Annotated in this window: 84 protein-coding genes, 2 tRNA genes and 1 riboswitch (1 of these 87 running past the window's edge); of the genes, 40 read left to right on the forward strand and 46 right to left on the reverse strand. The window is 72.6% G+C overall.

Going from position 1 to position 115343, the window contains the following annotated elements; all coding sequences use genetic code 11:
- The first annotated feature begins 17 nt into the window (after positions 1–17).
- The 3 genes from queF (at position 18) to K7C98_RS13835 (ending at position 2578) form a co-directional block, all read left to right on the forward strand.
- The gene (gene queF / locus K7C98_RS13825; protein WP_224192107.1) at positions 18–386 is read left to right on the forward strand and encodes a preQ(1) synthase; all 369 of its coding nucleotides are present in this window, start codon (positions 18–20) and stop codon (positions 384–386) included.
- Positions 387–429: 43 nt separating this feature from the next.
- Positions 430–1863: an OmpA family protein gene (locus K7C98_RS13830; RefSeq protein ID WP_224192108.1), complete on the forward strand. Its 1434-nt coding sequence runs from the start codon at positions 430–432 to the stop codon at positions 1861–1863.
- A 388-nt stretch (positions 1864–2251) separates the two neighbouring features.
- The gene (locus K7C98_RS13835; protein WP_224192109.1) at positions 2252–2578 is read left to right on the forward strand and encodes a hypothetical protein; all 327 of its coding nucleotides are present in this window, start codon (positions 2252–2254) and stop codon (positions 2576–2578) included.
- A gap of 463 nt (positions 2579–3041) precedes the next feature.
- On the opposite strand, the gene K7C98_RS13840 is transcribed toward K7C98_RS13835, so the two are convergent.
- The 5 genes from K7C98_RS13840 to K7C98_RS13860 form a co-directional block, all read right to left on the reverse strand.
- Entirely contained in the window at positions 3042–4118 is a 1077-nt protein-coding gene (locus tag K7C98_RS13840; RefSeq protein WP_224192110.1) for a GAF domain-containing protein, read from the reverse strand.
- Between the two features lie 122 nt (positions 4119–4240).
- Entirely contained in the window at positions 4241–5011 is a 771-nt protein-coding gene (locus K7C98_RS13845; RefSeq protein WP_224192111.1) for a class I SAM-dependent methyltransferase, read from the reverse strand.
- 137 nt (positions 5012–5148) lie between these two features.
- A complete protein-coding gene (locus K7C98_RS13850; protein WP_224192112.1) occupies positions 5149–6189 on the reverse strand; it encodes a zinc-binding dehydrogenase in 1041 nt (346 codons plus the stop codon).
- Between the two features lie 54 nt (positions 6190–6243).
- Positions 6244–7236 carry a DUF3829 domain-containing protein gene (locus K7C98_RS13855; protein WP_224192113.1) on the reverse strand — a complete coding sequence of 331 codons (993 nt, stop codon included), beginning with the start codon at positions 7234–7236 and terminating at the stop codon, positions 6244–6246.
- A 185-nt stretch (positions 7237–7421) separates the two neighbouring features.
- On the reverse strand, positions 7422–8477 hold the full coding sequence (locus tag K7C98_RS13860) for a diacylglycerol/lipid kinase family protein (protein WP_224192114.1): 1056 nt from the start codon (positions 8475–8477) through the stop codon (positions 7422–7424).
- A 190-nt stretch (positions 8478–8667) separates the two neighbouring features.
- Here K7C98_RS13860 and K7C98_RS13865 point away from each other — a divergent pair, with 190 nt between their 5' ends.
- A complete protein-coding gene (locus K7C98_RS13865) occupies positions 8668–10938 on the forward strand; it encodes a S46 family peptidase (RefSeq protein ID WP_224192115.1) in 2271 nt (756 codons plus the stop codon).
- On the opposite strand, the gene K7C98_RS13870 is transcribed toward K7C98_RS13865, so the two are convergent.
- Positions 10907–11428 (reverse strand): hypothetical protein, encoded by a 522-nt coding sequence (locus tag K7C98_RS13870; RefSeq protein WP_224192116.1) that lies wholly within the window; start codon positions 11426–11428, stop codon positions 10907–10909. The two genes, K7C98_RS13865 and K7C98_RS13870, sit on opposite strands and share 32 nt — an antisense overlap.
- Positions 11429–11493: 65 nt before the next feature.
- Between K7C98_RS13870 and aac(3) the strand changes: the two genes are divergently transcribed.
- On the forward strand, positions 11494–12333 hold the full coding sequence (gene aac(3) / locus K7C98_RS13875; protein ID WP_224192117.1) for an aminoglycoside 3-N-acetyltransferase: 840 nt from the start codon (positions 11494–11496) through the stop codon (positions 12331–12333).
- A gap of 64 nt (positions 12334–12397) precedes the next feature.
- Here the strand turns inward: aac(3) and ggt are convergent, their stop codons facing one another.
- From ggt to K7C98_RS13905, 6 genes are all read right to left on the reverse strand, one after another.
- Positions 12398–14245: a gamma-glutamyltransferase gene (gene ggt, locus K7C98_RS13880; protein WP_224192118.1), complete on the reverse strand. Its 1848-nt coding sequence runs from the start codon at positions 14243–14245 to the stop codon at positions 12398–12400.
- A gap of 213 nt (positions 14246–14458) precedes the next feature.
- Positions 14459–15928, reverse strand: a complete 1470-nt coding sequence (locus K7C98_RS13885; protein ID WP_224192119.1) for a DUF1254 domain-containing protein — start codon at positions 15926–15928, stop codon at positions 14459–14461.
- Between the two features lie 265 nt (positions 15929–16193).
- Positions 16194–18926 (reverse strand): DUF4388 domain-containing protein, encoded by a 2733-nt coding sequence (locus K7C98_RS13890; protein ID WP_224192120.1) that lies wholly within the window; start codon positions 18924–18926, stop codon positions 16194–16196.
- 211 nt (positions 18927–19137) lie between these two features.
- Positions 19138–21015, reverse strand: coding sequence for a sensor histidine kinase (locus K7C98_RS13895; protein WP_224192121.1), 1878 nt, complete (start codon positions 21013–21015; stop codon positions 19138–19140).
- Complete coding sequence (locus tag K7C98_RS13900) at positions 21012–21656, reverse strand: DUF4390 domain-containing protein (protein WP_224192122.1); 645 nt, start codon at positions 21654–21656, stop codon at positions 21012–21014. The genes K7C98_RS13895 and K7C98_RS13900 overlap by 4 nt, the downstream gene beginning before the upstream one ends.
- The gene (locus K7C98_RS13905) at positions 21653–23230 is read right to left on the reverse strand and encodes a BamA/TamA family outer membrane protein (protein WP_224192123.1); all 1578 of its coding nucleotides are present in this window, start codon (positions 23228–23230) and stop codon (positions 21653–21655) included. Before K7C98_RS13905 ends, K7C98_RS13900 begins: the two co-directional genes overlap by 4 nt.
- A 61-nt stretch (positions 23231–23291) precedes the next feature.
- Here K7C98_RS13905 and K7C98_RS13910 point away from each other — a divergent pair, with 61 nt between their 5' ends.
- Positions 23292–23675, forward strand: coding sequence for a response regulator (locus K7C98_RS13910; RefSeq protein ID WP_224192124.1), 384 nt, complete (start codon positions 23292–23294; stop codon positions 23673–23675).
- An 84-nt stretch (positions 23676–23759) separates the two neighbouring features.
- Here the strand turns inward: K7C98_RS13910 and K7C98_RS13915 are convergent, their stop codons facing one another.
- The gene (locus K7C98_RS13915) at positions 23760–24521 is read right to left on the reverse strand and encodes an NTP transferase domain-containing protein (protein WP_224192125.1); all 762 of its coding nucleotides are present in this window, start codon (positions 24519–24521) and stop codon (positions 23760–23762) included.
- A 245-nt stretch (positions 24522–24766) separates the two neighbouring features.
- Here K7C98_RS13915 and K7C98_RS13920 point away from each other — a divergent pair, with 245 nt between their 5' ends.
- The 5 genes from K7C98_RS13920 (at position 24767) to K7C98_RS13940 (ending at position 35046) form a co-directional block, all read left to right on the forward strand.
- Positions 24767–27871, forward strand: coding sequence for a VIT domain-containing protein (locus K7C98_RS13920; protein ID WP_224192126.1), 3105 nt, complete (start codon positions 24767–24769; stop codon positions 27869–27871).
- 15 nt (positions 27872–27886) lie between these two features.
- Positions 27887–28783 (forward strand): KPN_02809 family neutral zinc metallopeptidase, encoded by an 897-nt coding sequence (gene ypfJ, locus K7C98_RS13925; protein WP_224192127.1) that lies wholly within the window; start codon positions 27887–27889, stop codon positions 28781–28783.
- A gap of 244 nt (positions 28784–29027) precedes the next feature.
- Entirely contained in the window at positions 29028–32189 is a 3162-nt protein-coding gene (locus tag K7C98_RS13930) for a DUF2309 domain-containing protein (RefSeq protein WP_224192128.1), read from the forward strand.
- A 38-nt stretch (positions 32190–32227) separates the two neighbouring features.
- Positions 32228–33550, forward strand: coding sequence for a proton-conducting transporter membrane subunit (locus K7C98_RS13935; protein WP_224192129.1), 1323 nt, complete (start codon positions 32228–32230; stop codon positions 33548–33550).
- Positions 33547–35046 (forward strand): proton-conducting transporter membrane subunit, encoded by a 1500-nt coding sequence (locus tag K7C98_RS13940; protein ID WP_224192130.1) that lies wholly within the window; start codon positions 33547–33549, stop codon positions 35044–35046. The genes K7C98_RS13935 and K7C98_RS13940 overlap by 4 nt, the downstream gene beginning before the upstream one ends.
- Before the next feature lie 458 nt (positions 35047–35504).
- Here the strand turns inward: K7C98_RS13940 and K7C98_RS44770 are convergent, their stop codons facing one another.
- Both K7C98_RS44770 and thiC read right to left on the reverse strand, forming a co-directional pair.
- Positions 35505–37937 carry a sulfatase-like hydrolase/transferase gene (locus K7C98_RS44770; RefSeq protein ID WP_224192131.1) on the reverse strand — a complete coding sequence of 811 codons (2433 nt, stop codon included), beginning with the start codon at positions 37935–37937 and terminating at the stop codon, positions 35505–35507.
- Positions 37934–39679 (reverse strand): phosphomethylpyrimidine synthase ThiC, encoded by a 1746-nt coding sequence (gene thiC / locus K7C98_RS13950; RefSeq protein WP_224192132.1) that lies wholly within the window; start codon positions 39677–39679, stop codon positions 37934–37936. Before thiC ends, K7C98_RS44770 begins: the two co-directional genes overlap by 4 nt.
- Positions 39669–39762: riboswitch (TPP riboswitch) on the reverse strand. Its footprint overlaps the gene before it by 11 nt.
- Positions 39763–40123: 361 nt before the next feature.
- Between thiC and K7C98_RS13955 the strand changes: the two genes are divergently transcribed.
- Entirely contained in the window at positions 40124–41671 is a 1548-nt protein-coding gene (locus K7C98_RS13955) for a DUF4215 domain-containing protein (RefSeq protein ID WP_224192133.1), read from the forward strand.
- Positions 41672–41762: 91 nt separating this feature from the next.
- Here the strand turns inward: K7C98_RS13955 and K7C98_RS13960 are convergent, their stop codons facing one another.
- Positions 41763–43574, reverse strand: a complete 1812-nt coding sequence (locus tag K7C98_RS13960; RefSeq protein WP_224192134.1) for an STAS domain-containing protein — start codon at positions 43572–43574, stop codon at positions 41763–41765.
- A gap of 88 nt (positions 43575–43662) precedes the next feature.
- Between K7C98_RS13960 and K7C98_RS13965 the strand changes: the two genes are divergently transcribed.
- The gene (locus K7C98_RS13965; RefSeq protein ID WP_224192135.1) at positions 43663–44727 is read left to right on the forward strand and encodes a saccharopine dehydrogenase family protein; all 1065 of its coding nucleotides are present in this window, start codon (positions 43663–43665) and stop codon (positions 44725–44727) included.
- 461 nt (positions 44728–45188) lie between these two features.
- Here K7C98_RS13965 and K7C98_RS13970 read toward each other — a convergent pair whose 3' ends face one another.
- The 4 genes from K7C98_RS13970 to K7C98_RS13985 form a co-directional block, all read right to left on the reverse strand.
- The gene (locus K7C98_RS13970) at positions 45189–45959 is read right to left on the reverse strand and encodes a hypothetical protein (RefSeq protein WP_224192136.1); all 771 of its coding nucleotides are present in this window, start codon (positions 45957–45959) and stop codon (positions 45189–45191) included.
- Between the two features lie 13 nt (positions 45960–45972).
- Positions 45973–46749 carry a hypothetical protein gene (locus tag K7C98_RS13975; protein ID WP_224192137.1) on the reverse strand — a complete coding sequence of 259 codons (777 nt, stop codon included), beginning with the start codon at positions 46747–46749 and terminating at the stop codon, positions 45973–45975.
- Entirely contained in the window at positions 46740–48794 is a 2055-nt protein-coding gene (locus tag K7C98_RS13980) for a TonB-dependent receptor (RefSeq protein ID WP_224192138.1), read from the reverse strand. The genes K7C98_RS13975 and K7C98_RS13980 overlap by 10 nt, the downstream gene beginning before the upstream one ends.
- A 393-nt stretch (positions 48795–49187) precedes the next feature.
- Complete coding sequence (locus tag K7C98_RS13985) at positions 49188–51266, reverse strand: enoyl-CoA hydratase-related protein (RefSeq protein ID WP_224192139.1); 2079 nt, start codon at positions 51264–51266, stop codon at positions 49188–49190.
- Positions 51267–51548: 282 nt separating this feature from the next.
- Here K7C98_RS13985 and K7C98_RS13990 point away from each other — a divergent pair, with 282 nt between their 5' ends.
- The 5 genes from K7C98_RS13990 to K7C98_RS14010 all read left to right on the forward strand — a co-directional run bounded on the left by K7C98_RS13990 (position 51549) and on the right by K7C98_RS14010 (position 53868).
- The gene (locus tag K7C98_RS13990; protein WP_224192140.1) at positions 51549–51806 is read left to right on the forward strand and encodes a hypothetical protein; all 258 of its coding nucleotides are present in this window, start codon (positions 51549–51551) and stop codon (positions 51804–51806) included.
- A 154-nt stretch (positions 51807–51960) separates the two neighbouring features.
- Positions 51961–52707 (forward strand): ribonuclease PH, encoded by a 747-nt coding sequence (gene rph, locus K7C98_RS13995; protein ID WP_224192141.1) that lies wholly within the window; start codon positions 51961–51963, stop codon positions 52705–52707.
- Positions 52708–52739: 32 nt separating this feature from the next.
- Positions 52740–53417, forward strand: a complete 678-nt coding sequence (locus K7C98_RS14000) for a non-canonical purine NTP pyrophosphatase (RefSeq protein ID WP_263429477.1) — start codon at positions 52740–52742, stop codon at positions 53415–53417.
- 250 nt (positions 53418–53667) lie between these two features.
- Positions 53668–53744, forward strand: a tRNA-Pro gene (locus tag K7C98_RS14005).
- 50 nt (positions 53745–53794) lie between these two features.
- A tRNA-Arg gene (locus tag K7C98_RS14010) sits at positions 53795–53868 on the forward strand.
- A gap of 22 nt (positions 53869–53890) precedes the next feature.
- On the opposite strand, the gene K7C98_RS14015 is transcribed toward K7C98_RS14010, so the two are convergent.
- Both K7C98_RS14015 and K7C98_RS14020 read right to left on the reverse strand, forming a co-directional pair.
- Entirely contained in the window at positions 53891–54673 is a 783-nt protein-coding gene (locus K7C98_RS14015) for a BtpA/SgcQ family protein (protein WP_224192142.1), read from the reverse strand.
- Between the two features lie 187 nt (positions 54674–54860).
- Positions 54861–55376 carry a GNAT family N-acetyltransferase gene (locus tag K7C98_RS14020; RefSeq protein WP_224192143.1) on the reverse strand — a complete coding sequence of 172 codons (516 nt, stop codon included), beginning with the start codon at positions 55374–55376 and terminating at the stop codon, positions 54861–54863.
- 790 nt (positions 55377–56166) lie between these two features.
- On the opposite strand from K7C98_RS14020, the gene K7C98_RS14025 reads away from it, so the two are divergent.
- Positions 56167–57276, forward strand: a complete 1110-nt coding sequence (locus K7C98_RS14025; RefSeq protein ID WP_224192144.1) for a hypothetical protein — start codon at positions 56167–56169, stop codon at positions 57274–57276.
- A 434-nt stretch (positions 57277–57710) separates the two neighbouring features.
- Here K7C98_RS14025 and K7C98_RS14030 read toward each other — a convergent pair whose 3' ends face one another.
- The 9 genes from K7C98_RS14030 to K7C98_RS14070 all read right to left on the reverse strand — a co-directional run bounded on the left by K7C98_RS14030 (position 57711) and on the right by K7C98_RS14070 (position 67890).
- Positions 57711–58334, reverse strand: a complete 624-nt coding sequence (locus K7C98_RS14030; RefSeq protein ID WP_224192145.1) for a histidine phosphatase family protein — start codon at positions 58332–58334, stop codon at positions 57711–57713.
- A 37-nt stretch (positions 58335–58371) separates the two neighbouring features.
- Positions 58372–58671 (reverse strand): GIY-YIG nuclease family protein, encoded by a 300-nt coding sequence (locus K7C98_RS14035; protein WP_224192146.1) that lies wholly within the window; start codon positions 58669–58671, stop codon positions 58372–58374.
- Between the two features lie 282 nt (positions 58672–58953).
- Complete coding sequence (locus tag K7C98_RS14040) at positions 58954–60978, reverse strand: RecQ family ATP-dependent DNA helicase (protein ID WP_224192147.1); 2025 nt, start codon at positions 60976–60978, stop codon at positions 58954–58956.
- 63 nt (positions 60979–61041) lie between these two features.
- A complete protein-coding gene (locus K7C98_RS14045) occupies positions 61042–61929 on the reverse strand; it encodes a hypothetical protein (RefSeq protein ID WP_224192148.1) in 888 nt (295 codons plus the stop codon).
- Between the two features lie 470 nt (positions 61930–62399).
- Positions 62400–63860, reverse strand: a complete 1461-nt coding sequence (locus K7C98_RS14050; RefSeq protein ID WP_224192149.1) for an MXAN_6640 family putative metalloprotease — start codon at positions 63858–63860, stop codon at positions 62400–62402.
- Positions 63857–64693, reverse strand: coding sequence for an HmuY family protein (locus K7C98_RS14055; protein WP_224192150.1), 837 nt, complete (start codon positions 64691–64693; stop codon positions 63857–63859). The genes K7C98_RS14050 and K7C98_RS14055 overlap by 4 nt, the downstream gene beginning before the upstream one ends.
- Before the next feature lie 18 nt (positions 64694–64711).
- On the reverse strand, positions 64712–65521 hold the full coding sequence (locus K7C98_RS14060; protein ID WP_224192151.1) for a heme ABC transporter ATP-binding protein: 810 nt from the start codon (positions 65519–65521) through the stop codon (positions 64712–64714).
- Positions 65522–65657: 136 nt separating this feature from the next.
- Positions 65658–66689: a FecCD family ABC transporter permease gene (locus tag K7C98_RS14065; RefSeq protein ID WP_224192152.1), complete on the reverse strand. Its 1032-nt coding sequence runs from the start codon at positions 66687–66689 to the stop codon at positions 65658–65660.
- 298 nt (positions 66690–66987) lie between these two features.
- Positions 66988–67890, reverse strand: coding sequence for a heme/hemin ABC transporter substrate-binding protein (locus K7C98_RS14070; RefSeq protein ID WP_224192153.1), 903 nt, complete (start codon positions 67888–67890; stop codon positions 66988–66990).
- A gap of 186 nt (positions 67891–68076) precedes the next feature.
- On the opposite strand from K7C98_RS14070, the gene rpsD reads away from it, so the two are divergent.
- Positions 68077–68694 carry a 30S ribosomal protein S4 gene (rpsD, locus tag K7C98_RS14075; protein WP_224192154.1) on the forward strand — a complete coding sequence of 206 codons (618 nt, stop codon included), beginning with the start codon at positions 68077–68079 and terminating at the stop codon, positions 68692–68694.
- A 7-nt stretch (positions 68695–68701) separates the two neighbouring features.
- The gene (locus K7C98_RS14080) at positions 68702–69103 is read left to right on the forward strand and encodes a hypothetical protein (protein ID WP_224192155.1); all 402 of its coding nucleotides are present in this window, start codon (positions 68702–68704) and stop codon (positions 69101–69103) included.
- Between the two features lie 89 nt (positions 69104–69192).
- Here K7C98_RS14080 and K7C98_RS14085 read toward each other — a convergent pair whose 3' ends face one another.
- Positions 69193–70806: a hypothetical protein gene (locus tag K7C98_RS14085; RefSeq protein WP_224192156.1), complete on the reverse strand. Its 1614-nt coding sequence runs from the start codon at positions 70804–70806 to the stop codon at positions 69193–69195.
- Between the two features lie 57 nt (positions 70807–70863).
- Here K7C98_RS14085 and K7C98_RS14090 point away from each other — a divergent pair, with 57 nt between their 5' ends.
- Complete coding sequence (locus K7C98_RS14090) at positions 70864–72882, forward strand: tetratricopeptide repeat protein (RefSeq protein WP_224192157.1); 2019 nt, start codon at positions 70864–70866, stop codon at positions 72880–72882.
- Positions 72883–73168: 286 nt separating this feature from the next.
- Positions 73169–74980, forward strand: coding sequence for a DUF2330 domain-containing protein (locus tag K7C98_RS14095; RefSeq protein WP_224192158.1), 1812 nt, complete (start codon positions 73169–73171; stop codon positions 74978–74980).
- Between the two features lie 83 nt (positions 74981–75063).
- On the opposite strand, the gene K7C98_RS14100 is transcribed toward K7C98_RS14095, so the two are convergent.
- Genes K7C98_RS14100 through K7C98_RS14110 form a run of 3 tightly spaced genes read right to left on the reverse strand, consistent with a single transcriptional unit; the run spans position 75064 to position 77948 of the window.
- On the reverse strand, positions 75064–75483 hold the full coding sequence (locus K7C98_RS14100) for a VOC family protein (RefSeq protein ID WP_224192159.1): 420 nt from the start codon (positions 75481–75483) through the stop codon (positions 75064–75066).
- A gap of 45 nt (positions 75484–75528) precedes the next feature.
- Entirely contained in the window at positions 75529–77004 is a 1476-nt protein-coding gene (locus K7C98_RS14105) for a flavin-containing monooxygenase (RefSeq protein ID WP_224192160.1), read from the reverse strand.
- A gap of 47 nt (positions 77005–77051) precedes the next feature.
- On the reverse strand, positions 77052–77948 hold the full coding sequence (locus K7C98_RS14110; protein WP_224192161.1) for a LysR family transcriptional regulator: 897 nt from the start codon (positions 77946–77948) through the stop codon (positions 77052–77054).
- Between the two features lie 50 nt (positions 77949–77998).
- Here K7C98_RS14110 and K7C98_RS14115 point away from each other — a divergent pair, with 50 nt between their 5' ends.
- The 4 genes from K7C98_RS14115 to K7C98_RS14130 all read left to right on the forward strand — a co-directional run bounded on the left by K7C98_RS14115 (position 77999) and on the right by K7C98_RS14130 (position 81511).
- The gene (locus K7C98_RS14115; protein WP_224192162.1) at positions 77999–78547 is read left to right on the forward strand and encodes a hypothetical protein; all 549 of its coding nucleotides are present in this window, start codon (positions 77999–78001) and stop codon (positions 78545–78547) included.
- A 163-nt stretch (positions 78548–78710) separates the two neighbouring features.
- Complete coding sequence (locus tag K7C98_RS14120) at positions 78711–80333, forward strand: DUF4215 domain-containing protein (RefSeq protein ID WP_224192163.1); 1623 nt, start codon at positions 78711–78713, stop codon at positions 80331–80333.
- 138 nt (positions 80334–80471) lie between these two features.
- Entirely contained in the window at positions 80472–80711 is a 240-nt protein-coding gene (locus K7C98_RS14125; RefSeq protein ID WP_224192164.1) for a hypothetical protein, read from the forward strand.
- Between the two features lie 23 nt (positions 80712–80734).
- Complete coding sequence (locus K7C98_RS14130) at positions 80735–81511, forward strand: hypothetical protein (protein ID WP_224192165.1); 777 nt, start codon at positions 80735–80737, stop codon at positions 81509–81511.
- Between the two features lie 111 nt (positions 81512–81622).
- Here K7C98_RS14130 and K7C98_RS14135 read toward each other — a convergent pair whose 3' ends face one another.
- Genes K7C98_RS14135 through K7C98_RS14145 form a run of 3 tightly spaced genes read right to left on the reverse strand, consistent with a single transcriptional unit; the run spans position 81623 to position 85643 of the window.
- The gene (locus tag K7C98_RS14135; RefSeq protein WP_224192166.1) at positions 81623–83482 is read right to left on the reverse strand and encodes a DUF3604 domain-containing protein; all 1860 of its coding nucleotides are present in this window, start codon (positions 83480–83482) and stop codon (positions 81623–81625) included.
- A 47-nt stretch (positions 83483–83529) separates the two neighbouring features.
- The gene (locus K7C98_RS44775; RefSeq protein WP_224192167.1) at positions 83530–84792 is read right to left on the reverse strand and encodes a HupE/UreJ family protein; all 1263 of its coding nucleotides are present in this window, start codon (positions 84790–84792) and stop codon (positions 83530–83532) included.
- On the reverse strand, positions 84789–85643 hold the full coding sequence (locus tag K7C98_RS14145) for a peptidyl-prolyl cis-trans isomerase (protein WP_224192168.1): 855 nt from the start codon (positions 85641–85643) through the stop codon (positions 84789–84791). The genes K7C98_RS44775 and K7C98_RS14145 overlap by 4 nt, the downstream gene beginning before the upstream one ends.
- 148 nt (positions 85644–85791) lie before the next feature.
- Between K7C98_RS14145 and K7C98_RS14150 the strand changes: the two genes are divergently transcribed.
- Together K7C98_RS14150 and K7C98_RS14155 are read left to right on the forward strand one after the other, a co-directional pair.
- The gene (locus tag K7C98_RS14150; RefSeq protein ID WP_224192169.1) at positions 85792–86607 is read left to right on the forward strand and encodes a TIGR02452 family protein; all 816 of its coding nucleotides are present in this window, start codon (positions 85792–85794) and stop codon (positions 86605–86607) included.
- A 90-nt stretch (positions 86608–86697) separates the two neighbouring features.
- The gene (locus tag K7C98_RS14155) at positions 86698–89292 is read left to right on the forward strand and encodes a hypothetical protein (protein ID WP_224192170.1); all 2595 of its coding nucleotides are present in this window, start codon (positions 86698–86700) and stop codon (positions 89290–89292) included.
- Positions 89293–89387: 95 nt separating this feature from the next.
- Here the strand turns inward: K7C98_RS14155 and K7C98_RS14160 are convergent, their stop codons facing one another.
- The 4 genes from K7C98_RS14160 to K7C98_RS14175 form a co-directional block, all read right to left on the reverse strand.
- Positions 89388–90749 (reverse strand): hypothetical protein, encoded by a 1362-nt coding sequence (locus tag K7C98_RS14160; protein WP_224192171.1) that lies wholly within the window; start codon positions 90747–90749, stop codon positions 89388–89390.
- A gap of 157 nt (positions 90750–90906) precedes the next feature.
- A complete protein-coding gene (locus K7C98_RS14165) occupies positions 90907–92394 on the reverse strand; it encodes a lyase (RefSeq protein ID WP_224192172.1) in 1488 nt (495 codons plus the stop codon).
- Positions 92395–92626: 232 nt separating this feature from the next.
- Positions 92627–93463: an SCE4755 family polysaccharide monooxygenase-like protein gene (locus K7C98_RS14170; protein WP_224192173.1), complete on the reverse strand. Its 837-nt coding sequence runs from the start codon at positions 93461–93463 to the stop codon at positions 92627–92629.
- A 311-nt stretch (positions 93464–93774) separates the two neighbouring features.
- Positions 93775–95214, reverse strand: a complete 1440-nt coding sequence (locus K7C98_RS14175; protein ID WP_224192174.1) for a hypothetical protein — start codon at positions 95212–95214, stop codon at positions 93775–93777.
- 326 nt (positions 95215–95540) lie between these two features.
- On the opposite strand from K7C98_RS14175, the gene K7C98_RS14180 reads away from it, so the two are divergent.
- Both K7C98_RS14180 and K7C98_RS14185 read left to right on the forward strand, forming a co-directional pair.
- Positions 95541–96677 carry a hypothetical protein gene (locus tag K7C98_RS14180; protein ID WP_224192175.1) on the forward strand — a complete coding sequence of 379 codons (1137 nt, stop codon included), beginning with the start codon at positions 95541–95543 and terminating at the stop codon, positions 96675–96677.
- Positions 96678–97163: 486 nt separating this feature from the next.
- On the forward strand, positions 97164–98954 hold the full coding sequence (locus tag K7C98_RS14185; RefSeq protein WP_224192176.1) for a phosphoenolpyruvate carboxykinase (GTP): 1791 nt from the start codon (positions 97164–97166) through the stop codon (positions 98952–98954).
- A gap of 93 nt (positions 98955–99047) precedes the next feature.
- On the opposite strand, the gene K7C98_RS14190 is transcribed toward K7C98_RS14185, so the two are convergent.
- The gene (locus tag K7C98_RS14190; protein WP_224192177.1) at positions 99048–100868 is read right to left on the reverse strand and encodes a S10 family peptidase; all 1821 of its coding nucleotides are present in this window, start codon (positions 100866–100868) and stop codon (positions 99048–99050) included.
- Positions 100869–101230: 362 nt separating this feature from the next.
- Here K7C98_RS14190 and K7C98_RS14195 point away from each other — a divergent pair, with 362 nt between their 5' ends.
- Positions 101231–102169 (forward strand): bile acid:sodium symporter family protein, encoded by a 939-nt coding sequence (locus K7C98_RS14195; protein ID WP_224192178.1) that lies wholly within the window; start codon positions 101231–101233, stop codon positions 102167–102169.
- Here K7C98_RS14195 and K7C98_RS14200 read toward each other — a convergent pair.
- The 3 genes from K7C98_RS14200 to K7C98_RS14210 form a co-directional block, all read right to left on the reverse strand.
- A complete protein-coding gene (locus K7C98_RS14200; protein WP_224192179.1) occupies positions 102145–103188 on the reverse strand; it encodes a TauD/TfdA family dioxygenase in 1044 nt (347 codons plus the stop codon). The genes K7C98_RS14195 and K7C98_RS14200 overlap by 25 nt on opposite strands.
- 144 nt (positions 103189–103332) lie before the next feature.
- Positions 103333–104226 (reverse strand): hypothetical protein, encoded by an 894-nt coding sequence (locus tag K7C98_RS14205; RefSeq protein ID WP_224192180.1) that lies wholly within the window; start codon positions 104224–104226, stop codon positions 103333–103335.
- 143 nt (positions 104227–104369) lie between these two features.
- Positions 104370–105695 (reverse strand): MlaD family protein, encoded by a 1326-nt coding sequence (locus tag K7C98_RS14210; RefSeq protein WP_224192181.1) that lies wholly within the window; start codon positions 105693–105695, stop codon positions 104370–104372.
- 589 nt (positions 105696–106284) lie between these two features.
- Here K7C98_RS14210 and K7C98_RS14215 point away from each other — a divergent pair.
- From K7C98_RS14215 to K7C98_RS14250, 8 genes are all read left to right on the forward strand, one after another.
- Entirely contained in the window at positions 106285–107517 is a 1233-nt protein-coding gene (locus K7C98_RS14215) for an aspartate aminotransferase family protein (protein WP_224192182.1), read from the forward strand.
- 239 nt (positions 107518–107756) lie between these two features.
- Positions 107757–109187 carry a LuxR C-terminal-related transcriptional regulator gene (locus K7C98_RS14220; RefSeq protein WP_224192183.1) on the forward strand — a complete coding sequence of 477 codons (1431 nt, stop codon included), beginning with the start codon at positions 107757–107759 and terminating at the stop codon, positions 109185–109187.
- A gap of 110 nt (positions 109188–109297) precedes the next feature.
- Positions 109298–110368 carry an NAD-dependent epimerase/dehydratase family protein gene (locus tag K7C98_RS14225; RefSeq protein WP_224192184.1) on the forward strand — a complete coding sequence of 357 codons (1071 nt, stop codon included), beginning with the start codon at positions 109298–109300 and terminating at the stop codon, positions 110366–110368.
- Positions 110365–111441: a 3-oxoacyl-ACP synthase III family protein gene (locus K7C98_RS14230; protein ID WP_224192185.1), complete on the forward strand. Its 1077-nt coding sequence runs from the start codon at positions 110365–110367 to the stop codon at positions 111439–111441. Before K7C98_RS14225 ends, K7C98_RS14230 begins: the two co-directional genes overlap by 4 nt.
- Before the next feature lie 12 nt (positions 111442–111453).
- Positions 111454–112605, forward strand: a complete 1152-nt coding sequence (locus tag K7C98_RS14235) for an acyl-CoA dehydrogenase family protein (protein ID WP_224192186.1) — start codon at positions 111454–111456, stop codon at positions 112603–112605.
- 45 nt (positions 112606–112650) lie between these two features.
- A complete protein-coding gene (locus K7C98_RS14240; protein ID WP_224192187.1) occupies positions 112651–113844 on the forward strand; it encodes an acyl-CoA dehydrogenase family protein in 1194 nt (397 codons plus the stop codon).
- 637 nt (positions 113845–114481) lie between these two features.
- Positions 114482–115267 (forward strand): DUF5131 family protein, encoded by a 786-nt coding sequence (locus K7C98_RS14245; RefSeq protein ID WP_224192188.1) that lies wholly within the window; start codon positions 114482–114484, stop codon positions 115265–115267.
- 26 nt (positions 115268–115293) lie between these two features.
- On the forward strand, positions 115294–115343 hold the beginning of the coding sequence (locus tag K7C98_RS14250; protein WP_224192189.1) for a three-Cys-motif partner protein TcmP. 1066 nt of this gene lie beyond the right edge of the window; only the first 50 of its 1116 coding nucleotides appear in the window; it begins with the start codon at positions 115294–115296; its stop codon lies beyond the right edge, outside the window.

The following is a 115343-nucleotide window of genomic DNA, read 5'->3' on the forward strand; positions in this document are numbered from 1 at the left end:
CATGGCAGCTTGCGCGCGTGTCCACGGTGCCCTCCCGAGAGCTCGCCACGTTTGCCAATCCCCGTCCGGGGCGCGACTACGAGATTCGCTTCGATTGCCCCGAATTCACGTGCCTGTGCCCGATGACGGGCCAGCCGGACTTCGCCACGATCCGGATCCGCTACCGCCCGCGGGCGCGCTGCGTCGAGCTCAAGAGCCTCAAGCTGTACCTGTGGTCGTTCCGGGACACCGGGGCGTTCCACGAGGCGGTGTCCAACCAGATCCTCGACGACCTGGTCTCGGTCCTGGACCCCGAATGGCTCGAGGTCGAGGGCGACTTCCTGGTCCGCGGCGGGATCCACACGGTCGTGCGAGCCCGCCACGTCGGGGGCCCGCAACCGGGCTGAAAGCGGCGCCCGGGCGTGATAACGTCCGCCCGGACTCGCTGCCATGCCCACGCTCTCGACCCTCGCCGGCGCCCTGATCGCTCTCCTCCTCGACGGTCCCTTCAACTACGAGTTCTCGCGCGTCACCGACGAGAAGGGCCAGGCCCACGTCATCCTGCGGGCCAACGAGGACCTGCAGGCGATGGAGGTGACGATCAGCGGCGACCGCCAGACGATCCGCAAGAAGATCCCGGGGCTCAAGGCCGGCAAGGAGCACAAGATCGTCTGGACGCAGAACGGCGACAACGCGGCCTACGAGATGGCGATCGTGTCGTCGGCGGGCGAGGCCAACGCCAACTTCGAGGTCGCGCGCGGGGCCGGCAAGCCCGGCGGGGGCGGCGGCGGGGGCGGCAGCGCGGCCGGCAAGGTCACGGCGATGGCCAGCGCGGCCGACATCCTCTACGACCACAAGGTCGCGTACACGACCAGCTTCGAGGTCAGCGGCTACGAGTTCAAGGTCTACAACACCGACGGCGACGTGATCCACAACGACGCCGGCACCGGCGGGTGGAAGGCGAACGAGCGCATCGAGCTCAAGTGGGACACGACCGACGACGTGTTCCTGGTCAAGGTCCGCTTCGACGGCGCGCAGGGCCAGTACGGCGAGCACATCCTGGCGCCGATGGCGATCGAGATCCCGCACACCGAGGTCGTGTTCGACAGCGGCAAGGCCGTGATCAAGGGCGAGCAGGCGGGGAAGATCGACGAGGCGGCGGCGGTGGCGATGCACAAGCTGGCGTCGGTCGAGAACGCCAAGAAGGCCGTCGGCAACGCGCTCGAGGGCGCAGGCTACGTGCCCAAGCTGTTCATCGCCGGCTACACCGACACCGTCGGCAAGCCGGGCGACAACCAGAAGCTGTCGGAGGGCCGCGCGCGCGCGATCGCGGAGCGCTTCCACGAGAAGGGCGTGTGGTCCGAGATCTACTACACGGGCATGGGCGAGAAGGGCCTCAAGGTCCAGACGCCCGACTCCTTCGACGAGGAGAAGAACCGCCGGGCGGTCTATGTCATCAGCTTCCAGCCGCCGACGGGGCCGTGGTTCCCGTCGCCCGGCGCGTGGAAGAAGGTCGCCAACGCGCGCCCGCGCCCGGCCGAGCTGCCGCCGTACCCCGAGAAGTGGAAAGAGTACGAGGACAACAAGCGCCACGGGAAGCCCACCGGCGGCGGCTCGTCGTCCAGCGAGGGCGGCAGCGGCGGGGGCAGCAGCAGCAGCGGCGGCGACACGTCGTCGGGCGGCGACGACTACTCGGGCACGTCGAGCGGCGGCGGCTCGAGCGGCGAGCCGTACCTCGGCTCCGCCGAGGGCCCGCCGGAGGTCGGTGGTGAGCCCGGCGCGAGCAAGAAGGGCTGCAATGTGGTGGCAGAGCCGACTCCGGGCGCGACGATCCTGCTGCTCGCAGGCCTGCTGACGCTCCGTCGCCGTCGCAGCCGCGGCTGACCTCGCAGGTCGTCCTCGCAGGCATCACGGCCGCGAGGCGACCGTCGACGCTTCATCCGCGGCCGTCGCTCCGCGTCCATGCCGACGACAGCCGTGGCTGAATCGCGCGCGGTCGTCCTGGATCGCCGGCGGGCGACAGGCCGGGTCCGGCGCATCTCGACCGACTCGTCTCGTCGTCACCGGCGACGACGTGGTGATGCAGGGCTCGATCGGCGTCGCCGTCGATGCGGCGAAACGCGACGCAGCGTGCCCGCGACGGCCTGAATTCACGACGGTGGCCGAGGTGGCCTTTGGGACCTGCGCCACGCGGCAGGTGCCGCGGCGATCGACGAGGTGGTTGCAGGCTGACGATCGTGTTCCAGACTTGCGCCGCAGAAGGAGTGAGAGCATGGCCCGTAGTGAGCGGACGAAGCAGAGTGCCCCGGCACGGACCGGCGCGAAAGTACGCAAGGCGGCTCCGGCCAAGGCGAAGACGAAGACGAAGGCGCGGACGAACAGCGCCGCGGCGAAGAGCAAGCCCGCGGTCAAACGGGCGGCGAGCAAGTCGACCGCGCGCGCCGGCAAGCCGGCCGCGGCGCCGACCTCGAAGTCCCGCAGCGAGGCGGCCAAGAAGGGCTGGGAGACCCGCCGCCGCCGCGCCGCGACGACCTCGCCGAAGGCCGCCCGCAAGGGCAACGCCGGCCCGACCAAGGCCAAGAAGACCAGGTCGCGCTAGCGCGACTGTCCTTCGGGACAGCCGCGTTCGACCTCACGAGGTGCGGCGGGATGTCCCGAAGCGGCTCGTCCTCGGCATGGTGAGCGCACGAGACCGCGTGCGCCGGATGTTCGCGGCGAGGAGGCGAGCGCACGAAGACCGCGTGCATGCGCCGTTCGACATGAAAGAGGTCGCGCACGAGACCGCGTGCGCGACGGCCCAGATCGGTGAGACGGGCGCACGAGACCGCGTGCGCCCGTCGCTCGAAGTGAAGCGAGAGGCGCACGCGACCAGGTGCGCCGGCTGTCCGACCGAGACGAGCGCGCGACCGCGTGCGCTCGTGAAGCGACGGCGCACGCGACCAGGTGCGCCGGCCGTCCGAGCGAGTGGGGCGAGCGCACGCGACCGCGTGCGCTCGCCTTTGTCCTGGCCGCGCAGCGGAGCTTGCCTGCTTCGAGATGTCTCTCGGGACAGAACGCCGGCGTCAGGCGAGCTGGCCTTCGGGACAGGAGCGCTGCAGGCAGTGCTGCAGGCCGCACTTGAGGCTGGAGGTGGCGGGCAAGCGGCCCAGCTCCGGGCTGAGGGCGACCAACTGGGTGACGACGTCGGGGGTGACGCCCGAGAGCACGCAGCCGGCCCCGAGGCGGCGGACGGCGTGGGCGATCTGGGCGACCGACTCGGCGTTGGTGGCGTCGAGGGACTCGAGCGCTTGCAGATCGAGGATCACCCACGCGGCTTGCTGGCGCGAGATGGCCTCGGCGAGGCCGCCGATGGTCGCAGCCTGGCGGTCGGCGTCGAGCTGGCCGATGAGGGGGACGGCGAGGACATTGTCCCAGACCTCGAGCACGGGGGAGGTGAGGCGCGCGATCTCTTGCCGCTGGGCGTGGATCACCGACATCTTGTGCAGCAGGTCGCGCTCGGCGGTGCGGCGCCGGTCGGTCTCGAGCGCGAGCGTGACGGCGTCGGCCAGCGAGGCGACGAACGCCATCTCGTCGTCGGTCCACGCCCGCGGGTCGCCCATGTACTCGCAACACAGGACGCCGGAGAGGCCGCCGCGCGAGCGGATCGGGGCGTCGAGGGTGGCGGCGACGCCGTGGCGGCGGAAGTAGATCTCGGCGAACTCGCGGGTCCGCGGGTCGTTGCGCGCGTCCCCGGCGTCGAGCACGCGGGTGGTCGCGAGGGTCGCAAAATAGATCGGAAAGTCGCAGCGGTAGAGCACGCCACCGGACGAGTGCGCAGATGTCGCCACGTCGTAAAGGTCGGCGCACTCCAGGGCCGAGGCGTCGGGGGCGAAGAACCACACTCCAGCGCGATGGATCTTCAAGATGTCGACGGCGGTCTCGGTGATCCGGCCCAGCGCGGTGGCGAGGTCGACGTCGGGTCGCTCGCGATCCCGCGACAGCTCGAGCAGGGCGCGGAGCTGGCGGGCGAGGTTGGTGCTGTCGCTCGTCTCGTCGCCGCCGCACATGAGCTCGGCAAGCACGCGCGCCCGGGCCCGATCGGGGTCTTCGGCGATGCGTGCTGCCGCAGCGATCCGCGCGGCTCGATCGAGCAGGTTCATGCTGGCCTCCATCGCGAAGTATGACCGGCAACACTGCGCGCGCGAGCGGCGAGGGCGCCGGATCGCTGTCACATGTTTCAAGGGACAGATCGCCGGCGGCCCGGGCGCTGCAGCGTAAACGGTTATTGCGGCGATCCGGGCTCGACGGCTCGATCCTCGAAGCTGACGACGAAGACCTCCTGTTCGCTGTCGGTGGCGGCGGCGCCGGTGGTGGCGCTGTCGTCTCCGCGGCGTGCGCGACGGATCTCCACCTCGCTGCGGTAGCCGAGCGCCTCGAGGGCGTTGACGGTCGCCTGGAACAGCGGGCGGCCCGGGTCGGCGAGCAAGATCCGGCCGCCCGGGCGGCACAGGCGAGCCAGCGCCGGCGCGATCCGGGCGGCCAGGCCTGCCTCGTAGGCCACGTCGCTGGCGAGCACGAGGTCGGCGGTGCCGAGCGCGGCGACGAGGGCGTCGGGGTCGGCGACGTCGCCGGGGTGGTAGGCGATGACGACGTCGTTGAGGGCGGCGTTGCGGCGCAGCAGGGCGAGGACGTCGGGGTGGGCGTCGCAAGCGAGGACGTGGGCGCCCAGCCGCGCGGCGACCAGGGCGGGCAGGCCGAGGCCGCAGCCGACCTCGATCACCCGCCGGCCCCGGACCAGCGCCGGCCGCTCGCCGACGTGGGCCGCGAGCGCGCGGCCGGCCGGCCATAGCGTGCCGAAGTAGGGCACGAGGCGCAGCGCCTCGGCGTCGTCGATGCTGCGCCCGACCTCGTCGCAGAGGGCGTCGATGGCGGCGTCGAGGCTGGCGACCACGTCGAGCTCGACGACGACGCCGCCGCACAGCTCACGGACGCGGCGCAAGGGGTAGGCGAATCGGCTGCCCGTAAGGACAGGTGAGGACGGGCGTTGGTTCATCGGTCGAGCCGGGTGGCGCTGCGGGTGGGGGGTGCTGTCTGCGAGGACAGGTGAGGCGCGGCGGCGGGGGCGCCGGTGCAGGGCTGTCCGCGAGGACAGGTCCATGGGCTGTCCGAGAGGACAGGTTGTGGCGCCGGTCAGCGGTCGAAGGTGAGGACGACCTTGCCGAACTGTTCGCGGCGGTCGAGGTAGCGGTGGGCGGCCTCGGCCTCGGCGAGGGGGAAGGTGCGGTCGAGGATCGGCACGAGCTCGCCGCGGCCCATGTGGGCGAGGATCGGGAACAGCAGCGACTTGCTGCCCATGGTGCTGCCGAGGATCTGCAGCTGGCGGAAGAACACCTGCCGCAGGTCGGTGTTGGCGGCGTAGCCGGAGGTGGCGCCGCAGGTGACGACGACGCCGCCGCGCTTGCACAGGCGCAGGCTGGCCTCCCAGGTGGCGGCGCCGGTGTGCTCGAACACGACGTCGACGCCGCGCTTTTGCACCCACGGCACCGCGCGGACGCGCCGCTCCCAGTCGGAGTCGTCGCTGCGGAAGGTGAGCTCGGCCCCGAGCTCGCGCGCGCGGGCCAGCTTGGCGTCGCTGCTGGCGAGGGCGATGACGCGGGCGCCGAACAGGCGGGCGATCTGCAGGCCGGCGACGCCGACGCCGCTGCCGACGGCGTGGATCAGGACGGTCTGGCCCGGCTTGAGCTGGGCGCGCACGACCAGCATCTGCCAGGCGGTGAGGAAGGTCAGCGGGACCGCGGCGGCGTGCACGAAGTCGAGGTTGTCGGGCTTGGGCAGCAGGTTCTGCGCCGGCACGGCGATCTGCTCGCAGTAGCCGCCCGGCAGCTGCTCGCCGAGGATGCCGTACTTGGGGCACAGGTTGTCCCAGCCCGACAGGCAGCTCTCGCACTGGCCGCACGAGACGCCGGGGCTGACGACGACCTCGGCGCCGACCTTGGCCGGGTCGACGCCGGGGCCGACGGCCGTGACGACGCCGGCGATGTCGCAGCCGAGCACGTGCGGCAGCGGCAGCTTGAGGCCGGGCAGGCCGCCGCGGACCCAGATGTCGAGGCGGTTGAGGGCGCAGGCGCGGACCTCGACCAGCGCCTGGCCGGGGCCGGGCGCGGGGTCGGGCAGGTCGGTGAGCTCGAGGACGCTGGGGTCGCCGTGGCGGCGAATGACGACGGCTCTCATGGCGGGTCGATCCGGGTGTGCGAGGGGACAGGGCGCGAAGGACAGGTGGAAAGTTCAGCGCAGGCGGGCGAAGTTGACCGTCTCGCCGTCGTGGGCGGCGTCGCCGTACTCCTGCACGACCGCGCTGATCTCGCCGGAGCGGGCCTTGCCGTCGCGGATCGCCTGCGTCAGGCGGTCGGCGGCGGCGGCGTACTCGGCCAGGCTGTCGGCCAGCTGCGGCAGCCAGAACACGGCGGCGGCGGCCTGCGGGTCGGACTCGTAGGCGGCGCGGAACTCGGCGTAGGCGGCGGAGAAGGCGGTGTGGAACGCCTCGCACACGCCGGCGGTGAACTCGTCGTGGTCGCCGATGCAGCGCACGTAGGGCTTGGCCTGGATGATGACGTTGCGCGTGTGCCACTCGAGGCCGGCGCCGGCCCGCGCCTCGATCTCGGCCAGCACCGCCGCGTCGAGCCGGCCCTGGCGGACGGCGATCTGACCCTCGAGCGCGCGGCGGGCCTCGTCCCAGCCGCGGTAGGCGTCGCTGAAGTTGTTGTAGATCGGCGAGGCCTCGCCGTCCTCCTCGATGGAGGATGCCTTGTGGGACATGTCCTCGCGGACAGCATCGATGGTGGCCGCGAACAGCCGCGAGTTGTCGCTGTAGGCCGCGGCCGCCTGCTCGAGCGCCGGCAGCGGCGGCTTGAGCAGCGGGCCCTCGCGCTCGGCCTTGCCGCACTGGTCGAGCGCCTCGGGCGGGATCTCGGCCGGGGGCGTGCGCGTGCGCCCGGCGAACGCGGCCGCGCCGTCGCGGTAGGCGTCGTACAGCGGGACGCGGGTGGCGCCGACGCAGTCGACGTAGAGCCGCAGCTTGTTGAGGACGAGCTCGGGCGGCAGTCGGTCGGGCTCCTCGGGCCGCTTCTTGTCGGACGAGGTCAGGCCCTGCTGCAGGCGCTCGCTGATCTGCCGCTGCAGGCCCTCGACGCCGCCGTTGCAGGCGAGGAGGACGCAGAGCGGAGCGGCGAGCCCGCGCCCGGTGGGCCGTGGGATCCGCGTGGCCGGGCCCGGTGACATGCGAGGCGGCGTGGCAGCGTGCCACGGGCCGGGCGCGCGCCGCAAGCGTCCAGGCGACCGGCGAGCCGCGCGGGCACGACCGCTCGCGTGAGCCGGCGAGCCTGCTGCGGCCTCGGAGCGCGGTCGCGGAGATGCGAGGGGCGGGCGCTCGCGCGACGGCCTGCCGGCCCTGCGACGCGTCGGGCTCAGACCCAGTGCGGGTCTTCGGGGACGATGATCCGCAGGTAGTGGAAGAGGTTGCGGATCCGGTAGTGGTCGGTCGAGACGTACTCCTCGCCGTCGATCTGCGAGGGCACCGGGCCCATGCCGGCGGGGCGGAAGATCTTGACCTCGATCTGCGAGCCGCGCGGGATCTGCTTGGGCGCGAGGCCGAGGACCGCGAGGTCGTCGTTGGTGACGGGGTTGCGCTTGTGGGCGCGGATCGCCGCGGCGCCCCAGTCGGCGGGGTTGTCGACGATGATGACCTCGAACTTGCCGTCGTCGGGCTTGGAGGTCGGGTCGAAGATCCAGTCGCCGCCGTAGAGGAGGGTGCCCTTGATGACGATGTCGTTGATCCCGCCGAGCTCGCGGGTCTCGCCGTCGATGGTGATGAGGGCGGCGAAGCGGGCGCGGCCGACGAGCGACTTGAGGGCGTTCTTGGCGAGGCTCGACAGGCCGGCGCGCAGGTAGACCAGCTTGTCGCGGTAGAGCTGGCGCAGCACCGGGATCTTGGCGACGATCTTGCGGTCGCGGTTGCGCTTGGCCAGGATCTGCGCCGACAGGCCGAGGCCCCAGCTGTCGAACCAGAGGTCGTGATCGACGAGCTCGCCGGCGGCGTCGAGGGCCTCGACCTGACCCACGTCGAGCCACTGCTCGACGCCGGCGGCGATGATGGCGATGTTGTCGGGCAGGGCCTTGAGGCCGGAGCGGACGCCGAAGCTGCGGCCCTGATCGTTGGCGGTGCCCATCGGCAACATGCCCATCGGCGTGTCGACGCCGCAGCGCTCGCGGGCGAGGATGATGCCCTTGGCGGTCTCGGCGAAGGTGCCGTCGCCGCCGAGGTAGATCACCCGCGCCACGTCGCCGCGCTCGAGCCGGTCGGCGAGCGCCGCGACCGTGGCCCCCTGCGGCAAGGTCGAGAAGAACTCGGGCTCGAGCCGGGCCTTGCCGAGGCCGTCCATCGCCGCGGCGATCGCCGCCTCGGCCTTGCCGCTGCGAGCCGTGGGGTTGCCGACGAGCAGCGAGACGCGAGGGCGAGGCACGCGCGCGGAAGGCTAAACCCCGCGGCCCAGGCCGGGCAAGTCCGCGCGCGGGGGCGCCCGGGGGCAGCCGAGGAGTCGCGCGGGCCGCCGGTCACGCCTGCACGCCCGCGTGTGTTTCACCGCCCGAGACCCGGGGAGGTCACGCGAGCGCGACGCGCAGCCGCCGCGCGGATCTGATACCCATCCGGTCATGCTCCGCACCCGCCCCACAGCGCTGCCCTCCAGCCTCACCCTCGTGCTCCTGCTCGCCGGTTGCGCCGGCAAGGGCGCCGACTCGGCGACTCCGAGCGGCGGCGAGAATGTGGCCCAAGAGACAGCTCCGCAGAAGCCCGCGATCAATTTCGAGAACCCCGGCGGGATGTGGATGCCCGGGCAGATGACCGCCCACGCCGAGACGCTGAAGAGCCTCGGGCTCGCGTACGACCCGGCCGCGCTGACCGACCCGACGGCGTTCCCGCTCGGCGCGATCGTCAGCCTCGGCGGCTGCTCGGCCTCGTTCGTGTCGCCCGAGGGCCTGATCGTCACCAACCACCACTGTGTGACGCGCTACCTGCAGGCCAACTCGACGCCGGAGAACAACCTGCTCGACAACGGCTTCCTGGCCAAGACCCGCGCCGACGAGAAGTCGGGCGGACCGGCGGCGCGGGTGTTCGTGACGACGGCGTTCACCGACGTCAGCGACAAGGTGCTCGGCGGGCTCGAGGGCCTGGCGGACGACAAGCGGGCCGGGCAGATCGAGGATCGCCGCAAGCAGCTGGTCGGGGCCTGCGAGGGCGGCCGCACCGGCGTGCGCTGCACGGTGGCGAGCTTCTACGAGGGGGCGCAGTTCTTCCAGATCGAGCAGACCGAGCTCCGCGACGTGCGCCTGGTGTACGCGCCGCACGAGGGCATCGGCGTGTTCGGCGGCGACATCGACAACTGGCGCTGGCCGCGGCACACCGGCGACTTCTCGTTCCTGCGCGCGTACGTCGGCAAGGACGGCGCGCCGGCCGACTTCTCGCCGGAGAACGTGCCGTACAAGCCGAAGCACTTCCTGAAGGTTGCGACCGACAAGGCGACCGAGGGCAGCCTGGTGATGGTGGCCGGCTACCCGGGCCGCACGCAGCGGCTCAAGACGGCGGCCGAGGCGCAGCAGGCGGCCGACTGGTACTACAGCCGCCAGATCCAGCTGTACGAGGAGCTGATCGCGGTGATGGAGGGCGTGGGCAAGCAGGACCCCAAGGCGGTGATCGCCGGGGCGTCGCGCCTGCGCGGGCTCAACAACTACCTGCTCAACTTCCGCGGCATGCGCGACGGCCTGGTCAAGGGCGGGGTCGCGGCCGACAAGGCCCGCATCGAGGGCGAGCTGCAGAAGTGGATCGAGGGCGACGAGGCGCGCAAGGCCAAGTACGGCGACGTGCTGGCGCAGATGGCGGCGCTGACCGGCGAGAAGGCGAAGACGCGCGAGCGCGACGCGGCCCACGACGAGCTGGTGCGCGGCTCGCTGCTGCTGTCGGCGGCCGACACGATCGTGCGCCTGGCCGACGAGCGGGCCAAGCCCGACGAGCAGCGCAGGCTGGGGATGCAGTCGCGCGACGAGCGTGACCTCGAGCAGTCGATGCAGGCGCTGCAGGCCAACTACCACCCGGACCTCGACCGCGCGGTGTTCCGCCTGTACCTGCAGCGCGCGGCCAAGCTGCCCGAGGCCGACCGCCCCGAGGTGCTGACGACGATCGTCGGCAAGAAGGGCACGATCACCGACAACGACATCGACCGGGCGCTCGACAAGCTCTACAAGGGCACCAAGCTCGGCGACGCGGTGGTCCGCCTCGAGGCGCTGCGGGCGTCGAGCGCGAAGACGGTGAAGGCCAGCACCGACCCGTTCATCAAGTTGGCGGCCAAGCTCAAGCCGATCGTCGACGAGCACAAGAAACAGGGCGAGGCCGCGACCGGGGCGATGGTCGCGCTGCGCCCGCGCTACATCGAGGCGCTGCGCGCCTACCACAACGGCTCGCTGGCGCCCGACGCCAACTCGACGCTGCGCGTGACGTTCGGGACGATCCGCGGCTACTCGCCGAGCGCCGGGGCGGCGGTCTACAAGCCGTTCACGAGCGTGTCGGAGATGGTCAAGAAGAACACCGGCGAGGAGCCGTTCGCGGCCCCGAAGGCGGCCCTCGACGCGATCGCGGCGCGCAAGTTCGGGCCCTACACGGCCCCGGAGGTCGGCGAGGTGCCGGTCAACTTCCTCGCCGACCTCGACATCACCGGCGGCAACTCGGGCTCGGCGACGCTCAACGCCAAGGGCGAGCTCACCGGCCTGGTGTTCGACGGCAACATCGAGGCGATGGCCAGCGACTGGGTGTTCATGCCGCCGATCACCCGCTCGATCCACGTCGACATCCGCTACGTGCTGTGGGTGATGGACGCGGTCGACGGCGCCGACCACCTGCTCACCGAGCTCGGCGTGACGCCGTCGATCTGAGCGGCGCCTGAGCGCGACACGGCGACCCCGGGGGCGCGGCTCCCGGGGTCGTTCGTCTTTGCTCGCCTCGCTCGAGGGCGGTCAGGACGGCCTCGGGGGCGGGTTGGCCGGGCTGGCCGTCGGCGCCGAAGTAGGCGACGCCGCCCTCGCCGAGCGCGAGGTAGCCGAGGAAGCGGCCGCGCGGGCAGGCGAGCGCGGGCACGGGCAGGCGCTCGCCGTCGAAGCCGCGGCCGCAGGCGTGGAGCAGGTCGGGCAGGACGACGACGGCGACGAACAACGGCAAGATGTCCGCAGGGACAGATCGGGCGGCGGCGGCGAGCGCGTCCTGGATCGCGGCGAAGTAGTCGTCGGCGGCGAGAGCGGGCTCGAAGGTGACGAGGCGCGCGCCGGCCCGGGCGAGCGCAGCGGTGACCTGCGGGTGGACGTCGAGGTACCGGCGCACCAGCGAGGGCCCGACGTGGGTGCCCAGATCGAGGACGAGCGGGTCCATACCTGCTTGTAACAGACGGGGACGGCTTGTCGACCGGCGCGCGAGCGGCCTATCGTCGTGCTGCCATGGACCTCCGCCTCGTCTGCCCCCGAGTCACCCAGGAGACGCTGGCGCGCGAGTGCGCGGAGCTCGGGGGGGCGCGCGGCGATACGCTGATGGTGCACGCGTCGCTGCGCGCGGTCGGCGAGGTGCTCGGCGGCCCGGACGCGCTGATCGAAGCGATCCTCGCGGCGGTCGGGCCGGACGGGACGATGATGATGTACGTCGGCTCGCCGTCGCCGCTCGACGACACCGGCCGCGGGATCTACTCGGCCGCCGACGAGGCGTTCATCGCCGAGCACTGCCCGCCGTTCGACCCGTACCGCACGCGGGCGAACCGCGAGTTCGGGGCGCTGGCCGAGTTCTTCCGCGGTCACCCGCGCGCCCGCTGCAGCGCGAACGCGGGCATGCGCATGGCGGCGGTGGGGGCCCGCGCCGACCTGCTGACCCGCGAGCACGCGGCGAACTACGGGATGGGCGCGGGCTCGCCGCTCGAGCGCCTGTGCCAGGCGGGCGGCAAGCTGCTGCTGCTCGGGTCCGACCCCGACAACACGACGCTGCTGCACTACGCCGAGGCGGTGGCGCCGATCGAGGGCAAGCGCGTGGCCCGGGTGCGGGTGCCCGTGCTCGCCGACGGGGCCCGCGTGTGGCTCGACGTCGAGGAGTTCGACAGCGCGAACGGGATCAAGGACTGGCCGGAGCGGTTCTTCGCCGACATCGTCGAGCGCTTCGTCGCCGCCGGCCACGCGCGCAGCGGGCCGATCGGGGCGGCGCACAGCCACCTGATCCCGGCGCAGGCGCTGGTCGACTACGCGGTGCCGATCATGGTGGCGACGGCGGCACATGAACCCACGGGCATGTCGTGAAGGACATTCCCATGGGGACATGATATGAAGGGCATGTCGTGGAAGACATGCCCTTTTGGACAAGTCAATCGCGCGGGCCGGAGACGCCGCCGGCGCGCCGGGGGTCGGCGACGCCGTAGCTCTCGCCGGTCTCGGGGAACAGGACGGCGATCTGGGCGGCGCCGAGCTTGAACACGAGGTCGAACGAGTAGCCGAGCCTGCGCAGCGGCTCGAGGGTGTCGAGCATGAGGCCCGGCTCGATGCCGGTGACGGCGGTGGCGCTGCCGCTCTGGAGGGTGAGGCGCGGGGCGGTGACGGCCTCGTCGAGGGTCATGCCGTGATCGACGAGGTCGAGGGTGAGCGACAGCATGGTGCTGATGATCGTCGCCCCGCCGGCGGCGCCGTAGGCGGCGATCGGCTCGCCGTCGGCGAACAGCAGGGTCGGCGCCATGCTGCTGATCGGGCGCTTGTTCGGGCCGGGGTCGTTGGCGCCGGGGTCGAGCGCGGCGGGGTCGTCGCTGACGGTCGGGCGGTGGTTGAAGTTGCCGAGCGAGTCGTTGAGCATGAAGCCGTAGCCGGGGACCATCAGGCCGGAGCCCCAGGCCGACGAGATCGTGCTGGTCCAGCTGACCATGTTGCCCTTGCCGTCGATGACGTTGAAGTGCGTGGTGTGGCCGGTGCCGCGCCCCTCGCCGGTGACCGGGGCGACCATGCCTGTGGGCCTGAAGGTCGGATCGAAGGGGCGCGGATCGCCGGCGACGACCTGGGGCATCCGCCTGCCGAGCTGGATCGTCTCGGAGCGCAGCTGCAGGTACGCGTCCGACAGCAGGCCGGCGAGCGGGATCCGGGCGACGTCCGGATCGCCGAGCCACAGCCCGCGATCGGCGTAGGCCTGCCGCATGGCCTCCTGCATGAGGTTCAAGGTCTGGCTGCTCATGGGCCCGAGCTCCTCGCCGCCGATCGAGAAGCGCTCGAGGACGCCGAGCATCTGCAGCAGGGCGACCCCGCCGGACGAGGGCGGCGGCGCGGTGACGACGGTGTAGTCGCGGTAGGTGCGGACCAGCGGGTCGCGGATCACGACGTCGTAGTTCTTGAGGTCCTCGCAGGTCATGCGGCCGACGCCGTCGGGGTTGACCTCGCGCGTGGCCATCTGCGCCTCGACGATCGCGTTGGCGATCCCGGCGCTGTCGGAGCAGTCGTAGAAGACCGAGGGGCCGCGCTCGCCGATGAGCCGCAGGGTGCGGGCGAGGTCGGGCTGGACCAACTCGCCGCCGTCGACCAGCGGGGTGTCGTCGGGGCGGAAGACGTTGCGCGCCTCGTCGTAGGCGGCGGCGCCGATCTCGTGATCGAGCCGGCCGCCGCGGATGTCCTCGGCGAGCATGGGGTGCACGGGGACGCCGTGCTCGGCGGCCGCGAGCGCGGGCGCGAGGGCCTCCTCGACGCTGATCGTGCCCCACTTGTGCAGGGCGGCGGCGATGCCCTTGAGGGTGCCGGGGACGCCGACGATGTAGCCCGACGAGCCGCGCACCTCGGGGTCGGGCTGGCTGACGAACATGTCGGGAGCGGCGGCCGCGGGGGCTTTCTCGGAGGCGTCGATGACGTAGGTCCGATCGTCGTCGGCGATGTAGATCATGATGAAGCCGCCGCCGCCGAGGCCGGAGGCCTGTGCCTCGACGACGTTGAGCATGAACTGGACGGCGGCCGCCGCGTCGACGGCGTTGCCGCCGGTCGCGAGGACGCGGCTGCCGGCGTCGGCGGCGGCCTGCGAGCTGGCCGTGACGACGCCGTTGGTGAAGCCGCCGGGGGGGCTGCCCTCGTCGTCGTCGGGGCCGGCGGGCAGGCGGGCGTCGCCGACGGGGACGCGCTCGCGCTCGGGCTTGCAGCCGCCGGTGACCGCGAGGGCGATGGCGAAGATCGCAACGTGCTGGTTCATGATCGTCACGCTCCCGGCCGAGCTCGTGCTCGACCTCATCGTGCAGTGCACTTCGGACATGCACGCGAGGCGAGAGCGCGACAACGTCGGTGCGCGTGCGGCCGCGATCGCGCGGGCGCACGGGCCCACGGCGGCGCTCCGGAGACACGGCGGCGCGGCAGCCGACGCGAGCGCGACGAGGTCGGGCTCGCAGCAGCGATCGAGCGCGCGACGTCAGGGCATGCGGGTCACCGGCGGCGGGACCCAGTCGCCCCTCAGGACAGGTTCTTTGGGCCAGTAGAGGCGCATGATGAGGTTGAAGCCGCCGGCCGGGGCGGGCAGCCAGTTGGCCTCCTTGGCCTTGCCCGGCGATCCCTGCTGGATGTAGATGTCGAGCGAGCCGTCCTTGTTGCGCTTCATCTTGCTGCGGTCGCCGAGGGCGTAGCGATCGAGCGGGTTGTCGACGAAGAACTGCTGCTGGTCGTACATGGTGACCGACCAGAAGCCTTCGACGGGCGGGGTCTCTCCCTTGTCGAAGTGCAGCACGTAGCGGTTGGCGCCGTGCAGCGGCTCGCCGTCGCCGTCGACGTGGGTGGCGGGATAGAGGGCGTCCTGCGGCAGGTTGGCCCCGAGCCCGATCTCGGCGACGAGGGCCCGCAGGTCGTAGTCGGTGCCGTACTGGCCGAGGTCGCCGACGAGCCGCCAGCCGTTGACCTTCTCGCCGGGCAGGTCCCTGGCGGCGGCCACGAGCTTGGCTCGCGCGTTGTCGACGCCCTCGCGCAGCGCGAGCGTCTCCGCCGGGCCGAGCGCGGCGGGGGTCCACAGCGAGCCGGGGAGGATCTTGAGCTCGCGCATCTTCTCGACCATCGCTGCGTCGGCGGCGCTGGGCGGGTTCTCGGGCAGGAGCTCGGCGAGCCGGGCGAAGAACTGCTCGGGCGGCATGCTCGCGACCTGCACCACCGGCGGGGTGGCGATGTCGACGCCGGTGGTCAGGGGCGGCGGCTCGGGGACGGCCGCCATCGGACCCCACGCGCTCAGCGGGACGAGCTTGAACTGATCCTGCAGCTTGTGGACGGCGAGGGTGTCGAGCTTGCTGGTGACCTCGGTGCGCCCGATGAGCCACACCATGTCGGTCGGCGCGCGCAATTCGACGAGGCCCTCGGGCAGCTGGCCCTGCCAGCCCGGTCCGACGATGGCGTAGCGCTGGGCCCTGTTGCCGGTGGTGCGCGTGCCCGGCGAGGCGAACACGTTGGTCCACCCGTCGAGCAGCGGCATGAGCCAGTAGCGCTTGCCCATGTCGGGCAGGCTCAACACGAGCGGCTCCTTGGCGAGGTCGAGCCAGGCCGAGGAATAGAGGGTGTCGGCGTTGGGGCTGACGACGTCGCGGAACGACGCGTCCGGGAAGGCGCGCATGTGCTGGAAGGTGTTGACCGGGGTCTGCGCGGTCATGACCTGGCGCGTGAGGTCCATGATCACGAGCGGGTAGGCGAAGGTGTAGACCTGCTCGACGACCCGCCGCAGCTGCGGATCGGCGACGGGCTCGGGCTCGGGCTCAGGCGGCGGGGGCTCGGGGATCCGCTCGACCGGGGCGCGGACCTCCTGCGCCGGAGCGACGGCGACGCGCTCTCCGCGTTGACAGGCGAGCGAGAGCACGGCGAGGGAGAGGACGCGGACGGGCGAGCGGCGACGGGCGAGCGTGGGCATCGGCCGGCAAGCTGAGCGAGGCTGGTCGCGGCGCAAGCGGGCTCGACGCGGCGCTGTGACCCGGCGCGCGGGCGTCGTGGCGCGGATGTCCCATGGGACACTTGACGGCGACGGCGGGTTCGCGCGAGAGGGAAGATGTCTCGAGAGACGTGTCGGTCAGCGCGCCGGCCTGGGCGTGGTGAGGCGAGGGGCTCGGAGGACATGTTCGAATGGACATGTCCTCTGTGCCATGGCTCGCGGCGGCCGGGCAGGCCCCGGCGCCGCGTCACTCGACTTCGCGGTACGCGAGCGCGAGCTCGCAGAACGGGTCGAGGTAGAGCGCGCGGTCGAAGCACTCGCGGGCGTTGTCGGCGGCGCCCATGCCGGTCAAGATGGCGCCGCGGTAGGCGTGCAGGATCGCCAGGCCGGGGTTGATGCTCTCGGCGTAGTCGAGCAGCTCGAGCGAGTTCTGGCCGATCTCGGGGTCGCCGCCGCTGGCGCGATAGCGGGCGAAGGCCAGGTGGGCGTGCAGGTCGGCGGTGTCGAAGCCGGTGTTGTACGCGTCCTCGAACAGGGCGACGGCCGTGTCGTAGTCGCCCTCGCGCATGGCGATCTCGGCCTCGGCGTAGCGCTGGACGGCGTAGCTGGCCGCGCCGCCGTCGCCGCCGGAGCCGTCGTCGTTGGGGCCGACGAAGGTGTTCTCGCCGCTGCCGAGCATCGGCTCGTCGGCGTAGCCGGCGTCGTCGCCGAGCTCGCCGAGGTCGTCGAGCGGCTCGAGCTCCTCGGCCTCGCCGTCGTCGACGTCGGCGAGGTCGCCGATCGCCGCCGCGAGGTCGCCGGAGACGTTGGGATCGCCGAGGTCGTCGAGGTCGACGGCCACGGAGAGGTCGCGGGGGAGGTCGACGTCGTCCGCCAGGGCGGCGCCGCCGAGGTCGTCGCCGAGGTCGTCGCCGAGACCCTCGGCGAGGTCGGCGAGGTCGTCGCCGAGGTCGAGGCCGTCGAGGTCGTCGAGGTCGGGCAGGGGCTCGTCGCCGTCGCCGAGCAGGAGGTCGTCGTCGACGCCGGCGAGCAGGTCGTCGGCGTCGGGCGCGACGGCGGCGGCGAGATCCGCGAGCGAGCCGAGGCCGCTGTCGCCGGGGAGCGAGGCGAGGCCGCTGTCGCCGGTGAGCTCGCCGAGGTCGCCGAGAACACCTGGCTCTTCGGGCAGGTCGGAGACGGCCTCGGGGGCGAGGCTGATCGGCGCCAGCGAGGGCGGCGGCTCGGCGTCGAGGTCGCCGCCGGCGAGGTCGGCGAGGCCGTCGTCGGGGTCGGCCGCGAAGACGGCGGGGACGTCGGCGGCGAGCGCGGGCGCCTCGTCGGCCGGGGCGTCCTCGTCCGCGTCCTCGTCCTCGTCCTCGATCATCTCGTCGTCGAGCTCCTCGATGTCCTCGAGCGGCTCGTCGGCGTCGCCGAGGGGGTCGTCGCCGAGCGGTGCGTCGCCGAGGGGGTCGTCGCCGAGCGGTGCGCCGAGGGGGTCGGCGCCGAGAGGGTCGGCGCCGAGAGGGTCGGCGCCGAGGGGGTCGTCGCCGAGAGGGTCGTCGCCGAGAGGGTCGTCGCCGAGCGGTGCGTCGCCGAGGGGGTCGGCGCCGAGGGGATCGTCGCCGAGCAGGTCGTCGGGATCGGGGAGGTCGTCGGGCAGCTCGGGGTCGTCGAGCAGGGCGATCGCGGCGGAGGTGTGCGAGACGGCGGCCGACTCGATCGGCGGCTCGACGACGGGCTTGTCCTTGCGCAGCAGCGAGGCGAGGCCGGGCGCCGGCCCGAGCTTGTGCTTGCCGCTGTCCGCCCGCGGGGCCTCGACGACCGGCGCGAGCGGCTCGGGCCCGGGCGGCTCGGCGGCGGGCTCGGAGGGGGCGTGCAGATCGCTGAAGTCGGTCTCGTCGTCGAAGGACTCCGGCGGCTCCGGGAGCGGGGCCGGGGCCGCCGCAGGCGCGGGCGCGGGTCGGGCGAGGTCGCGGGCCGGGACGCCCTGGAGCTTGGCTCGCAGGTTGCGCGGGTCGGTGACGATGCTCTCGTCGACGTTGAGGCCGCGGAACATCTCCTCGTCCTCGGTCGGGAGGATCGGGATCCGCGGGTTCTTGCTCGAGGAGGCGCCGAGGTCGATCGGGAGGCGGCTCGGCAGCGGGGTGTCCTCGTACTCGCCGATGGTCGACAGGACCTCGAAGTTGGGCGCTAGCTGGTCTTCGGGCAATGTCGGCGGGGACAGGTTGGGGCGCAGGGGGGGCAGCCGGCGCGTCGACTTGGTGTCGAGCGGCTCGACGACGCCGGCGCTGATGAGGCCGAGCAGCAGGGTCGAGAGCTGCGGGACCTCGAGATCTGGCCTTCGGGACAGCAGCTCGTCGGTCGTGCGGCTGCCGTCGATGCAGCGCAGGAAGTACAGCTCCTCGGGCAAGAGCTCGAGGCCGGCGGCGTCGCCGTTCCACTTCGGGCTCTGGGTCGGGTACTTGTCGGCCCACGGGCGCAGGGCCTCGCGCGCGCGCTCGTCGGTGAAGCGCTCCTGGATCGCGGCGAGGATCAGCGCCTCGGTGGTGCCGGCCGGCGGGTTGCCGGTGATGCCCGGCTCGGCCCCGGGCTTGAACTGGAACCGGCCCTCGTCCCAGGCGAAGATCTCGAACAGCTTGCGCCGCAGCTGCTCCTCGAGGCCGTAGCGCAGGTTCAGCTCCGAGAGGATGCCCATCTCGACCAGCAGCTCGCCCTGCTTCTTGCCGGTGCGCCGGATCGCCTCGAGCGTGTTGTCGCACTGCTCCTGGGTGATGAGGCCGTGATCGGTGAGGATCTGGCCGAGGAACTCGGTGGCGAGGTTGCTGCGTACGACGGTCGGCCGGCCGTCGACGAAGAACACGACCTTCTTCGTGTCCCCGCTCATCAGGTACAGGCTGCCGGTGATGCCGGCGCCGGCGATGTCGCGCAGCAGGCTGGAGAACGGCACGCGCTTGAGCGAGCCCTTGGTCGGGAACCCGAGATCGGTGTCAGCGGAGGTCATGCGCGAGAGCCCTGGAGCCGAGCGGGCCAACGATACCCCGGCAGCCACAAGCCGGGCAGCCCGGTCCGCGAGGGGTCTGCGCCTGAATCGGGCGCCGGACGAGGCGCCCACGGCTGCGTGGAGGCACTGTCACGTTCTGCGCTGTTTGCGCGGGGTGGCGGCGCAATGCGCTGCGCAGATCTGCCCGGGCGCGGGGTCGGCGGCGGGGCGGTCAGGCGCCGGCGTCGTGGAGCGGCAGGCGGATCACGACGGCGGCGCCGCCGAGCTCGCTGTCCTCGACCCGGACCTCGCCGTTGTGGTCGAGCACGACCTTCTTGACGATCGCCAGGCCGAGGCCGGTGCCCTCCTTGCGTGTCGACTCGTAGGGCTCGAACACCCGCTCGCGCCGCTCGGGCTCGATGCCCGGGCCGTTGTCGTCGACCCGCAGCTCGACGAACCCGGGCTCGCCCGCGGCCGGGCGCGCGGCCACGCGGACGTGGACCGGGCCGCGCTGCCGCTGCGAGAGCACGGCGTTCTCGACCAGGTTGACCAGGCACTGCTTGAGCAGCTGGCGGTCGCCGAGGATGACGAGCGCCGGCGCGGCCGGGATGACCTCGAGGACATCCGACTCGCGCTCGGTGAGGTGGCCGTAGGCGCGCTCGAACTCGGCGAGGATCCGCGCGACCACGGTCGGCTCGAGCTGGGCCTCGGGGACGCGGGCGAAGCGCGAGAAGCTGGTGACCATGCGCCGCAGCGACTCGATCTCGTCCTCGACGATCTCGACGGAGGAGCGGAGCAGGCGCGAGAAGTTCTCGTCGGTGCCGGGGTCCTTCTCGCGCAGCTGCTGGGCGGCCAGCTGGATCGGGGTCAGCGGGTTCTTGATCTCGTGGGCGATCCGCCGCGCCATCTCCTGCCAGGCGCCGACCCGCTGCAGGTACGACAGCTTGCGCTGGGCCGAGGCGAGCTCGTCGAGCATGCCGTTGAAGGCGGCGCCGAGCTGGCCGAGCTCGTCGTTGCCGAGGTCGGGCACGCGCGCGAGCAGGTCGCCGGCGGCGACCTGCAGCATGGCGTCGCTGAGCATGCTCAGCTTGCGCGTGGTGGCCCGCGCGAGCAGGAAGCCGGCGATGAAGGCGACCATCAGCACGAGCGCGCTGGCGGCCCCGATCGCGCGGTAGACGGCCCGCTCGAGCTCGCCGCGATCGACGACGTTGCCGTCGACGGTGACGTAGTCGAGGCCGCGCTTGATCGCGCCGAGCGACTGGTAGTCGCGGTCGAGCGCGGGGTCGAGGGCGAAGATGGCCTCGAGGCCGCCCTGTTCGATGGGACCTGTCGGAGAGGACATGTTCAATGGGACGGCGCGGATCGGGACCCAGATCCGCGCGCCCTCGTCCTCGGGCAGGAGGGCGTGGCGCTCGGCGAGGGCGCTGTGCGGGCCCGAGGCCTTGAGCTCGACGAGGTCGGGCTCGCGGCGCAGCAGCTCGTGCAGCAGCTGGCGCAGGGCGGCCGGGTCGTCGGAGTCGAGCTCGCCGCGGGCGGCGGCCAGCTCGAGCTCGCGGGCCATGGCGTCGAGGCGGGCGCGGTAGGTCTCCTTGCGCGCCTTGACGTAGCCGTCGTAGAAGGGCAGCGCGAGGGCGACGGCGTCGTCGCTCTTCTGCGTGGCCGAGCCGACGATGCCCTCGAAGTACTGGACGGTGAGGGCGACGAGGTAGGCGGAGGCGCCGACGCAGAGGATCCCGAGGCAGACGAGCGCCGTGATCACGCGCGACTCGAGGCGACCCCACCACGGCACGCGCGGAGCGGCGACGATCCGCTGGCCGATCCGGGTCATGCGGATCCGCGAGAGGTCGCTCGGCCGCGAGTCGGGGACGGAGGTGCGGGCGAGCGAGCCGAACGGGCGCAGCGGGGCGTCGGCGGTCGACCGGTGGGCGGCCGAGGGCGGGCGGGCGACGTCGTGGGCGGTCGAGCGCGGGCGCGGCTCGGCGAGGGGCCGGCGGACGGGGGCGTCGTGCGGGGCGGACCTCGGCTCGGCCGACGCCGGCGGGCGCGGGCCGCCGGGCGGGGCCTCCGCCGGCCGCGGGGCGTCGTCGTCGCTCTTGCCGCGCTGACTCATGACGACACCAGATAGAAGCCCGGGACGGTTTTTATTGCGAAGGTCTGCTCGGCGCTCTGGGTGGCGCGGACGAAGATGCCGACCCACCGCGAGAACACCGAGAGGTCGCGGCCCTGGCCGCGATCCCACTCGTCGCCCGACTGCGGGGCGAGCAGGTCGCGGTCGATCGGGTTGCGCTGGCCGACGACGGTGGCGAAGTAGGTGTTGTCGGCGCCGCGCTGGAGGCCGCTGACGCGGGCGACGCGGACGCGGTCGAGGGTGGTGGCGCGGGCGATGGCCTCGTCGCGCCCGGTGTAGTAACGGACCTGCGCGGCCCGGCCCGGATCGCTCGTGGTGACCACGTAGCGCTCTTTCCACGGGTTGTACTGGATCTTGACGACGCGCGAGCGCTGGTCGACCGGGGCGCTGTGGCCGGCGCGGTAGACGACGATCTCGAACACGAGGGTGGTGGCGAACGCCGACTCGAGCGAGGCCATGGCGTCGTCGTCGCGCGTGGGCAGCAGCTCGGGCATGGCGACGGTCATGAGCACGCCGTCGCCGACCTCCTCGAACTTGGCCCGGCGGTTGCGCAGCAGCTCGAGGCCGCTGGCGCCGAGCAGCGGCAGCGAGAGGCCGGCGAGGAGGAGGGCGCGCCGTCTCACAGCGGGGTCCTCCGCAGGACGTTGCCGACGGTGAACTCGAGCGCGCCGACGACGGTCTCGAGGCGCAGGCCGAAGTTGGCGTTGAAGCCGAGCGGGGCGGCCCACTCGCCGGCGGCGCGCCAGCGGGCCCGCTCGGCCGGGTCGCCGGCGAAGGTGAAGATGCCGGTCGACCACATGAGGTAGCCGGCCTTGATCCCGCGCACGCGGTTGCGCTGGAACAGCGGCCACACGTACTCGAGGTCGAAGCGGGCGAACAACGACCCGAGGACGCGCCGGTCCATGCCGGTATTGAAGACGTCGACCGGACTGCGGGTGGTGTAGATGAGACCCAGCTCGCGTCCGGGGGTCCAGTCGCTGAGATCACCGGCGAAGAAGCGCTCGAACCGCGGGGCCCTGCCGGCGATCTGGCCGGCGACGACGCTCGGGGTGATCCAGTGGCCCCAGGGCAGGCGGAAGCTGTAGGCGGCGCCGGCGACCAGCTTGATGTACTCGTACTGGCTGCCGACCAGGGGCGAGCTGAGCTGGAGGTCGAGGGCGACGCGCGCGCCCTTGCCGAGCCGCGCGGCCTCGTCGCGGCCGTCGTAATTGAGGCCGAAGTTGAACGAGGTCAGGCGGTGGACGCCGGGCAGGAGCTCGAGGTCGATCGCGGTGGTCTCGCCGATCGGCGAGGTGTAGGTCGGGCCCGCGGGGAGCTGGGCGCCGACGCGCTCGAAGCGGTAGTCGAGGCCGAACACCAGGCGGTTGCCGGCGTTGAAGGTGGTCCCGAGGATGCCGCCGATCCGGCCGTAGTCGACGGTGCGGAACAGGGCCGGGTCGGGGTCCTCGAGGCGCCCGGCGATCCGATACGGCTCGCTGGCGGAGGTGACGTAGACGGTGCCGGCGAGGCCGAACCGCGAGCCGCGCAGGCGCGGGGCGGCGAGGTGGAGGCGGAACGCCTGCTGCCGCCGGCTGCGCGGGACCTGCCGCGGCAGGCTGCCCCACACGAAGCCGCCGCCGAGGTGCAGGCCGCGGCCGAGGAAGTTGCGCTCGAGCGCCTGTACGCCGCCGCGGAAGGGGGTGAAGCGAGATGTCCCGAGGTACAGGTCGGTGACCTCGAGCGAGCTGCGCTCCTCGACCTCGACGGTGAGGGTGACGCTGCCCGGATCGCCGGCGAGCGGCCGCAGACGCAGGGTGACGCGCTCGAAGGCGTCGGTCTGCAGCAGGCGCACGCGGGCCCGCTGGACCCGCGCGTCCTCGGGCCACAGCAGCGCGGTGCCCTGGCGCAGGCCCTCGCCGGCGAGGATCTCGACGACCCGCGCGCTCGGGGTCTGTTCGGTGCCGCGGACCTCGAGCGCGGCGATCGTGACGCTGCGCCGCTCCTGCGCGGCCGCGGTGGGTGTCGAGCTCGCGGGTGCCGCGGCGGTCCGGGCGCTTGCGCCGGAATTTGTCGCCGCTGCAGGGGTCGCAGGCGGGCTCGCCGCTGCGGTCCGCGGCAGAACCCCTGCCGCGACGAGCCCCCACGCGAGGCCGTGTGACCACCGACACGGAAACGACCGCCGGGAGCGGCGGCCTTCGCGAGCGTCGGGGGCCTGCATGGGCCGCGAGTGTAACGCAACGCCCGCCCGCGCCGCGCCGTTGTCCGCTAGACTGAGGGCCGTGGAGGGCCGCAAGCTCGTCGTCTACATCGAGGACAACCCGAGCAACTTCGCTCTGGCGCGCAAGATCCTCGAGCTGTCGGGCGTGTACGAGGTCATCGGCGCCAAGGACGGGGTGTCCGGCCTGGCCCTGGTGCGCGACCGGCGACCCGACGTGGTCCTCCTCGACCTCGACCTCCCGGGGATCAGCGGGATCGAGGTGGTCCAGCGGATCCGCGCGACGCCCGACATCGCCGGCACGCCGGTCCTGGCCGTCACCGCCAGCGTGATGAAGCGGGAGCGCCGGCAGGCGATGGACGCCGGCTGCGACCGCTTCATCGAGAAGCCGTTCGACATCCACGAGCTGCGCAGCCAGGTCGACGAGGTCGCGGCGATCCAGCGCTGAGGCTGTCCGAACGGGCAGGTCCGTCGGGGCAGGTCCGGGAGGACATGGGCGGGCGGGCATGTCCCCGCGGACATGCCCGAAGGGTCAGCGCGAGCGGGCGGCCAGCAGCTCGCCGAGGGCCGCCAGCTGCTCGGGGGTGTTGACGCCGGCGACCTCGTCGGCGGGGACGCGCAGGGTGTGCACGCCGCGTCCGGCCGCGCGGGCCACCAGGTCGGTCAGGTAGATCTCGCCCTGGGCGTTGGCCCGCCCGAGACCCGGCAGCTCGTGGCGCAGCAGGTCGGCGCTGGCACAGTAGACGCCGGCGTTGCACTCCCGCACGGCCCGCGTGGCCGCGTCGGCGTCGCGCTCCTCGACGATCGCCCGGATCCGCCCGTGGTCGTCGCGGACGATCCGGCCGTAGCCGTGCGGGTCCGCCGGCTCGAAGGTGGCGAGCGCCAGGCCGGCGCCGCTGGTTGCGCAGGCGTCGACGAGGGTGGCGAGGGTGGCAGGACGCAGCAGCGGGACGTCACCGCTGAGGATCAGGACGGGGCCGTCGTGGTCGCCGATCGCGGGCAGTGCGCACTGGACCGCGTGGCCCGTGCCGAGCTGCTGCGGCTGGAGGACGAAGCGGAGGCCGGTGAACACGGGCCCGAGGGCCGCCTCGACCTGCTCGGCCCCGTGACCGACGACGACGACGATGCCGGCGACGCCGGCCGCCCGCGCGCTGCGGACGACGTGAGCCGCCAGCGGCTCGCCGGCCAGCAGGTGCAGGACCTTGGGCAGGTCGCTGCGCATCCGGGTGCCCTTGCCGGCGGCGAGGATGACGGCGAGCGGGCGAGGGGTGGCGGTGACGGGGTCCGATGGCACGCGCGGCGGACGTTAGCAAAATCGCCGCCGACCTGGCGTTCGGGTCAGCTCGTGGCCGGGGATCCCCGGGGCCGTGGGCTGCGCAGGGGCGAGGCCGCGCGCGTGGGACAAGGTGGGAGCTCTCCGGCGGCCGAGGGCCACCCGCGAAAGGTCGGGCTCCTGGCCGCCAGGTTGCGCCGCAAGGTCCCCTGTGCGACCGTTGGTGTCGGTCCGCGCGCACTGGGATGGCACCCCGTAGGCACAGGTTGGCTCGTTTCGGCTCGACGTCGATCGCCGTCGCGGCGCTGGCGCTCGCGTGCGGCGGGCCGAGCGCCAGCTCGCAGACCGGACCAGACCTTGCGAACCTGGCCGCAAAGACAGGCGTCGACGAGCCGATCCGCCGCGAGCCGCCGATCTCGCTGACCGCGGCCGACGGCGCCGAGCTGCCGCTGCGGGTGCTGCGGGTGCGGGCGGTGCTCGATCAGCCGCTGGCGTTCACCGAGCTCGAGCTGGCATTCGACAACCCCGAGGGCCGCACGCTGGCCGGTCGCCTGGCGCTGGCGATCCCGCCGGGGGCGCGCGTGACCCGGTTCGCGGCGTACCGCGACGGGGCGTGGCGAGAGGCGGAGGTGGTGCCGCGGCGCACGGCGATCCAGCAGCTGGCGCTGGCCGACGCGCCGCAGGAGCCGCAGCTGGTCGGCGCGCCGGAGGGCGAGCGGTTCGTCGCCCGCGTCGAGCCGATCGCGGCGCGCGAACCGACGCGGCTCGTCGTCGCCTACACGCAGGAGATGCGCGGGCGCAACGAGCCGTACCGCGTGGCGCTGGCCGGGCTGGCGCCGCTGCGCGAGCTGGCGGTGGCGATGCGCTCGCGGGCGCCGCTGGTGATGGGCGGCGACCCGCTGTTCGCCGGCGTGCGCGGCGACGGCGAGTACTACCGCTTCGCCGACGTGCGACCGACCGGCGACATCCTCGTGCAGCCGCACGGGCCGCGCGAGCTCGGGCTGCGCCACGACAACATGGTGGTGGCCCGGATCTCGCCGATCCCCCACGACCACCCCGATCCGATCGAGAGCCTGGCGATCCTGTTCGACACCAGCGCGTCGCAGTCGCTCGGCTGGGACACCCACGTCGACCGCCTCGGCCAGCTGATCCAGGAGATCGGGGCGCGTGTCCTCGAGGACATCCCGCTGCGCGTCGTCGCGTTCGACCAGGGCGTGGAGCTGGCCTACGAGGGGCCGATCCGCAGCTTCGGCGCCGAGGAGCTGGCGGCGATCCGCGCCCGCCGGCCGCTCGGCGCGTCGAACCTGCTGGGGGCGCTGCGCTTCGCGGCCCGCGTCGGCGAGCGGCCGGCGCGACGTCTGGTGGTGATGACCGACGGGCTCATCACCGCCGGCGCGCACTCCGAGGCGGCGCTGGTGGCCGAGGCCGAACGCCTGCGCGCGCTCGGGGTGGCGCGGCTCGACGTGATCGTCGAGGGCGGGGCGGCCGACCCGGCGCTGCTGCGCGGGCTGACGGCGCTGACGCAGCTCGGCGCGCGCCCCGAGACGGTGAAGGCGATGGGCCACGAGCTGGCGCCGGCGCGGCCGGGCCTGGTGCTGCGCAGCGGGGTGACGCCGCGGATCGCGGCCCACCGGCTGACGCGCACGGTGGTCCGCGACGTCGAGGTGCGGGTGCCCGGCAGCGGCTGGGTCTACCCGCAGAAGCTCGACAGCGTGCAGGCCGGCGACGACGTGCTGGTCTACGCCGAGTACGCCGAGGACGAGCTCGAGGTCGAGCTGGTCGGCCACGAGGTCGCGGCTCGCCACGGCGTGACGCTGACGCGCACGCCGTCGCCGCTGCTGCAGGACGCGTGGGCGGGGGCCCGCGCCAGCTGGCTGATCGACCAGGCCCGCTCGTGCGCCCGCGGCCCCGACGACACCTGCGACAAGTTCCGCGCGCGCGCGGTCGAGTTCTCGCTGTCGAACCGGATCGTCAACGACGCCACGGCGATGGTGGTGATCGGCTCGGCCCACGACTACGCCCGCTTCGGCCTCGACGGCACCTCGCTGCGCGACGTGCTGGCGGTCGGCAAGTTCGGCGCCGAGTGGCGCGAGGCGGCCCCGGCGCCGCTGCCCGACGAGCGCGCGGCGCCGCCGGCCCACGCGCTGCTGGCCGAGCTGCGCATGAGCAGCTTCGACGCCGAGCCGGCGCCGGCCAGCGCCGCGGCGCCGCCGGTGCCCCGGCCGCCTCAGCTGTCGTCTGTCCGTACGCGCAGGTCCAATCGGCCAGGTCCGAAGGGACCTGTCCGGGAGAACAGCCGGACCGAGGCCGCGGACGAGCTGGCGCGGGAGGACGCGCGCGACCGCCTGCGCGACAAGGACGCGGGCCTGCGCTTCGGGCCGCAGCGCACCCCGGCCGACGCCTACGAGGGCAACTTCCTGGCGGTGATGAACCTGCTCGGCGCGTGGGACGACAAGCGCAACGCGCTCGGGGTGGCCGAGCGGTGGCAGCGGAACAGCCCGGCCGACGTGACGGCGCTGGTGGCCCTCGGCGAGGCGCTCGAGGCCAACGGCCGCGACGACCTGGCCGCGCGCGCGTACGGCTCGCTGATCGACCTCTACCCCGGCCGCCCCGATGTGCGCCGCATGGCGGCCTCGCGGCTCGAGCGGACCGGCGAGGCGGCGGGCTGGCTGGTGCTCGACGCCTACAGCCGCGCGGTCGAGCAGCGCTACGACGACCCTGCCGGCTACCGCCTGTACGCCTACGCGCTGCTGCGGGCCGGCTACTTCGGCGAGGCGTGGGCGGCCCTGCTCGACGGCATGGCGTGGGCCCGCGTCGAGCCCAAGACCCGCGGTCTCGAGCGGGTGTTCAAGGACGACCTCGGCCTGGTCGCGGCGGCGTGGATCCGCCGCTGGCCCGACCAGCGCGAGTACGTGCTCGAGTCGCTGCGCGTGCAGGAGGCCGAGCTGGCCGACAAGCCGTCGCTGCGGTTCGTGCTCAGCTGGGACAGCGAGCAGGGCGACGTCGACCTGCACGTGCGCGACGGCCACGGCTGGCACGCGTTCTACCGCCAGAAGTCGCTCGAGTCGGGCGGCCGCCTGCTCGACGACATGGACGCGGGCTACGGCCTCGAGGCGTTCGTCATCGACGGCGCGGCGCAGGCGTACCCGTACCGCCTCGAGGTCGGCTACTACGGCCGCAACGCCGACTACGGGGCGGGCAAGGTGCAGATCGTCGAGCACGACGGCGATGGCCAGCTGTACTTCGACGAGCGGCCGTTCCTGGTCCTCAAGCAGCGCGGCTACGTCGACCTCGGGGCGCTGACGGGCTCGCTCGCGCCGGCGCAGGCGCGCACGGGCGCGGTCGCCTCGCTGGCGTCGCCCGGCAAATGAGGTCACGCTCGAGGCATGCGCTTCGAGAAGGGCTACCGCAGCGACGACGTCATCGACCGCCGGGGCCAGCGCAGCTTCGGTAGAGGCGGAGGCGGAGGCGGCGGGCCGCTGCTGGGCCTGATCGGCGTGCTGCTGCGCTCGCGCTTCGGCTGGATCGGCGTGATCCTCACCCTCGCCCTCTACGTGATGGTGGGCCGGTGCGAGCAGCAGGGCGCATACATGGCCGAACAGCGCGACGCCCCGGTCGCGCCCGAGAAGGCCGACGACCTGTCGAGCTTCGTCGCCTACGCGCTCGACGACGTGCAGAGCTCGTGGCAGGCGCGCTCGCCGATCGCACTGTCGGGCATGGGCCCGGCGGACTATCGGCGGGCCAAGCTGGTGCTGTTCACCGACGCGACGCCGACCGCCTGCGGCCACGGCGACGCGGCCTCGGGCCCGTTCTACTGCCCGCGAGACGAGCGCGTGTACATCGACCTCGGCTTCTACCGCGAGCTCCGCGACCGCCTCGGCGCGCCCGGCGACTTCGCCCAGGCCTACGTGATCGCCCACGAGGTCGGGCACCACGTGCAGAACCTGCTCGGACTGTCCGACAGGGTCCACGCCGCCTCGCCGCGCCAGCTGCAGGGCCCCGGCGGGCTGTCGGTGCGGCTCGAGCTGCAGGCCGACTGCCTCGCCGGCGTGTGGGCGCGCGACGCCGAGCTGCGCGGCAAGCTCGACCCGGGCGACATCGAGGAGGCGATGAACGCCGCGGCGGCGATCGGCGACGACCGCCTGCAGAAGATGGCGCGCGGCACGGTCCAGCCGGAGTCGTTCAGCCACGGCAGCTCGGCCCAGCGCGTGAAGTGGTTCCGCCGCGGCCACGACACCCACGACCCCGCGAGCTGCGACACCTTCGACGCGACCTCGCTGTGAGGACCCAGCAGCATGGCCGGGGGGACATGTCGGTGCGAGCATGTCCTTCATGCCAGATCATCACGAAGTTTTTGCGCGGCGCGCGTCGCGCGTCGCTGACACACGCGACGTTCCGAGATGCATCATCCTCGCAGACGCGGCGGAGCGCGGCTTTATGAATGCGGCTTAACCGTCGATTCACCGCGAGGCCTGCTTACAGCGTTCATGCTGGCCGGGCCGCGACGGTGATGCTCGCGGATCCCCGATGTCGACCGCAACGGCCCACACGCTCTTCCCTGGCCCGCAGCCCGAGCTCGCTCCGGAGCGCGACGTGCACGAGCGCGTGCGGGAGGCCCTCGAGCACGCCTCGCACTACCTGCCGGCCCAGGCGCCGCTCGAGGTGTTCGTCCACCACAACACGCTGCACGCGTTCCAGCACCTGCACTTCCACGCGGCCATCCGCGAGGCCCAGGCCAAGCTGAAGGTGCGCGGCTACCTGACCAAAGAGACATATCGCGACCTGCTGGCGCGCGGACGGATCCGCGAGGACGACCTCGAGGCGGTGCTGGCCGACGAGCGCTTCCCGCACGAGCCGATCGCGCCCGGGTTCCCGAGCCGGGACGTCGCCGCCGGCCTGGTGATCCGCCACGGCGTCGGCGCCGAGACGATCGCCCACCTGCGCTGGAACCTGGTCGAGAAGGACGCCGCCAACCGCTTCGACGGCGACATCCGCGAGGGGCCGCGCGAGGCGATCGTCCGCAGCACGCGGGCCTGGCTCGAGCACGAGATCGCGGCCGCGGGCGGCCCCGCCGGCGCGCGCGAGGTCGCGGCCAAGGTCGTGAGCCCGGCGCCCGGCGAGCGCTCGCTCGACCCGCTGCTGAAGCTCGCCGCGCTGCTGGGGCGCCGCGTCGACCCGCGCGACCTGATGGCGGCGTTCGCCTGCAACCCCGAGCTGTTCTCGGTGCGCGCGCTGTGGACCGCGTGCGTGCGGGCGTGCGAGCACCTCGAGGGCCAGCCGTGCCCGATGGACTCGCCGGCGGTGTTCCACCGCGACCTGCTGCTGCGCACCAGCGGCGAGGATCCCAACGACCTCGTGCACGCGCACCTGATCCCGCTGTGCGCGGCGTTCCTCGACCGCGGTCAGTCGTACTGGACGATGCCCGACCGCGAGCGCGGGTTCTTCCGCGCGTGGTCGAAGGTGCTGTCGTCGGGGCTCGGGGTGCGGCCGGCGTGGCTGCGCGGTCTCGGCGATCGCCTGCGCGACTGGGACGCGCGCAAGCTCGGCGCCGAGGACGTCGTGATCGAGCTGCTCGCGGAGCTCGGGATCGCGGACGACGAGATCGAGGCGTTCGTCGAGCACACGCTGCTGCAGCTGCCCGGGTGGGCCGGGATGTTCCACCGCCTCGAGAGCGCGCCGGGGCCGATCGGCCGCACGCGCGCGTCGATCCACCTGATCGACTACCTCGCGGTGCGGCTGGCGCTCGACCTGTTCGCGTACTGTGACATCGGCGCGCGGCTCGGCGTCCGCGGGCAGGCGCGGGCGATCCGGGCGGCCTGCGCCGAGCTGCCGATGATCTCGGGGCCGAAGCGGCGCGGCCGCCACGACACCGCGTGGCCGCTGTTCCGCCTGTGCCAGCTGGCGGGCGTGTCGGCGGCGACGGTCTACTCGGCCAGCCGCGCCGACGTCGCCGCGGTGCTCGGCTTCCTCGACGAGCTCGACGAGGCGACCCGCCTGCGCGTGCTCCACGAGGCCTACGAGCGCCGCTACCGCGTCGAGCTGCTCGACGGGCTGGCCGCCAACCTGGCCGCGCCGGCGCCGGTGACCGCGGCGCCGCGGTATCAGGTGGTGTTCTGCATCGACGATCGCTTCGAGTCGTCGCGGCGTCACCTCGAGGAGATCGCGCCCGAGTGCGAGACCCTGGCCGCGGCCGGCTTCTTCGGCCTGGCGATCGCGTACCAGGGGATCGACGATCCGAGCACGTTTCCGCTGTGCCCGGTGGTGGTCGAGCCGCAGCACCGGATCGAGGAGCAGGCGCTGACGCAGCAGTTCAGCGTCGCCGAGCTGCGGGCCCGGCGGCGCCACCAGCTCGGCTCGATCGAGACGGCGTGGGGCCGGATGTCGCGCTCGCTGCTGCTCGGCTCGATCGTCACCGCGATCGCCGGCTTCTTCGCCGCGATCCCGCTGCTGGCCAGCGTGTTCACGCCGCGCGCGGCGGGGCGGGTGCGCAGGGCGGTCGCCAGGTGGTGGTTGCCCGAGCCGATGACGCGCCTGACCGAGCTGCGCGCCGGCTCCGACGACACCCGCACGGCGCAGGTGATGGCCGGCTTCACCCTCGACGAGATGGCCACCCGCGTGGCGGCGCTGCTCGAGAACATGGGCATCGTCCGCCGCTTCGGCCGGCTGGTGGTGGTGCTCGGCCACGACTCGTCGAGCGTCAACAACCCGTACTTCCCGGCCTACTCGTGCGGCGCCTGCGGCGGCCGCTCGGGCGGGCCCAACGCGCGGCTGTTCGCGCGCATGGCCAACCTGCCGGGCGTGCGCGAGCGCCTGGCCGCGCGCGGGATCGTGGTGCCGGAGGACACGATGTTCGTCGGCGGGCTGTACGACACCGCCAACGACATGATCCGCCTGTACGACGTCGAGGATCTGCCGCCCGCGGCGCTGGCGGAGCTGCGCACGCTGTCGGCCCAGCTCGAGGAGATGTGCCGCCGCAACGCGCACGAGCGCTGCCGTCGGTTCGCCTCGGCGCCGCGGCGGCTGTCGCCCGAGCGGGCCCAGCGGCACGTCGAGGCCCGCGCGTTCGACGTGGCGCAGACGCGTCCGGAGCTCGGCCACGCGACCAACGCGGCCTGCTTCGTCGGCCGGCGCGAGATCACCGCCGGCCTGTTCCTCGACCGGCGGGCGTTCCTCGTCTCCTATGATCCGATGGAAGATCCGAAGGGCGCGATCCTCGAGCGGATCTTGCTCGCCGCCGGCCCGGTCGGCGCGGGCATCAACCTCGAGTACTTCTTCTCGAGCGTCGACATGGAGCGCCTCGGCGCCGGGACCAAGCTGCCGCACAACGTCACCGGTCTGTTCGGGGTGATGAACGGGGCCAGCAGCGACCTGCGCACCGGGCTGCCCAAGCAGATGACGGAGATCCACGAGCCGGTGCGGATGCACCTGGTGGTCGAGGCGACGCCGGCGATGCTGCTGGCGATCGCGGGGCGGCAGCCGGCGGTGGCCGAGCTGGTGACGAACGAGTGGTTGCGCCTGTGCGCGGTCGATCCGGTCACGCGCGAGATCCAGGTGTTCGACGCCCGCCACGGCTTCCGCCCGCACACGCCGACCAACGCCGGGCTGCCGCGGGTGGCTCGCTCGGCCGACTGGTACACGGGTCGCGACAACTTCTTGCCGCCGGCGCTGATCCGGCCGCAGAACACCTGACCTTTCGCACCTGACCTTTGGCACATGGTCTTTTCGACATGTTCGACTTCTTCTCCCTCGCGCACATGATCGCCCTGGCCCCGGCCGCGCCGGCGCTCGGCGGCCTGGTGATCACGCTGCTGCTGGCGCCGCGCCTCGGCAGCGAGCGCCTGGTGGCCAGGGTGGCCCAGACGGCGCTCTGGCTCGGCTTCGTCGGGCTGCTCGTCGGCCTGGTCGGCTGGGCGCTCGGGCCCGCCGGGCCGCTGCAGCTCGGCTTCGGCTCGTGGTACTCGGGCGCGGGCTACGACTTCCGCATCGACCTGGTGGTCGACGGCCGCTCGGCGGCGGTGTCGGCCCTGGTGTCGCTGCTGCTGCTGGCGACCAGCCAGTTCTCGATCGGCTACCTGCACCGCGAGCCGGGCTTCAACCGCTTCTTCCTGCTGATGCTGCTGTTCGGCGCGGGCATGCAGACGCTGGTGCTGGCCGGCAACCTCGAGCTGCTGTTCGTCGGCTGGGAGATCGTCGGGATGACGTCGGTGCTGCTGGTCGGCTTCTTCCACGAGCGCCAGGGCCCGGTGAAGGCGGCGACGCGCGTGCTGGTGACCTACCGCCTGTGCGACATCGGCTTGCTCACCGCGGGCGTGTCGCTGCACCGCTGGCTGCACACCAGCGACTGGCTGGCGGCGGCGCAGGCGGCCGAGAGCATGACGTGGCCGGCGACGTTCGTCGGCCTGTCGCTGGTGTTCGCGGCGATGGGGAAGTCGGCCCAGTTCCCGCTCGGCGGCTGGTTGCCGCGGGCGATGGAGGGCCCGACGGCCTCGAGCGCGGTGTTCTACGGCAGCCTGTCGGTGCACGCGGGGGTGTACCTGCTGCTCCGCGCGGCGCTGCTGCTCGAGCACTCGCTGGCGGCGCAGATCATGATGATCGTGGTCGGCGCGATCACGGCGGTGATCTCGGCGATGAGCAGCCAGGCCAGCCCGGACGCCAAGTCGGCGCTGTCCTACGCGACCGCGAGCCAGGTCGGGCTGATGTTCGTCGAGATCGGGTTCGGGCTGTACACGATCGCCACGATCCACCTCGTGGCCCACGCGATGCTGCGCTACTACCAATTCCTGCGCACGCCTTCGGCGCTGCAGGACGCGCTGGCCCGCCGCGCGGCGCTCGGCCGCACCGAGGCCGACGAGGGCGCGGTCCGCTGGGAGGCGCTGGGGCTGCGCACGCGCCGGTACGTGTACCGCATGGCGATCGAGCGCTTCGACGTCGAGATCGCGCTCGATCGCTACGTGGTCCGCCCGGTGATGGCGCTGTCGCGCCGGCTCGACCGACTCGAGTCGCGGCTGCTGGCGCTTCACGGGGAGTCGGAGCGAGGAGGCCGGCGATGAGCGCGTGGGTCCAGTACTCGTTGATCTTCCTGTGGCTGGCGCCGCTCCTCGCGGCGGCGGCGCTGCGCTGGGGCGTGCGCGGGGCGAACAAGCAGCGCGCGCTGGCGCTGAGCTTCGCGGTCCCGATCTTCGTGATCGCCTGCGCGCTGTTCGTGCACGAGGGCACCGGCCGCGAGTACGCGGTCGATCACCTCGTGCAGGGATCGGGGTGGCTGCACAGTCACTTCGCGGTCGACGGCCTCAACGCGGTGCTGCTGCCGCTGACGGCGGCGCTGACGCTGGTCGTGCTGCTGATGACGCCGCGCGCCGAGATGCGCGCCGGGCTGGGGGCCAAGATCATGGTGGTCGAGGGGGCGCTGATGGGCTGCTTCCTCGCGCTCGACGCCGGGCTGCTGGCGATCTTCGTCGTGCTGTCGCTGCTGCCGCTGTGGTTCGACGCCAAGAGCCGCGGGTCGCGGCCGCTGCAGGTGATCATGAAGTCGCTGGTGGTGGCGACGACGCTGGCGCTGGCGGTGGCGGTGATCGGGCTGGCGTTCGAGGCGTCGGCGGCCGGGCTGGCAGACCCGCTCGACCTGGTGGCGCTGACGAACAGCTCGTACACGCCGTCGCCGTGGATCGGGGCGCTGGTGCTGGGCGTGGCGCTGCTGCGCATGGGCATCGTGCCGCTGCACCTGTGGATCCCGGCGGCGGCGCAGCACAGCACGGCGCACCTGGCCCTCTTGACGTGTCTGACGCCGGTCGGGTCGTTCATGCTGGTCCGCCTGGCGCTGGCGATCTTCCCGCGCGTGCTCGGGTCGGCGGCGCCGCTGCTGATGGTCGTCGGCACGCTCACGGCGCTCTACGGGGCGTTCCTGGCGCTCGGCCAGTTCGACCTGCGGCGGATCGTGGCGTGGTTCTGGGTCAGCCAGTCAGGCCTGGTGCTGGCCGGGTTCGCCGGGCTCGACGACGCCAGCGTGTCGGGCGCGCTGCTGCAGGCGATGTCGACGGTGGTCGAGTGCGGCGGCCTGATGCTGCTGACGCTGGCCGTCGAGGTCCGCGCCAACACCACCGACCTGCGCAAGCTCGGCGGGCTGGCCCACAACGCGCCGCGCATGGCGACGGCGTACCTGATCCTGGCGGCGGCGGCGGTCGGCTTCCCCGGCACGATCTCGTTCGTCGCCGAGGACCTGGTCGGGCAGGGGCTCCTGCGCGACCACCCGTTCGTGGTCGGGATCCTGTTCATCGTCACCGCCGTCAACGGGATCACGCTGTGGCGCGCGTTCAAGCGCACGTTCCTCGGGCCGCCGTCGCCCCACGCGGACGACCTGCGCGGGTTCGAGGACCTGCGCCGCTGGGAGGCGTACGCGATCGCGGGGATGATCGGGACGCTGCTGCTCGGCGGGTTCCTGCCCGAGCCGCTGCTGGCGGTCCGCCGCGGAGTGGTCGATGCGATCCAGCGCGTCGAGGCGCCGGCGCTGGTCGACTCGCACGGGGACGAGCACGACGACGACCACTGAGCCGTGGGGCGCGGCCCGCCTGGGCTCGCGGCGCGATGGGGCGGGCGCTTCGCGTATTGCCGGATGCGCCTCGCATGGGGTCCGGGGATGACTCGGCCGCGAGTTCAGCGTGCCGATGACCCCGACTTCGTCGTGGTCATCTCGCCCTCGTATTCGCGGCCGAGCCATCCCCGGACCCCGAGCACGGCTCACCCGTGAGAAGCCGACCCTCCGTCGCGGGCTTCGATGTGGGCTGTTGCTCGAGACATGTCCCTTGCTGCCTGTTCGACGGCCGTTCGGCCGCCGAACAGACAGCCGTCTGGCGTCCTTTCGGAGGGTCATTCACCGCGGCGAGGCGCTCGCGCGGCGGCGCTGGCGACCTCCCGGCCTGAGCCCGAGCTCATGCTGGCGATCGGGGCATGTCGAGAGGGGCATGCTCGAAGGGGCATGCGCGAAGGGGCATGCTCCTTCGGACATGTTCACTGCTCGCCGGGCGCGGCGGCGTTGCGCTCGCGCAGGCGGCGGCCGCGGCTGGTGCGGTCGAGGTCGACGTGCGGGGCGGCGTGGTAATACTGCATCAGCTCGCCGACGCGGCGGGGGGCCGACTCGGCGAGGTTGTTGCGCTCGCCGAAGTCGCCGCTGAGGTCGTAGAGCTCGGTGAGGTTCTCGCCCGGGCGCACGAGCAGCTTGTAGGGCCAGGCGATGACGCCGTACTGGTCGCTCTCGTTGAGGATCAGGGGGCGGGCGCGCGGGCGCAGGTCGTCGGGGGCGCCGGCGACGAGGTGGGGCAGGAGGCTGCGACCGTCGAGGGCGGGGATCGGCTCGGCGTCGAGGACGTCGACGACGGTGGGGGTGATGTCGAGGACGGTGACGGGGTCGGTGACGACGCGCCCGGGCTGGCCGGGGATCCGGATCGCCAGCGGGACGTGGATCAGCGGGTTGTAGAGGACGCGGCCGTGGTTGTCGGGCAGGCGCGGGTCCTCGCCGAGGCCCTCGCCGTGATCGCTGACGAGCACGACGACGGTCCTGTCCCACAGCTGGCGCGCGACCAGCTGATCGACGAGCGCGCCGATCTGCTCGTCGACGAGGCGGAGCATGGCGCGGTACTTCTCGCGCCGGCCGAGCCTGGGGTTCGGATCGGCGAGGACGCGCCGCAGGCTGCGGTCGCCGCCGTCGACCTCGTCGTGCTCGTGGACGTCGAAGTAGTGCAGCCACAGGAAGAACGGCGCGGCGCCGCCCTGCTCGGCGGCCTGCTGGCGCTGGTCGAGGAAGGCGAGGCCGAGCGAGGTGGTGCGCGCGGAGGTGCTGTACGAGCCGACGTCGCGCTGGCCGGCGTCGTTGACCAGGCGGTCGTGGCTGTGCAGGCCGCGGGTCAGCAGGGTCTTGCCGGCGTAGCGCAGGACCTCGCTGGGGATGACGCCGTGGGCGACGCGGCCGGCGTCGTGCAGGGCCTCGGCGAGGGTCTTGTCGACGTGGGTGAAGGGATCGATGCGGCCGGTGAGGATGCCCGAGAGCGACAGGTCGGTGCCGGCCGAGGGCGCGAAGGCGCGGGTGAACACGGTCGAGTCGGCGAACAGCTGGAAGATCCGCGGGAACTCGGCGCGGTTCTCGGGGCTGTCCGCGAGGACATCCGCGCGCAGGGCGTCGACGCTGAGCAGGACGAGGTGCATCGGCGCGGTCCGGCGCAGGAACTCGCGCACCTCGGGCTCGTCGCGCCACACGCCCTGCTTGCGCGCGGCGGCCTCGTCGGCCTGCGCGAGCGCGGCGGCGAGGTCCTCGCGGGCGACGTAGCCGTCGCAGTCCTCGTCGACGTCGTTGCCGATGATCTCGCGCGCCTCGGGGTGGACGGCGGGATCGGTGTCGTCGCAGTCGGCGCCGCCGAGCGCGGGCGAGTGGCCGTCGCCGTCGCGGTCGACGAGGCCGCGGACGACCCGCGCGAGCAGGCGGGTGTGCATGCCCTGGGTGGCGACGACGAAGCGGGTGTCGGGGTCGCGCAGGCCGAGCTGGACGCAGGCGACGAGGTTGGCGACCACGGCCATGACGGCGCTGATGAGGCCCGCCAGCGCGAGCGCCCGGCCTTGCGCCACGGGGGCGCGGCGCTCGACCTGGTCGTAACGCCAGGGGCGGGTGAAGCCGAGCCACAGCGAGAGACCGGCGGCGGCGCAGGCGCCGACGATCAACATGGTGTGGATGTCGGGGTACTCGCTGCGCAAGAACGTGCGGTTGACGTACTCGCAGGCGATCGCGCCGATGCCGAAGCCGGCGGCGATCAGGCGCCGGCGGCGGATGAACAGCGGCAGGGCGGCGCCCTTCGGCGGGGCGCGGCCGACGGTGTCGGGCCGCGGGTACTGCAGCCACTTGCTACCTGGCCAAAAGGCCAGAGTGAGGCCGCCCCAGCCGAGCAGCGGGACCCACACGAACGCCGTGCCGGCGCCGGGCAGGGTGCTGGCGAAGGCGCCGTCGAACAGGTGACGCGAGACCGGGATCAGCACCGGCAGGCAGCAGGCGGCGCGCACGGCCGCCGACAGCAACGGGCGCGAGCGCAGGCGGGCGACCAACCACTCGGCCAGCGCGAGCATGACGCCGATCGCGACCCCGAGCCCGAGCAGCAGCGACCACGCGGCCCACACCGCGCCGAGGTCGGAGGGGGCCAGCGGGCTGTTGAGGGCGCTCTGCTCGATCGGCGCGATGGCGGCGGCGCCGAGCAGGCCGATCGCCAGGCCCGCGATCACGCCGCGCGACGGCTGGACCCGCGGGCGCTTGCGCAGGCCGGCCCGGACCTCGGGCAGGTCGCGCACGGTGGCCCGCAGGGCCTCGTCGTCGGCCGTGACAGGGACGGCGGGTCTGGACGACGACGACAGCTCGTCGCCGTCGCCGTCGGGGAAGGGCGTGTCGAGCTGGTCCTGGCTCACTCCGCGCCCTGGGTGCTGTCCGAATGGCCAGGCAGGAGGTCCTCGCGCATGCGGACGTACAGCTCGCCGCCGCCGGCGCGGAACTCCTCGGCCTTCTCGCGCAGGCCGCGGGCGATCGCGGCCTCGTCGAGGCCTGTCCCCGGGGACATGTCCGCCCCGTCCGCGAGGTCGCGCAGGTCCTGGGTCAGCTTCATCGAGCAGAAGTGCGGGCCGCACATCGAGCAGAAGTGGGCGTCCTTGGCCGGCTCGGCCGGCAAGGTCTCGTCGTGGAAGCTCTGCGCGGTCTCGGGGTCGAGCGAGAGGTTGAACTGGTCGCGCCAGCGGAACTCGAAGCGGGCCTTGCTGAGCGCGTCGTCGCGGGCCTGGGCGCCGGGGTGGCCCTTGGCGAGGTCGGCGGCGTGGGCGGCGATCTTGTAGGCGATGACGCCGGCCTTGACGTCGTCGCGGTCGGGCAGGCCGAGGTGCTCCTTGGGCGTGACGTAGCAGAGCATCGCCGTGCCGTACCAGCCGATCATCGCCGCGCCGATGGCCGAGGTGATGTGGTCGTAGCCGGGGGCGATGTCGGTGGTCAGCGGGCCGAGCGTGTAGAACGGCGCCTCGTGGCACAGGCGCAGCTGCTCGTCCATGTTCTCCTTGATCTTGTTCATCGGCACGTGGCCGGGGCCCTCGATCATGACCTGGACGTCGTGGCGCCAGGCGACCTCGGTCAGCTCGCCGAGGGTGCGCAGCTCGCCGAACTGGGCCGCGTCGTTGGCGTCGGCGATGCACCCGGGGCGCAGGCCGTCGCCGAGCGAGAAGCTGATGTCGTACTTCTTCATCAGCGCGCAGATGCGCTCGAACTCGGTGTAGAGGAAGTTCTCCTTGTGGTGGTGCAGGCACCACTTGGCCAAGATCGAGCCGCCGCGCGAGACGATGCCGGTGACGCGCCGGGCGGTCAGCGGGACGTAGCGCAGCAGCACGCCGGCGTGGATCGTGAAGTAGTCGACGCCCTGCTCGGCCTGCTCCTCGAGCGTCTCCATGAAGACGTCGATGCTCAGGTCCTCGACCTTGCCCTTGACCTTCTCGAGCGCCTGGTAGATCGGGACGGTGCCGATCGGGACCGGCGCGTTGCGCAGGATCCACTCCCGCGTCTCCTTGATCTGCTTGCCGGTCGACAGGTCCATCACCGTGTCGGCGCCCCAGCGCGTCGACCACTGCAGCTTCTCGACCTCGTCCTCGATCTTGCTCGACACGGCGCTGTTGCCGATGTTGGCGTTGATCTTGACCAGGAAATTGCGGCCGATGATCATCGGCTCGAGCTCGGGGTGCTTGATGTTGGCGGGGATGATGGCCCGCCCGCGCGCGACCTCGCTGCGCACGAACTCGGGGTCGACCTGCTCGCGGATGGCGACGAACCGCATCTCCTCGGTCACGACGCCCCGGCGGGCGTAGTGCATCTGCGTGTTGTTGCCGTCGCTGTTGGCCAGGCGGGCCGCGATCCACTCCTTGCGCCGCGGCGGCAACCCGTCTCTCGGGTCATGTCCCTGCGGACCGGTGGTGTCGTAGACGACGACGTCGGGGTTGTCGCCGGTCTGCTGGATGGTCCGGAACGGGACCTTGAGGTCGCCGACCTCGATCTTGCTCGAGCTCGGGAAGCTGGTGTGGAGGGGAGGGACGGGACGCAGCGGGTGTACGTCGGGGCCCGCGATGGGCAATCCTGCGCGCCGCGCAGAGCTGTCGGTGGTGTCGTCGTGACGGTCCATTCGCACTTTCCTCCGCCGGAATTATCCGGATCAGGTTCGAGGGGTATGTTCTCAGGCCCTTGCGGCCACCCCCAGGCGAGGCGAGGACGATACGGCATGTCGCTCGCCGCGGGCACGTGATCTGCGCGAGAAAAAGCCTGTGCGCTAGTGTTTCTGAGCAACGACGGCGCGGTCGGGGTCTGCAAACCCCGAGCGCGATGCGCTTCGCCCGTGAGGGCACAAAATCGCGCAGAACGCCGTTTATTGTGCGTTTCGTCCGCTCATGAACCCCCAGCGAGGGGTTGGATCGGGGCCTCGGGGAGCGGAGCATTTCCCGTTGCCATTCGGCCCACCCGCCGGCGCGTCCCCCAGCTCGCCGGCCCTGAGCGACGCGACGCGACATCCTCGCCGGCACGCCCGCCGGTCGGGGCTCGCGCCACCGAACTCGTACCACGCAGGACCCCCATGCATCCCCATACGCACGCTCTCATCTCCCTCTGCGCGACCGCCGTGGCCCTCACCCTCGCGGGGTGTGGTACCAGCGACCCGCCGGGCCAGGACACCGACGGCGCTCCGACGTCGTCGACCGGCGAGACGACGGACGGGCCCACCACCGACAACGTCACCGAGGCGTCGGGCTCCTGCGGCGACGGCGTGCTCGACGCCGGCGAGGAGTGCGACGACGGCGCCGACAACGGGGCCGATCGCCCGTGCACGCCGAAGTGCACGAAGGTGGCCTGCGGCGACGGCTACCAGGGCCCCGGCGAGGGCTGTGACGACGGCAACACCGAGGACGGCGACGACTGCACGAGCGCGTGCCAGGCCCCCGGCTGCGGCGACGGCGTGGTCAGCGTCGGCGAAGAGTGCGACGACATGAACACCGACAACAGCGACGGCTGCCTCAACAGCTGTCAGCTGGCCAGCTGCGGCGACGGCCACGTGTACGTCGGCACCGAGCCGTGCGACGACGGCGACGGCGACAACACCGACGACTGCCTCGACACCTGCGAGCTGGCCCGCTGCGGCGACGGCTTCGTACAGGACGGCGTCGAGGCGTGCGACGACGGCGACGGCGACAACAGCAACGAGTGCCTCACCAACTGCAAGCCGGCCCGCTGCGGCGACGGCTTCGTGCAGGACGGCGTCGAGGCGTGCGACGACGGCAACGAGATCAACAACGACAGCTGCAAGAACGACTGCAGCGCGCCGGCGAGCTGCATCGACGGGGTCCAGAACGGCGGCGAGAGCGACATCGACTGCGGCGGGCTGCACTGCTTCGGCTGCCTCGACACCAAGGTCTGCGACGACAACTTCGACTGCAAGTCGGGCTACTGCCACGAGGGGCAGTGCGTGACGCCCCGCCACTGCCGCGACATCCGCGACCTCGGGCTCGAGAGCGAGGACGGGATCTACAGCATCGACCCCGACGGCCAGGACGGCCCGCTCGACGCGCTGCAGGTGTTCTGCGAGATGACCTTCAACGGCGGCGGCTGGCAGGCCGTGTTCAACATGATGGACAAGCCGATCGGCGAGGCGGCGGCGCAGGCGATGCTCGACGCCATCACCGTCAACGCGCCGGCCGATGTCGTGCTGCCCGACTCGAACAGCCCGGCGATCCTCACCGAGGGCCTGGTGCTCGCCGACTTCACCGAGGCGGTGTTCGGCTGGGCGCCGACCAGCGGCAGCGACGTGGCCCGCTACGGCCGCCTCGAGCTGGCGGAGGGCCTCGCGGGGGTGTGCTACCTCGACGGGTACTGCGGCGCGGGCGTCGACGTCGGCGAGTTCGACATCGTCCCGACCGGCAACACCCGCCTGCTGCGCACCGGCGACGGCGACGACTTCCCCCACGTCGGCCTCGGCTTCGACGAGCAGATCATGCTGTGGGGCTACGACCGCCAGTCGTCGATCTTCAGCAACTGGGCCAACTGGAACGACCAGAACATGTGCTGCAAGGCCGGCAACATCGAGGCGATCGAGGTGCCCGGCTGGCGCTACACGATCTACGTGCGCTGAGCCGTAGGGACATGTCCGCAGGAGAATGTTCGAAGGGACATGCCCCCGCGGGCATGTCCCTTCGAGCTGGCCCCGTTCGCGCCGCGCGGCCTCAGGCGCGCGGCGAGACGAGGGCGCTGGCGAGCGCATCGCCGAGGCCGTCGATGTGCTCGCCGGCCAGCGTCGAGGCCAGGGCGGCCGGGGCGGCGCTGAAGATGAGGCTGACGCCGCGGGCGAGGAGGCCGCGGGCGGCCTCCTGGATCAGCGGCGCGGTCTCGGGATCGACGGCGGTGACGGCGGTGAAGTCGAGGATCAGGGTCCCCGGGCCGCGCGGGACGTCGGCGGCGACGTCGAGCAGCTGCTGCGCGCGCGCCTCGTCGAGGGCGCCGGTCAGCGGGACGACGGACAGGCCGTCGACGATGGCCAGGACCGGCGCGGCGCGGCGGGCCAAGAGGCCGTTCTGGCGCTCGAGCAGGACGTCGCGGCCCTCGAGCCGCTGGCGCTCGGCGCGGGCGTCCTCGGAGGTGTCGAGCAGGACGCCGACCGCCGCACCGGGCGCGCCGGGCAGCGGGGCGGCGAACACCGCCAGCGCCGGCTCGCCGACGAGGTCGCGGCGCAGCTCGGCGGCGGCGCCGAGTGCGTCGGTGAGGGCGCGGGCGACCGGCGTGTCCGCGCCCGCGGGCAGCCCGAGCGCGACGTAGGCGAGGTTGCCGTGGACGTTGTCGCCGCTGCCGACGACGGCGGCCACCGCGACGCCCTGGAGGTCGCCGGGGTCGCCCGTGGGCGCGGCCGCGGCGGCCTCGGCGAGCAGGACCCGGCCGGCGAGGGTGACCGCGGCCGGGCCCGCCAGGGCGGCGTAGAGGCGGCGCAGCGCGGTCGGCAGCGGGCGCGGGGTGGCCCAGCCGAGCTCGAGCAGGGCGACCTCGCGCCCGCCCCAGGCCAGCGGCAACAGCAGGGTGGCCCCGTGCGCGGCCGCGGCCGGGCTCGGCGCGCCCGGCTCGATCTCGGCCGGGGTGTCCGATCGGACCTGTTCGAACAGCCATGGCTCATTGGGCCTGGCGAAGAGGCCAGCCAGGTCGGCGAGCGGGCGCGCGGCCGGCTCACCGCCGGCGCGCAGCTGCAGGCGGGTCGGGTCGGCCGGGTCGCGCAGCCACAGCGCGGCGGTCTGGGCCTCGATCGCCTGGGCCGGCTCGGCCAGCGCGGCCAGGGTGTCGTCGAGCGTGGCGGCCTCGGCCAGCGCGAGCGCGGCGACGTAGATCGTGTTGGCCTCGTCGATCGCGCGCTGGTGGTCGCGCAGGGCGTCGCGGGCGACCAGGAACGAGGCGAACGCGGCCCCGAGCATGTCGTAGACCAGCCGCTCGCGCGCGCTCGGGATGTGGACGATCTTCCACGACAGCACCAGCACGCCGGGCCAGCGCGGCTCGGCGCCGCCGGTGGTGAGCGGCAGGACGACCAGCGCCTGGGCGCTGCGCTCGCTCGGGTGCGCGGCCGGACGCGGGTCGGCCGAGAGGTCGTGCAGCACCAGCGCCTGGCGCGGCGCGGCCAGCCAGCGCGCGAGCACCGGGTGGTCGGCGAGGGCGAACGGCCGCCCGAGCAGCGGGTCGGGCGCGGGGCAGATGCCGGCCTGCCACACGCTCGACAGCTCGGCGTGGGTCGGCACGGTCGCGTCGCCCTGCGCCGGCCGCGGACCGCTGCGGTCGAGGAACCGCGGGTCGTGCGGCCCGGGGTCGCCGGGGTCGTCGCGCAGGGTGTAAAAGCGGATCAGCGACGGGCCGTAGCTGCTCACCGCGGAGGCCACGGCGCGCAGGACGGCGTCGTCGGTGTCGGCCTCGACGAGGGCGAGGAGGGCCCGGGCGAAGGTCGTGGCGAGTTCCACGCCCTGGGGGCCGTGGAAACCTGCTTCGGCGCGCGGGTCTGGGATCATGAGCCGCCTTCGACGATGAGCCGACCGGCCGCCGAGTACAAGCGCTTTCTGTGGCGCGGACGCCCGCACCCACGCTATAGCGGCGGGCATGCGCGAATGGGTGCTCTACGGCGCGAACGGGTACACCGGCGAGCTCATCGCCCGTCAGGCGGTCTCCGAGGGCTTGCGCCCGGTTCTGGCGGGCCGCGACGCGACAGCCATCCGGCGCCTCGCCGGTGAACTCGGGTGCCAGGCGCGGGTGTTCGGGCTCGACGATCCGGGCGCGGTCCTCGGCGGCGTCACCGGCTCCGCCCTGGTGTTGCACGCCGCCGGGCCGTTCTCCAGGACCAGCGCGCCCATGGTCGCGGCCTGCCTCGAGAGCGGCGCGCACTACCTCGACATCACCGGCGAGATCCCCGTGTTCGAGGCCTGCCGCGCGCTCGATCCGGCGGCGCGCGACCGCGGCGTCGTCGTCATGCCCGGCGTCGGCTTCGACGTGGTGCCGTCCGATTGCCTGGCAAAAGCCCTGGCCGAGGCGCTGCCCGGCGCGGTCCGGCTCGAGCTGGCGATCTTCTCGCTCGGCGAGCTCAGCCGTGGCACGGCCAAGACGATGATCGAACACCTCGGCGAGGGCAGCGCCGTGCGCGAGCACGGTCGCCTGGTGCCGATCTCCCCCGGCTCGCGCACCCGCACCGTCCGACTCGGCGGGCGCGAGCGCCAGGTCGTGGCGATCCCGTGGGGCGATCTGGCGACCGCGTACGCGTCCACCGGGATCGAGAACATCACCACGTGGATGTGCTTCCCCAAGGGACAGATCCGGGGCATGCGCGCGCTCGGCCTGCTGGGGCCGCTGCTGCGCCGCAAGGCCGTCGTCAAGCTGCTGCAGGGCATCGTCGACCGCCGCGTCACCGGTCCCAGCGAACAGGTCCGCGAGGCCGGCTCGGCGGAGATCTGGGGCCGCGTCGAGGCGGCCGACGGCCGCGCGGTCGAGGGCCGCGTACGCACGCCCGAGGGCTACAAGACGACGGTGATCACCGCGCTCGCCAGCGTCCGCCGGATCCTCGAGTCGCCGCCCGCGCCCGGCTACCACACCCCGGCGACGGCGTTCGGCAGCGGCTTCATCGCCTCGCTGCCCGGGTGCTCGCTGCAGGTGCCCGATCAGGCTGGCGCTTAGGGCATGTTTTCGCGGGCATGTCCTCCCGGGCATGTTTTTGCGAGCATGTCCTGATGCTCATGTCCTTGCATGTCGCCCGCTGCTCGGACGAGGCGGTCCAGGGTTCGTGCTTCGCGAATTGCCGACTGCGCCTCGCGGGGGGTCCGGGGAGGGTCGGCGACGAGTTCAGCGTCTGGATGGACCCTCATTCTTCGGGCCCATCCTGCCTCGTATTCGTCGCCGACCCTTCCCCGGACCCCTGGCACGGCTGCAGCCGTGAGAGGCCGACCCGCCGTCGTCGGCTTCGACATGGGATGTCCTGTGGGACAGTTCACGAGCGGCAGGTCGACGGCCAGGCTGGCCGCCGACCTGCCGCCACCTCACGTCATTCACGGCGTGTCCTTCCCGCGCGAGGGATATTCTCGGCGCGCCCGAAGGCTCACTGAATTTGCCGGCGGTGTGCCCGAGCGAGCGGCCTGCGATCAGTCGTCGCGCCGGGCCTCGCAGTGCCCCTCGCCGTTGATGTGCCCGAGCGAGGCCGTCTGCTGCTCGATGAACGACCAGAGGTCGGTGATCTGGGTCAGGTCGCCGACCTGGTAGCGCTCCTGCGTGGTGATGTCGACCGCGGCCAGGTCGTCGGCCGTGATCTCGCCGTCGCCGTCGTCGGCGCCGGCGATCAGGTCGAAGGCGACGTTGGGCGTCTCGGAGAACAGGTCGTCGTAGAACAGGTGGTCGCCGTGGATCGTGAGCTGGACGGCGCTCGAGCCCTGCAGGGCGCAGCGGGCGTAGATCGTGCGGGTGGTGAAGCTCCAGATGAAGGTCAGCGACTCGGCGCCGCGGGTGGCCGTGCCGGCGACGTGGATCGAGTAGCCGCCGTCCTTCATCAGCGCGACGTCCTCGTCGCTCGCGTTGCCGGCCACGGGGTCGTTGCTGGGGCCGATGACGTAGCCGGCCTCCTCGTCCTGGACGTCGACGGTGTCGATGGCGACGGAGAAGCCGGCGCCGTCGCTCGGCTGCGCGAGGTCGAAGATCTGGTGGGGAGCGCCCTCGTCGCCGAGCGGCGCGCCCGAGACGGTGAGGTCGCCGACGCTGACGAGGAACTTGTCGAAGGTGACCGACCAGCCGTCGGAGAAGATGGCGGCCGGGATGCCCTCCTCGATGAATTCCTCGCCGTAGACGGAGGCCTCGAGGGTGCGCTCGCCGGCGGTGCCGCAGGCGCAGGCGAACAGGAGCGGGAGCAGGGCGGTGCGCATGGAGTTCTCGCGGCTAGCGGGGAGCGACAGTGTAGAACACGTGCGACTGGAGGGCGCGGCGGACGAGGTTGTGGGCCGGGTCGCCGGGCCCCAGGGCCACGGGGCCGCCGTCGGCGGGCGCGAGGGCGGCGAAGTCGACCCCGTCGAACAGGGCGGCGCCGCTGGTGTCGTCGCGCAGCCGCAGCTGCAGGCCGAGCGTGACGGCGGTGTCGGTGTCGATGTCGAGGTCGAAGGCGGCGCCGATGACGGCGGCGCCGGGGTCGAGGTCGAGGGTGGCGGTGAAGGCGAGCTCCTGGCCGTCCTTGCTGGCGGTGCCGGCGAAGTACGCGGTGTGGCCCGACAGCGGGTCGTCGGCCGGCAGCTCGTCGGCGCGGCGGAAGGCGATGTTGCAGCCGTGGTAGTCGCCGACGAGCAGCTCGGCGCGCCCGAGCTCGTCGCCGTCGCCGGCGATCCAGTCGAGCACGAAGCTGCCCGGCAAGGCGCCGGTGACGTCGCCGCCGGCGTAGTGGCCGGGGTGGGCCAGCGCGTCGGGGACGATCAGCCGCCACAGCCGCGCCGCGGCGTGCATCTCGCCCTGGATCGTGAACTCGAGGTCGCCCGCGGCGATCCGCGCGTCGGCGAGGGCGATGGTCCAGCCGAGGTCGGTCACGGCCGCGCCGAGCTGCCCGCCGTCGACGGCGACCGCGAGCTCGACCCGCGCGGCCTCCTGGCTGGGCGCGCAGGCGATGAAGAGACAGGTCGCGAGGGACAGGACCGAAGAGACATGTGATTTCATGAGGTCTACAGCCACAAGGTGGCGCCGATCCGGGCGGTCAGCGGCGGGCCGGCGAGGTAGTGCAGGGTCGGGATGGTGCTGCGCGGGTCGGCGCGGTCCCACCACGAGGCGTAATGGTACTCGCCTTCCTTCCACACGGCGTTGGTGACGTTGTCGAGCTGGAGGTCGAGCTGCAGCGGGCCGACGCGGTAGCCGAGGCTGAGGTCGAGCAGGGCGTAGGCCGAGGTGCGGGCGCCGTGCGGCAAGGCCCGGCTGCCGACGACGAGGAAGCGGGCCCCGGCGCGCAGGCCCGAGGGGTGCACGAGCGTGAGGCCGGTGGCCGACATGAACGGCGGGGCGAGCGGGACGGGGGCGCCGGACTCGACGAAGCGGGCCTGGACGAGGCTCAGATCCTGGCGCAGCTGCAACCACCGCCGCGGCCACACGGCGAGGTCGAGGTCGACGCCGAGCCGGCGCGTGCGGTTGAGCTCGATGTTGACGGCGGATACGTGATCGAACACGAGCTCGCGGTCGATCCAGGTGCCGAACAGGGCCACGCCGGCGCTGACGCGCTCGCGGTGCTGGAAGCGGGCGCCGACCTCGACGCTGTCGGAGGCGACGATCCGGGCCGGGCCGCCGCGGTAGCGATCGAGCGAGGTGTCCTCGGGGACAGGTCCGCCGAGGACCGCGCGGGCCTCGGGGGCCCGCAGGCCGCGGCCGTAGGCGAGGAACAGCGAGGCGAACGGGGCCAGGCGCACGGCGGCGTTGATCCGCGGCGAGGGCAGGGCGAGGACCTTGCGCCCGTGCCGGTCGGGGTCGATGCGGTCGCGGACGTCGTAGGCGAGCAGGTCGAGGCGGGCGCCGGCCTCGATCGTGAGGCGCGAGACGGGGTGCCAGCGCAGGCCGGCGCGCGCGTGGGCCTGGTGCTGGCCGACGCCGAGGTCCCAGTTGCGGCTGACGACCTGGTGGTGGGCGTCGACGCGGACGTCGTGCTGGCGAACGAGGTCGCCCTGCCAGGCGCCGCCGGCCACGAAATCGAGGTTGGGGTGCAGGGGGCGCCGGTAGTCGAGCTGATAGCCGAGGCTGGCGAAGCGGTGGCGCTGGCCGCGGCGATCGCCGGCGACGGGATCGAGGAGCCAGCCGGTGAAGTCCTCGACGAGGTCGAGGTCGCGCAGCTGGCCGTGGAGCCGCTGCTCGAGCTTGCCGACGCCGAGGTCGAGCTGGTGCCGCAGGGCGGTGAACAGCCGGTACGAGCGGCCGCCGCCGTCGCCGCGGTAGGCGTCGATGCGGTCGACCTTTCCGGCGGCGACGTCGTCGGCTCGCACGGCGCCGGGGGCGTCGAACCTGGCGGCGTAGACCCCGGCGGTCAGGTCGAGGGCGCCGTGGGACTTGCTGTCGAGCAGGCGGATCTGGCCGAGGAAGGTGGCACGCTGGGCCGCGCGCGCGCGGGCGAAGCCGCGGTCGGTCATCGCCTCGACGGCGAAAAATGTCTCTTTGGACATGTTCTTCGGGGCATGCACGAAGACGCCGCGGTGGCGCAGGGTGCTGCCGAACTCGTAGCCCACCCGGCTGCCGCGCGCCTCGGGCTCGACGCCGAGCTCGAAGCGGATGGTGCCGGCGTTGGCGAAGTTGCCCTGGTCGAGCAAGAACGGGCCCTTGTTGGCGGTGACGCGGCGGACGACCTCGGGGACGACGAAGCCGAGGTCGACGTAGCCCTGGCCGTGGATGTTGGACAGCTCGTTGACGGCGACGCCGGCGACCTTGACCTCGATGTCGGCGCCGTGGGCCGCGTCGAAGCCGCGCATGAACATCTGCTGGCCCTTGCCCTCGGCGCCGTGCTGGATCAGGAGGACGCCGGGCACGAGCCGCAGGAGATCGTCGGCGCTGCGCCGGCGCGGGCTGGCGGCGATCTCGGCCGGGCCGAGGGTCCGCTGCGAGGCGGTGCGCGGGCTGCGGTCGGCGACGACGACGGTGGTGTAGCGCCTGTCCTTCGGGACATCATGCGCCGAGGCGGCCGCAGGGGCCGCGGCGACGGCGAGGAGCGCAAAGGCGCGCAGCAATGGCTCGCTCGGTCGGCGCACGTTTGGGGCGAGGATACGCGGGGACGCGGGCGGCGGATCGAGGCGACGGACGGGCAGCGGCGGGCGCAGGGCCGCGCGCCGTCGGGTGAGGACGCGAGCGCGGTCCTCGTCGTGCGTCGCCCGGGGCGATGGTTCCGCAGCGCGGAGGCCGATCGAAGCCCGACGCTCGGCGCATGCAGGCGAGACGGCCACCTCGCGCGGGACGACCGGCTCCGGCATGGGCGAAGGAAGGAGCGCAGGCGCGACGATCACGGGTGCGTCGGTCCTGCGCGGGCGCTCGTGCGAGACGAGCGGCGCGAGCGCGTCGGTCCGATGCGGGCGAACGAAGAGGCGCAGGCGCTCGCTCGTGACGAGCGGCCTGCGCCGATGCGATGCAGGCGGTCGCGCTCGCGCTCACGCCGGCGCGAGCGGGTGCTCGAACACGGGGGGCTTGCCGCGGCTCATGGCGGTGACGCCGACCTTGCTGGACGACAGGCACAGGCTGTCGGCGGCGCGCTGCTCCTCGAGCGCGCCGCCGGCGGCGACGTCGAGGGCGTTCACGTCCTCGATCGTGCGGGCGAGGAGGTCGCGCAGCTGGGCGTCGAGGACGACCCCCTGCTCGTTGTGGGGATCGACGTCGCGGTCGACCTTGACCTCGGCCGGGCCGGTGCGGAACGGCGGGAGCGGAGCTGTCCCTCGGGCCAGGGCGAGCGCGAACTCGCCGCTGGCGCGCGGGAGGTCGCGCACGGGGACGAGCGCGGAGACGAGGCCGAGCTCGTGCGCGCGCGCGGCGGTGATGCTCTTGCCGGTCAGCAGCAGCTCGTTGATCGCGGCGAAGTGCTCGGGGGCGCTGCTGCGGTGGAGCAGGTGGCAGCCGCCGAGGCCGGGGATGACGCCGACGGTCGGCTCGGGCTGGGCGATGACGGCGCCCTCAGCGGCGATCCGCGCGTGGCACGAGCTGGCCAGCTCCATGCCGCCGCCGAGAGCCCGACCGACGATCGCGGCGACGGTCGGCTTGCCGGCCCGCAGCTTGCCCAGCGCGGCCTTCCAGCCCTGGATCAGCGCCAGCGCGGCGTCCCGCTTGCCGAGGACGGGGACGAAGGCGCCGACGTCGGCGCCGTGGCCGAAGTCGCGGTTGAACAGGCCGTCGGGGGCGACGACGATCGCCTCGACGTCGGGGTCGGCCTGCAGGGCGTCGACGGCCCGCCCGAGCTCGGCCAGCAAGGTGTGCCCGAGGGTCGAGCGCTTGAGCGAGATCAGGCCGACGCCGCCGGCGGCGCTGCGGCCGACGTAGATGCTGTCCCATCCGACATGTTCTCCGCGACCTGTCCGTGAGAACACGTCGAGCGGGGCGACCTCGTCGGCGCGGGTGATCCGCTGCTCGGCCAGGAAGGCGCGGGTCAGCGCGGCGGCCTGGTCCAGGCCCATGGCGGCGATCAGCGCCGGCGGACCCTCGCGGAAGGCGAGCGCCTTCTCGGCCAGGTAGTTGAGGGCGTCGGCGGCGACGATCCCGTGGCCGAGCATGCGCGCGGTGAGGGCGAACAACATGCCGAACATGCGCGCGCGGACGACGGCGACGCCCTCGGGCGGGCACTTCTGGCCGCGCTCGTAGGGCCACTGCTTGCCCGGGTCGGCGATGTACGGCTTCCACGCCTCGGGGATGGCGTAGAGGGTGCTGTCGACCTCCTCACGCATGAGCTCCATGCAGTGGGCCGACAGGGCGTTGGCGCCGCGGATCAGGTTGTGGACGAAGAACGGCGAGGTGCCGAGCAGCTGCTTGCAGGCGTCGTCGACCTGGGCGGGGCTGAGGCCGGTGCTCTCGTGGATCCGCACGGCCTCGAGCATCATCCCGCAGAACAGGCGATCGGCGGCGAAGCTCGGCACGTCGCCGACCGAGATCAGGGTCATGCCGGCGCGCCCGAGGAAGCCGCGGATCAGCTTGAGCGCGGCGGGGCCGGTGACGGCGCCCTGCTCGGGCAGCTCCCACAGCTTGTTGGTGAGGTGGGGGAAGAACGGGTGCAGTACGCCGCAGCGGTCGGCGCCGGGGAGGCCGTCGAACAGGTGGTGCGTGGTGAAGCCGCTGGTGGCCGAGAAGATCAGCGCCTCGGGGTCGCGGGCCCGGATCGCGGCGTACAGCGGCTTCTTGACGGCGAGGCTCTCCGGGACGGCCTCGAACACCAGGCCGATCTTGAGGTCGGCCGGGATGTCGGCGACGCCGCCGCGGATCGGGATGATGGCGCGCGTGATGGCCTCGATCTCGGCCGGCGAGACGCGCGGGGCGAACTGTTCGGCGAGCTTGGCGGCCACCTGCTCGACGGCGGGCGACAGGTCGAGGGCGATGACCGGGACGCCGTGGCGGGCGAGGATGCGCGCGAGCTGACCGAGCTTGCCGAAGCCGACGTTGCCGCAGCAGCCGGCCACCAGCAGTGCCCGCGGCGGGCCGCCGTCCGGCTGAAAGATCGCTGAAATCGAGGGATCGCGCGCAGTTTCCATGGGCCGGGAGGATAAAAGGGGCGCGGGACGGGCCGGCAGGGGCCCAGATTGAGCTTCTTCACGCGACTTGCGCTACCTGTATCGGCCGTCATTCTCCATTTCTCGCCCGCTCAGCGGCGATCCACGGGAATGGTCACGATCCTTTTATATAGCAGTGCTCGCTCGCTTGCGCGGCGAGCGCCGCTGTTTTCTCTCGATCGTTGCCGAATTGGCGGCGTTCGGACTACAGTGCCGTTCACGACTCGATCGACCCACGATCAAGGCACGTAGGAGAACTCCGTCATGAAGCACACCAAGATCGTTTTTGCGGCCCTCGCCGCGATGTCCCTGTCCCTCCCGGCTTGCGGCGGGGACGCCAAGAAGGAAGAGAAGAAGGAAGAGAAGAAGGTCGAGGCGAAGGCCGACGCGAAGCCCGCCGATGCCAAGCCGGTCGAGGCCCCCAAGCCGGCCGAAGAGAAGCCCGAGGACGCCAAGCCCGCCGACCCGGCCGCCCCGGCCCCCGGCGGCGCTGCTGCCCCGGCACCCGAGGCCGGCAAGTAATCCGGTCCTCTTCTCAGCCACCAAGCAAGACACGGCGAGGCGCCAGGATGGTGCCTCGCCTTGTTTTTTTGCCCTGCTGTCGATCGCACCGCGTCGCGCCGTGCACACGCGCCCGAGGGCCGCGTACGCCGACGAGGTTTTGCTAGGGTGAGGCATGCGCCACGACGGCCGCGACCTCGATCAATTGCGACCCTTCTCCCTCGAGCCCGGCTTCATCGGCTCGGCCCTCGGTTCGGTGCTGGTGGCGACCGGCCGGACGCGGGTGATCTGCACCGCCAGCCGCGAGGCGAAGCCGCCCGGCTGGTTGACCCAGGGCGGCTGGGTGACGGCGGAGTACGCCATGCTGCCCGGGGCGGTTCGACCTCGCGGTCGCCGTGAACCAGACGGCCGGGCCAAGGAGATCCAGCGGCTCATCGGCCGCTCGCTTCGCGCGGCGATCGACCTCGAGAAGCTGGTAGGTCCGCAAGGGCCGGTGGCCCTGACGGTCGACTGCGACGTGATCGAGGCCGACGGCGGGACCCGCACGGCGGCGATCACCGGCGGGATGGTGGCGCTGGCGCTGGCAGTCCGGGCCCTGCAGCGCGAGGGCGTGCTGACGAGCGACCCGGTGCGGGCGCTGGTCGCCGCGGTCTCGGTCGGGGTGTGCCCGCTGCCCGGGGCCGGCGCCGAGGTGCCGATGCTCGACCTCGCTTACGCAGAGGACAGCCAGGCGATCGTCGACTGCAATGTGGTGATGCTCGAGCGCGGCGGGCTGGTCGAGATCCAGGGCACCGGCGAGCGCGGCGGGTTCGACCGCCCGGCGCTGTCGCGCATGCTCGACCTGGCCGAGTCCGGCATCGCGTCGCTGTGGACGGCCCAGCGCGCGGCGCTTGCGAAGGCGTCCGAACAGGCAGGATCGTGAGATCGCAGATGATCGGGCAGGAAGGTCCGGACATGTCCCGTCGGCTGGTGCTGGCGACCGGCAACCCGCACAAGGTCGCGGAGCTGGCGGCGCTGGTGCGCGCGGCCGGTCTGCCGCTGGCGGTCTGCTCGGCGCGCTCGCTGGGCCCGGCGCCGGAGGTGGTGGAGGACCAGGGCAGCTTCGAGGCGCACGCGCGGCTCAAGGCGCTCGAGATCGCGAGGTGGCTGCGCGGGCGCGGCGAACCGGGCGATACGCTGGTGCTGGCCGACGACTCGGGGATCTGCGTCGACGCGCTCGACGGGGCGCCGGGGGTCGACTCGGCGTACTTCGCCGGGCCCGAGAGCGACGACGCGGCCAACAACGCCCGCCTGGTGGCGGAGCTCGCTGCTCGCGGACTCACGAGCTCGCCGGCCCACTACGTGTGTTTGCTGGCGCTGACGCGGGTCGACGGGAAGCCGCTGCCGGCGGCGCCGGAGGGGTTGCGGCTGTTCACGGGGCGCTGGGACGGCGAGGTGCGGGCCTCGCCGCGCGGCTCGGGCGGGTTCGGCTACGACCCGTACTTCTGGCCGGCCGGCAGCGCGCGCTCGTCGGCCGAGCTGCCGCCCGCCGAGAAGAACGCGCAGTCGCACCGCGGACGGGCGACGGCGCTGCTGCTGGCGGCGCTCCCGGCGGTGCTGGCAGGCGAGGACGGGAGCTCGGCGGGCAGCTAGCGGCCGTCGAGCGGGCCGCGTCTGTTGTCCGCCACACGGGCGCATCGCTCCGGGCGTGAAGCACGACCGCGGTCGCGGCACCGGCGCGAGGGCGTCGCGTCGCTCGTCGGTCGCGTCTCGCCCGGGCTGCGCCTCCCTCGCGCGGTGCCGGATGCCGGCGGGAAGGATCGAGACGCCGCGGCGCGGGCGGCGTGCCGGTACTCGTTGCGCTGGATCGGCGCCCGGGGGTCGTGTATGGTCCGGGGCCGCTCGGGGCGTAGCGCAGTCTGGTAGCGCGCCTGCTTTGGGTGCAGGATGCCGGAGGTTCGAATCCTCTCGCCCCGACCAATTTTTGTTTCACGGCCCTCCCGGGCCGGTTCCACGGCCCTCCGAGGCCTGCGCCCATAGCTCAGTTGGATAGAGCATCGGCCTTCTAAGCCGAGGGTCCCAGGTTCGAATCCTGGTGGGCGCGCTGCTGCATGCGGTGCGCCCGATCAGGCGCAGGCGGCCCGGTAGGCGGCGGCGAAGCGGCGCGCTCGCTCGGGATCGACGGGGCCGCCGGCGCGGCCGTCGGCCCGCAGGGCGCTGCCGACGATGATGCCGTCGGACAGGTCCGAAAGGACAGGTAGCGCGGCCTCGGTCGCGCCGCTGGCGACGTAGAGCGGGACGCCGCCGGCGGCCTCGCGGACGCGACGCAGGTGCTCGGGGTCGACGGCCTCGCCGGTGCCGCTGCCGGTGACGAGGACGGCGTCGGCGAGGCTGCGCTGGACGAGGTCGCGGGTCTCCTCGGCGAGGTCGCGCGCGGCCAGCGGGGCGCTGTGCTTGACGGCGACGTCGGCCCAGATCTGGAGGTCGGGCCGGCCGAGCTCGCGCCGCAGCCGCAGGACGTCGGCGGCCTGGCCCTCGACGAGGCCCTGGTCGGTGACGCGGGCGCCGGAGAGGACGTTGATCCGCACGCAGGCGGCCCCGACGACGGCGGCGACGGCGACGGCGGCGAGGCCGTCGTTGCGCAGGACGTTGATGCCGAGCGCGAGGTCGGGGCAGGCGTCGCGCACGGCGAGGGCGCAGGCGGTGATGCCGGCGATCGTGACCGGAGGGACATGTCCCTTGAAGAAGGGGATGTCGCCGAAGTTCTCGACGATGGCGAGGTCGAAGCCGGCCGCCGCGAGGGCCCGGGCGTCGCGGGCGACGGCGCGGGCGATCGCCGCCACGGGCTCGCTGCTGCGCGGGCTGCCGGGCAGCGGCGGGAGGTGCAGGACGCCGACGAGGCTGCGCATGGCGGCGAAGGTAGCAGCGATCGCCGCGGCGATGGGCGATGGGCTGGCGCGGTCGTCAGGAGCCGTGGGCTCGCTGCTGCGCTGGGGGCGTCGCGGCCCCGGGCGATCCATCGCTCGCGGCCGGCGCCTCGGCGGCCCGGGGCGCTCCGGCGTCACGGGGGGCAGGTGCCCGAGCCAGCCGACACGATCACGGCGCGCCTCGGTGGTGGGTCGGGCGCGGACACACGTAGGCGAGCACGGGCGCGTCCTCGCCTGTGGCCCCGGGCGCGGTGGTCCCGAGGACGCGGCCGGCGAGGCGAAACCCGAGCGAGGCCAGCAACGCGCGCGAGGGGGCGTTCTCCTCGACCACGAAGGCGTCGAGGCGGGCGAGGCCCAGCTGGGCGAACGCGTGGTCGACGACGGGTTGGACGATGGCGCGCGCGAGCCCCCGCCCGCGGAAGTTCGGCGCCAGCCAGTAGCTGAGCAGCGCCGTGCGCCGCGAGGCCCCGCCGAGGTACACCACGCCCGCGAGCTCGCCGTCGTCGCTGCGACCGACGAAGGCGAAGGCCTTGCGCGCGCGTCGCTCTCGCACCACGTCGGCCAGCCACGCGCGCGTCGCCTCCGGCGAGGCGGGGCGGGGCGCGCCTCGCAGCGGCGCGTCGCCCTCGAGCGCCACCAGCCGCGCCAGCGCGGCCTCATGGCGCTCTTCCAGGGGTTCGACCAAGTGCGCGTGAGGCCTCGCCGATCGCTCCGTCTTCATCGCCTCCCGACCGCCTCCGACGGCCGCGCATGTTGGCACGTCCGCCCACCCGCCGCCACCGGCCCGAGCCGCACGCCCGGGGCCCTTACGCCGCTCCCATGGGCGGGGGGCAGATCCGCGCGGTCGGGCGGGGTCAGATGTCGATAAGGACATGTTCGATGCTTCATGTCCGATGGCACATGCGGGGGGGCGGGCGAGGGGGCAGATCCGCGCGGTCGGGCAGGATCGGATGTCGATAAGGACATGTTCGATGCTTCATGTCCGATGGCACATGCGCGGGGGGCGGGCGAGGGGGCAGATCCGCGCGGCGGACGCGGGGCGGATGTCGATAAGGACATGTTTGATGCCGCATGTCCGATCGCACATGCGCGCGCGCCGACGGGCAGATCCGCGCGTGGCGGTCGCGGTTCGGATGTCGATGAGGACATGTTCGATTCCGCATGTCCAAACGGACATGTATGGAGCGGCGGCGCGGGTGGGCGCGCATCGATCCCGCGGTTGGTTTCGCGGGCGCGGGCGAGCGAGCGGGAGCGTCGGCCGGGCCGGAAGCGGGCGTGCGCAGCCGGATGCGCCGCGGAGATGGAGACAGACTCGGCGTGGAGCGTGTCGCCGCGGTGGAGCGAGCGGGCGCGCGCCAACCCGCGACCGCCGGCGCACGCCGGCCTGCGATCGCGGTCGCTGACAGGCGCCGGTGATCGTGAGCACTTCAGGCGCACACGCGGCGGGCGCTAGCGTCGGTCGCAGGAGGTGGCGCATGCGGGGGATGTGGACGATCGCGGTGACGGCGACGCTCGGGCTGCTGGGCTGCGGCGACAGCGGGACGGGCGCGAGCACGGGCGGGGCCAGCGACGGGACGACGACGGAGGCGGCGACGGACGGGAGCGCGACGGCGGCGACGGAGCCGACGGCGACGGAGCCGACGACGACGGAGCCGGCGCCGACGACGGGCGGGACGACGACGGCGCCGACGAGCACGACGACGCCGACGACGGAGCCGACGACGGGGACGCCGGCAGAGTGCCAGACGGCGGCCGACTGCCAGGCGCCGACCTGCCAGGCGCCGACCTGCGAGGCGGGGATGTGTGGGACGATGAACCTGGCCGAAGGGACACCCGTCGACGACCTCCCGGGCGACTGTCGCGAGACGGTGTGCGACGGGGCCGGCGGGACGAAGGAGGTGCCGATCGACGACCCGCCGGCGCAGGCGGCGGGGGACTGCAAGGTGGTGGGCTGTCTGCAGGGACAGGTGGAGTACACGCCGGCCGACGACGACCTGCCGAACGACGACAACGACTGCACGATCGACTCGTGCATGGCCGGCCAGCCGGTGTTCGCGGCCAAGCCGATGCACAGCCCGTGCGGGCCGATGGGCGCGAACTTCTGCCACAGCGACGCGTCGTGCCAGGCGTGCAAGGAGGTGACCGACGCGTGCGAGGACTACGGGTCGGAGCCGCACGAGACGCAGGCGACGGCGTTCAGCCTCGGCGAGATCACGGACGCCGACGCGAACGGGTCGTTCGCCTGCGGGACGGTGGTGGGGGCGGGCGACGTCGACTGGTACACGTTCAGCGGGGTCGACGCGTTCCTCAACATGGTCGACCCGTCGCGCACGCTGGTGGCCGAGAACGACGCGGGCCGCCTGTGCGTGTACATGCAGTGCGACAACGGCACGACGACGGTCGGCTGCGGGGCCAACGATACGCCCGACACGGCCCCGCTGGGCCAGAAGGGCTGCTGCGGGCTCGGGACGGTGTCTCCGTCGCTGAACTGCACCGGGCTCGACGATTCGGCCAAGGTGTGGATCAAGGTCGACAACCCGGAGATGCAGGCCTGCGTGCCGTACCGGCTCGACTATCACTTCTAGCGTCGCGGGGGGCGGGGCGTGCTCGGAGGCGCGGGGCCGCGGAGAGCCGGGTGACGGCGGGCACGGAGCGGCGGACCGTGGCCCCCGCGACGGCGGCCCCTTCCGTTTCACGTGCTCGGCGCGGTCGCTTTGAAGATGACATGGCGTTGAGGACAGGTCCGTCCCGCGGGCGGAGGACTGTGCGCCTGCGCGCGGTGAACGCGACTCCTTCCCGCCTGCGCCCCAGTCCGCCGCTCCGTGCCCGCCTGCGGCGGGCGTCGCCGGCCCCGCTCGTCGCCGGGCGGAGAGGCTCGGCGGTCGCTTCGAAGGTGAGCTGGCGTTGAGGAGAGGTCCGTCCCGCGGGCGGAGAGGCTCGGCCGGGGGCGACGAGTGTGGTGTGCCGGCGGCTCAGGACATGCTCGATCGGGCATGTCCTCCCGGACATGTCCGGAGCGTCAGGCGGTGGTGATCAGCGACGGCGGCAGGTGGCCGGTGTCGTTGTAGTTGATCAGCGCCTCGAACTCTTCCTGGTAGATCCGCAGCTCGGTGATGCCGCAGTGAGAGCAGTCGAAGCGGCTCCACGCCTCGTAGGGGAGGCGCAGGGTGTGGGCGACGAGGTAGCGGATCAGGTTGCCGTGGGTGAAGATGACCGTGAAGTTGGTGACCTTCGGGGTGCGGAAGAAGCGGTCGCGGACCTTCTCGATCTGCTTGACGGTGAGGGCGCGATCTTCGGGGGTGGTGAACGGCAGGCCGGGGTGGACGCCGAACTCGGCGACGCGGTCGGGGTCGACGATCGGCAGGACCTCGTGCAGGTACGGCTTGACCTTGATCCGGTCGATGTGCAGCTCGTGCGCGGCGATCTCGGCGGTCTGCAGGGCGCGCGGCCACGGGCTCGAGAACAGGCCCTCGAAGCGACCCTGGGCGGCGTCGAGGATCTGCGCCAGGCGCCGGCCGGTGCGCACGGCCTGCCGCCGACCCAGCGGGGTGAGACCCCAGACGGTGTCGCCCTCGTCGCCGATCCGCTCGTAGTGGCCGTGCCGGACGAGGATGATCCGGCTGTGGACGACTTCGAGGCTCATAGGGCGCGGCGGCGCTTTGTAACACGGAGAGGCCGGCTCACAAAGGAGTGACGGCGAGCCGCCGCAGCCGGCGCCACAGCGCCAGGTCACCGGCGACGAGCCGCTCCTTGTCGGCGCGCCGGAGAGCCTTGAGCGCGTACTCCAGCTGTCGGGCGGCCCGTGGCTGCTGCTGCCCGCGCTTCCAGGCGACGACCACAGGCAGCCGTGCGCGCGTGTACTTGGCGCCCTTGCCGGCGTTGTGCGCGAGGAGGCGCCGCTCGAGGTCGTCGGTGATGCCGGCGTAGAGCGAGCCGTCGGCGCAGCGGAGGAGGTAGACGGTGTAGCGCCGCTCGGCCACGGAGGCGCACGATACCTCGCGAACGCCCGGCGCGCCCGGCGGAGGGAGCCGCGCCCGAGGGAGGTGCGACGGGTGCCGGGCGGGCCGGGGCGCGGCCGGGCAGACAGGGCGCGTCCTGGCGGCGTGACGACGGACCGCCGCGGCGGCAGGCGCGGGGGCACGGCACGCCGGGCGAGGCGAAGCAGGCCGCGCACCGGCAGCGAACGCCGTGAACCGATCTACGCGCCTCGCAAATTTTGACGGCTCCGCGCGGAGACCTCTGGAAATGCCGCCGTCGCGGCGCTAGCCGGCGCCGGCGATCACCTCGAGCAGGCCGGCGCCGTACTTGTCGGCCTTGGCCGGGCCGATCCCGTGGGCCAGCAGCAGCTGGTCGCGGGTGCGGGGGCGCAGGAGCGCGAGGTCGCGCAGGCTGCGGTCGCTGGCGACGACGTAGGGCGGGACGCCGTCCCGGCTGGCGACCTGCATGCGGTGGGCGCGGAGCCGCTCGAACAGCGCGAGGGCGGCGGCGTCGAGCACGGGCTCCTCGCGGCCGGGCTCGTGCGCGCGAGAACTGGCTTTGGGGACATGTCCTGCGGAGCCTGTCCCGGGAAGCATGTCCCGGGAGGCAGGACGAACGCGCGGCGGGAGCAGCAGGCGGACCGGCAGCTCGCCGCGCATGACCCGGCGGCCGATGTCGGTCAGGACGACGACGGGGCGGTCGTCGCCGGTGAAGTCGACCCAGCCGGCGACGACGCAGCGACGCAGCAGGCGCAGCAGCCAGGCGGCGTCGTGCTCGCGCAGGGCGCCGAAGGTGGGGGTGTGGACCAGGCCGGTCCGCTCGAGGCGCTCGTCGGCGGCGCCGCGCAGCAGGCTGACTGCCGCCTGCAGGCCGAAGCGGCGGTGGATCCGGGCGATCGCGCTGAGCGCCTTGCGGACGATCAGGGTGGTGGCCTCGGGGTCGTCGTCGGCGTCGGCCGAGAGCTGGCGGCACACGTCGCAGCGGCCGCAGCCGCCGAGCGCCTCGCCCTCGTCGCCGAAGTAGCGGAGGATCGCGTCGTGCCGGCACGAGCCGCCCTCGGCCCAGCGCATCAGCTCGAGGAAGGTGTTCCACTTGTGCTCGACGACCGCGGGCGCGGGCGGGCTGTCGTCGCCGCCGCCGCGCTCGATCAGCCGTCGCCGCAGCGGCAGGTCGCCGGGGGCGATGAGCAGGAGGCCGAGCGCGTCGAGGCCGTCGCGGCCGGCGCGGCCGACCTCCTGGTAGTAGGCCTCGATCGAGCCCGGCGGGGCCAGGTGGATCACGGCGCGCACGTCGGCGCGGTCGATGCCCATGCCGAAGGCGTTGGTGGCGACCACGACGTCGAGCTCGCCGCGGGAGAAGCGGGCCTGCACCTGCTCGCGCTGCGGGCCCTCCATGCCGGCGTGGTAGGCCTCGGCCCGCCAGCCGCGGGCGACCAGGCGCACCGACTCCTGCTCGGTGGCCTTGCGCGTGGGGGCGTAGATGATGGCTGTCCCATGGGACATGTCCCCCGCGGCATGTCCTGAAGGACGGGCGCCGGGGCCGCGGCCGAGCGCGGCCTCGATCGTGCGATCGATCAGGCGCTCGCGCGCGCGGCGGTCCTCCTCCTCGGCGACGTGCAGGGCCAGGTTGGGGCGGGCGAAGCCGCGGACGATCTGCGGGGTGTCGGGCGGGAGGCCGAGGCGCGACAAAATCTCGTCGCGCACCACGGGGGTGGCGGTGGCGGTGCAGGCGAGCACGCGGGCGCGCGGGAGGTCGGCCAGGAGCTCGCCGATCTGCAGGTACTCCGGGCGGAAGTCGTGGCCCCACTCGCTGATGCAGTGGGCCTCGTCGACAGCGATCAGAGGGATCGGGATCTTGCGGCAGATCTCGCGGAAGGCCGGCGCGCCGAGCCGCTCGGGGGCGACGTAGACGAGCTTGTAGTGGCCGCGGGCCATGGCGCCGAGGCGGGCGCCGATCTCCGGGCCGGGCAAGGTGCTGGCGAGGAAGGTGGCCGTGACGCCGCGGGCCTCGAGCGCGCGCACCTGGTCGGCCATGAGGGCGATCAGCGGCGAGAGGACGATGGTGGTGCCCGGCAAGGCGCTGGCCGGCAGCTGGAAGGTGAGGCTCTTGCCGCCGCCGGTGGGCGCGACGAGCAGCAGCCGCCGCCGCTGCATCAGGACCTCGATGGCCTCGGCCTGACCTGGTCGAAAGGACTGGTAGCCGAGGCGCTGCAGGGCGGCGGCGAAGTCGGGGCCGGCGTCGGGGCGCGCGGCCGCGGGGCCACCAGGCCGAAGCGGGACGTCGTGCTCGTGGGCGCCGGGAGAGGTCACGGGCGGACAGGGTGGGCGCTCGCGCGCACGCGCGCAAGCACGATCGCGCGGACGCCGGCCGGTTCAGCGCGCGGCGGGCTCGGCGGCCGGATCAGGGGCCGGCTCGACCGCAGGAGCCGCTGCGGAGTCGGGGACCTGCTCGGCGGCGGGATCGGGGACCGGCTCGGCCGGGGCGCCGAGCCGGAAGACGCGGGCGAGGGTGCCGTTGGGGATCGCAAACGCGGCGATCCGCTGGCGATCGAGGGTGAGCTGCGGGCACTCGGGGCTGCGCCGGTCGGGCCAGATGTCGACGCCGGAGACGAACACGCTGAAGCCGGGGTCGCCCGCAGCGCACTGGCCCGCGAGCCAGGCGTCGCGGGTGGCCTCGTCGGCGCCGGCGAGCGCGGTGGCGACGACGAGCCGCGGTGTCACCGCGGGCAGCAACACGGCCTCCCAGGTCAGCGGGACGACGTGCGCGCCGGACACGTCGAAGCTGCGCGCGACGATCTCGGGGCCCGGCGCGGCGGCGGTCGGGTCGCTGGTGAAGGCGGCGGGATCGAGGGTGCCGTCGAGGCGCTCGCACACGAGGCTGACGACCTCGGTGGTGGCGAGCGGGGTGACGCAGGTGACCTCGACGGCGCCGACCTTGCCCTCGACGCGCTCGTCGGTCCACACGTCGAGCATGGCGGCCTCGCGGATCAGCGCCGCCAGCTCGCGCTCGCGGTCGTCGTCGGGCAGGTCGACCTCGGGGTAGCTGATGGCGATCGAGACCTTGCCGGGCTTGCGCGCGATCGACTTCTCGGTCACCGGGACGTAGGCCAGACCGTCGCCGAGCGGGGCCGCGGTGTAGAGGCGGTCGGAGGTGGCGACGAACAGCGGCGGCTGACCGCGCGGCTCGGGCGCGGCGGCCGGCGGGGGACGGCAGGCCAGCTGCGCGGCGAGGAGCGCGAGGGCGGCAGTTCGTCGGGACATGTGCATCGGGACAGGTCGCGCGGGCGGGCCGCACCACCAGGGTGCGCCGGACGGCCGCCGGCTGCAAGCGCCAGGCCGATCCCGGCGGGCTGAGCAGGCGAGGGCCCGAGCAGGGAGCCGCGGCAGGGGCGCAGCGGGGGCGTGAGGTGCCGCGAGGACGCGGGCGGTCCGGTTTCGTGACGTGATCTGAAAGACAGGTGACGATCGCGCCGAGCTACCCGGTCCGCGGAGCTGCGGGTGATTCACGTGGCCGAGGTGATGCGCGCGCGCAGGCGAGGGCGAGCGCGGAGAGGGGTCGGGCGATGACATGTCGCAAGGGACATGTAGCTGGACGGGCGCGGGCGATCGCCAGCGCCGGCGCGACACGGGCGACGCGTGGAGGCGGAGGCGATGCGAGTTTTGGACATGTCGGAAAGGACATGTCTGTCCGGGCGCGATGACATGTCGCAAGGGACATGGGATGGGCGGAGTCACGGGCGCGGGCGGCGGCGGCGGAGCAGCACGAGGAGCCAGGCGAAGGCGGGGGAGGTGGCGCGGCAGCCGTTGCAGGCATCGGTGTCGGGGGGCAGGTCGTCGCCGGCGTCGGTGTCGGGGGGCGGGCCGTCGGTGGTGGTCGCCATCGGCTCGGGCGCCGGGTCGGCGCAGGCGAGGGCGTCGCGGCTGGCGGCGGCGCACAGGTGGGCGGGGATCGACATGTCCGCGAGGACAGGGTTGACGACGGCCAGCCAGTAGCCGCCGGCGGGCAGTTCGGCGAGGAGCCGCGGGGTCGGATCGGCGCCGTCCCAGGCGAGCGCCGCGGGCTCGACGGGGCCGTCGGATTGGCCTCCGGCGACGGCCTGGAGGGTGAACTCGAGGCCGGGTGCGGGCTCGGCGAGGGCGAACCACAGCGGGCCGCCGGAGTGATCGAGGCGGTAGTAGCGGGCCGCGAGCGGGAAGAAGCGATCGTCGTCGGCGAGGCTGTCGCCCTCCTGCTCGGCGACGATGCCGGTGAGCGCGGCGGCGAAGGCGTGGCCGTCGCGGGCGCCGGCGCGAGGCCCGGTGGCGAGGTTCCAGGCGGCGAACTCGAGCCAGGTGAGGCGCAGGTCGTCGTCGCGGGCGCGCAGGAGGTCGCCGAGAGCGGCTGGCAGATCGGGGGCGGCGGCGGCGAGGAGGAGAGCGTCGACGAGGTCGGGCCCGTGACGGTCGATCAGGAAGTCCCACCACAGCGCGGTGCCGTAGGCGAAGGCGGGGACGGGGCCGGCCGGCGGCCTGTACAGCGAGCGGCCGGTGTCGGCGAGGTAGGCGTCGCAAAAGCGCAGGAAGTCGCGCGAGTCGGGGCGATACGCCCGCTCGGCCCACACGGCGGTGCCCTCGGAGAACCACACCGGCGGGTCGACGAGGTAGGCGGCCTGGACGGCGTGGAACAATTCGTGGCTGACGACGGTGTCGATGGCCTCGAGGTGGTCGGCGTAGGCGTAGCCGGCGAAGTCGTTCTCGAGCAGGAGGTGGCCGGCGCAGGCGTCGGGGTCGCAGGCGTCGTGCGCGAAGTGACCGTCGGCGGCGCCGGCGAAGTCGACGAGGTAGATGTCGAGCGCCTCGCTGCCGCCGAGGGGGCCGAGGCCGTGCTCGGCCTCGCTGCGCGGCGCTCGCAGATCGTAGTCGTCGCGGTAGCGCGCGAGCACGGCGACGGCGGTGTCGGCGACGCGGGCGACGTAGTCGGGGACGCCGTCGCCGTCGAGGTCGGCGAGCGGGACGACGCTCGGTCCACCGATGCTGTAGTGGACGCGCAGCGGCGCGTCGGGGTGGTCGTAGGTCGCGAGGATGTCCTTTGGGTCATACGACCACAGGCCGCCCTCGGTCGGCCGCTCGGCGCGGGCGCGGCCCGGGACGAGCCATGCGAGCAGCAGCGCGCCGGCGAGCCGCGTACACCCACGCAGGTGCTCGCGGGTCACGGGAGGAAGCTCCAGCGCCAGGTCATGATCGCGGCACCGGTGCCCATGGTGCCGCCGTCGTTGCAGGCGGCCTGACCCTCCTCGTAGTAGGCCTCGACGACGAGCTTGACGGTCCGACCGTCGGCGAGGCGCAGGGCGAAGGGGAGGCCGGTGGTGGTGACGCAGCCGGTGTAACCCCACCAATCGGCCATGCGATAGGCGGGGCTGCCGGGCAGGCCGGAGCCGTCCTCGATCATGGCGCAGGCGTCGTCGTAGTAGTCCTCGGTGGCGAACTCGCCGTCGGGCGGGGCGGCGTCGAGGCCGGCGTAATCACCGGCGGGCGCGGCGACGGCGACGCACGAGGGACCGGAGTCGCCGCTGTTGACGCGGATCCCGAAGCGCTTGGCGGCGATGTCCCAGGCGCCGCTCTCGCTCGCGGCGACGTCGTCGAGGTCGACGCGCTCAAGCCCGGCGTCGGTGAAGCGCAGGTAGACCCAGGGGTTCTGCGCGGCGGCCATGGTCCCGCCGGCGGAGGCGTCGAGGCGCGTGAGCCAGTCGGCGCCGTCCTGTTCGTTGCGGACCTCGGCGTCGCTGACCCTGTCGTCCTGCAAGGAGAGGTCCTGGATCGCGGCGTCGAGGCAGGGGACGTCGACGAGGGGGCAGGCGTTCGGGTCGGCCGGCTCGGTGGTGGCATCGCCGGTGGTGCCGGGATCGGCATCGGTGCCGGGAGCGGCAGCCGTGCCGGCATCGGCGGCCGTGCCGGAGTCGGTGCCGAGGCCGGTCCCGTTGTCACCGCAGCCGGCGAGCATGGCGAAGAGGACGAACTGGATCTTCGAACAGGTGATACGGGACATGTGAGTCTGTCTCTCGGGTCAGGGGGGGAGGTCGTCGGGCGGGCGCGGCAGGACGGCGAGGCCGATCCCCGAGGGGGCCGGGACGACGTCGAAGCGGGCGCCGAAGCAGGCTTCGAGGCGGTCGGGGGTGAGGACCTCGGCGGGGGCGCCGTGGGCGACGCAGCGGCCGGCGTGCAGCAGGGCGAGGTCGTCGGCGCACTGGCTGGCGGCGCCGAGGTCGTGGACGACGAGGACGAGGGCGGTGTCGGTGGCGCGGGCGAACCGGCGCAGGCGGCCCATGATCCGCACGGCGTGGCCGGGGTCGAGGTTGGCGGTCGGTTCGTCGAGGAGGAGGTAGCGGCGCGGGTGCTCGACGGTCGGCTCCCAGATCTGGGCGAGCACGCGGGCGAGCTGGACGCGCTGCTGCTCGCCGCCGGAGAGGGTCGGGGCGAGGCGCTCGGCGAGGTGGGCGACCTCGGCCAGCTCGAGCGCGGCCCAGGCGATGTCGCGGTCGCGTCGGGTCTCGCCGCGCCCGGGGTGCGGGAGCCGGCCGAGGAGGGCGACCTCGAGCGCGCGCAGGGGGAAGCGCAGGGCGGTCTGCTGCGGCAGGACGGCCCGCATGCGGGCGAGGGCCGTCGGGGGGAGCCGGTCGATCGGGCAGCCTTCGAAGCGGACCGCGCCGCGGTCGAACGCCTGCTCGCCCGACCACACGCGCAGGAGGGTCGACTTGCCGGCCCCGCTCGGACCGACGATGGCGAGCACGCGCGCGCACTCGGCGGCGAGCGAGAGGTCGCGCAGCAGGACGGCGCCCCGCAGGTCGACGCAGACACGCTCGGCGACGAGGCTCATGCGACCTCCGCACGAGCGCGAGAGGGGATGTCTCTCGGGACAGGTGATGGGGCGGCGGGGCGAGATCGCTTCGATTCGAGTGATTCTTTTGAGAATGATACGTAAGAAATGGATATGAATGTGTTTATCGTGATGATCATGGGGCCTCCGTGGGGCGCGCCCGGGCGAGCAGGGCGAGGAACACGGGGGCGCCGAGGAGGGAGGTCAGGATCCCGACGGGCAGCTCGGCGGGGGCGAGGATCGTGCGGGCGGCGGCGTCGGCGAACAGGAGGAGGGCGGCGCCGCCGAGGGCCGCGGCAGGGACGAGGAGCCGGTGCCGCGGACCGACGAGGCCGCGCAGGAGGTGCGGGACGATCAGGCCGACGAAGCCGATGATGCCGGTGAAGGCGACGCAGACGCCGACGGCGAGGGCGACCTCGGCGATGACGCGGCGGCGCAGGCGCTCGACGTCGACGCCGAGGTGGAAGGCCTCGGCCTCGCCGAGGAGGAGGGCGTCGAGGTCGCGGGCCCGGCGCCACAACAGGGCTCCGGCGAGGCCGACGAGCGGGACGAGGACGAGGACGACGGGGCGGGTGAGGCCGCCGAGGCCGCCCAGGAGCCACAGGCTGAGATCGCGCAGCTGGCGGTCGTCGGCGAGGTAGCCGAGCAGGCCGATGGTGGCGCCGGCGAGGGCGCTGACGGCGATGCCGGCGAGCAGCAGGCCGACCACCGAGGTCTGGCCGCGCACGCGCGCGAGGGTGTGGACGATCCAGGTGGCCAAAAGGCCGCCGGCGAAGGCGAGGGCGGGCTGGGCGAACTCGCCGGGCACGGCCGGCAGGGCCCTGTCGAGGGCGATCGCCAGGGCGGCTCCGAGAGCGGCGCCGCTGCTGACGCCGACGAGGCCGGGGTCGGCGAGCGGGTTGCGGAAGAGGCCCTGCATGGCCGCGCCGGCGACGGCGAGGCCGGCCCCGACGACCATGGCGCCGAGGGCCCGCGGGAGGCGCAGGACGAGGAGGATGTAGCGGTCGCCCGGGTCGCAGGCGGGGTCGGGCGCGACCAGGCAGGCGACGGCGCGCGGGAGATCGAGGGCCGCCGCGCCGACGGCCAGCTCGAGCGAGAAGCCGAGGACGACCAGGGCGACCAGGACGGCCAGGACCGAGCGCACGCGGCGGTCGGATCGGCGGGACATGCCCTGGGGGACAGGTGTCATGCGGCGACCTCCCGGAGGCGCGGGGCTGGCGCGCAGGACATGCCCCGGCAGACAGGTGGCATGCGGGCGAGCGAGACCGGCCGACCGGATCGGCGGGACATGCCCCGTGGGACAGGTGTCGTGCGGCGGGTGGGGAGGACCTGGGCGCGCGAGCCGGACCGCGGAGCCGGCGTGCTGCGCGGGCGTGCGGCGGAACTGGCGCGGAGGACATGCCCCTTGGCGCTTGCGGAGAGGCGCGCGTGAGCTGCGCGGGAGGACATGCCCCGAAGGACAGGTGTCACGGGTCGGCTCCGGGGCGGACTTCGGGGTGGAGGGCGAGGACGAGCTCGCGCAGGCCCTGGCCGACGCGGGGGCCGAAGCCGAGGAGCTTGAGGTCGTCGACGGCGACGACCCGCCGGTCGCGGCCCGCAGGGGTCTCGGCGAGGCCGGGGAGGGCCAGCAGACCGGGGACGCCGCCGAGGCTCTCGAGGCCGCGCGTGGGCAGGACGACGACGTCGGGCGCGGCGGCGACGACCGCCTCGGCGCTCCACGGCTTCATGCCGGTGAGGGCGTCGCCGGCGTTGTCGGCGGCGGCGAGGCGCACGAGTTCGGCGCCGCCGGTGTCGCGGCCGGCGACCAGGAGGCGCCCGGGTCCACGGGCGTAGACGAACAGGACGCGCGGGCGCGAGGTGGCGCGGGCGCGCAGGCGGTCGACCTCGGCCAGCTCGGCGTCGAGGTCGGCCAGCACCGCGGCCGCCGCGTCCGGCCGGCCGATCGCGGCGGCGATCCGGGTGATGTTGCCGCGCGCGGCGTCGAGGTCCTCGCCGGCCGGGAGCCGCTCGAGGTGGACGCCGGCGGCGCGCAGCTGCTCGAGCGCGGTGGTCGGTCCGGCCGCGTCGCTGGCGATCACGAGGTCGGGGCGCAGGCCGAGCACGCCCTCGGCGGAGAACTGGCGGTAGTAGCCGACGCGGGGCAGGGCGGCCGCGCTCTCGGGGTACACGCTCGAGAGGTCGACGCCGACGACGCGGTCGCCGGCCCCGAGCGCGAACACGGCCTCGGTCACGGGGCCGCCGAGGGTGACGATGCGCCGCGGGGCGGTGACTTCGGCGGCGCCGGCGGGTCTGTCCGAAGGGCCAGCACAGGCGGACGACGCGAGGGCGACGGCGAGGGCGAGCGAGCGGAGGGCGGTCGAGGGGCGCATTGCGGATCCAGGCCGATGACATCGCGCGGCGCGCGGTCCAGGATCGTGGCTAGCATGAATTGAAAATGCGAATCAAAGTTAATTTCTCGGCGGTGGTTGGCGGAACCGCCCGCACAGCCCGGGAGATGGGCTTGACATTTGATTTTGAAAATTGTTATCAATATAATCCTCGCTCGGAAGCGCACCATGAGTCGTTACACCGGACCTCGTCTCCGCATCCTCCGCCGCCTCGACGTCGACCTCCCGGGGCTGACCGCCAAGTCGCGCGAGAAGCGACCCTATCCCCCGGGGCAGCACGGGCAGGCGCGGCGCAAGCGGCCCTCGGCCTACGGCATGCAGCTCGCGGAGAAGCAGAAGCTCTGCTTCAACTACGGGGTCACCGAGCGGCAGATGCGGCGGCTGTTCGCCGAGGCGATCGCGGCGCGCGGGGTGACGGGCGAGGTGCTGCTCGAATACCTCGAGCGCCGGCTCGACAACGTGGTGTTCCGCGCCGGGCTGGCGCCGACGATCCCGGCGGCGCGGCAGCTCGTGACCCACGGGCACATCCGCGTCGACGGACGCCGGGTCGACATCGCCTCGTTCCGCGTGCGCACCGGCGCCGAGATCACGCTGCGCCCGCGCAGCCACGACCTCGACATCGTCCAGCGCTCCGTGGCCCAGCCGGCGCGGATCCCCGTGCCCGCCTGGCTCGAGTGCGACCCGGCCCATCGCCGGGCGAAGATGGTCGGCAGCCCGCGCGGCGACGGAGCCCCCTTCGAGCTCGATGTCCAGCTGGTCGTCGAGTACTACGCCCGCTTCTTCTAGGAGTCCCATGCCGCGCACGCCGACCCCCGACAACTCGCTGATGGCGCTGATCGTCCGCCGCTGCGGCCTCGACGCCCTGGCGGCCGAGCAGCTGCAGCGGATCGAGGCCGCCGCCTGGGACCTGGTCGCCGACGGGGTGACACCCGACGTGCTGCGCGCGGTGCTGGCGACGATCGCCGGCGTGGCGACGGCACCCTCCGGCCTGCCGCCCCGGGCGCGCCGGCTGCTGCGGAAGTTCGCCCGCGCGCAGGCGCTCGGGGTGCCCGCGGACGTGCTGGCCAGCTTCACCGAGGACGCGCTGCGCCTGGCGCTGCTGATCGACGACGCGTTCCACCGCGGCCACGCGCTCGGCCGCGCCGAGGCGACCACGCCGATCGAGGCGCCCGCCCGCGGGCCGTGGCAGCACTGAGGCCGGCGCCGGCGAGCTGAGAGGACATGTTCGGAAGGACATGCTTTCTGCAGCATGTTCGATCGAACATGCTGCCGGGGACACGCGCTTCAGGTGGCCTGGGCGGCGATCCAGCGGTAGACCGACGGGCCCATGCCTCGCATGAGCTCGGGGTCGGGCTCGAGCGCGTCGACGCGGGCGAGCTCGCCGTCGGCCGAGAGCACGTAGAGGTTGCGCGGCGCGGTCGGGGGGAGCAGCAGCTCGAGGCTGAACTCCTGGTCGTCGCGGCTGTGGAGCAGGAGGTCGCCGTCGTCGTCGATCGCCAGGGCCCACATCGGCACGCCCTGAAAGCGCTCCATGCCGGCCGACGAGACGCGCACGATCTCGCCGGCGACCAGGCCGCCGACATCGGCGCCGCCGTCGGTGACGCAGGTCCAGGCGAGGTAGCGGGCGTTCGGCGAGGCGACCGGCGGCTGGGCGCCGGCGCACGGGGCCTGCTCGGCGCTGAGCAGCTCGAGGCCGGCCTCGTCGACGCGCAGGGCGGCGCCGCGGGTGGTGGCGAACAGCACGGCGCGGCCGTCGACGCTGGTGCGGGTGAACAGCTCGCTGGTGTCGCCGATCAGCGGGCGACCGACGTGCTCGCCGGTGGCGAGGTCGTAGCGGCGGATCACCAGGCCCTCGCGGAAGACGTAGTGGCGCGGGGAGATCGCGGCGATCAGGCGGTCGGCGTTGTGCCACGCCGCGCCCGCCGGCACGGCGCACGCGAACGCCGGCTCGCCGGCGACCCAGCGCCACACGTCGCAGGCGCCGGCGCCGGCGAGGCTCAGGGTGCGGCCGTCGGGGTCGACCACGGCGAGGCCGCAGCTGGGGCCGGGGCCGGCGCAGCGGGCCCGCGGCAGCCGCAGCAGCGGCGCGTCGGGCAGGCGCGCCTCGCCGAGGGCGGTCAGCGCGGGGACGGCGTCGTAGCCGTGAGCTGGCCGAGGGTACCTGAGCGCAAGGACATGTCCTCCCGGACCTGGCCGTAAAACCCCGTTCTCCGGGACACCTTGTACGGCGAACACGACCGGCGCGTCGGCGGCGCCGACGGCCCCCCAGACCTCGGCGCAGCCGACCGGCAGCGGCCAGGCGAGCGGCACGACGGCGCCGGTGTCGCTCGCGCTCGGGGTGGCGACGCGCGGGCTCAGCGGGACCAGCTCGAGCGCGGCCGGGCAGCCGGCGGTCCACCACAGCGCCCCGCCGGCGGGGGCGAAGCCGGCGGCGTCGGGGGCGAGGCCGGCGGGCAGCGCGAGCGGCAGGGTGCGCTCGCCCGCGAGGTCGACGTAGCCGGCGCGGAGCGAGCCGAAGCTGTCCCCGAGTTCATGTTGCCAGCCGCCGTCGGCGGCGCGGACCAGCGCGCCTTGACCGCGCGGATCGAGCTCGACGACGAGGGGCAGCACCTCGGCTTCGGGGCCCGGATCGGCGGGCAGCAGCTCGCGCTCGACGAGGCGGCCGGCGTCGTAGATCGTCAGGGTGCGGGCGCCCCCCTTGTCGCGCTGCGACGCGATCCACACGGCGCGCGCGTCGACCGTGGGCGGGCCGCAGGCGACCAGCAGCGCGAGGATCAGGGCCGTCCCGCCCGCTCGGGCCCGCCAGCTTTGCGGCCCTCCGCGCAGGTCCTCGTCCGGGCGCGCGTACGGGGTCGCCGCTTGTGACTTCACTCCCCCGCCTGGTGTCGCCGCGGCCACCACCCCCAGGGTAGCAGCCTTGCGCGCCCGATGCGGGTTTGGCAGGCTTCGCGCCTCATGTCCGGCGACCCCAAAGACCCTGATTACGACGATACCGAAGGCGACCTCGAGCCCGGCGAGCTGATGTTCGACGAGGGCGACGAGGACGAGGAGGGCGCAGCCTCGGCCGAGGAGATCCAGGAGGCCGCCCAGGCGATCGAGCTCGTCACGCTGCCGGTCTCGTGCACCAACGAGGGCAAGGGCGCGCCGCTCGGCATGGGCATCCAGCGCTTCTGGGCCCAGGAGCTGGCCGAGGCCGGGGTCAAGGCCGCGGCGCCGGTGTTCACGGCGATCCAGGAGCAGAACGGCCGCCGCGCCCCGGCGCTGATGATCTTCCGCGAGCCGTGGACCGACGAGCGCGCGCTCGAGGGCATCAACCGGTTCGCCAACGCCAAGTTCGGCCTGGCCACCGACATGTTCGCGCAGGAGGAGAAGGTCACGCTCACCGCCCGCCTGGTGGCCGTGAAGCCCGGGCCCGCGCTCGAGACCGTCGACACCTTCACCGCCGAGACCACCGCCGAGCAGCTGCCCGGCGAGGTGTTCGTGCTGACGCAGAAGATCGCCGCGGCGCTCGGCAAGTCGGTCGAGAAGCAGACCTGGCAGGACGCGTTCGGCACCGCCAACGTGCAGGCGATCATCTCGTTCCTGGTCGGCCTCGGCAACCTCAGCGCGCTGCAGGGCCGCTGCGTGCCGACCACGTCCGACCAGCTGCTCTCGCCCCTGATGGACGCGCTCGGCCGCGCGCCCGAGATGGACGTGACGATGCAGGCGCTGCACGCGATGACCGACATCCTCATCGCCGGCCAGCCCGACCAGGCCGCGATCCCGCTGTCGGTGCAGGCGCTGTCGATCGCGGCGCAGAAGCGCAAGACCGACCAGGGCGCGTGGCACCACCTCGCGCTGGTGCTGCGCCGCGTCGGCGACCTCGGGTCGGCGGTGCAGGCGTTCCAGCAGGCCATCAACCTCGGGCCGCAGAACGCCGCGGTCGCGGCCGGCTTCGTCGACACCCTGCGCGCCGCCGGCGACCTCGAGAACGCGCTCAAGGTGGCCCAGTTCGCAGTCGAGAACGGCAACGAGGGGCCCATGGTCATGGCCCAGCTCGGCAGCCTGCTGATCGAGAACGACCAGTTCGACGAGGCCGAGCCGTTCCTCCGCCGCGCCGTCGAGGAGGGCAAGGTCCCCAGCGCCTACGGCGACCTCGCCAACGTGCTGTGGGAGACCACCGAGGAGGACCCGAAGAAGATCCAGGAGGACCGCGACGAGGCGCTGGCCCTGCTGGCCCAGGCGATCGAGCAGCCGACGATCGCCAAGAGCACGCTCGACATCCTGCTCGACCTCCACGAGGAGGAGAAGCTCGAGAAGGCGACGGTGCTGATGCTCCGCGCCGCCGAGAAGCACGCCGAGAACGCGACCGTGCTGCGCTACGTCGCCAGCATGTACCTCGAGGGCGACGAGCCGTCGCGCGCGCGCCCGTACCTCGACGCGATCCTCAAGCTGCAGCGCCGCAGCCTCGACGACGACGCGTTCGCCCGCCGCGCGATCCTCACCCTCGACGTCGACAACTTCGAGGACCGCTACGACCAGGCGATCGACTACGTGCGCTCCGGCGACCCGCAGAAGCACCTCGCGGCGGCCAAGTTCCTGCGCGAGATGATCGGCCGCGACCCGCGTTACTGGCAGCCGCACCTGATGCTGGCGCTGGCCGTGCGCGACAGCGAGGGCGACGCCTCGGCGCTGTCGCACCTCAACGACGCCGTCCGCCTGCGCCCCAACGACGCCGAGATCCGCAACCTCATGGCGGCGATCCTGCGCAAGCAGGGCCGCGCGCGCGAGGCCGTGGAGCACCTGCGCGCGGTCGTGGCGATCAACCCGCGCGAGATCGAGCCGGTCGTCAACCTCGCCTCGGCGATGCGCGACGCCAACATGTTCGAGGAGTCGCGCCAGGTCTGCACCGCGGCGCTGCAGATGATCCCGGACCACCCGGAGTTCAAGCGGATCCTCGACAGCCTGCCGCCGCCGCGGCAGCGCCAGAACTAGCCGGAATCGCAGTTCGGCGGCCCGCGTGGCCGAGCCTGACGACGCGCGTGTCGGAGCTGTCCGACCGCGCGTCGTCGCACGTTCGCCGGCCGCCGCGGCTCCAGGCGCAACGCCGTTTCGCCACGGATGTCGTGAGCGAGGGGCGGCCGGGGCAGTGGTGCCCCGGCGCGAAGTGGTTTTAGCCTTGTGGCTACCGAAACTTGTCCGCACGCCGGCGGGCGTGAGACTGACAGTGAGGCCCGGCGGGGCGACGGCCAGCAGGCCTTTTGAACCGGAGAACCAACCAATGCGAGTCCTTAATAAAGTTACGAGTCTGTGTGCGGTCCTCGGCGCGGCGTGGACCCTGGCGCTGCCCCAGACCGCCGAGGCGTGCGGCGGTACGGCGTGCGACGGCGGGATCCCCAACTCGATGCCCGTCAACCAGGACGGCGAGAACGTGCTCTTCGTCCTCAATCAGAACGAGGTCGAGGTCCACATCCAGATCAGCATCGACCCCGACACCAACGCGCAGAAGTTCGCGTGGCTGATCCCGATCCAGGAGGTCCCCGAGTTCGAGGTCGGCTCGCAGCCGCTGTTCGACGCGCTGCTGCAGTCGTCGGTGCCGGTCTACCAGCTCAACCAGACCTTCGAGCAGTGCGGCGAGGACGGCATCTCCGGCGGGCTGTCGTCGGGCTCCAACGGCGATCCGGGGGCGGGCACCGACGCCGGCGGGTCGACCAGCGGCGCCGACACCGACGGCGGCGAGGATCCGGTGCTGCTCAAGACGGTCGCGGGCGCGTTCGAGATCGTGGTGCTCGAGGGCGCCAACATCGATCCGATCAAGACGTGGCTGCTCGACAACGACTTCCAGTGGATCGAGGGCTCGGACGAGGTGCTGCAGCAGTACCTCGACGAGGGCCAGAAGATCGTCGCGCTCAAGCTGGCGTCGGGGGCCGACGAGGGCGACGTGCACCCGATCGTGCTGCGCTACCCGTCGAACGAGAACTGCTTCCCGCTCCGCCTCACGCGCTTCGCGTCGGTCGAGAACATGGACATCCGCGTGTTCCTGCTCGGCAACGCCCGCGCGGCGCCGAGCAACTACCGCCACGTGCTGGTCAACCCGCTCAAGATCGACTGGCTGAACTTCGCGGCCAACTACAAGGAGGTCATCACCAAGGCGGTCGACGAGCTGCAGGCCGACGGCCTCGCGTTCGTGACCGAGTACGCCGGCCCGTCGGCGGTGCTGCAGCAGTTCTCGTTCAACGTGTTCAACCCGTCGTGGAACGAGGCGGTGTTCGTCGGGCTCGAGCCGCAGTCGGTGATCGACACGCTCAACAACCAGGGCCTGACGAGCTGCTGGGAGCCGGGGTTCTGCTTCTACAACCACCCGCTGATCGAGGGCATCCTGGCCGACTTCCTGCCGCCGCCCGACGGCGTCGCGCCGGAGGAGTTCTACGGCAACCTGGCCGCGTACGTCGACCAGATCGATCTGATGCTGTGGGGCGACGGCAGCGGCTTCTCCACCGCGCTGAACGACCGCATCATCGCGCCCGGCGTGCACGCGCAGGAGCTGATCGACAGCTACGAGTACCTGACGCGCATGTACACCGTCATCTCGCCGAACGAGATGATCGCGGACCCGATCTTCCACATCAACCCGGACCTGGGGGACGTCGACAGCTTCCGCCCGGCCACCGAGTACAACCTGTGCGACGGCAACAGCGTGGTCACGCTGCCCGACACCCGCGAGATCTTCGTGCCCAACGGCGCGCCGTGGCCGGACTTCATCGGCGAGATGTGGTGGGCCGAGGAGATCCAGCAGGTGGCCCTCAAGGGCAAGCCGATGCACCTGGTCAACAACACGGCCGCGATCAACAAGAAGATCGAGGAGTGGAACCTGGCGCACGGCTGGCCGCGCTTCCCCGACGACGCGCCGACGACCAGCGCGAGCGACAGCGACACCGACACCGGTACGGGCAGCGATGGCCCGGACTCGGCCACGAGCGGCGGGCAAGACGACGCCAGCGGCTGCGGCTGTCGCAGCGAGGGGAGCGGCGGCGCGGGCGTGCTCGCGCTGGCCGGCCTCGGGCTGCTGGCGGCCCGCCGGCGCCGGCGCTAGCGCTGCGACAGGTGCGAAGGGGCATGTCCTTTCGCACCTGTCGCCGAGGACATGCCTGAACGGGCATGTCCTCGCGGACCGGCTCAGAAGTCGATGACGATCGAGCGGGCCGAGGCCTTGGCCGGTCCGTGGTGGACGGCCTCGACGTTGTTGCCCTCGGGGTCGAGGAGGAACGCGGCGTAGTAGCCGGGGTGGTAGGGGCGCTCGCCGGGCTGGCCGTTGTCGCGGCCGCCCGCCTCGAGGCCGGCGGCGTAGAAGCGGTCGACGGCGTCGCGGCTGGTGGCCTGGAACCCGAGGTGGACGCGCCCCGTCAGCTGGCCGGCGGCCTCGCGGCTGTCGCGGGTGGAGATGAACAGTTCGTCGAACCACACGTGGGTGGGGGCCTCGCCTCCCACGGGGATCTCGAGGGCGCCGAGCACCGCGGTGTAGAACCGCTTGGCGGCGGCGAGGTCGGCGACGACGAGCTGGACGTGATCGATGAGTCTGCCGCGATGGAGCTGCATGCCGAACCGTACCCGATCACTCGCGGCGTGCAACATCGCGCGGCGCTAGGCGACGGGCTGGTAGTCGCGGAGGTCGAGCTGACGGGTGCGCAACCAGTAGCTGACCGTAAAGCCAGGCCACAGCGCGGCGGCTCGACCGTCGGCGGTCTGATACCAGCTCTTGCAGCCGCTGGACCACACGGTGCGTCCGAGCTGCTCGTAGAGCTCGCCGGCGAAGGCGCTCTGGACGTCGGGGCGGACGTCGAGCGCACGCAGGCCGCGGTCTCGCAGGGCCAGGATGCACTGCAGGGCGTAGCGGACCTGGGCCTCGATCATGAAGATCATCGAGTTGTGCCCGAGGCCGGTGCCGGGGCCCATGAGGAGATAGAGGTTGGGGAAGCCGGACACGGTGATCCCGAGGTAGGTCTCGGGGGTGCCGCGCCAGTGCTCGTTGAGCTCGACGCCGCCGCTGCCGACGATCCGCAGGGCCGACAGGTAGTCGGTGGCACGGAAGCCGGTGCCGAAGATGATGGCGTCGACCGGGCGCAGGACGCCGTCCCGCGTGCGCACGCCGGTCGGCTCGACGCCCTCGATGGGGTCGGTGACGAGCTCGACGTTGGGCCGCGTCATCGCCGGGTAGAAGTCGTTGGAGATCAGGATCCGCTTGCAGCCCATGCGGTAGTCAGGCGACAGGCGCGCGCGCAGCTCGGGGTCGGGCACCTGGCTCGCCAGGTGCCTGCGCGCGAGCGGCTCGACGAAGCGCATGAGCCTGGGCCGCAGGAAGGCGAACGCGCGCGCCTCGTGCTGCCAGTAGAGGCCGTTGCGCACCAGCCGCTGGAGCGCGGGGACGCGAGCGTACACGCGGCGCGCGACCCCGCCGATCGGGTGGTCGGGCTTGGGCACGATCCACGCGGGGGTGCGCTGGAACAGGTAGAGCCGCCGCACCCGCGGGGCGATCTGCGGCACGAACTGGATCGCGCTGGCGCCGGTGCCGATGACCGCGACTGTCTTTTGGGACATGTCATAGTCGTGGTTCCAGCGGGCCGAGTGAAAGGTGGTGCCGGTGAAGCTGTCGCGGCCCGCGAGGTCGGGGTAGGCGGGCAGGTGCAGGGCGCCGTTGCCGAGCACGAGGGCGCGCGCATTGAAGGACTCGCCCGACGTCGTGCGCACGCGCCAGCGACCGGCGGCGGCGTCGAACTCGGCGGCCTCGACCTCGGCGCCGAAGCGGATGTGCCGGCGGACGTCGTACTTGTCGGCGCAGCGCTCGAGGTAGCTCTGGATCTCCGTCTGCAGCGGGAAGGCGCGGGTCCAGCCGGGGTTCTGCTCGAACGAGTACGAGTAGAGGTGCGAGGGGATGTCGCAGGCGGCCCCGGGATAGGTGTTGTCGCGCCAGGTGCCGCCGACGCGGTCGGCCTTCTCGAGCACCACGAATTCGCGGATGCCGACGCGGCGCAGCTGGATCGCCATGCACAGGCCGGAGAAACCGGCGCCGACGATCACCACGTCGACGGCGCGCGGGCTGGTGGCAACGGGCTCGGACATCGGGCGCAATATACCGCGCGGCGAGCTGCGGGCGAGGCGTCGCGGCGCTACGTCGCGGCGCGGACCTCGGCGGCGAGGATCCGGTCGCGCAGCCGCGATGCCGCGGGCGGCAAGCTGGCGCCGCGCCGCCACATGACGCGGTACGTCACCTGGCCGAGCTCGCGGACGGGGCGGGCCACGGCCCCGCGCGGCAGGCTGCAGATGCCGTTGACGATGGCGACGCCGAGGCCGAGTCCGGCGAGCTGCAGCATCAAGGGCCAGCCGTCGGCCTCGATCGGCGGCGCCGCGTGGCCGGGCAGGCCGGACAGGGCGCGACCGACGAAGTCGCGGTGCGACTGCCCGGGCGGGGCGAGGACGAGGCGCTCGCCGGCGAGATCGGCGAGCCGCAGGCTGCGACGGCGAGCCAGGCGATGCGTGGCCGCCATCGCGGCGCACAGCGGCGTGCGCACGAGGTCGCGGGCGACGAGGTCCTCGGGCACGAGGTCGACGACACCCACGGCGAGGTGGGCCGCGCCCTCGCGCACGGCCTCGACCGCGTCCGGTCCTCCGCGGGTGAGCGGGCACAGGGTCACGTCGGGCTCGTCGCGCAGGAAGGCGCGCACGGCCGGGCCGAGCAGGTAGAGGTAGGCGCCCTCGCCCGCGGCCAGGACGACGCGCTCGCGCCGGGCCTCGCCGCGCAGCTCGGCGAGGAAGCTGTGCGTGCGCGCCAGCTCCTCGCGGGCGAACGCCGCCACGCGCACGCCGGCCTCGGTGAGGCGCAGCTGCCGGCCCTCGCGCTCGTACAGCGCGGCGCCGACCTCGTCGGCGAGGCGGGCGATCCGCTCGAACATGGCGGGCTGCGACAGACCGACGACCTGGGCCGCGCGGGTGAAGTTGAGCGCGTCGGCGAAGGCCACGAACGCGCGCAGGAGCTCGCCGTCGAGTATCGGTACAACCGATGACATATCGCATCATTCTAGTCGACGCCGATAGCTCGCGGGGCCACCTTGGCGGCATGCACCTCGCCGCCGCTCCCCGCAGTTCGGCCACCTGGTGGGCCGAGATCAAGACCGACCCCGCGCGCCTGGTCGCCTGGCTGTTCGCGCAGTACCGCGGCGAGGTCACGGCCGCCGGGCGGATCCTCGACCTGCGCGACGCTCACGCGCAGCCGGGCACCCGGGCCCACCGTCTGCTCACGGTGATCGCGGAGCAGGAGCGCAGCCACGCGGCGTGGGTCGGCGAGCTGCTGCAGGCCCGCGGGTTCGCGCCCGCGGCGGTCGGCGCCGCCGAGGCGCGCTACTGGAAGCAGACGCTCCCGGGCATCGCCGACCTCGAGACGGGCTGCGCGGTGGGGGCTCACGCGGAGCGGATGCGGCTCGCGCGGATCGAGGCGATCGCCGGCGACCCGGCGGCGCCTGCCGGCATCCGCGAGGTGTTCGCGCGGATCTTGCCGCAAGAGCGCTTCCATGAGCGCGCATTCCGCTCGCTGGCGACGCCGGACAGCCTCGAGGCGACGCGCGCCGCCCACGAACTCGGCCGGGCGGTGCTCGGGCTCGAGGCGTGAGGCGAAACCGTATCTGTCCGTGAGGACATGTTCTTTTGCGCTCGAGCGATCGGCGGTGGCCGCGCCGCGAACTGAACGTGTTCGCGAGGCGGAAATTGCCGGCACATGCGCTGTCAGAAGCTCGATGGTTCGAGGAATTTCGTCCGCCTGTATCGTATCCAGTGTGCTCCTGTTGGCCTGCGGAGGGGGCTCGAATACCTCTTCCGACACCGACACTGCCGCCGTCGAATCGACGACGACGAGTTCGTCGCCGGCGACGACGACCGCCGAAGCGACGAGCTCGCCGACGCCGACGTCGACCGCGACGACGGAGGCGACGACCGGTCCGACGACGACCGGGACCACCGGCGAGGACGCGTCGACGGGGACGACGGAGCCCGGTCCGGCGGAGTGCGGCGACGGTGTGATCCAGCCGGGCGAAGCGTGCGACGACGGCAACCTCGTCCCCGACGACGCCTGCAACCACCTCTGCGAGCCGGCGAGCTGCGGCGACGGTGTCGTCCAGGCGGGCGAGGAGTGCGACGCCGGCGGCGGCAACGGACCCGGGCAGGCGTGCCTGGCGAATTGCAAGAGCAATGTGTGCGGCGACGGCGACCAGGGCCCGGGTGAGGGCTGTGACGACGGCAACCTCGACGACGGCGACGACTGCACCGGCAAGTGCGCTCTGGCGAGCTGCGGCGACGGCATCGTGCAGGACGGCGAGGCGTGCGACGACGGCAACGATGTCGACACCGACGCGTGCACGGGGGCCTGCACGCCGGCGGTCTGCGGCGACGCGATCGTGCAGGCGGGCGAGACCTGCGACGAGGGCGGCGGCAACTCGGACGCGGGCGCGTGCACGGCGGGCTGTCAGACGGCGAGCTGCGGCGACGGGCTGGTGCACGCGGGGGTCGAGCAGTGCGACGCGGGGCCGAACAACGGCCCGAACCAGGCGTGCCTCGCCAGCTGCCTGAACAACGTGTGCGGCGACGGCGATCAGGGCCCCGGCGAGGCGTGCGACGACGGGGCGAACAACGGCGACGACAAGCAGTGCCACGACGACTGCGAGCTCGACGTGTGCGGCGACGGCCTCGACGGCCCGAACGAGACCTGCGACGACGGCAACGTCGTCGGCGCAGACGGCTGCAGCGCGACCTGCCACGCGGAGCTGAAGTGCGGCAACAAGCTGTACAAGTGCGGCAACGGCCTCGACGACGACGGCGACGGCAAGACCGACCTCGACGACCCGGAGTGCACGACGCCGTGCGACGAGGACGAGGGGTCGTTCCAGACCAGCCTGCCGGGGCAGAACCTCGACTGCAAGTCCGACTGCTACTGGGACTCGGACAGCGGCGTCGGCAACGACCAGTGCGAGTGGAACCTCAAGTGCGACACGCAGAACCCGGGCGCGGACATCGGCTGCGGCTTCGACCCGAACCTGAACATGTGTACGGCGAAGGTCCCGCCGCAGTGCCTCGACGTGTGCGTGCCGCTGGTCCCGAACGGCTGCGACTGCTTCGGCTGCTGCCTCGTCGGCGACCAGTACGTCTATCTCAACTCGAACCCGGCGTGCTCGCTCGGCAACCTGGCGGCGTGCAACAGCTGCACGTTCTTCCCGCAGTGCTCCAACGCGTGCGAGCCGGAGCAGTGCGAGCTGTGCTTCGGCCAGGACGTCGACGACCTGCCGCCCGAGTGCGGCGGGATGCCGACGTGCGAGCCGGGCGTCACGGCCTGCGTCGACACGAGCGAGTGCGAACCGCTCGAGTTCTGCCTGACCGGCTGCTGCGTGCCGATCGTGCCGCAGTAGTTCCAGCCTGCACGCATGCGGACGACCGTCGACGCGGGCGAGGGACGAGGCCCCCGCGGATGAGGGCGAGACGCGACGACGGGGGCGTCGCCCTTGGAACGCGCGCGAGCGGAGCGGTCTCAAGCGCGAGGACCCGACATGATACGCGCATTCGTTCCCGTTCTTCTCGCCCTCACGGTCGCCTGCGGCGGCGCTGCGAGCGGCGGTAAGGTCGAGCAAGCCATAGCGATCGCCAAGGAGATCCGCGCCAAGCCGGACGAGGCGGAGAAGATCCTCGGCGAGCACAAGCTGACGGTCGAGCAGTGGGAAGACTTGATGTACGAGATCGCCGGCGATCCCGCGATGGCGGGGCAATTCGAGGCTGGCGTGCAGAAGTGATGGCGAACCGAGGAGACAATCCCATGCGACAGTGGATCATCTACACACTCGCGCTCGGCCTCGGCGCCGCGCCGCTCGTCGCTCACGCGGCCGCACCCGCGAGCGAGGCGAGCGACGCCGCCGGCGATCGCCGCACCCCCAACGAGCGGATCCGCGGCGCGCTCGCGCTGCCGCTGAAGGCCCAGGAGCTGCGCAAGGCCGGCGCGGGCGAGGCCGAGGTCAAGGCCGGCTTGAAGGCGGCGAAGGACAAGAAGGTGCGCGCCGACGATGCGGCGGAGCTGCTCGAGGAGGCGGCCAAGGCGACCCGCGAGCACGGGCCGGTCGACAACTTCGGCGCGTTCGTGCAGTCGAAGCTCGACGCCGGCCTGCGCGGGCGTGATCTCGCGGCGGCGATCCGCGAGGAGCACGCGGCGCGCGGCAAGGGCAAGGCCAAGGGTGACGGCAAGGGGCCGCCGGACGGCAAAGGGCCGCCGGACGGCAAGGGACCGGCCGAGGCCGGGGCTCCGGACGAGGGCAAGGGGCCGCCGGACGGCAAGGGGCCGCCGGACGGCAAGGGACCGCCGGACGGCAAGGGACCGCCGGACGGCAAGGGGTCCGACGACAGAGGGCCGGAGGGCGCCGCCGCGGAGGGCAAGGCCGCGAGTGACAGAGGACCCGAGGGCAAGGGGCCGCCGGACGGCAAGGGACCCGAGGACAAGGGCGCCGAGGGCAAGGCCCCGGAGAACAAGGGCGCCGACGGCAAGGCCGCCGACGACAAGAAGCCGGAGGACAAGGGCAAGCCGGAGGCGAAGCGCAAGTGAGCCTGTCTTGAAGGACAGGTGGCGGGCATCGGCTCAACCTGGCTGAATGGACAGGTTGAGCCCAGTGCTCAGGTCGCTCGTACGCGGTGGCCTGGCCGCGAGCGACCTGGCTCAAGCGCCAGGCGAGTACCACACCGGGCTGGTCCAGGCGCGCTCCTGGAGCGTGCGCGGGATCGTCGGATCGCTGCACGCGGGCGGGCGGGCGTCCTCGGCGATCGTGAGGCAGTCGCGCCAGCTCCAGCGGCACACGGGATCCTCGACCACGCGCACGTAGTAGAAGGCGGGGCGCTCGGGGTCGAACTCCGGGTCGCGCCAGAGGCCGCACAGCAGCGGCGAGCCGCGCTGGTCGGCGCTGCAGGTGGCCTCGTCGACGGTCGAGCCGTCGGGGCCGCCGGCGACGTCGACGACGGTGATCTGGCCGACGCCCTGGGCGTCTTGCCAGCCCTTGATCACCTGGATCCGCTCGAGCAGCGAGCCCGGGGCGCCCTCGCTGCCGGGGTCCATCTGCGCGCTGACGGCGATCACGGGCCCGTCGTCGCCTGTCCGATCGGGCAGGGTCGCGCCCATCGGCACGCCGCCGGCCGCCTCGGCCGCGCCGACGAAGTCGCCGCTGTCGCACAGATCGTCGGCGAGGTCCCAGCCGGCGAACACGCGCACGGCCATGCGCGGCCCGCTGGTGCCGTAGACCTCGCGGCGGCGCAGGGCGTCCCAGAGCGCCTCGCGGCTGTTCTCCTCGGCCCACACGGCGGTGAGGCCGCCGGGGCCGTTGCGCGCGCCGGCGGGGACGTTGCCGGTGAGGCGCGTGACCGGGTCGCTCTCGCGCTTGCCGAAGTGACCGGGGTAGCTGGCCTCCTCGACGTTGCCGGGCGTGCCGTTGTGGGTGTCGGTGCCGGCGATGACGCCGAGGCGGAACGGGTTGACGCCGAGGCGCTGCTCGGCGCCGAGGCCGGCGAGGAGGATCCCGCGCAGGAAGTCGAGGCGCGACACGCAGCCGCGGCCGACCATGCCCTGGCTGCCGGTGCCGTCGCCGCAGTCGTCGAACGGCAGCGCGCGCAGCTTCTCGAAGTCGCACAGCTCGTCGGGCGGGCCGAGGCCGGCGACGCCCGGCGAGCACTCGGAGTCGCCCTTGTGTTGGTAGATCTCGAGCAGCGGCTCGAGATCGGCGCGGACCTCGGCGAGCTCGGTCTCGTCGCCGCCGGCGGGGATCTCGGGGGTGAACAGGTTGCCGTTCGACCAGTTGCTGTTGTGCGGGATCGCCAGGACCTCGCAGCCGGGCAGGCTGTCACGGCAGTCGCCGAGCAATCGCTGCCACAGCTCGCCGGCGGTCGGCGCCTCGAAGTGCGAGACCGGCAGGTCGGGCACGCGGCTGCTGCGGAAGATGACGTTGCGGTGGAGGTTCGACAGCATGCGCGAGCCGGACCACTCGTAGGCGACGAAGCTGGTGAACTCGCAGGCGGCGCTGCGGTCGTAGGCGGCCTCGGCGGCCTCCTGCACGCGCGCCCACACGGCCCCGATCCGGGCCGGGCAGTCGAGCGCCCCGTCGCCGCACAGGTCGCCCCAGCGCATGGCGTCGTCGCCGTCGAGGCCGAGGCCGAAGCTCACGAGCGCGGCGGCCGAGCCGGCGCGGAAGTCGGTGCAACGCGGCGAGTCGTAGACGGCCGAGCCGGGGGTGGTGCAGCCCTCGACCTCGGCGAGGTACTCGGAGTGGTCGGTGACGGCGGCGAAGTCGAGCGGGCGCGCCAGCTTGAGCCCCGCGACCTCCTCGCCGCGGGCGAACCGGTAGGCCCCGGCCGGGTCGGTGCGCACGTCGTTGATCCAGGCGTCGAACGAGTACGAGGTGTGGACGTGGAGGTCGCCGAAGTAGAGGTTGCGCTGCGGGTTGCGCTCGGCGCACGGCTCGCGCCGGTCGACGAACGGCTCCGGCTCCGGACGACAGGCCGACTGGCTCATCAGGCATGTCCATGAGGACATGGTGGCGAGGACATGGCGGAGAGGACCTGTGCGAACGGGCAGTCGGGTCATGCGGGGCTCCAGAAGGCGAGGACGCGCTCGAGCGTCCAGGCGACCGCGAGGCCGCCGAGGGCGAGCGCGGGCAGGGCGGACAGCGGGGCGGCGAGGCGGGCGGGCGCGGCCGCGAGGGCGCGGCGGGCGAGCGCGGCGAGGGCGAGCACGACGGCGGCGGCGAGCAGCTGACCGAGCTCGACGCCGGCGTTGAAGGCGAGCAGCGCGGGCACGGCGGCGTCGCGCGGGAGGCCGATGTCGGCGAGGGCGCCGGCGAAGCCGAGGCCGTGCAGCAGGCCGCAGGCGGCCGCGAGGCGCCAGGCCGCGGCCCCCGAGGGGCGCTCGCGGCGGGCCAGGGCGCGGGCGAGGAGGATCAGCGAGACGGCGATGCACGCCTCGACCGGCGGCTGCGGGAGGACCAAAACGCCGAGGGCGGCGAGCGCGAGGGTGAGGCTGTGCGCGGCCGTGAAGGCCGTGAGCGCTCCCGCCAGCCGCAGCGCGGGGCGGACCAGCAAGGCGAGGCCGGCGACGAACAGCAGGTGGTCGGCGCCGCCGAGGATGTGCTCGACGCCGAGCGCGAGGTAGCCCGGCGGCGGGCCCTCGACCGGGGCCAGCGCGACGCTCTGTTCACCTGGCCGAACGACCATGGTCTGAAGGCCAGCACCATGGCGGCGCAGGCGGACGATCAGCTCGCCGCGGTCGAGGTTGCGCACGACGAGCTCGCCGCGCACGCGGTCAGGGCCGCAGTCCGCGCGCAGGCGGCCGGGCGGGGCCGGGAGCGGGCGACAGTGCGCGGGCAGCTCGACGGCGAGGTCGCGCGCGTCCGGCTCGGGCGGGAGCTCGAGCCGACCGTCGAGCCGGCCGCCCTCGGACTCGTCGAGGACGAGGACGGCCGGGCGAAACTCGTGGGCGCTCGCGGGGCGGGTGGCGAGGAGAGCGGCGAGGAGCGCGGCGAGGCGGAGGGGTGAGATGGTCGAAAGGACAGGTGGCGAGGCGGACCGGCCGGGCTCGGAGGATGTGGTTGAAGAGACAGGGGACGCCGGGGCGACGAGGGCGCGAGGCGAGGTGGCCGAAGGGACAGGTGATGGGGCGGGCCGGCCGGGCTCGGAGGATGTGGTTGAAGAGACAGGGGAGGCCGGGGCGACGAGGGCGCGAGGCGAGGTGGCCGAAGGGACAGGCGTGGGGACGGAGCGCCCGGGCGCGAAGGAGGTGGCCGAAGGGACAGGCGACGCGAGGGGGCGCCCGGCGCCCGCGCGGCGCGGCTCGTCCGCGGCGCTCACAGGCCGTGCTCCCGGAGGGCGGCGGCGAGGTCGGGCGGGAGCTCGCGGAGGTCGGCAGGGTCGGCGCGGCGCAGGTCCTCGAGGGCGAGCCGCACGGCCTCGGCGCGGCGCCGCTCGGCGAGGTCGGCCTGCAGGCGGGCGCGGGCGGCCGCCAGGGGCAGCAGCTCGGCGGGGGCGCGGGCGTCGACGCGGACGGCGTGGGCGCCGATCTTGGACTGTACGATCGACCATGTCCCTTCGGGCATGCCCTCGAGGGCAGCCGCGAACTCGGGCCCGAACATGCCGGCGTAGTCGGCGACGGGGCGCAGGCCGAGGCGGCGGGCGTGCGGGCCGGGGTCGCCGAGCCCGGCCGGATCGGCGCCGGCCTCGAGAGCGCGCGCGAACTCGCGGGCGGCGGCCTCGGGCTCCGCGTGGCGACCGCGCGCGGCCAGGATTTGGGTGAGCGCGAGCCGGGCGGGCGCGGTGTAGCGCTGGGGCTCGGCGTCGCGCTGGGCCAGCAGGGCGGCGTCGTCGGCGGGGTCGAGGTCGGCGCTCGATTCGTAGGCGAGGCGCAGCTTCTGGATCAGGCGCCGGCGCACGATCGGGTCGTCGCGGTCGAGGCCGAGGCGCACGGCCTCGCGGACCATGCGCTCGTCGTCGAGGGCCTCGCGCAGGGCCGCCGCCAGCTCGGCGTCGGCGGGCGCGTGGCCCAGGCGAGCGCCGAGGCCCTGGCGCGCGGCCTCCACGCGGGCGAGGTCGACGCGCATGTTCGCGTCGGGGTCGGGGCGCACGCGCGCGTGGAGGGCGAACAGGGCCAGCCCCAAGACGAGGAATTGGACGAGCGGTTCGCGGAGGAGGGCGCGCCAGGTCAACGTGCGCGACTATCCCTCGCGGCCCGCGGCGGCGGCAAGGGCCGGCGAGACCGGCCGGCGTGCGTCAAGGCAGAGGCGGGCCGAGCCGCGTGGGATGCGGGGGCGAAGGGGACTGGCGCGGACGAGCGAGTGGCGTACCATCGCGGCCATGTCACTGGCGGGGCTGGCGAAGGAGACGGTGGCGATCGTCGAGCGCGGGAGTTACACCTGTCCTTCGGGACAGGTGGTGTCGATCGCAAGCGCGGTCGCGGCGGCCCGCCAGGGCACGGTGCTGTACCGTCCGGACGAATTCGACGCGCTGCCGGTGCCGCCCGGGAGCGGCGAGGCGCCGCGCATCGAGGTGTGGGCCGACACGACCGGCGGGGCGGCGCGCAAGCTGGTCGAGCAGGGCGCGGCCGAGGTCGCGGCGCTCAACTTCGCGTCGGCCAAGAACCCGGGCGGCGGGTTCCTCGGCGGGGCCAAGGCGCAGGAGGAAGATCTGGCGCGCTGCTCGGCGCTCTACCACTGCCTGCTCGAGCAGCGCGAGTACTACGACGTGAACCGCGCGACCGCGTCGATGCTGTACACGGATCACATCATCTGGTCGCCGGGGGTGCCGTTCTTCCGCGACGAGCGGCTCGACCTGCTCGAGCGGCCGTTCCACGTCGGGATCGTGACGGCGCCGGCCCCCAACGCGGGCGAGCACCTGCGTCGCAAGGACGGCGGCCGCCCGGCGCTGTCGAAGGCGCTGGCCCGCCGGGCCGAGCGGGTGCTGCGGGTGCTGGCGACGCAGAAGCAAGACACGCTGGTGCTGGGTGCGTGGGGTTGCGGGGTGTTCCGCAACGACCCGGCCGAGGTGGCCCAGGTGTTCGCCGAGCTGCTCCGCTCGACCTACGCGCGGTCGTTCGCGCGGGTGATCTTCGCCATCTACGACAAGAGCCGCGACAAGGGCACGCTCAAGGCGTTCGAGCGGGTGTTCGGCTGACTGTTCGGGCAGGTCGAGGCAGTCCGGGGGCGGGGGGGCAGATCCGCACGTTGCTGCGCGGCGACCCGCGTTCTGGTATCGCTGCGGACGATGAAGGCTCCCCCCAAGTCGACCATCCCCCCGTTCGAAGCGCTCACCGAGAAGAAGTTGAAGGCGCTCGGCCAGAAGCTCGACAAGCTCCTCGACGCCAACGGCTTCAAGCACAACAACCTGCTGTGGAAGAGCACCAACGACGCGTCGGGGCTGTTGTGGCACCTGGCGCGCCACGGCCTGGTGCTGCAGGAGGTCCGCTCCGCCGGCGTGCTGCGGATCCTCGGCGAGCACACCCACGACGTCTCGGCCGCCGACATCATCGCGGTGCTGCGCCGCCTGCCGCCCGACATGGGCGTGCTCGACAAGGGCGAGGCGCGCGAGTGGGCGACGCTGACGCCCGGCATGCTGACCTCGGTCGACGAGCTCGTCACCGCGGCGTACGTCGCCGACCCCGCGGCGGTGCTGGCGGTCCGCGACGAGCTGTCGGAGAACCTGCAGCTGGCGATCGACTTCGTCCGCCGCCGCGCGGGCGAGACGATCCCGCCGGCGTCGAGCGTGACGCTGCTGCGCCACCTGGTGACGCACCACCTGAAGCACGGGCTGGACGGCAACGGGGACGTGCCGTGGATCGAGGGCGGCAAGCGGGTCGAGTTCCGCCTGCGCTCGACGACGGAGGTCGAGCAGCTGGCCTCGCGCTTCGGGGCGTCGTGGGCCGAGGAGGCGCTGGCGTGGATCCTGCCGCGCGTGCAGGAGTTCCGCTCGCGCTCCGGCGAGATCAGCCGCAACGGCCTGGCCGGGCTCAAGCTGGCGGCGCTTTCGGACGTGATCTATCTGTTCGGCGACGGCCACTGGGACACGTGGTCGCTGCTGCACGTGCTGGACGCGCGCTCCGACCCGCCGGCGGCGCTGTTCGCCGCGGCCCAGCAGCTGGCGGCCGAGGGCACGGCGCCGTTCAAGATCGCGGTCGCGCAGCACAGGGAGGTCGAGGAGCCGCGCGCGTCGAGCAGTGACGACGACGACGCCGACGACGGCGACGAGGACGAGTACGCGAGCGACGACAGCGACGAGTACGACGAGTACGGCGGCGACGACGGCGACGGCGACGGCGAGCCGGAAGAGGGCGCGATCGAGGAGGCGAGCGGCGAGGACGAGCGGGTCCGGATGCTGGCGTTGATGTTGACGGTCGTCGGCATCGAGCGGGCCCACGCGGCCGGTCAGGCGATCCCGCCCGAGCTCGACGCGCGCTTCGACCTCGATCGCGTGTACGACAGCGAGGCCGAGACGATCGCGCGGCTCCGCGGGGTGTTGACGATCCTCGGCCCGGCGCGCACCCACGCGATCCTGCGCGCGCAGCTGGCGAAGGAGTTCTGGTTCGGCAAGGTCAGCGCGTTCCTCGACGTGCACTTCGAGCGCGGGCTGGTCGAGGAGGCGTTCGCCCGCCTCGCCGCCGGCAAGTACGCGACCGACGCCGGGCTGCTCGGCTACTGCTCGCCGGCGCTGGTGCCCTACGCGGTCGAGGCGCAGGCGCAGGCGCAGGCGCCCGACATGAAGGCGATGTTCGGCGAGGCGATCCTCTACATGCTCTCGCGCGCGTCGGCTGAGGGGCAGACGTGGGACGTCGCGCTCGACGAGCACATCCAGCTCGATCAGATCCGCTTCAGCCACGGCGGCAGCAAGGTCGATCCGGTGCTGGCGATGCTGGCGAAGCTGCCGCTCGAGCGCTGGGTGAAGGTCGTGACGAGCAACCGCGAGCGCTGCGCGGCCGAGCCGTGGCGGCTGGCGCGGGTGCTGCGGACCGACGCGCCGCCTGAACTCCTGGACATGGTCTTCCAGGCAGTCATGGCGAGGCGGCAGGCGATCGGCTCGGGCTCGCTGAGCGGGGAGCTGCGCAAGTTCGGGCGCGAGATCGTGGCGCCGATCCTGCGGGCGTTCGGCGACGCGCCGGCCGAGAACACGCTCATGAAGGAGCTCGAGCGGGCGCTCGCGCCGGAGGTGTTCGCGGCGGTCAAGGCGGGCCTCGGCAAGGCGGTCGAGACGCCGGAGCAGGAGCTGCGGCGGCTGGCGGCCGAGGTGCCGGGCCCGAAGGTCCGGATCTACCGCCTGCGCCGCGGCGAGGGCGAGCCGGGCGCCGAGACGGTGGCGCGGATCGGGGGCACGCCGCGCGGGGTGGTCGCGCCGCCGGTCGACCGCGAGGAGCCGATGGAGCACGTCATCACGCTCGACCTGGCGCAGTTGCCCGAGCTCGCGGCGCGTTACCCGGGGGCGCGGTCGGTGTCGCTGTACCTGCCCGACCCGCAGACCGGCGAGCGCCACAGCCGCGGCGAGCTGGTGTGGACGGCCGAGGCCGACCTCGACGAGGCGCCGGGCTCGACCAAGGGCGCGGCGACGCTGCGGGTCGAGGCGTTCGACGTCCCCGAGGTCATCTTCGACGAGGGCGGGGCCGACCTCGAGGGCGCGGCCAAGCGCGTGCGAGGGTTCGTCTACTCGTCCCACGGCTACGTCGGCGGCGGCCCGCTGTGGTTGCAAGACGGCGCTCCGGGCGTCGATCCCGACTTCCTGTTCCAGTTCGACGAGGGCCTCTGCTACATCAACCTCGGCGACGCGGGCGTCATGTACGTGTTCGACGGCTACATCGACTGGCAGTGTCACTGAGCCCCTCCAGCCCGAAGTTCTCCAGGGTTTGCGAGGCCACTCTGCGCAAGCGAGTGCGCAGAGTGCGGTCCATCCGCTCGCGCGTTGCTCGACGCTTATGGCGAATACACGGCGAGCCAGGCATCGGCCTCGTTGGCCCCGGCGCTCACCTTGCCGCCAGCGACGATCCGGCCTGACGGCAACACGGCGATCGCATACCCACGATCATCGCCGACGCCACCATCGATGTCCCGGCCCCAACGCAAGTCCCCGTCCGGCGCGAACTTGCACAGGCGAATGTTGACGCCGACGTTCCCAGGGCCATCTCCGATGGTGATGATGTCCCCGTGCAGGTCGATGGCGACCGCACGCGCCACCTGGCCCGTACACCCGGTGCTCGACCAGATCGGATCTGCAGCGCTCGTGAGCCTGCGAACCGTCATCTCCTTCACGTCGTTGCCGGACCCTCCGACGACGATGTCGCCGTTCGAGTCGCGGACGAGCGAGTCAATGATACCCGCCGTCTCCGCCGTCTTTCGGACCCAGAGTGGATCTCCGCCGTTCGCAGGGAACCCGAAGATGGACTCTTCGAAGCCGTTGGTGCCCATGATGTAGCCTCCGACATAGACAGTGTCAGGTCCCACCGCGAGCCCCGGGCCGAGGGGATACAGCGAGTTATTGGAAAAATTGATCGGGTGGTTTGCAGTCCACTTCTCGGCACCCATGGCAGAGTAGCGCCGTGCAAAGACGCCGACACCGTCGGCGGCGACCGCCATCATACCCGCGATCACGACGTCACCGTCCCGGGTGAGCGCGATCCGGGTCGGGTAGACGTCGCCGAGATCATTCTCCCAGAGATCCTCCCAGGTGACGTCGCCCGTGTGTGTCAGGCGAGCGGTCGAGGCCTTGCGAACCTGCGTGTTGGGATCAGGACCGAGCATCGGCGTGAGGGCTCCGGCTGCGAAGATCCCGTCCGCGTTGACAGCCACGCCGAGGATGATGTCCACGGGAGCCGCGTCGTAGGTTTTCGACCAGTTCAAAGCGAGATCTTCGCTGAAGTGGGCGATCCAGCGGTCCGAATTCTGTCCCCCGCCGATGACGATGCCTGCATCACCCTCGATCGCGACGTCCCGGACCTCATCCAGGCCAGGAACACCCGACTTGTACTCCCAGAGGAGTGCCCCCGACTCGGTGCAGTCGTTGTTGCAGCCGTCACCGTCGACCATGTTCCCGTCGTCACAGGCCTCGCCGTCCTCCACGACGCCATTGGGGCAACCGGTGGTCTCGGTCGTCGGCGGAGTGGTCGACGAAGATGTCGTCGGGCCAGTCATTACCGTGGTCGTGGCAACCGTGGTGGTCGACGACTCCGTAGAACTCGCCGTGGAGGCGCTGGTCGACGAATCTCCCCCGTTCGGACTTGGGCAGGCTGTGAGCAAGCCAACGAATGCAAGAAGCGCGGAGTGGTCGATTTTGCGCATGCGCTTTGGACCCCTGGACATCCTAGCAGACCCGGTAGTTGCAAGGGGGGCCCAGTCGCGGCGCTGAGCCGATGAACGAAGGGCGCGCCGGTGCCGGCGCGCCCTCGGGGTTCTGGTCGGAAGGGCATGCCCGATCGGGCATGGCCTTCGCGTCATGTCACATCGGCAAGATGCTGAGCAGCTGGCCGCCGGTCATGTCCGAGTAGACGTAGTGGCTGCCGGGGACCATGACCTGCTGCATGCCGGCGACGTTGTCGGGGTCGATCTTCCAGGCCCAGCCCTCCTGATCGACGAGCCACACGAAGTCCTCGGCGTCGACGCTGAGGCCGATCGCGGTCGAGCAGGGGTTGGTGTTGTGGTTGGCGACCAGGGTCTTGGTGGCGCGGTCGATCTGGGCCAGCGCGCACGGGCTGTTGGAGGCGACCCACACGTGGTCCTTGTCGGCCGTGATGCCGCGGTAGCACGCGTTGGTGCCGGGCACCGAGGTGTACTGCTCGGTGTCGGGGTCGAAGGTGCTGACCGGGCCGCTGCAGCCGGCGAACCACGGGTTGCCGTCGCCGTCGACGGTGAAGCCGTACGACTGGATGTTGAACGGCGCGGTCCAGCGCGTCACGGTGATCGGGTTCTGGTCGGTGTTGATGCGCAGGAACTCGCCGCGCAGGCCGCCGAACCACGGGCGGAACTCGGGGTCGAGCGCGCCGCCGTAGGGGGCGTAGCCCTGGCCGTTCCAGTTGGGGACGTTGATCGTCTCCTCGATGGTGCCGGTCTCGCCGTCGATGCGGACGAAGTGGGCGACGCCGCCCGGCGCGTTGTAGCCGAGCCACACCTTGGGGTTGACGTACTTGCAGAGGTCGTAGTCCCACGTGCCCGGGGTCCAGGTGACGCCGCGCGGGCCGTTGGAGAAGCCGCCCGCGAACGGCCACTGGATGTGCCAGCGCAGACACTCGTCGACCATCCACGGCCGCACGTCGTTTTTGTTCTGCGAGGTGTCGATCATGCCGTTGCCGTTCTTGTCGACGCAGTCCTCGACGTTGGCGGCGAACATCGACGAGTTGCCGGTCTCGCGGTTGTTGACGACGACGAAGCGGCCGTCGGCGCTGACGGCGGTGCGCGACGGGCTGTTGCCGCCGGGGCCGGTGCGGTAGCGGGCGACCTCGACGAGCGTCTGCGTGTTGACCTTGGCGACGTCGCTCAGGTCCTGGCTCGGGATCCAGATGAAGCTCTTCTCGATCGGGCCCATGCCCATGCCGTCGCCCGGCTCGCACATCACCGGGTTGCCGGTGGTGCTGGTGCCGGTGGTGCCGGTGGTGCCCTCGGTGGTGGTCGTCGCCGTCGTGGTCGTGGTCGTGGTCGTCGACGGGTCAGGGCCGGTCGAGGTCGAGGTCGGCGAGATCGTCGTCGTCGGCGAGGTCGTGCTCGTCGTCGTCGTCTCGCCGATCGAGTCGGAGCCCTGCGTGTCCGGGTCGGTCGCTGTGGCCGTGGTGGTCGGCACGGTGCTCGCCGTGGTGCCCACCGTCGGGTCGTCGGTCGACTGCGTCATGCCGGCCGTGCCGGTGCTGTTCGCCGACCCCGAGTCACCACACGCCGAGAGCCCCACCGCCAGCGGCAGGGCGAGCCAACACTTGCCAATCCTTGTCTTCTGCATGGTTCCCATCATGCGGAAAACGGTGTTTCATGGGTGCTCGGACCAGAGGATTGCCTGGTTGGTCGACGAGTGGATCCTCTCTGGTCGATTCCGCGCCAGCGGCGAGGACGCGCAGCGGCCTGGCGTGGAGGACATGTCTTCACGGTCAGGCTGATCGGCTCGGCGCCGGCCCGACGTCGCGATGCGGACTGCGCGTCCGCCTCCGTCCTCCTCGGGTTCGCCGCCCGGCCCGCTAACGGCGACGCCGCCGCCGCGCGACCAGCAGCACGAGCGCGGCCAGCCCGGTCGCTCCGGCGCCGCCGCTGTCGCAGCCGCAGCCGCCGTCGTCGTCGTTGCCGCTGTTGCCGGCAGAGTCGCCGGTCGAGCCGGGCGCGCCGGTGGTGTCGTCACCCGACACGCTCCCGGTGGTCGGATCGGGCGCGGTCGTGGGCGCGCCCGTGGTGACATCCTCGGTGGTCCCACCGGTGGTGGTGGTCGCGTCCGTGGTGACGTCGCCGCCGGTGGTGTCGCTGCCGGTGGTGTCGAGACCGGTGGTGCCGGCGGTGGTGTCGTCGCCCGTCGTCTCGGCCGCGCCCATGAGCACGATGTCGGCGCACTGGTAGTAGAAGTCGCTGCCGCCGGCCGGCCCGAACGGGGGCTTGTCCGTCATCACCTGCAGCAGCTGCAGGGTGCACGAGTCGCAGCTCATCTCCGGGAAGGTGATCTCCTGCTCGTACATCGCCTGGGGCTCGACCTTGTCGGCGATCTCGTCGACCAGGACCGCGGGGTTCGAGTAGAAGTCGTCGTACGCGGTCGGATCGCCGAAGTCGTCCTGGCCCTCGTCGTCGAAGCTGATCCGGAAGTGCCCGGGATGCTGGACGGTCTCGGTCCAGCGGACGACGATGGTCTCGCCGCCCTGGAAGGTGTTGATGTTGGCGGTCGGCGCGTCGCCGGCCCCCTTGCCGCACGGGCCGGCCTTCTGGTCCGGGTAACGCGGCGTCGGGTGCTGCATCTGGATGTGGGCGGCTGCCGTCCCGGCGACGAGCATCGAAGCGGCGAAGGCGAGGGCGGAGATCGTAAAGCGCTGCATGTGGATGGGGCGCAGGTCGGCGCGGCGGCGACTATAGCGAGTTCGCGGGCGCACGGCTGCGCGTGGAGATCGCTGATCGCGGGCGAGGTCGCGCGACGAGGTCGCGCGGCCCCGCGAGGACCGGGCCGCGCGGCCGGATGCGGATCCCGCGGCGGCCGCGAGCGCAGGTGATCGACGCGGCACATGGGACATGTCCAGTGCGACATGTCTCGTAATTTTGATAGCGAAGGACATGTCCTCTCCGACATGTCGTTGCGACGAGCCGGTGGTGCGGCCGAGCCCAGGCTGTTCGATGGGACAGGTTCGGAAGGTCAGCCTTGCGGGTTGACGACCAGGTCGAGGCCGGCGCCGGTCATGTCCGAGTAGGTGTAGGGCTGGTTGAGGCCCGTGACCTGGAGGACGACCTGGTAGCTGTCGGGGTCGACCTTGTAGGCCCAGCCGCCCTGGTCGACGACCCACACGTAGCCCTCGACGTCGATGCTGATGCCGACCGGCGTGACGGCGCCGGGCAGGGGGACGTTGGGGTTCAGGATCGTCTTGGCGACGGTGTCGACGACGACGATGCCGGCGGGGAAGCCGTTGTGGGCGATGAAGGCGCGGCCCATCTTGTCGACCTGGATCCCGCGCAGACATCCGGGCCCGGTGCCGACCTGGGTCCAGATCTGGCTGTTCGGATCGAGGTGGTAGATGACGCTGTCACAGCCGGCGACCCACAGCTCGCCGTTGGCGTCGAGCGCCATGCCGTAGTAGGAAGGGAAGCCGTTGTTGGTGAAGACGGTGACCTGCAGGGTGTCGTGGGCGATCCGGATCGCGGGGCCCGTCGACCAGCCGGTGACGAAGAAGTCGCCGTCCTTGTTGACGGCGCCGCCGTAGGGGCCCCAGCTGTTGCCGCTCCACGGCACGTCGACGGCGTCGAGGGTGTTGCCGGTGGCGCCGTCGAGCCGCTCGAAGGCGCCGAGGTTCTGCCCCTGCTTGTAGTAGCCGAACCACAGCGGCGGGTCCTTGGCCGGGCACTTGTCGGGCTGGATCTCGCCGACCCACGCGAGCGGGCGCGGGCCCTCCTGGTAGGCGAGCGGGTTGGTCGGGGTCGGGTGGTGCCACAGCACGCACTCGTCTTGACCCCAGGGCTTGACGTCGAGCGGGCCGGTCGAGGTGTCGACGACGCCGTTGCCGTTGGTGTCGGGACAGTCGTCGTGGCGCGCGGCGATCTTGGTGACGCCGCCGTTGCGGTTGGCGACCGCGGCGTCGCCGTAGAGGTTGACGGAGGTGCGGCTCGGGCCGTTGTTGGCGTCGCCCAGGCCCTCCGTGAGGGGACCGCTGACGTAGCGGCCGACCTCGACGCCGGTGAAGGTGTCGATCTTGCTGACGGTGCCCTCGACCGAGTTGGCGATCCAGATGTAGCTGAACTCGGGCATGCCCCCGCCACCGCCACCGCCGGCGCAGCCGGTGCCACCGGGCTGATCGGGCTGGATCCCGAGGTCGAACTTGGTCTGCTCGGTGGTGCCCGTGGTCGGCGCGGCGGTGACGCTGACGGCGCCGGTGGTGGTGCCGGTCGTGGTCTGGCCGCCGCTCATCGTGCCGTCGGAGGTGGTCGGGTGCTCGGTGCCGCCGGTCGTCAGCGGCGGCACCGAGGTGGTGAGGGGGCCCGCGGTTCCGGTGGCCGTGTCGGTGCCCGCCTTGTCGTCGCCGCAGCCGACCAATGCGAGGGGAACGACGAGGCCCAGCGTGAACAGACAGGATGAGGGAGACATGAAACTATGGTCTTTTGTCGCGGGAAGCGCCGCAAGCGGGCGGACGAGGGTCGTTGCGCGATGTTTGTGCGGATCCACGCGTGGTTCGTGCCCCGCCTACGGCATAACCCGGGGCCGGAAGTCTGCAAGCGAGAGGGAGCCTCGCGCCGCGGACTCGGTGAGACCGCGAGGTCGTGCCTGTCGTAAGGGGCATGTCCGATCGGTCATGCAGTCGCGCGGCGGCGCCGTGGCGCGCGCGTGTGCCCGGGTTGCGGACAGGTGCGCCGGCCTGTGGGCCGCCGCCCGGAGCGGCGCCGCCGAAGCCGCGCGGAGGGTATGGTGCCGCCATGAAGCCGACTTACTCGTTGCTCGTCGCCGCGCTGCTCCCCGCCTGCAACGGGGGCGCGGGCGACACCAGGGCCGACTCGTCGACCGCCACGAACATCACGGGGGTGACCGCGTCGGGGGTCACGACCTCGACCGAGGCGACGGGCGCCGGCGAGACGGTCGGCCCGACCACCGAGGGCAGCGGCGGGGTGAGCGAGAGCGACAGCGAGACGCCGACGACGGCGGCGCCGCCGACCAGCACGAGCACGACGGCCGAGCCGACGACGGACGAGCCGGGCACTTCGACGACGACGGCCGCCACGAACACGTCGACGACGGACACGACCGGCGAGAGCGGCACGACGGACGTGCTGGAGGAGCTGTGCCCGTGCCCCGACCTCGAGGTGCCGCTCGACGACGGCATCTTCGTGCTGTCGAAGACGGCGCAGCTGTGGAAGTACTTCCCGCAGGGCAATAACTTCGAGCTGCTGGGCCCGGCCGACTGCGGGCTGGCGCCGTCGACGTTCTCGATGGGGGTCGACCGCGAGGGCTTCGCGTGGGTGCAGTACAGCGACAAGCAGCTGCGCAAGATCGACGTCACCGACACCTCGAATTGCAGCGACCCCGGCTTCGTGCCGCTGCAGAACGGGATCAAGAACTTCGGGATGGCGTTCGTCTCGAACAGCGCGATCGACAAGTGCGACCGGATCTACGGCAACCACTACAACGGGGTGGCGAACGGCGACATGGTCAGCGAGTTCTTCAGCGTCGACCCCGACACGCTCGCGGTGGTGCCGCACGGGCTCAGCGACTACGGGCTGGCCGAAGTGACAGGCACCGGCGACGGCCGGGCGTTCCTGTTCGCCGGGCCCGACCCGTCGCAGCTGGTCGAGGTCGACAAGGCCACCGGCGCGACCCTCGAGGTCATCCCGCTGCCGGGGGTCAAGACCGGCGGCGGCTTCGCGTTCGCGTTCTTCGGCGGCGACTTCTACTTCTTCACCGACAAGGAGTCGGACGGCACGAGCGAGGTCACCCACCTCGACTACGACGACAGCGACGGCAACGGGGTCCAGGACCTCGAGGTCGTGGTCGAGGACGCGCCGCTGCGGATCGTCGGCGCGGGCGTGTCGACCTGCGCGCCGCTGATCCCGCAGTGACGTAAGGGCATGCGCGATCGGGCATGTCCGATCGAGCATGTCCCTCGGCGAGCCAGCGGGCGCGGCCCTCGCCGCAGGCGGCGAGGCAGCGAGCGCGGCCGTACCGGCTCACGCGGCGCGTCGCGGGGCGGCGCTGCTCAACGGAGCCGCACGGGGTCCTGGCCCGGTGGCCGATCGCGTGGCCTCGGCGATCGCCGCGAGCTCGCGGCGCGAGCGGGCAGCTGCGCGAGCGAGGCCTCGGGCTTGCGGGTAAACTCGTGGCCTCGGCGGGCCGGTGATCGCTCTGGCAGAGTTCGGTCACGCGGGCCGCGGGCGCGGCTGCGCAGGAGCTTGCGCGTGGCGCGGCGTGAGCAGCAGACGCCGTTCGCCCGGGCCGACGGAACTCCAACTTCGCCACACGACGAACGGTTGAGTTTTCTTACCCCCACACGCTCCCCCGGGGTAGCCTTGCGGACGCATAACAGTCGCCGAGCGCACGAGGTACGTATGAGCGAGACCAAGACGAGACACCAAGAGCTGCAGCGCTTCGTGGACGAGTGGACGGCGCGCTGCCGGCCGGACCGCGTCGAGTGGTGCGATGGTTCGGACGCCGAGTACGATCGCATGCTGAGCCTGCTCATCGAGAGCGGCGCGGCCATCCGCTTGAACCAGGAGAAGCGCCCCAACAGCGTCCTGGTGCGCTCGGACCCGCGCGACGTGGCGCGCGTCGAGAGCCGTACGTTCATCTGCAGCGCCTCGCGCGAGGGCGCGGGTCCGACCAACAACTGGGAAGACCCGCTGGTGATGCGCAAGAAGCTCAACGCGCTCTACGACGGCTGCATGCGCGGGCGGACGCTGTACGTCATCCCGTTCTGCATGGGCCCGCTCGGCTCGCCGATCGCCCAGATCGGGGTCCAGCTCAGCGACTCGCCGTACGTGGTCGCGAACATGAAGATCATGACCCGCATGGGCAAGGCGGTGCTCGACGCGCTCGGCGACGACGGCCGCTTCGTCAAGGCGGTGCACTCGGTGGGTCAGCCGCTCGAGCCCGGCGACGCCGGCCCGGCGTGGCCGTGCAACCCCGAGAACACGTACATCACCCACTTCCCCGAGAAGCGCACGATCCTGTCGTTCGGCAGCGGCTACGGCGGCAACGCGCTGCTCGGCAAGAAGTGCTTCGCGCTGCGGATCGCCTCGGCGATGGCGCGCGACGAGGGCTGGCTGGCCGAGCACATGCTCATCCTCGGGGTCGAGGGCCCCGACGGCAAGAAGACCTACGTGACCGCGGCGTTCCCCAGCGCGTGCGGCAAGACCAACTTCGCCATGCTTATCCCGCCCAAGGAGATGACCGGCTGGAAGGTCACCTGCGTCGGCGACGACATCGCCTGGCTCAAGCCCGACGCCGAGGGCAACCTGCGCGCGATCAACCCCGAGGCCGGCTTCTTCGGCGTGGCCCCGGGCACGTCGATGGAGACCAACCCCAACGCGATGATCTCGTGCTCGCGCGACTCGATCTTCACCAACGTGGCGCTGACCGACGACGGCGACGTGTGGTGGGAGGGCATGACGAAGGAGCCGCCGAAGCACCTGGTCGATTGGACAGGTAAGGACTGGACCCCGGACTGCGGCCGCAACGCGGCCCACCCGAACGCCCGCTTCACCGCGCCGGCCCGCAACTGCCCGGTCATCGACCCCGAGTGGGAGAGCCCGGCCGGCGTGCCGATCCGCGCGATCATCTTCGGCGGCCGGCGCATGAACGACGTGCCGCTGGTCTACCAGGCGTTCAACTGGTCGCACGGGGTGTACATCGGCGCGACGATGGGCTCGGAGCAGACCGCGGCGGCCGAGGGCCAGGTCGGGGCGCTGCGCCGCGATCCGATGGCGATGCTGCCGTTCTGCGGCTACAACATGGGCGATTACTTCCGCCACTGGCTGTCGATGGCCAAGCGCGTGAAGGAGCCGCCGCGGATCTTCCACGTCAACTGGTTCCGCAAGAAGGACGGCAAGTTCATGTGGCCGGGCTACAGCCAGAACATGCGCGTGCTGCGGTGGGTGGTCGAGCGCTCGCGCGGCCAGGCCATCGGCGTCGAGTCGCCGCTCGGCTGGATCCCCCACTACCACGACATCGACTGGCGCGGCCTCGACTTCTCCGAGGCGCAGTGGGACGAGCTGATGGGCTACGCCCGCGACCGCGTCAAGAAGCAGACGCTGTCGCACGAGGAGCTGTTCCTCGAGCTGTCGGAGGCGCTGCCGAAGACGATGATCTTCGAGCGCGAGCTGCTGATCAGCCGGCTGTGAGCGGACAGGGCCGTGGCCTGCGGGCCATGGCCCTTGGTTTGTGTACGAAGGGACATGTCCGCGAGGGCATGTCCCTTCGCGCATGCGCGAGCGTCACGGGGCCTCGGCCAGCCAGGCGGCCAGGTCGGCGCGCAGGGCCTGCGGCTGGTCGTAGGTGACGGCGTGCGAGGCGTCGTAAGGCGGCAGGCGGATGGTCCGCAGGCCGGGGTCGGGCTCGCCGGGGAAGGCGTCCGGGCGGAATTGGACGTGCAGCTCGCCGGGCCGCTCGGCGCCGTCCGGGAGGTCGGCGACGTGCTCGGCGGCGTCGACGATGCCGCTGAAGATCTCGAGCGTGGGGGCGATCGAGGGGCCCCAGATGGCGAGGTCGCGGGCGGCGTCGGTGATGAAGACGCGGGCGTAGGCGAGGTCGTGGAGGAACAGGGCGCCGTAGTGCGGGTCGCTCGAGTGGACGCCGGCCATGATCGCGACCGGGCCGCGGAAGCCGTCGAGCGCCTCGACCGAGAAGGGCAGGTAGTAGCGGTCCCACTCGGGCAGGCCGCCGAGGTGGTCGGGGAGGTCGCCGGCGTCGTCGTCGCCGACGTAGTCGCCGGGGTTGCGCACGCGGAAGGCTGTCGGGCGGTCGGCGGCGGCCAGGCCCTCGATGCCCTCGGGCGCGACCTGCAAGATGGCGGCGAGGGTGTCGCGGCGCGACAGGCCGGCGCGCGTGCGGGCGAACAGGTCGGCCAGCCAGGTGCCGGGGCCGGCGATGTCGTAGCGGCTGCGGCCGGCGCTCTCGACGAAGTTGATGGCGTTGGTCCACGGGTCGCACGGGTCCGGCTTGGCGGCGCAGGGGACGAACTCGAGGCCGATGCTGTCCGAGAGGACATGGACGGGAGAACCTGGCGCTTCGAGCAGGTCACCGGCGCGCGCCTGCTGGGCCGAGCCGGCCAGGCTGGGCTGGACGAGGACGAGGTTGCCGAGCGCGCCGGCGACGACGGCGGGGTCGGGGGGGCCGTCGCCGGGGAAGCGCGCGGCGAGGTGGCCGGCGACGGCGGCGGCGAGGTCGGGGTCGCGGTAGCGCCCGGGGCCGTCCTGGTAGCGCGCGGGGAACAGCAGCATGTGCAGCAGGATCGAGGCGCGGATCCCCCCGTAGCTCTCGCCGACGAGGACGAGGCGGCGATCGGCGAGCTCGGGGTGGTCGTCCCAGAAGCGCAGGAGGGCGCGCGCGAAGTCGGCGGCGTCGAGGTAGCTGTTGAAGTTGCGGGTGGTGAGCTCGGCCGAGCGCGCGGCCACGGGGGAGGGATCGGCGATCGACTGCTGCGAGAAGCCGGTGTTGCGGGCGTCGATGTAGAGCAGGTGGCCGAGGGCGGTCCAGGGGGCCGGGCTCGGGGCCGGCTCGAGCGCGTCGGTGAGGGTCTGCGGGCCGGTGTTGCCGGCGAGGATCAGGCCGGTGGAGACGCCCGGGCCGCCGTTGAAGAGGACGAGCAGCGGGGCGTCGCCGGGGTCGTCGGCGGCGGGGTGGAAGCTGTAGAACAGCCGCGCGGACGAGCTGGTCATGGCGATGACGTGGTCGCCCTCGCCGATCTCGTAGGCGACGCCGGCGACGTCGAGGTAACCTGCCTCGGGGGACAGCTCGGGACAGTGACAGTGGAAGACGTCGTCCTCGCAGGTGCAGGTGCGACAGGGCGGCGGAGCGTCGCAGCCGACCGGGGGCCCGCCGGTCGAGGTGGAGGTGGTCGGCGCGGCCGTGGACGCGGTCGAGGTGGTGCTCGAGGTCGTGGTCGGCTCGAGACCGGTGGTGGTGGAGGTGGTCGAGGGCGAGGCCGAGGTCGAGGTCGAGGTCGAGGTGCTGTCGCCGTCGCTGCCGGCCGGCATGGCGTCGCCGCAGGCGACGAGCAGGAGCAGCGCCGCGGCGGCACCTGTGCGTGACGACATCGATCGAGCGTAGCGCGAGGCGGGGCGCGGGTGCGCGCGCAGATGCGTGATCGCGGCGGTTCGCGCTGCCGTCGCCGCGGTCGCGGCGCGAGCCCGGTTGATGACGGAGAGCTTGATGCCGCCGCGGTGGGCGTCCGAGGTGACGGCGGTGTAACCGATGTCGATGCTGTCGAACGACAGGTCGCGGGCGGGGAAGTGATGGCCTCCGCGAGGATGAGTCGGTCGACCAACTCGTGGTCGACGACGGCCAGCCGGTACCGGTCGAGCGGGTCCCCAGCGCGGCCGCGCCGCGGCTGATTCTTGCGACATGTCCTCGCCGACCGGGCGCCGGCCCGGCGAGGAAGGGTGCTATCGTGGCGAGGATGAGCGGGGCGGAGCTCGATCGGGTGGCGCTGGCGTTCGAGCCGGGCAGCCTGGTCGTGCTCAACGTGGTGCTGGCGCTGGTGATGATCGGGGTGGCGCTCGACCTGCGCCCGGCCGACTTCGCCGGGGTGGTCCGATCCCCGCGCGCGGCCATCGTCGGTCTTTTGGGACAGGTGGTGGTGCTGCCGGCGCTGACGTTCGCGCTGGTGCTGCTGCTGCGGCCGCCGCCGAGCGTGGCGCTGGGGATGATGCTGGTGGCGGCCTGCCCCGGCGGCAACATGTCGAACTTCATCACCCACCTGGCCCGCGGCAACACGGAGCTGTCGGTGACGATGACGGCGATCGGGACGGTGCTGGCGGTGGCGACGACGCCGTTCAACCTGGCTTTTTGGTCAGGTATGAACGCGGACACGGCGGCGCTGGTCCAGGCGGTCGCTCTGTCGCCCGGCGAGCTGGTGGGGACGGTGGTGGCGGTGCTCGGCGCGCCGCTGGCGCTCGGGATGCTGGTGGCGGCGCGCTGGCCGAGAGCGGCGGACCGCCTGCGCGCGCCGTTCCGGCTGCTCTCGGTGGCGTGCCTGGGGCTGTTCATCGCCATCGGCATCAGCCGCAACGCCGCGGTGCTGGGCGATCACTGGGCGCTGCTGACGGGGGTGGTGGCGCTGCACAACGGGCTGGCGCTGCTGTCGGGCTGGCTGGTCGCAAGGACAGCCGGGCTGCCGGGCCGCGACCGGCGGGCGATCGCCATCGAGGTCGGGATCCAGAACGCCGGGCTGGCGCTGGTGCTGGCGTTCGACTTCTTCCCGGGGCTCGGCGGGACGGCGATGATCGCGGCGTGGTGGGGCGTGTGGCACCTGATCGCCGGGCTGACGCTGGCGACGGTGTGGCGTCGCCGGGCGCTGCGCGCCGAGGACGCTCAGGCCCAGGCGACGACGACCTGACGCGGACCGCGGTACGGCATGCGGCCGTGCGAGACGGAGAAGTTGTCGAGCGCCACGACGTCGCCGGTGCGCCACGGAAACACGACCATGTTGCGCCAGATGACGTCGCGCAGATGCTCGAGGTCGGCGGGGTCGATCTCGCGGCCGTCCCGGTAGGTGCAGTGCATCGACATGGCGTCGGCCGGGGTGAACCGCCGCCGCGCGCCGATGATGAGGCGGGCGAACTGCGAGAGGGCGAGGCTGCGCAGGTCCCCCTGGCGGGCATGCACGCGCCGCAGCTCGGAGGCGGCGCTGGCGGCGTGGAACACCTGGACGTGGTTGAACCACACCGCCTCGCCGGTCTCGGGGTGCGCGCGCAAGGCGTCGTGCTCGCTGACGAGGCGCAGGCGCTGCCCCGGTAGCCAGGTGACCTGAAAGCCCTGCTCGGCGCACTTGGCCTCGACGACGGCGCGATCGGTGGTCAGGAACATTTCGTCCCAGCGCTTGAGCTGCCACAGGTCGAAGCGACCGCCGCCGTCCGGGCCGTCGTAATTGCGGATGATGCGGATGCCGCCGCGGACGAAGCGCTCGCGCACGCCCGGATCGAGGCCGGCGGCGACGCGTCGAAAGTCGCACAGGGGGGTCTCTCCGCCGCCCCCCTGCGGCGCGACGAGACAGGCGAAGAACAGCCGCCGCGGCGGGTCGCGCAGGAACGACATCTCGCAGTGCTGCGGGATCGGGTAGAACGGCGGCAGCTCGCTGGCAGAGAACACGTACTCGCTGAGGGCGTCGCGCGGCGAGGTGCCGAGGTACTCGTTCTTGAGCTCGGGGTCGATCGCCTGCGCGACCCGCTCGAGGTCGACCGGGACGCGCACGCCGAAGCCGCGCAGCAGGACGGCGCCGTGGGTACGAAGCTGTCCGGAGAGCCAGGTGCCCTCGGCGTCGAGCCAGGCGCGCAGACTGTCGACGCGGGCGTCACCGTCCGGCTCGACGACCGGCACGACCGCACCACCTCCGCCGCGGATCTCGCTGAGTCGCATGCGCCGAAGGTCGCACAGATCGACGGGCGCGGGGGGCCCGAGCGGAGAGGGCCGGGCGGGTGGTCCGAGAGGCGCACGCTCGCACCCGTGCGGGCCGCGAGGCTGTCCCGCAGGACAGTTTGCTCGCCCGGAACAGACCCGGGCTCAGGCGTCGGTGAGGACCTCGTCGAGGCGGGTGGCGACGAGGATCCGCGCGGCCCAGGTCTCGAGCAGGGCGTCGTCGCGGCACGTGAGGACGCGCTGGCGCTGCTCGTCGGTGAGGTCGAAGCCCTTGAGCTGGAGCATCTTGAGGACCAGCGAGGCCTTGCCCTCGGCGATGCCTTCGGCCTTGCCGAGCACCGTGCCCTCGGCGATGCCCTCGAGCCAGGGCTTGCGGAACAGGTCGCTGATCGGTTCCCAGCGCTTTTGCGTGGCCATGAGCTTCTCCAGGGCGATCCGGGCCGCTCGGCCCAGAAGGGCGGTGACGAAGTCAGGATAGAGGATCCCCCGCTGATCGTCGAGATCGCGCGTCGCGTCGAGGGCGGCGAGGGCGATGTGTTCGGCGCCGGGCTCGTCGGCGTGGGCGGCGACCGACAGCACGGCCAGCTCCGGCAGCTCGCGCGCCCGATCGAGGTCGGTGATCACAGGCACGGCGTCGGGGCCGAGCACCCACGGGCGGAGGACGTTGCGCCGACGGCCGAGGTCGATCGGTTCGGCGCACCAGCGGGCGACGTCGCGGTCGAGCGCGACGACGACGAGGGTGACCGGGCAATTGAGGCGGGTGCGCAGGCCGGCGACGTACAGCGGCCAGGTCCAGCGCTTGCGCAGGTCTCGCTCGACCTGGACCTCGACGACGAGCGCCTCGTCGGGCCGGTCGAGCGCGCCGCCCAGGCCGATGACGGCGTCGGCGCGGTGCTCGGCAAAATTGAGGTCGGCGAACTCGGCGGCGCTGATCCGGATCGGGCCCGACGGGCGCGCCTCGGGCCACAGCAGATCGGGGATCAACGCGGGCGCGTGACGGACGAGCTGGACCAGCGCCTCGTGGGACAGCTTGGGCATCGCGCGCGCGAGCTAGCACCGCGGGCTCGCGCGGGCCAGAGTTCGCGGCCGGAGTCCTCGTGCTCGCGCCCGCGAGGGGGCTGTCAGCGGGCGGGACGCTCGGGCCTGGCGGAGGAACGGGCCGGAGCCCTCGCGCTCGCGTGTCAGGGGGCGGGACGCTCGGGCTTGTCGGAGGACAGGGCCCAGCGGATCAGGAACTGGATCTTGGCGTCGCGCTGCAGGCCGCGGAAGAACTCGACCATGTCGTCGTAGACCTTGGGGTCGCGGACGAGCCGGCCGACGGTGCCCTCGCCGCGCTCGATGCCGGCGACGATCTTGTTCATGTTGCCGAGCGTGTCCTGCACGCTCTTCAGCATCTTGCCCTGCGAGTCGTACAGCAGGCGCGTCGAGATGTTGACGTTGTAGGGGTCGTGCAGGGCGTTCGAGATCGCGGCCATCTTCTTGCGCCCGTCGTCGACCAGCGGCTGCATGCTGGTGTCGAACTTGGTGAGGGCCTTCTGACCCTTGGCGAGGAAGTGGTCGAGGTCGGCGGCGCCGTCGCGCACGCCGCGGAGCGAGGAGCCGAAGCTGCGCAGCAGGTCCTCGTCGTTGAGCATGGCGCCGACCATGCCCTTGCCGGCCGCGGTGTTGCGCAGGTTCTCGTCGGCGGCGGCGAGCCGGTTTTGGATGTTCTTGACGGTCTCGCCGTCGCCCATGGCCGCGGCGAGCTCGGCGATCCCGCCGATGGCCTCCTCGACCTTGACGAAGCCGCCGTCGACCTTCTCCTTGACGGCGTCGATGGTCTCGGTCATCGACGGCGTGGTCTGGATCCGCCCGTTCTCCGCGATCGGCTGGCCGCGACCGACCGAGATCTGGATGATCTGATCGCCGAGCACGCCGTTCTGCGAGATGACGGCGCGGCTGTCGTCGCGGATGTGCATCATGCTGTCCTGAAAGACAGACAGGGTGACGCGGATCCGGCTGTGGTCGGTGGTGAAGCCGTCGCAGATGCCGGTGCCGCCGGTCCACAGCACGCCGCGGTAGCGCCGGCGCATCTCGGCGGTGACGCAGACCTCGCCCTGGCGGCACTGCGAGTCCTCCTCGCACGGGGCGTGCAAGTCCTTGTTGAAGGAGTACGACTCGAGCTCGGCGCAGCGACCCTCGTTCGCGCAGAACATGGTGCGATCGCAGTCGTCGGTGCGACCCTGGCCGAAGCGGCCGCGATCCTCGGTCTGCGGGTTGCACGGGTAGTCGACCCACACGAACTCGCGCTTGACGACGGTGCCGATCTCCATGCCCTCGATCTGCACGGCGCTGCCCTCGCGCAGGCCCGAGACCTGGCGGAAGTCGGCGGTGATCGTGACCGTCGGCCTCCACAGGTTCCTGCCCTGGCTGAAGACGATGAGGCCGACGACGATGAGGACGCCGCTGACGATGACCGCGAGGCCGACGATCTGGTTGAGTCCGTGCTCGTCGTTCCGGCGGGCCATCGCCGCCGATCGTAGCGGATCCAGGCGACGGTGAGGAGGCTCCGAGGGGGCCCGCGCGCGTCGTACGCACCCTCGGGCGCGGGCGGCCGGGATCGCGCGGAGGAGTCGATCGGCGCCCGCCGCCGCGGCGACGTGGACGAGGTCGAGGGGCGAGCGAGCCGGCGGCTGCGGGTGCGAAGGACCGCGGCCATCAGCGCTGCTGCGGCAATTCCCGCCGCGGGTGGTCGGCCCGGGCTGCGAGGCCGCGAACCCGAGCGAGGACATCGAGGGCTGCTCGGCGCACTGTGGCGAGACAGCGAACCCGACCGTTCGCGAGTGCGTCGCCGAGACATCGACCGACTGCTCGTCGCGCTGCCGGATCTCTCGCCCCGCGCGGCCGGGCGAGCAGAGCGACGCTGGTGCGCCGCTCGCGAGCGACGACGTTTGCGAGCGGGGCGCGCCGGGCAGGACGACGCGCCCCGGATCTTCTCACCGAACGCGCGCTGCGTCACGGTGAGGTCGAGGGCGGGCCGCGCCGCGGTTCCTGGCCGCCGAGCCGTGCTGACGGCTACTCGACAGCGCGGGCGCGATGTGGAATGTCCACGGCGCCATGACCGCTCCGCCGCCCCCCGCACCCCACGACGCGCAGGCGTTCGACGCCCACGTGATGTCGACCTACGCCCGCTTCCCGATCGCGCTCGAGCGCGGCGAGGGCTGCCGCGTGTGGGACACGAACGGCCGCCGCTACCTCGACTTCGCCGCCGGGATCGCGACCTGTACGTTGGGACATGCCCACAAGGACCTGGTCGAGGCGGTGACGCGCCAGATCGGCAAGCTGCACCACGTGTCGAACCTGTACTACATCCCGGAGCAGGGCATGCTGGCGGCGCTGCTGGCGTCGTTGGGGGCGGGTGAGCGCGCGTTCTTCTGCAACTCGGGGGCGGAGGCCAACGAGGCGGCGATCAAGCTGGCGCGCAAGTACGGGCGCACGCGCCTGGGCATCGAGCGGCCGGTGGTGATCGCGGCGCAGGCGAGCTTCCACGGGCGCACGCTGGCGACCGTGACGGCGACGGGGCAGGCGAAGTACCAGCAGAACTTCGACCCGCTGGTGCCGGGCTTCGTGCACGTGCCGTACAACGACGCGGCGGCGCTGGCCGAGGCGATCGGCGAGCTCGACCGCGAGCGCAAGCAGGTGGCGGCGGTGCTGCTCGAGCCGCTCCAGGGCGAGGGCGGCATTCGGCCCGGCGATCCGGCGGTGTTCCGCAAGATCCGCGAGCTGTGCGACGCCCGCGGGATCCTGCTGATGCTCGACGAGGTGCAGGTCGGCGTCGGTCGCAGCGGCAAGTGGTGGGGCCACCAGCACCTCGAGATCGCGCCCGACGTGATCACGCTGGCGAAGGGCCTGGCGGGCGGGCTGCCGATCGGGGCGATGCTGTGCAAGCGCAGCTGCGACGTGTTCCAGCCCGGCGACCACGCGAGCACGTTCGGCGGCAACCCGCTGGCCTGCGCAGCGGCGCTGGCGGTGCTGACGACGATCGAGAAGGACAGGCTGGTCGACAACGCCCGCCAGCGCGGCGAACAGCTGCGCGCGGGGCTGCTGGCGCTGGCGAAGGCGTCGCCGGGGAAGATCGCGGAGGTGCGCGGCTGGGGCCTGCTGCTGGGGGCGGAGCTCGGGCCGGCCGAGTCGCGCACGGCCGCCGAGATCGCCCGCGCGGCGCTCGACGCCGGGCTCCTGCTGGTGCCGGCGGGGCCGCGGGTGGTCCGCTTCGTGCCGCCGCTGATCGTGACGGCGGCGGAGGTCGACGAGGCGCTCGCGGTGCTGGCGAAGGTGCTCGCGGGCTGAAGTTCGTGTGTCCTTGAGGACAGGTGCGCGGCGCAGCACCTGTGCGACCTCGGGGGCCGAGAACGGCGATTGCGATCGCCACGACGCGCCCCGGCTCTCGGCCTCGCTCGCGCGGCCGCGCGTGTTCGTCCCGGACGCGCGACTTGGAGATGCAGGCGGCACCGCGTGTGCGGACCCCAGCGCGATGGATCCGCTGGGGTCGAACGCGACTTCGCTTTCGGTATGCTCGCTCTGCTCCCGTGAAAAAGAGCCGTTTGCCCGCCTCGAGCGCCACGCCCTTCGACGAGCTCTCGCCTCGCCGGCGCGAGCTCGTCCAGTTGCTTGCGAAGGGCCTGACGAACGACGAGATCGCGACGGCGATGGGCATCACGCCCGGCACGGTGCGCTCGCACGTGACGGCCGTCCTCGCGCAGCTCGACGTGGCCAATCGCACCGAGGCCGCCGCCGCCTTCGTCGCCTGGGAGGCGAGTCCGACGCAGGTCGCGGTCGTGATGAAGCGGCCCGCGATCGCGGTGCTGTCGATCCTCGCGCTCGACGAGGAGCCGCGCACGCGCGCGGTCGCGGCCGCGCTCACCGAGGACCTCGCGTCGCTGTTCTCCCGTTGGTGTTGGTTCCCCGTCATCTCCACGAGCTCGTCCGCCTGCGCGCGCGGCCTCGGGAAGACGACGTGCGAGGTGGGGCAGCAGCTCGGGGCGCGCTTCCTCGTCGACGGCGGCCTGCGGATCGCCGGCGGGACGTGGCGGCTGTCGCTGCACATCGACGACGTCGAGACCGGTCACCGGATCTGGACGGACCGGCGCGACTACCCGGCGGAGGCGCTGTTCGACGCCCAGGACGCGGTATGTGAGGCCGCGGTCGCGGCGGCGTACCCGGTGCTCGTCGCGCGCGTCCAGGCCGTCCTCGCGCCCCGGTCGCGCCCTCCGGTGGAGTTCGCGGCCTGGGAGCTCGCGCATGAGGGCATGGCGTTGCGGGCGCTGCGGGAGGCGGACGCGAACGCGGCCGCCCTCCGGTGCTTCCGCGAGGCGCTCGCCCGCGAGCCTCACCTCGTCCTCGCCCACTTCGGCGTCGGGCTCGCCTGTTACGACGCCGTGCTCAATCAATGGGGTTCGAAGGCGGCGGCGCTCGAGCTGCTGCGGGCGTCCGCCGATCGCTGCATCGAGCACGCGCCGTACGGGGGCGAGGGGCACTTCCTCCTCGGGCGCTACCTGCAGTCGCGCGGCGAGTGGGAGCGGGCGATCGCCCCGCTCGAGGCGGCCGTGGGGCGCAACCCGAGCTTCGCCCTGGCGCATGCCACCCTCTCGCAGTCCCTGCAGGCCGCGGGTCGCAGCGACGAATCACTGGTCCGCATGGAGCACGCCGTCCGCCTCGGGCCGTGTACGTTCGTGGCGATGCTGTCGACGCTGCACTTCATGCGCGGCGAGTACGAGCAATCGCTCGAGGCGGCCGAGCGCGCGCTGCTGTCGAACCCGCGCTACAGCTTCGCGTACGCCCTCGCGGCCGCGAGCGCGTGGTGGCTGGGCGACGCGGGCCGCGGGCAGGCCCACCTGCGAGTGCTGCGCGCGAACTCTCCGCCGTTCCGTCCCTCGGGCTTCGCGGCCACCTTCGGCGAGAAGGTCGACGCGGTCGAGCGGCTCGCGCGAGCCCTCGAAGCGCTGTCCGCCGGGCGCTGAGCCCTCGTACGACGATCGTCGTGCTGCCCCTGCCGATCGGCAGATGGCGGCCGTGGGTCGGTCCGGGCATCCGTGGACCACCGGGCGCGTCCCGGCGAAGGAGCACGAACGTGAATCTGAGCGGAAAGAGGGTCCTGGTGACCGGCGCGAGCGGCTTCATCGGCGGGCACGTGTGCGCGGCGCTCCTCGGGCGCGGCGCCCGGGTGCGGGCGATGGTGCGCAGGACGAGCGACGTCTCGCAGCTCGCCGGCCTCGACATCGAGTACGTCCACGCGGAGCTGAACGACGTCGACGGCATGAACCGGGCCTGCGAGGGCGTCGACGTCGTCGTCCACACCGCCGCCGCCGTCGGCAGCTTCGGCGAGTGGGAGCACTTCTACGAGACGGGCGTCCTCGGCACCGAGCGCCTCATCGAGGCCGCCCACCGCCACGGCGCGCGCCGCTTCGTCCACCTCAGCTCGATCGCCGTCTACGGCTTCCGCCAGCACCGTGGACCGGTGAACGAGGATGCGCCGTTCGATCTCACGCCCCAGGGCTGGAACCACTACGTGCGCGAGAAAGTGATGTCCGAGCAGCTGCTCTGGCAGGCGCACGCGGCGAACAAGATCGAGGCGACGAGCATCCGGCCCGTCATCGTCATCGGCGCCCGCGACCGCAACGCCATCCCTCGCCTCGTCGACCTGTTGCACCTGCCGGTCACCGCCCTGCCGGGGAGCCCGGACCTGCGCTTCCCGCTCGTCTGTATCGAGGACTGCGTCGACGTGATCATGCGCGCGCTCGAGAACGACGTCTCCGTCGGGCGCGCGTACAACGTGGCGGGCGAGCCCATCAGGCTCGGCGAGTTCTTCCGCCTGCTGGCGAAGTACGCCAGGCGGCCGGCGCCGAAGCTCTACCTTCCGACGGCGCTCGTGACGGCGGCGGTCGGAGTGCTCGAGGGCGTCTGGAAGCTCCTGCGCCGGCCCGGCGAGCCGATCACGACCCGGATCGCCATCGTGCTCGCGGGCTACGACTACGACACCGACTGCGCCCGCGCGAAGGAGGAGCTCGGGTGGACGCCGAACGGCGACTACGAGGCGGCGATCGTCGCGGCGATGGAGAAGCCGGCCGTGGCGGCGCGGGGCTCGCTCGCCGGGAAGCCGCCGGGCGCGACGGCTCCGAGCGTCCGGGAGGGGCACACATGATCGTCAGAATCGCAGGCGTCGGCGGCTACGTGCCGCCCATCGTCGTCACCAACGAGCGGCTGGTGAAGGCCATCCCCGGGTGGACGCCCGAGCGGATCGAGGAGAAGACCGGCATCCGCGAGCGTCGCCACGTCTGGGAGTTCGACGAGGCGACGGGCCGCGCGATCGTCCCCGAGGTCGTGGCCGACCCGGGGCCGAGCGCGCAGATGGCCGAGCGGGCGCTGCGGGACGCGCTCGCGCAGGCGGGCCTGCAGCCGTGCGACCTCGACGGGATCCTCATGACGACCTGTACGCCGGACCAGGTCAGCTTCAGCCACGACGCCATGATCCTCCACAAGCGGCTCGGGCTGCGCCCCGAGGCGTTCGCGGTCATGCACGACGATGGCTGCGGCGGCGCGATGTTCCACCTGGCGACGGCCCGCGAGCTGATCCTCGGCGGGCAGCGCCGGACGATCGCGGTGATCGGCGCGAACGCGTTCGCGGCCCACCTCGACCGCGAGGTCTACGCGGGCAGGCTGCCGCACAACGGCAAGGAGCTCGGCTCGTTCCTGTCCTGGTACCTCTTCGGCGACGGCGCCGGCGCCATCATCCTGCGGGGCGAGTCGGGGTCGGGGCCGTCGGGCATCCTCGGCTCCTATGCGGCCAACGAGCACCTCGACCTCGTCATCCGCCGTGGCGGCGGCGGCATGTACCCTCCGGGGCGCTCCCTCGTCACCGACACCGCGTTCTACGTGGACGGGCAACTCGTCGCGTCGTGCTTCGCCCCCTACCTGAAGAAGGCCACCGACGGCGCCCTCGCGCGCTCCGAGCTCGGTCTCGGCGACATCGGGCGCTTCTACCTGCACCAGGCGAACAAGCGGGTCCTCGAGAAGTTCATCGCCGAGGTCGGCATCCCGGCCGAGAAGGTGCCGATGCACATGGAGCGCTACGGGAACATGGTCAGCGCCGGCACCCTCGTGCTGCTCGCCGAGGATCTGCGCGACGGTCACGTGAAGCTCGGCAGCGGCGAGCCGATCCTGATGGCGGCGCTCGGCGCCGGGGCGCAGTACGCCGCCCACGTCATCCGGCTGTAGGGCAGCGACGCGGTGGAATTCGTGGACGACGACCGGTGCGGCGAGCAGGCGCGTCTGTTCGCGGAGAAGGAGGTCGCGCCCTCCGTCGCGGCGCGTGACCGCGAGCGGCGCTGGGAGCCGGAGCTGTTCCGTCGCATGGGCGCAGCGGGGCTCCTCGGCGCGACGCTGCCGGGCGCGTGCGGCGGCGGCGAGCTGTCCTCTCTCGCGCTCGCCGGACTCATGCGGGGCTTCGCCGAAGGCTCCGGCGACCCCGGCCTCGCGCTCGCGTGGGTCGCACACACCGTCGGCTGCGCCGTCCCTGTCGCTACGCTCGGCACCGGAGAGCAGCGCAGGCGGTACTTGCAGGCGCTCGTGCGCGGCGACGCCGTCGGCGCCCTGGCGCACGAGGAGCAGCTCCCCGCGGCCGAGCCGATCGGCGTGCGCACGACCGCGGCCCGCACGTCGCCGGGCCGATGGGTCCTGCACGGCACGAAGTCGTGGGTCGTCAACGGCCCCGTCGCGCAGCTGTTCGTCGTCACCGCGGTGACGGACCCCGTGCCCGGCAAGCGCGGCGTCTCGGCCTTCCTGGTGCACCGCGACACGCCGGGCCTCACGGTCGGACGGCGCATCGTCACCACCGGCCTGCGCACCGCGGCCATCTCCGAGCTCGTGCTCGACGGCTGCGAGCTCTCGGACGACGAGCTCCTCGGCGCCGAGGGAGAGGGCCTGACCGGCGTGGGCCGCCTCGTCCAGCGCCGGCTGCGGGTGTTCCAGTTCGCTCCGTGGCTCGGCTTCATGCGCGTCCTCGTCGACCGCTGCGTCGTGCACGCCCGCGAGCGGCTCGTCCACGGCAGGCCGCTGTCACACTCGCAGACCGCCCGCGCGGTGCTCGCCGACATGCGGATCCGTCTCGAGCTGAGCCGGCGGATGCTGGCGCGCGCGGCGTGGCAGCTCGACGCGGAGGGGGAGCACGCCGGGCGCGACGTCGCCACCTGTGCGCTCTTCCTCGCGGAGAGCGTCGGGTTCGTCGCCCGTGGGGCGGTGCACCTCCACGGCGCTCAGGCGCTCGAGAGCCACGCGCTCGCCGGACGGCTCGCGCGCGACGCCGACGCTGCCGGACTCCTCGTCGACGGCCCCGACGTCCTGCGCGCCGTCATCGCCGGTTCGCTCCTCGATCTCGGGTAGCGCCGCGCGGTCGCCATCGCCACCGACTCCCGGAGAATCGACGCCATGCACTTCGCGCTCCCCGACCCGCAACGCGAATTCAAGCGCCGCTTCGACCGCCTCTGCGGCGAGCGCATCGCGCCACGCGCCGGCGAGGTCGACCGCACAGGCGTCGTCCCGAAGGAGTCGTGGACCGAGCTGGCGGAGGCCGGCTACCTCGCGCTGTTCCACGCGCCGCAGTGGGGCGGATCCGGCGTCGACGGCGTCACGCAGGGACTGGCGATGGAGAGCCTCGCCCGCGCCTGTGCGAGCACGTTCTGGTCGGTGTCGATCTCCACGCTCCTGTGCGGGAAGATGCTGAGCGAGCTGTGCGGGCTCGTGCAGCACGAGCGGTGGCTGAAGCCGATCGTCGCGGGCCTCGTGACGGGGAGCTTCGCCGCGACGGAGGACGCGGCGGGCAGTGACCCGGGCTCGTACCGGACGACGCTGTTCGACACGAAGGGCGGCCTGCGCCTGCGCGGCGAGAAGTCGCGGATCAGCAACGCCGGCACCGCCGATGTGGCCGTCGTGCTCGCCCGTCGCGGAGACCCCTCCGGCGCCGCGCTCTGCTACGTCGTCGTCGACCTGAGCACGCGCGGCGTGGAGCGGCGGGAGCTGCCGAAGCTCGGGCTCCACGGCATGTCCTGGGGCGCGCTGCGCTTCGACGACGTGGAGGTCCCTCCCGACGACGTGATCGTCGACGCGAGCGTCGAGAAGACGCTCCATGTCGTCGAGTGGGGCCAGCTGCTCCAGACCTGGTGCGCCATCGGCCTCGCGTCCGCTGCGCTCGCGGCGTGCCGCGACCACGTCTCGAGCCGCCTCGCTTTCGGCCGACCGATCGCGCACCTCGAGCTGGTGCACTCCCGCCTCGCCGACATGCACGTCGAGATCGAGGCCGCCCGCCTGCTCGCGCTCGAGGTCTCGTGGATCAAGGGCGAGGGCCGGGTCGCGCGCGACCTGGTGTTCATGGCCAAGATCTACGCGACGGAGATGGCCGTCCGCGTCACCGACCTGGCGATGCGCACGTTCGGCGGCTGGGGCTACAGCCGCGAACGACCGATCGAACGCCTGCACCGCGACAGCCTCGCCAACATCCCCGCCGGGCTGCCGACGGACCGGCTGCGCGAGCTGCTCGGCTGCGCGATGGTCGGCGCCGACCCCTGGGCCTACGAACCGTTCGACTGGCTCGGCCCCGCCGGGCTCCGCCTCGACGGCGAGTAGTCGGTCCGCGGACGGGCCGGCGGACCAGGGCCTGCTGCTCGGAGCGGAGCTCGGGCCGGCCGGGCGGCGGAGATCGCCCGGGCGACACTCGACGGCGGGCTCTTGCTGGTGCCCACGGGACGCGGGAGTTCGCTTTGAGCCGCCGCAGACCGTCACGGGGCGGAGGTCGAGGAGCGCTCGTGGTGCTGGCCCAGGTGATTGCGGGCTGAGAAGCTGCCCTCCGGGGATAGGCGAGGCGTATCGGTCACTGAGCGCCTGTCGGCTTCAACGCGCGCTGGCCGGTCGTCGCCTCAGGGAAACTCGTCGCCGCGCGCACCGCCGGCGCTCCGTCAAGACGGCGTTGAGCTGGCTCTGCGCGGGATCGGCGGGCGCAGCGCTCCATTTCGAGCAGCGCAGTGCCGTCGCGGCCGGCAGAGTCGTCGGAGTCAGCATCTCACTAGGTCGGCACGGACGCGCCGCGCGAGTTCTCGCTCTAGCGACCGCATGCGAGGCAATAGTGCCAGGGCCGCTGAGAGACGGCTAGGAGCTCACCTTGACACATCCTCGAGGATGGAGGAAGCCTAGGGGGCAGTTCATCCGCTACGGAAAATCCTATCGGAGGGCGACTTTCGCGCCGGGCGGCAGGGGTAAGAAGCTCGTGAGTGACGGATCAACAATCGAGTGGACGGACGCAACATGGAACCCCGTTCGGGGTTGTGTGAAGGTTAGTCCTGGCTGCAAGCATTGTTATGCAGCTACATTTGCCGAGCGTTGGCGTGGTCTTCCTGATCATCCATATGGTCAGGGGTTTGATCTGAGACTGGTGCCAGAGAAACTTGACGAGCCTCTTCGTTGGCGAAAGCCTAGGCGTGTGTTCGTGAATTCAATGAGCGACCTGTTTCAGCAGGGAGTTCCAGCTTCCTACATCCGGCGCGTGTTCGAGGTTATGAGTCGAGCTCCTCAGCACACGTATCAAATTCTCACAAAACGAGGGGAGCGCATGCGTTCTGTCTGCAGTGAGATGCCGCGTTCGCTCGTGCAGCAGCCCTACGTTTGGCTTGGGGTTAGTGTCGAAGATCGAAAATATGGAGTGCCGAGGATCGCGTCGCTTCGCGAGACGCCGGGATTTCTGCGATTCCTGTCGATAGAGCCGTTGCTTGAGGACTTGGGTCTACTCGATCTCAGTGGCATTGATTGGGTCATCGTAGGGGGCGAGAGCGGGCCAGGAGCTCGTCCGATGAGGGAGGAGTGGGTTCTTTCTATCCTTGAACAATGTCGAACGGCTCGAATTCCTTTCTTCTTCAAACAATGGGGCGGAGTACATAAGAGCCGTAGAGGTCGTTGCCTTCAAGGCAAGACCTACGATGAATTTCCGCCCGGTCGCAGCGGCCTCGATCCGGAGAGGCCTGCTCGTGTATTACCATATTTGGCCGTGCTTAGTTGAGTTGGGTGAGGCCGAAGGAGTTGTACATGTCCGAGAAGTTTTTTGACGAACAGCGTGAACAGTCCCAGGTGAAAGC

Source organism: Nannocystis pusilla, from assembly GCF_020073745.1.
Lineage (GTDB): Bacteria > Myxococcota_A > Polyangia > Nannocystales > Nannocystaceae > Nannocystis > Nannocystis radixulma.

Excerpts from the sequence above, each read along its gene's own strand:
- ypfJ (WP_224192127.1), top strand. The coding sequence starts at position 27,887 with ATGCGCTTCGAGAAGGGCTACCGCAGCGACGACGTCATCGACCGCCGG.
- K7C98_RS13970 (WP_224192136.1), bottom strand. The coding sequence starts at position 45,959 with ATGCGCACCGCCCTGCTCCCGCTCCTGTTCGCCTGCGCCTGCGGCACC.
- K7C98_RS13940 (WP_224192130.1), top strand. The coding sequence starts at position 33,547 with ATGAGCGCGTGGGTCCAGTACTCGTTGATCTTCCTGTGGCTGGCGCCG.
- K7C98_RS14000 (WP_263429477.1), top strand. The coding sequence starts at position 52,740 with ATGTCCCGTCGGCTGGTGCTGGCGACCGGCAACCCGCACAAGGTCGCG.
- K7C98_RS13855 (WP_224192113.1), bottom strand. The coding sequence starts at position 7,236 with ATGTCACCGGGCCCGGCCACGCGGATCCCACGGCCCACCGGGCGCGGG.
- K7C98_RS13935 (WP_224192129.1), top strand. The coding sequence starts at position 32,228 with ATGTTCGACTTCTTCTCCCTCGCGCACATGATCGCCCTGGCCCCGGCC.
- K7C98_RS14110 (WP_224192161.1), bottom strand. The coding sequence starts at position 77,948 with ATGTCATCGGTTGTACCGATACTCGACGGCGAGCTCCTGCGCGCGTTC.
- K7C98_RS14065 (WP_224192152.1), bottom strand. The coding sequence starts at position 66,689 with ATGTCCCGCCGATCCGACCGCCGCGTGCGCTCGGTCCTGGCCGTCCTG.
- K7C98_RS14165 (WP_224192172.1), bottom strand. The coding sequence starts at position 92,394 with ATGCAGAAGACAAGGATTGGCAAGTGTTGGCTCGCCCTGCCGCTGGCG.
- K7C98_RS13985 (WP_224192139.1), bottom strand. The coding sequence starts at position 51,266 with ATGGAAACTGCGCGCGATCCCTCGATTTCAGCGATCTTTCAGCCGGAC.
- ggt (WP_224192118.1), bottom strand. The coding sequence starts at position 14,245 with ATGAACCAGCACGTTGCGATCTTCGCCATCGCCCTCGCGGTCACCGGC.
- K7C98_RS14025 (WP_224192144.1), top strand. The coding sequence starts at position 56,167 with ATGCGGGGGATGTGGACGATCGCGGTGACGGCGACGCTCGGGCTGCTG.
- K7C98_RS14160 (WP_224192171.1), bottom strand. The coding sequence starts at position 90,749 with ATGCGCAAAATCGACCACTCCGCGCTTCTTGCATTCGTTGGCTTGCTC.
- K7C98_RS13885 (WP_224192119.1), bottom strand. The coding sequence starts at position 15,928 with ATGCCCACGCTCGCCCGTCGCCGCTCGCCCGTCCGCGTCCTCTCCCTC.
- K7C98_RS14045 (WP_224192148.1), bottom strand. The coding sequence starts at position 61,929 with ATGTCCCGACGAACTGCCGCCCTCGCGCTCCTCGCCGCGCAGCTGGCC.
- K7C98_RS14170 (WP_224192173.1), bottom strand. The coding sequence starts at position 93,463 with ATGCAGCGCTTTACGATCTCCGCCCTCGCCTTCGCCGCTTCGATGCTC.
- K7C98_RS14180 (WP_224192175.1), top strand. The coding sequence starts at position 95,541 with ATGAAGCCGACTTACTCGTTGCTCGTCGCCGCGCTGCTCCCCGCCTGC.
- K7C98_RS13890 (WP_224192120.1), bottom strand. The coding sequence starts at position 18,926 with ATGACCTCCGCTGACACCGATCTCGGGTTCCCGACCAAGGGCTCGCTC.
- K7C98_RS13960 (WP_224192134.1), bottom strand. The coding sequence starts at position 43,574 with ATGATCCCAGACCCGCGCGCCGAAGCAGGTTTCCACGGCCCCCAGGGC.
- K7C98_RS13840 (WP_224192110.1), bottom strand. The coding sequence starts at position 4,118 with ATGAACCTGCTCGATCGAGCCGCGCGGATCGCTGCGGCAGCACGCATC.
- K7C98_RS14100 (WP_224192159.1), bottom strand. The coding sequence starts at position 75,483 with ATGCAGCTCCATCGCGGCAGACTCATCGATCACGTCCAGCTCGTCGTC.
- K7C98_RS14150 (WP_224192169.1), top strand. The coding sequence starts at position 85,792 with ATGTCACTGGCGGGGCTGGCGAAGGAGACGGTGGCGATCGTCGAGCGC.
- K7C98_RS14105 (WP_224192160.1), bottom strand. The coding sequence starts at position 77,004 with ATGTCCGAGCCCGTTGCCACCAGCCCGCGCGCCGTCGACGTGGTGATC.
- K7C98_RS14060 (WP_224192151.1), bottom strand. The coding sequence starts at position 65,521 with ATGAGCCTCGTCGCCGAGCGTGTCTGCGTCGACCTGCGGGGCGCCGTC.
- K7C98_RS13965 (WP_224192135.1), top strand. The coding sequence starts at position 43,663 with ATGCGCGAATGGGTGCTCTACGGCGCGAACGGGTACACCGGCGAGCTC.
- K7C98_RS14080 (WP_224192155.1), top strand. The coding sequence starts at position 68,702 with ATGCCGCGCACGCCGACCCCCGACAACTCGCTGATGGCGCTGATCGTC.
- K7C98_RS13895 (WP_224192121.1), bottom strand. The coding sequence starts at position 21,015 with ATGAGTCAGCGCGGCAAGAGCGACGACGACGCCCCGCGGCCGGCGGAG.
- K7C98_RS13990 (WP_224192140.1), top strand. The coding sequence starts at position 51,549 with ATGAAGCACACCAAGATCGTTTTTGCGGCCCTCGCCGCGATGTCCCTG.
- K7C98_RS13865 (WP_224192115.1), top strand. The coding sequence starts at position 8,668 with ATGCTCCGCACCCGCCCCACAGCGCTGCCCTCCAGCCTCACCCTCGTG.
- K7C98_RS13845 (WP_224192111.1), bottom strand. The coding sequence starts at position 5,011 with ATGAACCAACGCCCGTCCTCACCTGTCCTTACGGGCAGCCGATTCGCC.
- K7C98_RS14190 (WP_224192177.1), bottom strand. The coding sequence starts at position 100,868 with ATGTCGTCACGCACAGGTGCCGCCGCGGCGCTGCTCCTGCTCGTCGCC.
- K7C98_RS14215 (WP_224192182.1), top strand. The coding sequence starts at position 106,285 with ATGACCGCTCCGCCGCCCCCCGCACCCCACGACGCGCAGGCGTTCGAC.
- K7C98_RS14135 (WP_224192166.1), bottom strand. The coding sequence starts at position 83,482 with ATGTCCTCATGGACATGCCTGATGAGCCAGTCGGCCTGTCGTCCGGAG.
- K7C98_RS14015 (WP_224192142.1), bottom strand. The coding sequence starts at position 54,673 with ATGCGCAGCCTCGTCGGCGTCCTGCACCTCCCGCCGCTGCCCGGCAGC.
- K7C98_RS13830 (WP_224192108.1), top strand. The coding sequence starts at position 430 with ATGCCCACGCTCTCGACCCTCGCCGGCGCCCTGATCGCTCTCCTCCTC.
- K7C98_RS14130 (WP_224192165.1), top strand. The coding sequence starts at position 80,735 with ATGCGACAGTGGATCATCTACACACTCGCGCTCGGCCTCGGCGCCGCG.
- K7C98_RS14030 (WP_224192145.1), bottom strand. The coding sequence starts at position 58,334 with ATGAGCCTCGAAGTCGTCCACAGCCGGATCATCCTCGTCCGGCACGGC.
- K7C98_RS14240 (WP_224192187.1), top strand. The coding sequence starts at position 112,651 with ATGCACTTCGCGCTCCCCGACCCGCAACGCGAATTCAAGCGCCGCTTC.
- K7C98_RS14230 (WP_224192185.1), top strand. The coding sequence starts at position 110,365 with ATGATCGTCAGAATCGCAGGCGTCGGCGGCTACGTGCCGCCCATCGTC.
- K7C98_RS13905 (WP_224192123.1), bottom strand. The coding sequence starts at position 23,230 with ATGCAGGCCCCCGACGCTCGCGAAGGCCGCCGCTCCCGGCGGTCGTTT.
- K7C98_RS14095 (WP_224192158.1), top strand. The coding sequence starts at position 73,169 with ATGCGAGTCCTTAATAAAGTTACGAGTCTGTGTGCGGTCCTCGGCGCG.
- K7C98_RS14185 (WP_224192176.1), top strand. The coding sequence starts at position 97,164 with ATGAGCGAGACCAAGACGAGACACCAAGAGCTGCAGCGCTTCGTGGAC.
- K7C98_RS13835 (WP_224192109.1), top strand. The coding sequence starts at position 2,252 with ATGGCCCGTAGTGAGCGGACGAAGCAGAGTGCCCCGGCACGGACCGGC.
- K7C98_RS14090 (WP_224192157.1), top strand. The coding sequence starts at position 70,864 with ATGTCCGGCGACCCCAAAGACCCTGATTACGACGATACCGAAGGCGAC.
- K7C98_RS13930 (WP_224192128.1), top strand. The coding sequence starts at position 29,028 with ATGTCGACCGCAACGGCCCACACGCTCTTCCCTGGCCCGCAGCCCGAG.
- thiC (WP_224192132.1), bottom strand. The coding sequence starts at position 39,679 with ATGGACCGTCACGACGACACCACCGACAGCTCTGCGCGGCGCGCAGGA.
- rph (WP_224192141.1), top strand. The coding sequence starts at position 51,961 with ATGCGCCACGACGGCCGCGACCTCGATCAATTGCGACCCTTCTCCCTC.
- K7C98_RS14125 (WP_224192164.1), top strand. The coding sequence starts at position 80,472 with ATGATACGCGCATTCGTTCCCGTTCTTCTCGCCCTCACGGTCGCCTGC.
- K7C98_RS14070 (WP_224192153.1), bottom strand. The coding sequence starts at position 67,890 with ATGCGCCCCTCGACCGCCCTCCGCTCGCTCGCCCTCGCCGTCGCCCTC.
- rpsD (WP_224192154.1), top strand. The coding sequence starts at position 68,077 with ATGAGTCGTTACACCGGACCTCGTCTCCGCATCCTCCGCCGCCTCGAC.
- K7C98_RS14175 (WP_224192174.1), bottom strand. The coding sequence starts at position 95,214 with ATGTCTCCCTCATCCTGTCTGTTCACGCTGGGCCTCGTCGTTCCCCTC.
- K7C98_RS14200 (WP_224192179.1), bottom strand. The coding sequence starts at position 103,188 with ATGCGACTCAGCGAGATCCGCGGCGGAGGTGGTGCGGTCGTGCCGGTC.
- K7C98_RS14195 (WP_224192178.1), top strand. The coding sequence starts at position 101,231 with ATGAGCGGGGCGGAGCTCGATCGGGTGGCGCTGGCGTTCGAGCCGGGC.
- K7C98_RS14055 (WP_224192150.1), bottom strand. The coding sequence starts at position 64,693 with ATGTCCCGTATCACCTGTTCGAAGATCCAGTTCGTCCTCTTCGCCATG.
- K7C98_RS14115 (WP_224192162.1), top strand. The coding sequence starts at position 77,999 with ATGCACCTCGCCGCCGCTCCCCGCAGTTCGGCCACCTGGTGGGCCGAG.
- K7C98_RS14205 (WP_224192180.1), bottom strand. The coding sequence starts at position 104,226 with ATGCCCAAGCTGTCCCACGAGGCGCTGGTCCAGCTCGTCCGTCACGCG.
- K7C98_RS14155 (WP_224192170.1), top strand. The coding sequence starts at position 86,698 with ATGAAGGCTCCCCCCAAGTCGACCATCCCCCCGTTCGAAGCGCTCACC.
- K7C98_RS13850 (WP_224192112.1), bottom strand. The coding sequence starts at position 6,189 with ATGAGAGCCGTCGTCATTCGCCGCCACGGCGACCCCAGCGTCCTCGAG.
- K7C98_RS14210 (WP_224192181.1), bottom strand. The coding sequence starts at position 105,695 with ATGGCCCGCCGGAACGACGAGCACGGACTCAACCAGATCGTCGGCCTC.
- K7C98_RS13870 (WP_224192116.1), bottom strand. The coding sequence starts at position 11,428 with ATGGACCCGCTCGTCCTCGATCTGGGCACCCACGTCGGGCCCTCGCTG.
- K7C98_RS13955 (WP_224192133.1), top strand. The coding sequence starts at position 40,124 with ATGCATCCCCATACGCACGCTCTCATCTCCCTCTGCGCGACCGCCGTG.